The organism is Streptomyces sp. NPDC002324 (assembly GCF_053593335.1).
The window spans coordinates 1-113,521 of the sequence record NZ_JBSFCF010000028.1; the positions used below are offsets into that span (position 1 = coordinate 1).

At 69.9% G+C, this 113,521-nt stretch carries 96 protein-coding genes and 3 pseudogenes (1 of these 99 cut by a window edge); 48 read left to right on the plus strand and 51 right to left on the minus strand.

Features of this window, described 5'->3' with window-relative positions; genetic code table 11:
* Positions 1-212: 212 nt before the first annotated feature.
* The gene (locus tag ACWCRJ_RS29995; protein WP_450942335.1) at positions 213-1,973 is read right to left on the minus strand and encodes a S8 family peptidase; all 1,761 of its coding nucleotides are present in this window, start codon (positions 1,971-1,973) and stop codon (positions 213-215) included.
* Positions 1,974-2,443: 470 nt separating this feature from the next.
* Between ACWCRJ_RS29995 and ACWCRJ_RS30000 the strand changes: the two are divergent.
* Positions 2,444-2,644: pseudogene (locus tag ACWCRJ_RS30000) on the plus strand (NUDIX hydrolase); the annotation flags it as partial.
* Between the two features lie 357 nt (positions 2,645-3,001).
* On the opposite strand, the gene ACWCRJ_RS30005 reads toward ACWCRJ_RS30000, so the two are convergent.
* The 3 genes and pseudogenes from ACWCRJ_RS30005 to ACWCRJ_RS30015 form a co-directional block, all read right to left on the minus strand.
* Positions 3,002-3,856: an RCC1 domain-containing protein gene (locus ACWCRJ_RS30005; RefSeq protein WP_450942230.1), complete on the minus strand. Its 855-nt coding sequence runs from the start codon at positions 3,854-3,856 to the stop codon at positions 3,002-3,004.
* Positions 3,857-3,897: 41 nt separating this feature from the next.
* Positions 3,898-4,356: pseudogene (locus ACWCRJ_RS30010) on the minus strand (IS481 family transposase); the annotation flags it as partial.
* A 103-nt stretch (positions 4,357-4,459) separates the two neighbouring features.
* Positions 4,460-4,825 carry a VOC family protein gene (locus tag ACWCRJ_RS30015; protein WP_450942231.1) on the minus strand — a complete coding sequence of 122 codons (366 nt, stop codon included), beginning with the start codon at positions 4,823-4,825 and terminating at the stop codon, positions 4,460-4,462.
* Between the two features lie 92 nt (positions 4,826-4,917).
* On the opposite strand from ACWCRJ_RS30015, the gene ACWCRJ_RS30020 reads away from it, so the two are divergent.
* Entirely contained in the window at positions 4,918-5,883 is a 966-nt protein-coding gene (locus ACWCRJ_RS30020; protein ID WP_450942232.1) for a helix-turn-helix transcriptional regulator, read from the plus strand.
* A gap of 10 nt (positions 5,884-5,893) precedes the next feature.
* On the opposite strand, the gene ACWCRJ_RS30025 is transcribed toward ACWCRJ_RS30020, so the two are convergent.
* The 7 genes from ACWCRJ_RS30025 to ACWCRJ_RS30055 form a co-directional block, all read right to left on the minus strand.
* Positions 5,894-6,040 (minus strand): hypothetical protein, encoded by a 147-nt coding sequence (locus ACWCRJ_RS30025; RefSeq protein WP_450942233.1) that lies wholly within the window; start codon positions 6,038-6,040, stop codon positions 5,894-5,896.
* 256 nt (positions 6,041-6,296) lie between these two features.
* Positions 6,297-7,178 carry an SMP-30/gluconolactonase/LRE family protein gene (locus ACWCRJ_RS30030; RefSeq protein ID WP_450942234.1) on the minus strand — a complete coding sequence of 294 codons (882 nt, stop codon included), beginning with the start codon at positions 7,176-7,178 and terminating at the stop codon, positions 6,297-6,299.
* A gap of 17 nt (positions 7,179-7,195) precedes the next feature.
* Positions 7,196-8,158 (minus strand): sugar kinase, encoded by a 963-nt coding sequence (locus tag ACWCRJ_RS30035; RefSeq protein ID WP_450942235.1) that lies wholly within the window; start codon positions 8,156-8,158, stop codon positions 7,196-7,198.
* Positions 8,158-8,778, minus strand: coding sequence for a bifunctional 4-hydroxy-2-oxoglutarate aldolase/2-dehydro-3-deoxy-phosphogluconate aldolase (locus ACWCRJ_RS30040; RefSeq protein ID WP_450942236.1), 621 nt, complete (start codon positions 8,776-8,778; stop codon positions 8,158-8,160). Before ACWCRJ_RS30040 ends, ACWCRJ_RS30035 begins: the two co-directional genes overlap by 1 nt.
* Before the next feature lie 53 nt (positions 8,779-8,831).
* Complete coding sequence (dgoD, locus tag ACWCRJ_RS30045; protein WP_450942237.1) at positions 8,832-9,977, minus strand: galactonate dehydratase; 1,146 nt, start codon at positions 9,975-9,977, stop codon at positions 8,832-8,834.
* Positions 9,974-10,732, minus strand: coding sequence for a FadR/GntR family transcriptional regulator (locus ACWCRJ_RS30050; protein WP_450942238.1), 759 nt, complete (start codon positions 10,730-10,732; stop codon positions 9,974-9,976). The genes dgoD and ACWCRJ_RS30050 overlap by 4 nt, the downstream gene beginning before the upstream one ends.
* A gap of 55 nt (positions 10,733-10,787) precedes the next feature.
* Positions 10,788-11,531, minus strand: a complete 744-nt coding sequence (locus tag ACWCRJ_RS30055; protein ID WP_450942239.1) for an SDR family NAD(P)-dependent oxidoreductase — start codon at positions 11,529-11,531, stop codon at positions 10,788-10,790.
* Between the two features lie 168 nt (positions 11,532-11,699).
* On the opposite strand from ACWCRJ_RS30055, the gene ACWCRJ_RS30060 reads away from it, so the two are divergent.
* The 3 genes from ACWCRJ_RS30060 to ACWCRJ_RS30070 all read left to right on the plus strand — a co-directional run bounded on the left by ACWCRJ_RS30060 (position 11,700) and on the right by ACWCRJ_RS30070 (position 14,950).
* Positions 11,700-13,049, plus strand: coding sequence for an ABC transporter substrate-binding protein (locus tag ACWCRJ_RS30060; protein ID WP_450942240.1), 1,350 nt, complete (start codon positions 11,700-11,702; stop codon positions 13,047-13,049).
* A 63-nt stretch (positions 13,050-13,112) separates the two neighbouring features.
* Positions 13,113-14,024, plus strand: a complete 912-nt coding sequence (locus tag ACWCRJ_RS30065) for a carbohydrate ABC transporter permease (protein ID WP_450942241.1) — start codon at positions 13,113-13,115, stop codon at positions 14,022-14,024.
* Positions 14,021-14,950, plus strand: coding sequence for a carbohydrate ABC transporter permease (locus ACWCRJ_RS30070; RefSeq protein WP_450942242.1), 930 nt, complete (start codon positions 14,021-14,023; stop codon positions 14,948-14,950). The genes ACWCRJ_RS30065 and ACWCRJ_RS30070 overlap by 4 nt, the downstream gene beginning before the upstream one ends.
* Before the next feature lie 367 nt (positions 14,951-15,317).
* Here the strand turns inward: ACWCRJ_RS30070 and ACWCRJ_RS30075 are convergent, their stop codons facing one another.
* Positions 15,318-17,366, minus strand: a complete 2,049-nt coding sequence (locus ACWCRJ_RS30075; RefSeq protein ID WP_450942243.1) for a glycoside hydrolase family 2 protein — start codon at positions 17,364-17,366, stop codon at positions 15,318-15,320.
* Positions 17,367-17,442: 76 nt separating this feature from the next.
* On the opposite strand from ACWCRJ_RS30075, the gene ACWCRJ_RS30080 reads away from it, so the two are divergent.
* Complete coding sequence (locus ACWCRJ_RS30080) at positions 17,443-18,705, plus strand: cellulase-like family protein (RefSeq protein ID WP_450942244.1); 1,263 nt, start codon at positions 17,443-17,445, stop codon at positions 18,703-18,705.
* 509 nt (positions 18,706-19,214) lie between these two features.
* Here the strand turns inward: ACWCRJ_RS30080 and ACWCRJ_RS30085 are convergent.
* On the minus strand, positions 19,215-19,628 hold the full coding sequence (locus ACWCRJ_RS30085; RefSeq protein WP_450942245.1) for a DUF4259 domain-containing protein: 414 nt from the start codon (positions 19,626-19,628) through the stop codon (positions 19,215-19,217).
* A 714-nt stretch (positions 19,629-20,342) separates the two neighbouring features.
* On the opposite strand from ACWCRJ_RS30085, the gene ACWCRJ_RS30090 reads away from it, so the two are divergent.
* Entirely contained in the window at positions 20,343-20,906 is a 564-nt protein-coding gene (locus ACWCRJ_RS30090; RefSeq protein ID WP_450942246.1) for a dihydrofolate reductase family protein, read from the plus strand.
* Positions 20,907-21,178: 272 nt separating this feature from the next.
* Here ACWCRJ_RS30090 and ACWCRJ_RS30095 read toward each other — a convergent pair whose 3' ends face one another.
* On the minus strand, positions 21,179-21,442 hold the full coding sequence (locus ACWCRJ_RS30095) for a hypothetical protein (protein WP_450942247.1): 264 nt from the start codon (positions 21,440-21,442) through the stop codon (positions 21,179-21,181).
* A gap of 320 nt (positions 21,443-21,762) precedes the next feature.
* The gene (locus ACWCRJ_RS30100) at positions 21,763-22,386 is read right to left on the minus strand and encodes a hypothetical protein (RefSeq protein ID WP_450942248.1); all 624 of its coding nucleotides are present in this window, start codon (positions 22,384-22,386) and stop codon (positions 21,763-21,765) included.
* A gap of 918 nt (positions 22,387-23,304) precedes the next feature.
* On the opposite strand from ACWCRJ_RS30100, the gene ACWCRJ_RS30105 reads away from it, so the two are divergent.
* The 3 genes from ACWCRJ_RS30105 (at position 23,305) to ACWCRJ_RS30115 (ending at position 26,148) form a co-directional block, all read left to right on the plus strand.
* Positions 23,305-23,892, plus strand: coding sequence for a carboxymuconolactone decarboxylase family protein (locus ACWCRJ_RS30105; RefSeq protein ID WP_450942249.1), 588 nt, complete (start codon positions 23,305-23,307; stop codon positions 23,890-23,892).
* A gap of 474 nt (positions 23,893-24,366) precedes the next feature.
* On the plus strand, positions 24,367-25,128 hold the full coding sequence (locus ACWCRJ_RS30110) for a hypothetical protein (RefSeq protein ID WP_450942250.1): 762 nt from the start codon (positions 24,367-24,369) through the stop codon (positions 25,126-25,128).
* A 246-nt stretch (positions 25,129-25,374) separates the two neighbouring features.
* The gene (locus ACWCRJ_RS30115; RefSeq protein ID WP_450942251.1) at positions 25,375-26,148 is read left to right on the plus strand and encodes a maleylpyruvate isomerase family mycothiol-dependent enzyme; all 774 of its coding nucleotides are present in this window, start codon (positions 25,375-25,377) and stop codon (positions 26,146-26,148) included.
* A 569-nt stretch (positions 26,149-26,717) separates the two neighbouring features.
* Here ACWCRJ_RS30115 and ACWCRJ_RS30120 read toward each other — a convergent pair.
* Together ACWCRJ_RS30120 and ACWCRJ_RS30125 are read right to left on the minus strand one after the other, a co-directional pair.
* The gene (locus ACWCRJ_RS30120) at positions 26,718-27,947 is read right to left on the minus strand and encodes a DUF418 domain-containing protein (protein WP_450942252.1); all 1,230 of its coding nucleotides are present in this window, start codon (positions 27,945-27,947) and stop codon (positions 26,718-26,720) included.
* Between the two features lie 593 nt (positions 27,948-28,540).
* Complete coding sequence (locus tag ACWCRJ_RS30125) at positions 28,541-29,680, minus strand: PucR family transcriptional regulator (protein ID WP_450942253.1); 1,140 nt, start codon at positions 29,678-29,680, stop codon at positions 28,541-28,543.
* 101 nt (positions 29,681-29,781) lie between these two features.
* On the opposite strand from ACWCRJ_RS30125, the gene ACWCRJ_RS30130 reads away from it, so the two are divergent.
* The 3 genes from ACWCRJ_RS30130 (at position 29,782) to ACWCRJ_RS30140 (ending at position 33,184) form a co-directional block, all read left to right on the plus strand.
* Complete coding sequence (locus ACWCRJ_RS30130; protein ID WP_450942254.1) at positions 29,782-30,837, plus strand: ferredoxin reductase; 1,056 nt, start codon at positions 29,782-29,784, stop codon at positions 30,835-30,837.
* A 7-nt stretch (positions 30,838-30,844) separates the two neighbouring features.
* A complete protein-coding gene (locus ACWCRJ_RS30135; protein ID WP_450942255.1) occupies positions 30,845-31,963 on the plus strand; it encodes a fatty acid desaturase family protein in 1,119 nt (372 codons plus the stop codon).
* Positions 31,964-32,602: 639 nt separating this feature from the next.
* Positions 32,603-33,184 (plus strand): dihydrofolate reductase family protein, encoded by a 582-nt coding sequence (locus ACWCRJ_RS30140; RefSeq protein WP_450942256.1) that lies wholly within the window; start codon positions 32,603-32,605, stop codon positions 33,182-33,184.
* A 208-nt stretch (positions 33,185-33,392) separates the two neighbouring features.
* On the opposite strand, the gene ACWCRJ_RS30145 is transcribed toward ACWCRJ_RS30140, so the two are convergent.
* Positions 33,393-34,154: a beta-glucanase gene (locus tag ACWCRJ_RS30145; RefSeq protein ID WP_450942257.1), complete on the minus strand. Its 762-nt coding sequence runs from the start codon at positions 34,152-34,154 to the stop codon at positions 33,393-33,395.
* Between the two features lie 425 nt (positions 34,155-34,579).
* Entirely contained in the window at positions 34,580-35,149 is a 570-nt protein-coding gene (locus ACWCRJ_RS30150) for a dienelactone hydrolase family protein (RefSeq protein WP_450942258.1), read from the minus strand.
* A gap of 118 nt (positions 35,150-35,267) precedes the next feature.
* On the opposite strand from ACWCRJ_RS30150, the gene ACWCRJ_RS30155 reads away from it, so the two are divergent.
* The gene (locus tag ACWCRJ_RS30155; RefSeq protein ID WP_450942259.1) at positions 35,268-35,741 is read left to right on the plus strand and encodes a hypothetical protein; all 474 of its coding nucleotides are present in this window, start codon (positions 35,268-35,270) and stop codon (positions 35,739-35,741) included.
* Positions 35,742-35,793: 52 nt separating this feature from the next.
* Here the strand turns inward: ACWCRJ_RS30155 and ACWCRJ_RS30160 are convergent, their stop codons facing one another.
* Positions 35,794-36,381 carry an exonuclease domain-containing protein gene (locus ACWCRJ_RS30160; protein WP_450942260.1) on the minus strand — a complete coding sequence of 196 codons (588 nt, stop codon included), beginning with the start codon at positions 36,379-36,381 and terminating at the stop codon, positions 35,794-35,796.
* A 262-nt stretch (positions 36,382-36,643) separates the two neighbouring features.
* On the opposite strand from ACWCRJ_RS30160, the gene ACWCRJ_RS30165 reads away from it, so the two are divergent.
* Positions 36,644-37,609: an ATP-binding SpoIIE family protein phosphatase gene (locus tag ACWCRJ_RS30165; RefSeq protein WP_450942261.1), complete on the plus strand. Its 966-nt coding sequence runs from the start codon at positions 36,644-36,646 to the stop codon at positions 37,607-37,609.
* Here ACWCRJ_RS30165 and ACWCRJ_RS30170 read toward each other — a convergent pair.
* Entirely contained in the window at positions 37,527-38,303 is a 777-nt protein-coding gene (locus ACWCRJ_RS30170; RefSeq protein WP_450942262.1) for a polysaccharide deacetylase family protein, read from the minus strand. The genes ACWCRJ_RS30165 and ACWCRJ_RS30170 overlap by 83 nt on opposite strands.
* A 431-nt stretch (positions 38,304-38,734) precedes the next feature.
* Between ACWCRJ_RS30170 and ACWCRJ_RS30175 the strand changes: the two genes are divergently transcribed.
* Positions 38,735-39,676 (plus strand): RNA-binding protein, encoded by a 942-nt coding sequence (locus ACWCRJ_RS30175; protein ID WP_450942263.1) that lies wholly within the window; start codon positions 38,735-38,737, stop codon positions 39,674-39,676.
* Positions 39,677-40,997: 1,321 nt separating this feature from the next.
* Here ACWCRJ_RS30175 and ACWCRJ_RS30180 read toward each other — a convergent pair.
* Positions 40,998-41,453: a CPCC family cysteine-rich protein gene (locus ACWCRJ_RS30180; protein ID WP_450942264.1), complete on the minus strand. Its 456-nt coding sequence runs from the start codon at positions 41,451-41,453 to the stop codon at positions 40,998-41,000.
* A gap of 902 nt (positions 41,454-42,355) precedes the next feature.
* On the opposite strand from ACWCRJ_RS30180, the gene ACWCRJ_RS30185 reads away from it, so the two are divergent.
* Positions 42,356-42,733, plus strand: a complete 378-nt coding sequence (locus tag ACWCRJ_RS30185) for a nuclear transport factor 2 family protein (protein WP_450942265.1) — start codon at positions 42,356-42,358, stop codon at positions 42,731-42,733.
* Between the two features lie 252 nt (positions 42,734-42,985).
* Here ACWCRJ_RS30185 and ACWCRJ_RS30190 read toward each other — a convergent pair whose 3' ends face one another.
* On the minus strand, positions 42,986-44,938 hold the full coding sequence (locus tag ACWCRJ_RS30190) for an RICIN domain-containing protein (RefSeq protein ID WP_450942266.1): 1,953 nt from the start codon (positions 44,936-44,938) through the stop codon (positions 42,986-42,988).
* A gap of 377 nt (positions 44,939-45,315) precedes the next feature.
* Between ACWCRJ_RS30190 and ACWCRJ_RS30195 the strand changes: the two genes are divergently transcribed.
* The gene (locus ACWCRJ_RS30195) at positions 45,316-45,816 is read left to right on the plus strand and encodes a GNAT family N-acetyltransferase (protein WP_450942267.1); all 501 of its coding nucleotides are present in this window, start codon (positions 45,316-45,318) and stop codon (positions 45,814-45,816) included.
* A gap of 257 nt (positions 45,817-46,073) precedes the next feature.
* Here ACWCRJ_RS30195 and ACWCRJ_RS30200 read toward each other — a convergent pair whose 3' ends face one another.
* Complete coding sequence (locus ACWCRJ_RS30200) at positions 46,074-46,712, minus strand: hypothetical protein (protein ID WP_450942268.1); 639 nt, start codon at positions 46,710-46,712, stop codon at positions 46,074-46,076.
* A gap of 196 nt (positions 46,713-46,908) precedes the next feature.
* Between ACWCRJ_RS30200 and ACWCRJ_RS30205 the strand changes: the two genes are divergently transcribed.
* The 6 genes from ACWCRJ_RS30205 (at position 46,909) to ACWCRJ_RS30230 (ending at position 52,878) form a co-directional block, all read left to right on the plus strand.
* Positions 46,909-47,820: a LysR family transcriptional regulator gene (locus tag ACWCRJ_RS30205; RefSeq protein WP_450942269.1), complete on the plus strand. Its 912-nt coding sequence runs from the start codon at positions 46,909-46,911 to the stop codon at positions 47,818-47,820.
* A gap of 153 nt (positions 47,821-47,973) precedes the next feature.
* Complete coding sequence (locus ACWCRJ_RS30210) at positions 47,974-49,143, plus strand: CaiB/BaiF CoA transferase family protein (RefSeq protein ID WP_450942270.1); 1,170 nt, start codon at positions 47,974-47,976, stop codon at positions 49,141-49,143.
* A gap of 19 nt (positions 49,144-49,162) precedes the next feature.
* Positions 49,163-49,939 carry a crotonase/enoyl-CoA hydratase family protein gene (locus ACWCRJ_RS30215; protein WP_450942271.1) on the plus strand — a complete coding sequence of 259 codons (777 nt, stop codon included), beginning with the start codon at positions 49,163-49,165 and terminating at the stop codon, positions 49,937-49,939.
* A 5-nt stretch (positions 49,940-49,944) separates the two neighbouring features.
* Complete coding sequence (locus ACWCRJ_RS30220; protein WP_450942272.1) at positions 49,945-50,691, plus strand: acetoacetate decarboxylase; 747 nt, start codon at positions 49,945-49,947, stop codon at positions 50,689-50,691.
* Positions 50,688-51,659 (plus strand): 3-hydroxyacyl-CoA dehydrogenase NAD-binding domain-containing protein, encoded by a 972-nt coding sequence (locus ACWCRJ_RS30225; protein WP_450942273.1) that lies wholly within the window; start codon positions 50,688-50,690, stop codon positions 51,657-51,659. Before ACWCRJ_RS30220 ends, ACWCRJ_RS30225 begins: the two co-directional genes overlap by 4 nt.
* Position 51,660: 1 nt before the next feature.
* Positions 51,661-52,878: an acyl-CoA dehydrogenase family protein gene (locus ACWCRJ_RS30230; RefSeq protein WP_450942274.1), complete on the plus strand. Its 1,218-nt coding sequence runs from the start codon at positions 51,661-51,663 to the stop codon at positions 52,876-52,878.
* 530 nt (positions 52,879-53,408) lie between these two features.
* Here ACWCRJ_RS30230 and ACWCRJ_RS30235 read toward each other — a convergent pair.
* Positions 53,409-53,771, minus strand: a complete 363-nt coding sequence (locus ACWCRJ_RS30235) for a hypothetical protein (protein ID WP_450942275.1) — start codon at positions 53,769-53,771, stop codon at positions 53,409-53,411.
* Positions 53,772-54,283: 512 nt separating this feature from the next.
* On the opposite strand from ACWCRJ_RS30235, the gene ACWCRJ_RS30240 reads away from it, so the two are divergent.
* Entirely contained in the window at positions 54,284-55,360 is a 1,077-nt protein-coding gene (locus ACWCRJ_RS30240; protein ID WP_450942276.1) for a hypothetical protein, read from the plus strand.
* A 186-nt stretch (positions 55,361-55,546) separates the two neighbouring features.
* On the opposite strand, the gene ACWCRJ_RS30245 is transcribed toward ACWCRJ_RS30240, so the two are convergent.
* From ACWCRJ_RS30245 to ACWCRJ_RS30260, 4 genes are all read right to left on the minus strand, one after another.
* Positions 55,547-56,584 (minus strand): 2,3-butanediol dehydrogenase, encoded by a 1,038-nt coding sequence (locus ACWCRJ_RS30245; protein ID WP_450942277.1) that lies wholly within the window; start codon positions 56,582-56,584, stop codon positions 55,547-55,549.
* Between the two features lie 11 nt (positions 56,585-56,595).
* Positions 56,596-57,129, minus strand: coding sequence for a 2,4'-dihydroxyacetophenone dioxygenase family protein (locus ACWCRJ_RS30250; RefSeq protein WP_450942278.1), 534 nt, complete (start codon positions 57,127-57,129; stop codon positions 56,596-56,598).
* Positions 57,130-57,552: 423 nt separating this feature from the next.
* Positions 57,553-58,596, minus strand: a complete 1,044-nt coding sequence (locus tag ACWCRJ_RS30255) for a zinc-binding dehydrogenase (RefSeq protein ID WP_450942279.1) — start codon at positions 58,594-58,596, stop codon at positions 57,553-57,555.
* 82 nt (positions 58,597-58,678) lie between these two features.
* Positions 58,679-58,888 (minus strand): hypothetical protein, encoded by a 210-nt coding sequence (locus tag ACWCRJ_RS30260; RefSeq protein WP_450942280.1) that lies wholly within the window; start codon positions 58,886-58,888, stop codon positions 58,679-58,681.
* A 134-nt stretch (positions 58,889-59,022) separates the two neighbouring features.
* Between ACWCRJ_RS30260 and ACWCRJ_RS30265 the strand changes: the two genes are divergently transcribed.
* The gene (locus tag ACWCRJ_RS30265) at positions 59,023-59,934 is read left to right on the plus strand and encodes a helix-turn-helix transcriptional regulator (RefSeq protein ID WP_450942281.1); all 912 of its coding nucleotides are present in this window, start codon (positions 59,023-59,025) and stop codon (positions 59,932-59,934) included.
* A 269-nt stretch (positions 59,935-60,203) separates the two neighbouring features.
* Entirely contained in the window at positions 60,204-62,492 is a 2,289-nt protein-coding gene (locus ACWCRJ_RS30270; protein WP_450942282.1) for an outer membrane protein assembly factor BamB family protein, read from the plus strand.
* Positions 62,493-62,622: 130 nt separating this feature from the next.
* Here ACWCRJ_RS30270 and ACWCRJ_RS30275 read toward each other — a convergent pair.
* Together ACWCRJ_RS30275 and ACWCRJ_RS30280 are read right to left on the minus strand one after the other, a co-directional pair.
* Positions 62,623-62,961: pseudogene (locus ACWCRJ_RS30275) on the minus strand (hypothetical protein); the annotation flags it as partial.
* A gap of 61 nt (positions 62,962-63,022) precedes the next feature.
* On the minus strand, positions 63,023-63,463 hold the full coding sequence (locus ACWCRJ_RS30280) for a VOC family protein (protein ID WP_450942283.1): 441 nt from the start codon (positions 63,461-63,463) through the stop codon (positions 63,023-63,025).
* 174 nt (positions 63,464-63,637) lie between these two features.
* On the opposite strand from ACWCRJ_RS30280, the gene ACWCRJ_RS30285 reads away from it, so the two are divergent.
* Together ACWCRJ_RS30285 and ACWCRJ_RS30290 are read left to right on the plus strand one after the other, a co-directional pair.
* Positions 63,638-63,790, plus strand: a complete 153-nt coding sequence (locus ACWCRJ_RS30285; RefSeq protein WP_450942284.1) for a hypothetical protein — start codon at positions 63,638-63,640, stop codon at positions 63,788-63,790.
* 167 nt (positions 63,791-63,957) lie between these two features.
* Positions 63,958-65,649: a TROVE domain-containing protein gene (locus ACWCRJ_RS30290; protein WP_450942285.1), complete on the plus strand. Its 1,692-nt coding sequence runs from the start codon at positions 63,958-63,960 to the stop codon at positions 65,647-65,649.
* 159 nt (positions 65,650-65,808) lie between these two features.
* Here the strand turns inward: ACWCRJ_RS30290 and ACWCRJ_RS30295 are convergent, their stop codons facing one another.
* Genes ACWCRJ_RS30295 through ACWCRJ_RS30310 form a run of 4 tightly spaced genes read right to left on the minus strand, consistent with a single transcriptional unit; the run spans position 65,809 to position 69,566 of the window.
* Positions 65,809-66,423 (minus strand): GTP-binding protein, encoded by a 615-nt coding sequence (locus tag ACWCRJ_RS30295; protein ID WP_450942286.1) that lies wholly within the window; start codon positions 66,421-66,423, stop codon positions 65,809-65,811.
* Positions 66,371-66,817, minus strand: a complete 447-nt coding sequence (locus ACWCRJ_RS30300) for a DUF742 domain-containing protein (RefSeq protein ID WP_046918264.1) — start codon at positions 66,815-66,817, stop codon at positions 66,371-66,373. Before ACWCRJ_RS30300 ends, ACWCRJ_RS30295 begins: the two co-directional genes overlap by 53 nt.
* A 26-nt stretch (positions 66,818-66,843) precedes the next feature.
* Positions 66,844-67,314 (minus strand): roadblock/LC7 domain-containing protein, encoded by a 471-nt coding sequence (locus tag ACWCRJ_RS30305; protein ID WP_450942336.1) that lies wholly within the window; start codon positions 67,312-67,314, stop codon positions 66,844-66,846.
* A 2-nt stretch (positions 67,315-67,316) separates the two neighbouring features.
* The gene (locus ACWCRJ_RS30310; protein WP_450942337.1) at positions 67,317-69,566 is read right to left on the minus strand and encodes an ATP-binding protein; all 2,250 of its coding nucleotides are present in this window, start codon (positions 69,564-69,566) and stop codon (positions 67,317-67,319) included.
* A 598-nt stretch (positions 69,567-70,164) separates the two neighbouring features.
* On the opposite strand from ACWCRJ_RS30310, the gene ACWCRJ_RS30315 reads away from it, so the two are divergent.
* Positions 70,165-71,307 (plus strand): substrate-binding domain-containing protein, encoded by a 1,143-nt coding sequence (locus ACWCRJ_RS30315; protein WP_450942287.1) that lies wholly within the window; start codon positions 70,165-70,167, stop codon positions 71,305-71,307.
* A gap of 102 nt (positions 71,308-71,409) precedes the next feature.
* Here the strand turns inward: ACWCRJ_RS30315 and ACWCRJ_RS30320 are convergent, their stop codons facing one another.
* A complete protein-coding gene (locus ACWCRJ_RS30320; RefSeq protein WP_450942288.1) occupies positions 71,410-73,542 on the minus strand; it encodes an eCIS core domain-containing protein in 2,133 nt (710 codons plus the stop codon).
* 763 nt (positions 73,543-74,305) lie between these two features.
* A complete protein-coding gene (locus tag ACWCRJ_RS30325) occupies positions 74,306-74,515 on the minus strand; it encodes a hypothetical protein (RefSeq protein ID WP_450942289.1) in 210 nt (69 codons plus the stop codon).
* A gap of 341 nt (positions 74,516-74,856) precedes the next feature.
* On the opposite strand from ACWCRJ_RS30325, the gene ACWCRJ_RS30330 reads away from it, so the two are divergent.
* Together ACWCRJ_RS30330 and infA are read left to right on the plus strand one after the other, a co-directional pair.
* Complete coding sequence (locus ACWCRJ_RS30330; protein WP_450942290.1) at positions 74,857-75,648, plus strand: GNAT family N-acetyltransferase; 792 nt, start codon at positions 74,857-74,859, stop codon at positions 75,646-75,648.
* Positions 75,645-75,869: a translation initiation factor IF-1 gene (infA, locus tag ACWCRJ_RS30335; protein WP_152167066.1), complete on the plus strand. Its 225-nt coding sequence runs from the start codon at positions 75,645-75,647 to the stop codon at positions 75,867-75,869. Before ACWCRJ_RS30330 ends, infA begins: the two co-directional genes overlap by 4 nt.
* 205 nt (positions 75,870-76,074) lie before the next feature.
* Here the strand turns inward: infA and ACWCRJ_RS30340 are convergent, their stop codons facing one another.
* Positions 76,075-79,437, minus strand: coding sequence for an alpha-L-rhamnosidase-related protein (locus ACWCRJ_RS30340; RefSeq protein WP_450942291.1), 3,363 nt, complete (start codon positions 79,435-79,437; stop codon positions 76,075-76,077).
* A 277-nt stretch (positions 79,438-79,714) separates the two neighbouring features.
* On the opposite strand from ACWCRJ_RS30340, the gene ACWCRJ_RS30345 reads away from it, so the two are divergent.
* The gene (locus ACWCRJ_RS30345) at positions 79,715-80,755 is read left to right on the plus strand and encodes a LacI family DNA-binding transcriptional regulator (protein ID WP_450942292.1); all 1,041 of its coding nucleotides are present in this window, start codon (positions 79,715-79,717) and stop codon (positions 80,753-80,755) included.
* A gap of 166 nt (positions 80,756-80,921) precedes the next feature.
* Here ACWCRJ_RS30345 and ACWCRJ_RS30350 read toward each other — a convergent pair whose 3' ends face one another.
* Positions 80,922-81,248 (minus strand): carboxymuconolactone decarboxylase family protein, encoded by a 327-nt coding sequence (locus ACWCRJ_RS30350; RefSeq protein WP_450942293.1) that lies wholly within the window; start codon positions 81,246-81,248, stop codon positions 80,922-80,924.
* Between the two features lie 223 nt (positions 81,249-81,471).
* On the opposite strand from ACWCRJ_RS30350, the gene ACWCRJ_RS30355 reads away from it, so the two are divergent.
* The 4 genes from ACWCRJ_RS30355 to ACWCRJ_RS30370 all read left to right on the plus strand — a co-directional run bounded on the left by ACWCRJ_RS30355 (position 81,472) and on the right by ACWCRJ_RS30370 (position 88,487).
* The gene (locus tag ACWCRJ_RS30355; protein WP_450942294.1) at positions 81,472-81,915 is read left to right on the plus strand and encodes an amphi-Trp domain-containing protein; all 444 of its coding nucleotides are present in this window, start codon (positions 81,472-81,474) and stop codon (positions 81,913-81,915) included.
* Between the two features lie 419 nt (positions 81,916-82,334).
* Entirely contained in the window at positions 82,335-84,488 is a 2,154-nt protein-coding gene (locus tag ACWCRJ_RS30360) for a molybdopterin cofactor-binding domain-containing protein (protein WP_450942295.1), read from the plus strand.
* 22 nt (positions 84,489-84,510) lie between these two features.
* On the plus strand, positions 84,511-84,966 hold the full coding sequence (locus ACWCRJ_RS30365; RefSeq protein WP_450942296.1) for a (2Fe-2S)-binding protein: 456 nt from the start codon (positions 84,511-84,513) through the stop codon (positions 84,964-84,966).
* A gap of 602 nt (positions 84,967-85,568) precedes the next feature.
* Positions 85,569-88,487: a glycosyl hydrolase 115 family protein gene (locus ACWCRJ_RS30370; protein ID WP_450942297.1), complete on the plus strand. Its 2,919-nt coding sequence runs from the start codon at positions 85,569-85,571 to the stop codon at positions 88,485-88,487.
* Between the two features lie 80 nt (positions 88,488-88,567).
* Here the strand turns inward: ACWCRJ_RS30370 and ACWCRJ_RS30375 are convergent, their stop codons facing one another.
* Positions 88,568-89,440, minus strand: coding sequence for a class I SAM-dependent methyltransferase (locus ACWCRJ_RS30375; RefSeq protein WP_450942298.1), 873 nt, complete (start codon positions 89,438-89,440; stop codon positions 88,568-88,570).
* Between the two features lie 220 nt (positions 89,441-89,660).
* Here ACWCRJ_RS30375 and ACWCRJ_RS30380 point away from each other — a divergent pair, with 220 nt between their 5' ends.
* The gene (locus ACWCRJ_RS30380; RefSeq protein WP_450942299.1) at positions 89,661-90,356 is read left to right on the plus strand and encodes a winged helix-turn-helix transcriptional regulator; all 696 of its coding nucleotides are present in this window, start codon (positions 89,661-89,663) and stop codon (positions 90,354-90,356) included.
* A gap of 321 nt (positions 90,357-90,677) precedes the next feature.
* On the plus strand, positions 90,678-91,511 hold the full coding sequence (locus ACWCRJ_RS30385) for a PIG-L family deacetylase (RefSeq protein ID WP_450942300.1): 834 nt from the start codon (positions 90,678-90,680) through the stop codon (positions 91,509-91,511).
* A 102-nt stretch (positions 91,512-91,613) separates the two neighbouring features.
* Here the strand turns inward: ACWCRJ_RS30385 and ACWCRJ_RS30390 are convergent, their stop codons facing one another.
* From ACWCRJ_RS30390 to ACWCRJ_RS30425, 8 genes are all read right to left on the minus strand, one after another.
* Positions 91,614-92,411 (minus strand): alpha/beta hydrolase, encoded by a 798-nt coding sequence (locus tag ACWCRJ_RS30390; RefSeq protein ID WP_450942301.1) that lies wholly within the window; start codon positions 92,409-92,411, stop codon positions 91,614-91,616.
* A 28-nt stretch (positions 92,412-92,439) separates the two neighbouring features.
* The gene (locus tag ACWCRJ_RS30395) at positions 92,440-93,264 is read right to left on the minus strand and encodes an alpha/beta fold hydrolase (protein WP_450942302.1); all 825 of its coding nucleotides are present in this window, start codon (positions 93,262-93,264) and stop codon (positions 92,440-92,442) included.
* 18 nt (positions 93,265-93,282) lie between these two features.
* Positions 93,283-94,107, minus strand: a complete 825-nt coding sequence (locus tag ACWCRJ_RS30400; RefSeq protein ID WP_450942303.1) for an alpha/beta fold hydrolase — start codon at positions 94,105-94,107, stop codon at positions 93,283-93,285.
* Between the two features lie 95 nt (positions 94,108-94,202).
* Positions 94,203-96,950 carry a helix-turn-helix transcriptional regulator gene (locus tag ACWCRJ_RS30405; protein ID WP_450942304.1) on the minus strand — a complete coding sequence of 916 codons (2,748 nt, stop codon included), beginning with the start codon at positions 96,948-96,950 and terminating at the stop codon, positions 94,203-94,205.
* Positions 96,951-97,396: 446 nt separating this feature from the next.
* A complete protein-coding gene (locus ACWCRJ_RS30410; protein WP_450942305.1) occupies positions 97,397-98,035 on the minus strand; it encodes a hypothetical protein in 639 nt (212 codons plus the stop codon).
* 23 nt (positions 98,036-98,058) lie between these two features.
* The gene (locus tag ACWCRJ_RS30415; RefSeq protein ID WP_450942306.1) at positions 98,059-98,601 is read right to left on the minus strand and encodes a DUF6882 domain-containing protein; all 543 of its coding nucleotides are present in this window, start codon (positions 98,599-98,601) and stop codon (positions 98,059-98,061) included.
* A 123-nt stretch (positions 98,602-98,724) separates the two neighbouring features.
* The gene (locus ACWCRJ_RS30420) at positions 98,725-100,134 is read right to left on the minus strand and encodes a M1 family metallopeptidase (protein ID WP_450942307.1); all 1,410 of its coding nucleotides are present in this window, start codon (positions 100,132-100,134) and stop codon (positions 98,725-98,727) included.
* A gap of 115 nt (positions 100,135-100,249) precedes the next feature.
* Positions 100,250-100,606: a hypothetical protein gene (locus ACWCRJ_RS30425; protein ID WP_450942308.1), complete on the minus strand. Its 357-nt coding sequence runs from the start codon at positions 100,604-100,606 to the stop codon at positions 100,250-100,252.
* A 676-nt stretch (positions 100,607-101,282) separates the two neighbouring features.
* On the opposite strand from ACWCRJ_RS30425, the gene ACWCRJ_RS30430 reads away from it, so the two are divergent.
* Together ACWCRJ_RS30430 and gap are read left to right on the plus strand one after the other, a co-directional pair.
* On the plus strand, positions 101,283-102,239 hold the full coding sequence (locus ACWCRJ_RS30430; RefSeq protein ID WP_450942309.1) for a GlxA family transcriptional regulator: 957 nt from the start codon (positions 101,283-101,285) through the stop codon (positions 102,237-102,239).
* A 157-nt stretch (positions 102,240-102,396) separates the two neighbouring features.
* Positions 102,397-103,395, plus strand: a complete 999-nt coding sequence (gap, locus tag ACWCRJ_RS30435) for a type I glyceraldehyde-3-phosphate dehydrogenase (RefSeq protein ID WP_450942310.1) — start codon at positions 102,397-102,399, stop codon at positions 103,393-103,395.
* Between the two features lie 85 nt (positions 103,396-103,480).
* On the opposite strand, the gene ACWCRJ_RS30440 is transcribed toward gap, so the two are convergent.
* Positions 103,481-104,644, minus strand: a complete 1,164-nt coding sequence (locus ACWCRJ_RS30440; RefSeq protein ID WP_450942311.1) for an FAD-dependent oxidoreductase — start codon at positions 104,642-104,644, stop codon at positions 103,481-103,483.
* A 137-nt stretch (positions 104,645-104,781) separates the two neighbouring features.
* On the opposite strand from ACWCRJ_RS30440, the gene ACWCRJ_RS30445 reads away from it, so the two are divergent.
* From ACWCRJ_RS30445 to ACWCRJ_RS30460, 4 genes are all read left to right on the plus strand, one after another.
* Complete coding sequence (locus ACWCRJ_RS30445; protein WP_450942312.1) at positions 104,782-105,483, plus strand: TetR/AcrR family transcriptional regulator; 702 nt, start codon at positions 104,782-104,784, stop codon at positions 105,481-105,483.
* 452 nt (positions 105,484-105,935) lie between these two features.
* Positions 105,936-106,481, plus strand: a complete 546-nt coding sequence (locus ACWCRJ_RS30450) for a hypothetical protein (protein ID WP_450942313.1) — start codon at positions 105,936-105,938, stop codon at positions 106,479-106,481.
* A gap of 46 nt (positions 106,482-106,527) precedes the next feature.
* On the plus strand, positions 106,528-107,517 hold the full coding sequence (locus ACWCRJ_RS30455) for an ornithine cyclodeaminase family protein (RefSeq protein WP_450942314.1): 990 nt from the start codon (positions 106,528-106,530) through the stop codon (positions 107,515-107,517).
* A 77-nt stretch (positions 107,518-107,594) separates the two neighbouring features.
* Positions 107,595-107,942 (plus strand): hypothetical protein, encoded by a 348-nt coding sequence (locus tag ACWCRJ_RS30460; RefSeq protein WP_450942315.1) that lies wholly within the window; start codon positions 107,595-107,597, stop codon positions 107,940-107,942.
* A 196-nt stretch (positions 107,943-108,138) separates the two neighbouring features.
* Here the strand turns inward: ACWCRJ_RS30460 and ACWCRJ_RS30465 are convergent, their stop codons facing one another.
* Positions 108,139-109,026: a GDSL-type esterase/lipase family protein gene (locus ACWCRJ_RS30465; RefSeq protein WP_450942316.1), complete on the minus strand. Its 888-nt coding sequence runs from the start codon at positions 109,024-109,026 to the stop codon at positions 108,139-108,141.
* Positions 109,027-109,058: 32 nt separating this feature from the next.
* Positions 109,059-109,310 carry a hypothetical protein gene (locus ACWCRJ_RS30470; protein WP_450942317.1) on the minus strand — a complete coding sequence of 84 codons (252 nt, stop codon included), beginning with the start codon at positions 109,308-109,310 and terminating at the stop codon, positions 109,059-109,061.
* A gap of 636 nt (positions 109,311-109,946) precedes the next feature.
* Between ACWCRJ_RS30470 and ACWCRJ_RS30475 the strand changes: the two genes are divergently transcribed.
* From ACWCRJ_RS30475 to ACWCRJ_RS30485, 3 genes are all read left to right on the plus strand, one after another.
* Positions 109,947-111,764 (plus strand): rhamnogalacturonan lyase, encoded by a 1,818-nt coding sequence (locus ACWCRJ_RS30475; protein ID WP_450942318.1) that lies wholly within the window; start codon positions 109,947-109,949, stop codon positions 111,762-111,764.
* 177 nt (positions 111,765-111,941) lie between these two features.
* A complete protein-coding gene (locus tag ACWCRJ_RS30480; RefSeq protein ID WP_450942319.1) occupies positions 111,942-112,637 on the plus strand; it encodes a type 1 glutamine amidotransferase domain-containing protein in 696 nt (231 codons plus the stop codon).
* A 247-nt stretch (positions 112,638-112,884) separates the two neighbouring features.
* A protein-coding gene (locus ACWCRJ_RS30485; protein ID WP_450942320.1) for a M1 family metallopeptidase crosses the window boundary here: on the plus strand, positions 112,885-113,521 show its beginning. Its footprint extends 779 nt past the window's final position; the window shows 637 of its 1,416 coding nt (coding positions 1-637); it begins with the start codon at positions 112,885-112,887; the stop codon falls past the right edge of the window.

Consider the following 113,521-nt stretch of genomic DNA (forward strand, 5'->3'; position numbering starts at 1 on the left):
TACCCCGCCCCCGGCCCGCCCCCCCCCCCCCGCGCCGCCCGCGCATTTTGGGCCGGGGGGGGGTTTAACCCCCCCCCCGAGACCCATATGCCCCCTGCTGCCCAGCAGTTCGCAGCCCTTGCCGAACAACCCCCCGCCCGCCATGTCCGCGGCGGGCGGGGAGGTGTCGCCGGCGCAGTGCGTGCTGTACGCGGGCGTTGCCGGGTCCTGCGCTAGAAGGTCAGGTTCCAGGCGTCGATCTTGCCTGTGTCGGAGGCGGCGTTGTCGTTGACGCGCAGCTTCCAGGTGCCGTTCGCGACCTCCGAGGAGGCGTTCACGGTGAAGGTCTGGGCGACGTTGTCGGCGCTGCCGCCGGCGCGGTTGTGCAGTGTGTAGACGGTGCCGTCCGGCGCCACCAGGTCGACCTTCAGGTCACCGATGTAGGTGTGCTTGATGTCCACACCCACCTTGAGGGTGGCCGGGGCGTTGCCGGTCACGCCGGTGACGGCGATCGGGCTCTCCACGGTCGCGTTGTCGTTGACGGCGAAGTCCGCGAGGTTCTCGAAGTACTTGCCGGGCGGCGGGGTGGCCCCGACGGCCTTGAGGGCGTCGACCTGCCCCTCGCCGAAGAACGAGTTGTTGGCCGTCGTGCCCGTGCAGCGGCTGTCCGAGGGGCAGGCGATGTCGTTGGCCTGGGTGGCCAGCTTCGCGCGGATCTGCGCAGGGGTGATGCCCGGGTCGGCGCTGGCGATGAGCGCCGCCACGCCGGCCACGTGCGGGGTCGCCATCGAGGTGCCGCTCTTGCTGCCGTAGCCGCCGCCGGGGACGGTGGAGTACACGCTGCTGCCCGGCGCCGCGACGTCGATGACTCCCTGCCCGAAGTTGGAGAAGGAGGCCTTGGTGACGCCCGTGCCGTTGGCCGCGACCGTGACCACGCCCGGCAGCTCGGTCGGGATGTCGAGGCAGGCGTTGGTGATGGTGCGGGTGACCGGCGTCGAGTCGTTCGGGCTCGCGGAGTCGGTCGTCTTGTGAGCGAGGTCGTAGTTCTCGTTGCCCGCGGCGGCGATCTGGAGGGAGCCCTTGCCCTCGGCGTACTCCTGGGCGCGCTTGACGCCCTCGATGATGGCGGCCTGGTCGATGTTGTCCGGGCAGTTGAACTGCCACGGGTCCGTGTAATAGCTGTTGTTGGTGACCTTGAAGCCGTGGTCACCGGCCCAGACGAAGCCGCAGATGGTGTTCTCGGCGAAGAAGAAGGCGTTGCCCGGCTCGGCGACCCGGACCGCGGCGATCGTCACCCCGGGGGCCACGCCGACGACGCCCTTGCCGTTCTTGGCCGCGGCGACGGTGCCCGCCACGTGGGTGCCGTGTGTGTCGACGTCCCGCCAGGCGCCGGCACGGGTGTCGGGCTTGCCGTAGGCGCAGGAGACCGAGTCGGCCGCGTTGAAGTTGGGCGCCAGGTCCTGGTGCTGGTCGTCCACACCGGTGTCCAGGATGCCGACCTTGACCGAGGCGGAGCCCGGGTTCACGGCCCAGGCCTGGTCGGCCTTGATCTGGCTCATGTCGGCCCGGACCGGTTCTCCGGCCGGGGTGGAGGACTGAGCCGGATTGGCCGGGAGCGCCGGGTTGTAGGCGTCGGCCGGGACGTCCGAGGTGCGCGTGGCGCCGACCTGCTGCACGCCGGCGACGCCGCGCATGGTGGCGGCGAATCCGCTGGACGCCGAGTGGGCGACGATCACGCCGATGGCGTCGAAGTTGGAGAAGACGGTGCCGCCGTTGGCCGCGATCGCGGAGCGGACCGCCGAGCTGTCACCGGGGGCGGTGATCACGAGGTAGGCACGCGTGCCGGCCACCCAGGCCGCAGTCTGGGAAGCCGACACGGTGGCCGGAGCGTGGGCCTTGGCGGCCGGCGCGGTGGAGGGGACGACGGGGAGCGTGCCCGCGAGGGCGCCCGGGGCGCCGAACGTGAGGGCGGCGCCGAGCGTGGCCGCCAGCACCAGCGTGCGTCTGGACCGGCTGGATATGTGGGGTATCAATGCGTCCTCCGGAGACGGCCCGGCCGTGCTGAGGGCACCGGCCGGGCCGTACGAAACGAGTGGTGGATGCAAGATGTCAGGTGCATGCTCCTGCACGGAAGTACCTTTCCGTGCAGGGACGTTGTCAGGGCATGGCTGAAAAGAGACACACCTCCTCCGCCACGAGTCCCGACGGATCAGCAGGAACAGCTCTTCCTTCGAGGCCACCACCCGGCATGCCCCCTCACGGAGACCCACACCGAGCCGCCCAGCCCAACGTCGAGGGTGGGGCCGACGCGGGCCCGATAAGTGGGGCCGCGTCGGCCTGGTCAGCGGCTACATCATCCTCGCGTCGCTGGACGCCGGGGCTGCGTGCGGACGTTCTGGATCAGCCGCCTCTTCCGCGTCTACCTGCTGTGGGCGGCTGTCGTCACTGGCACGGTGAGGATCCGTTCTATGGGGTCCGCATCACCGGCGGCCAACTCCGACCCGAGCCGAACGGCGACATCGTCGAGTCGGTCTGGACCCCGGTCCCCGACGTCGTCCACCTGCGCCGGTCGTCGTTGGTCGACATCGGCCTCGCGTTGGCCCAGACCGTACCGCCGACCGGCCACGTCGCTCACGTCCCGGTCGGCGGCCTGATCCAGCACTGAGCCGTAGACAGCCTGCCGGGGGCAGATCAGCACTCATCCGGTTCATGGCACCGTCCGGTCGCGGGACGGCGGGTCCGGCTGGGAGGTCTGGGCCTCGCCCGAGGTACCGGGCGAGGTCTGGGCGCCTTTCTCTGGCGTGCGCACCCCGGGCCTCGGCTCGTCCGGGTCCCGGGAAGCCGGCGAGGCCGTGTTCTGCACCTGGGAGGAAGCCGATCAGGACGGCTGCTCCTACCGCGCGTCGCGGGTGCGGCCGCCCCGACGACCCGACGACCGACTGGGGCGGCGACGAGGGCGAGGACGACGTGTTCTCGCTGGCCGACGTCCACGTGTCCAGAACACATAGGAAGTCCGGCCGGATTACCCGGGAAGCCTGATTCCGGACCAGGCGTCGACGGCGCACTGTCCGTCGGCGTTGTTTCCCGTGGACACGACTGTGCCGCCCGCACGCAGGCCGAGGGTGTGCGTCGAACCGGCTGCCACGGCGATGATGTCGCGCCAATCGCCGACTTCGCACTGTCCGTAGCTGTTGTCTCCCGCGGCGAGGGCTCGCCCGGACTCAGTGACCCCGACGGTGTGGTAGCTGCCCGCGTCGAGCGCCACCACCTCTTCCCACCCATCGACCGCGCACGCCCCGGATGTCCGGTCTCCGGTCGCCACTGCGCGCCCGTCGGCTCTGAGGCCGACGGTGTGGGCATACCCGGCCGCGATGGCGGCGAGGTCACGCCACCCTTCGACGGCGCCTTGACGTCGTCGATTGTTGCCCGCGGCCAGTGCGGAACCGTCCGACCGAACGCCGACCGAGTGCCAGTCGCCGCACGAGACGGCGACCATCTCACGCCAGGACTGCACGTCGCACTGCCCTTCTGCGTTCCGGCCGGCGGCCAGCACGCGGCCGTTCTCGAGCAGCCCGAGCGTACGGCGCCAGCCCGCGGCCACGGCCGCGACTCCGCTCCATCCGGCGACATCACATTGCCCGTCGCCGTTCCACCCCGTCGCCAGCACCGTGCCGTCCGACCGGAGTCCCACCGTATGGGACTTGCCCGTGTTCGTCGCCGTATGGACGTTGCCGGCCGCCACCGCGACGACATCCTCCCAGCGCTCGACGCGGCATTCACGGGCTGCGGTATGACCCACGGCGAGAACGGTTCCGTCCCGGCGCCGTCCAACCGAATGACGCCTTCCGGCCGCAAGCGCCGACCAATTGGCGAACATGCTGACTCCTCGTCCATACCCTGGGGCGGGTCCGCGACATGATTCCACACCGCGATCACGGCTGACCGGGCGTCCTCGCTGCTGAACTCGCGGTCGTAGAGGAGTACTTCCTCGGCCATGATGCGCTGGTAGGGCTCCAGTCCCCGGTGTGTCGAGGTGTGTACGGCTTGCTTCTCTGATGCCGGGCGCGGAAGGCAGCAGCCGTCGCGCCCTTCTCATCGCCCAGCGGTTCTGTGTAGGCGAGCCGTGAGAGACCGTCGACGACGGAGTGCAGGTAGACGTAGTCGCGCTTCGCCCCGGCCGGCTTCGCCCGACTGGCGACCTCGGTCTGATCGCTGTCCCGGCCGTGCGTGGCCCGCCACCCGCCGCCATCAGGGATCCGGCCGGCCTTCTTCACATCCAGGTGCACCATGTGTCCGGACCGGCGGGCGGTGATCTTTCCCCGGCTTCCGGTTGTTCTCGCCGCCTGAGCCGATGAAGCGGCGTCTGCCGAGGCCGAGTCAGCCAGTCACTCACTCACTCACTGGGGCACTCGTCGTCCTCTCGAAATCGGACGACGGCAGGCGCGACACATGTCGTGTGCGCCTGCCGCGTTGTGGACTTTCAGTCCTGCGGTGCGACGCGGATACGGTTCCCGTCGGGATCGGCTGCGAGGAAGGTCAGCCCGAACCCCGCATCATGAGGCTCGTGCAGGATCGTGACGCCCTGGGACTGCCACTGCTTGAAGATCGCGTCGAGCTCGTCCGGCCCACCGTCGATGGCCACGCAAACCTCACTGGTACGCGGGACGTCCGGTGAGAGATCCTCGAACTGGCCGGCCCACAGAGCGAGGTCAGCGCCCGGCCCGAGGTCGAAGGTGATGTATCCCGGAGTCTCGAACGACGGCCTCATGTCGAGGAGGTCGCCATAGAAACGCGCTGCGGCGGGAGCGTCGTTCACGTAGACGATGGACACGACGGATGTGGTCATGGTCATTCCTTCTCACGGGTCGTTGGTACGCATCCACCAGCCTGGCCGGGATATGCGCCGCATCATGTCGCAATTCCTGAAAAGCTTGGTGTGTGACGCCAGACCGCTTCTTCACTCTGATGCTGCTCCTCGAATCGCGGGATGCCGTGACCACACAGGAACTTGCCTCGGCGCTCGGGGTGTCCCTTCGAACCATCACCCGGGACCTGAACTGGCTCCGCGACGCCGGTCTGCCGGTGACCGCACAACGGGGCCGCCTCGGAGGCGTGACCATGCTGCCCGGGTCCGGGCTCGACCTCACGCGGCTCACGCCGGGCGAGCGTGATCATCTCTCGCTCACCGGGCTGGACGAGAAGCAACGTGCGGAGCTCAACGCATCGGCCGAAAGCCGGCGCGCGCTTTCCAAGATCGTCGCAACACAGTCACGTCGAAGTCATGAACTCCCGCCGCTCACCGACGTCGTGCACGTGGACAGCCGTCCCTGGCTCCAGACACGAGCCTCGGGCACGACTCCGGCTTCGCTGATCGGCTCGGTGCGGCGAGGTCGCCGGCTACGGATCGAGTACGACAGCCCACGCGAGTCATGTCCGCGCGACCTGGTCGTGGATCCCTACGGGCTGTTCGCCAAGGCCGGCATCTGGTATCTCGTCGCCGACTGTGACCAAGTGCCACGGATGTACCGACTCGAACGGATCACGGCGTGGAGAGAAGTCGACCAGCCGCGACGGATCCGCGAGAACCAGACGCTGGCCATCGTCGCCGCAGCGCTCGTCGATCGGTGGGAACACGACCATGCGATCGAGGTCAGCGCCACCATCGACCACACCCAGATCGAGCGAGCGCGACGGATCTTTGGCCAACGACTCGTCTGGGACGACCGTGAGGAATCCGCCACCGGCCACAGGGTGACGATCCGCTTCCTGCGTCTGGAGGACGTGCGAGCACTCCTGCCGTTCGGGAGCACCATCACCGTGCACGGCCCCACCGAAGCCAGGGCTCACCTCCGTGACCTCGCCACCAGCCTCGCCCACCACTATGCGCCGTCACCCACATCCTGACCCGTAACAGCTAGGTGACGGCAAGGACTTTCGTGATCTCTGCGGGCAGCTCGCCGGTGATGACGTCCGGGTTGTACTGGGGCGTGATCCGCAGCTCCGGCTCGCCCTCATGCTCCGTGCGACGGTGGTTTCCGGGTCCATGTTCGCGCTGGGGCACGGCCTTCCCGCCCGGGTCACGACGGGTTTTCGGCGGAACCTCGGATCGCGGATGACCGGCTCCGTGCGCCGACCCGTCCGGCCGACCCGGTGGCACGTGCCGGACGTCGTTGCAGTCGGCGTGGCGGTCCGCTCCCCGGCCTCCGACGACGCTGCGCGAGGGAACCGGACCACCGCACCACCGCACCCCCACTGCGCACGGCCCGGAGCGATTCGGGCGCCCTGGGTTCGTCCGGACGCGCGACCACGGGTTGTCTTCAGCGGCGGCCCCGCCAGGAACAGGCCGCTGTTCCCCTGACCGGCACGGGGATGCTGAGCACCGCGCCGGAGGCCGCCGTCGGATTCTGCACGCCGTGCCGGGCCGTGGTGATCAGGAGGCGGTTGTGTCCGGGGGGCAGGCACACCGACGTGGGGTGCGGAGCGGGCACGGTCACCGTGCGGAGCAGGCGGCCGTCGGGGTGGTACCGGCGGATCGTGCCGGCGCCCCACATCGCGACCCACAGGCAGTCCTCCTCATCGACGGTCATGCCGTCGGGGCTGCCCTCGGCATCGCGCAGCCGGGCGAAGGTCGTCGGGGTGGACAGTTCGCCCGAGACGGGGTCGACGCGGCAGCGGAGGATGGTGCCGGCGGCCGTGTCGGCCAGGTACATGGTCGTGCCGTCGGCGGTGAACGCCGGGCCGTTGGGGATGGTCAGGCCGTCGAGGGCGCGTACGACCGTGCCGTCGGGGTCCGTTCGGTAGAGCGAGCCCGCGCCGGGGGTGCCGTCGTAGGCCATGCTCCCGGCCCAGAAGCGGCCGGCGGGGTCGGCGACACCGTCGTTCATCCTGCTGAGGACGGGAGTTTGGTCCTCGGGCCGGTCCAGCCATTCCAGTGCGCCGTCGGCGGTGAGCAACGCGATGCCCGTGCCCACGGCGGCGATCCAGGCCCGCGGCCTGTCGTGCACCGGCGCGACTGCGCCCAACGGCACGTCGAGTGCGGCCAGTTGACGGGGCGCTGGCTCCGTGTCGTCGCGCAGCTCGAAGAGCCGGCCGGTGAGGATGTCGACGTACACGTACCGGCCGTCGACCCAGCGTCCGCCCTCGGCGAGTTCGTATCCCCCGTCAACGACGACCGTGACGGGCGCTGTCGGAACTTCCATGAGTCACCTCGTGTCGGTCAGCGGACGGTCGTGCCGTCGGGTTCGTCGAACAGTCCCAGTTCGTCGCGGGTGGGGAGCCCTTCCCAGTCGCCCCGGGTGGCGACCGCGAAGGCCGCGGTGGTGACGGCGCGGTGCAGACGGGCCTGAACGTCCGCGCCGTCGAGGAGGCCGGAGAGGTACCCGGCCACGAAGGCGTCGCCGGCGCCGACCAGGTCGACGGCGTCGACCTGCCGCGCGGCGCTGTCGGTCGTTGCGTCGGCGGAGAAGACCGTCGCGCCGTGTGCGCCGCGTTTGACGATCACCTCTTGGACGCCTGCGTCCAACATGCGCTTCACGGCCTCCGACTCACCTGCCGCGGGCCGTTGCTGCACCAGCGGCAGCTCGTCCTCGGAGGCGACGAGCAGGTCGGTGTGGACCAGCAGCGGCCGGAGGGCGGCGCGGGCGCGATCGGCTGTCCACAGCCTGGAGCGGTAGTTGACGTCGAGGCATACGGTGATGCCCGCGTCGCGGGCGGCCGTGGCGGCGGCCAGGACGGTCTCGGCTGCCGAGGGCCCGAGCGCCGGGGTGATGCCGGTCAGGTGCAGGATGCGGGATCCGGAGGCCAGCGCGGGCAGTACGCCGGCCGGTGTGAGAGCGGAACCCGCCGAACCGGTGCGGTAGTAACTGACGCGGGTCAGCGTGCCCAGGCGGGGTTCCGTCAGCAGCACCCCCGTGGGCCGTCCGGCGTCGTCGGTGGCCGCGTGGCTGATGTCGATCCCTTCGGCGCGCAGGGTGCGCAGCACCAGGGCGCCGAGTTCGTCCGCGCCGACCCGGCCCGCCCAGCGCACCCGGTGTCCGAGCCGGGCGAGGCCGATGGCGACGTTGGACTCGGCTCCCGCCACGGAAAGGCCGAGACTGCCGCCCATCCGCAGGGCGCCGCCGGCGCGCAGCGCGGCCATGGTCTCGCCGAAGGTCACCACCTCGGGAGGAGCAGATGTCATCACGACGTCTGCCCTGCGGCCACCCTGCGGAACTCGGCCGCTCGGGACCGGAGTTGCTCCAGGTCGCCGCCGTCGGCCGCGTCACCCACGAGCGGTGAGCCGACACCGACGGCGAGGGCACCCCGAGCCAGGTAGTCGCGGGCGGCCTGTGCGTCCACTCCCCCGACGGGCACGAAGGGCACCTCGGGGAACGGGTCACGCAGGGCCCGCAGGTAGCCGGGCCCGCCGAGGGAGCCGGGGAACAGCTTGACCGCGTCCGCGCCGCGCGCGAGGGCGGCTTCGATCTCGCTCGGTGTCAGGGCGCCCATCAGCACGGGCACGCCGTACGGCGCCAGCCCGTCGACCAGTGCCGGGGTGACCAGGTACGAGGCTCCGGCGTCGACCGCGCGGGCCGCGTCCGCCGCTGAGCGCACCGTGCCCGCGCCGAGGAGGGCGTCGGGGCCGAGCGCGGCGCGGGCCTGCCTGATCACGGTCAGGGCGTCCGCGGTGGTCAGCGATATCTCGACGGCGGTGATGCCCTCGTCCACGAGGGCCTGCACGGTGCGCAGGGCGGCGACGGGGTCCTTGCCCCGTACGATCGCCAACAGGCGTTGGCGTCGGAGGGATTCCACCAGGTGCATGAAAGCGGGCTCTCCTTGCGGGTTCGGTTCGAGGGCGGCGGCCGGCGCGGCGGTCACCATTCGGTGAACGCGCCGTCGGTGCCGCGCCACACGGGGTTGCGCCAGCGGTGTCCGGTCTCGGCGGCTCTGCGTACCGCCTTCTCGTCGATGTCGACGCCGAGACCGGGGCGGGTGCTCGCGACCGCGTGTCCGTCCTGGAATCGGAAGGGTTCGGGATCCATCACGTACTCCAGCAGGTCACACTGCTGGTTGTAGTGGATGCCCATGCTCTGTTCCTGGATGAGGAAATTCGGCACCGAGAAGGCGATCTGCAGGCTTGCGGCCAGGGCGATCGGGCCGAGGGGGCAGTGCGGGGCCAGGGCGACGTCGTACGTCTCGGCCATGGCCGCGATCCGGCGGACCTCGGAGATGCCGCCGGCGTGCGAGATGTCGGGCTGGGCGACGGCGATGCCGCCGGCCATGACCTCACGGAAGTCCCAGCGCGAGTAGAGGCGTTCGCCGGTGGCGAGCGGAATGCTCGTGGACTGCGCCAGACTGCGCAGGTGATCCGAGTGCTCCGGCCGGACGGGCTCCTCGACGAACAGCGGGTGCAGCGGCTCGAGTCGGGGCAGCAGCCGGCGTGCCATGGCGGTGGAGGCCCGGCCGTGGAAGTCGACGGCGATGTCCCGCTCGTCGCCCAGCACTTCGCGGACGGCCGCGACACGGGAGACGACTTCGGCGGTGCGTGCCGGGGTGTCGATCGGGGCGAGTTCGGCGGAGGCGTTCATCTTGACGGCGGTGAAGCCCGCCTTCATCTGTTCCTCGGCGAGTTCGGCGACCTCGCCGGGGCGGTCGCCGCCGATCCAGGCGTACATCCGGACGCGGTCGCGGACGGGGCCGCCGAGGAGGCGGTGCACGGGGACGCCGTACGTTTTGCCGGCGATGTCCCACAGGGCCTGGTCGATGCCGGCGACGGCGCTGGAGAGGATGGGGCCGCCCCGGTAGAAGCCGCCCTTGGTGAGCACCTGCCAGTGGTCCTCGATGCGCAGCGGGTCCCGGCCGACGAGGTAGTCGGCCAGTTCGTGCACCGCGGCACGTACGGTCTCGGCGCGGCCCTCGATCACGGGCTCACCCCATCCGGTGACACCCTCGTCGGTGGCGATGCGCAGGAACAGCCAGCGCGGGGCCACCAGGAACGTCTCAAGTCCGGTTATCTTCAAGAATTTTCCTCGCGGAGCAGGTCATTCGCGGGGTCGGGCGCGGTGTCGTCGTGGTCTACCCGGGCCTGTACGGCGGCCAGGTCGTGGGACGCCTGGGCGAGCAGGGATTCGACGGCCGCCACCGCGGCGTCCGGGTCGCCCGCCTCGACCGCGTCGAGCAGTTCCTGGTGCACGGGGAGGGAGTCGGAGAAGTGCCGGGCGCCGTGCACGATGCGGTCACGCACACGCAGGCCGGCCTCGATGACGACCTCCATCCGGCTGAGCAGCTCGTTGTGCGCGGCGTCCAGCAGGGCGCGGTGGAAGGCCAGGTCCGCCTCGACCATCGCCTCGGCGTCCGTCCCGGCCGCCGCCATCGCGTCGAGCGCCTGCCGCAGGGCGTCCAGGTCGGCGGTGGTGCGGCGGGCCGCGGCGAGCCGGGCTCCAGCGGGTTCGACGATCGCGCGGACCTCGGCGAGATCGTCCAGGAACCCGTCGGTGGGAGCGCTGCTGCCCTGCCAGCGCAACAGGTCGCTGTCGAGCAGGTTCCAGTCGGCGCGGGGCCTGATGGTCGTGCCGCGTTTCTGCTTCGACTCCAGAAGGCCCTTGGCCGCCAGCACGCGCAGCGCCTCGCGCACGACGGTCTTGCTCACGCCCAGTTCGGTCTCGAACTTGACCGGGTCGACGACGGTGCCCGGGGGGTAGTCGCCTCGGATGATGCGCCGGCCCAGCTCCTCCACCGCCTGAGCGTGCAGCCCCTTGGGGGGATGGGTCACCACGTTCTCCGTTTCCGTATCGGTCCTTGCGCCTGGCTCACCGCACGGTGCGCGACGCTCACGAGGACTCCTTCATGACGCTCCATCCTCCATCGACCAGCAGGCTGGCGCCGGTCACATAGGAGGCGTCCGCCGATGCGAGGAAAGCGACGGCCGCTGCGACCTCCTCCGGCCGCCCGAACCGCCTGGCCGCCGTGGCCGCCACGCTGCGCGCCCGGTCGGGCTCCGGGATCCCGTCCCATGCGGCGGTCAGGATGGGACCGGGCAGCACGGTGTTGACCCGGATGTCGGGACCGTACTCGACGGCCAACTGCCGCCCCAGCGAGCACAGCGCGCCCTTCGCGGCGGCGTAGGCGGCATGGCCCGGCAGGCCGATGACCGCGTGCACCGACGAGGTCAGGACGACGGAGCCCCTCGCCTCGCGCAGCATGGCCGCGAAGGTCTTCATCGCGCGCCAGGCGGGCTTGAGCAGCACCGCCATCTGACCGTCCCACTCGGCCTCGCTCAGTTCGTGGGCGGGCTTGTTGAGCTGGGCGTAGGCGTTGCTGTGCAGCACGTCCAGCCGGCCGTGGTGCTCGTCGACATGGCGGGCCAGGTGCTCCCAGTCGGCGGCAGAGGTCACGTCGCAGTGTACGAACTCCGCGCGTCCGCCGCCGTCGGTGATGTCCGCCGCGACTGCCTTGCCGGCCGCGTCGTCCACGTCCGTGACCACGACCACCGCTCCTTCGGCCGCGAGCCGGTGGGCCGTGGCCGCGCCGATACCGTGCGCCGCCCCGGTGATCACCGCCACGCGCCCCGTCATCCTGCGGCATTCCGTCATCACGTGTGTCTCCCCTCGCTCCTGCCTACGCACCCACCCTAGCTGTTTCAATTAATTATGAATATATCTTGACGGCATGGCGATGCCACTCCGAGACTGACCGGCACGCAACAGGCACCTTCAGGACGAAGCCAGGAAGGACCTCCTCCCATGAGCCGCACCACACCCCGCCGCAGAAGCCGGGGCGCCCTAGCGACGACCCTGGTCGCCGTCTCCCTGCTCATCTCCGCCTGCGGGGGCGGGGATTCGACCGGTTCGCAGGACAAGACACAGGCACCCGCCAAGCCCGGCGAGAAGGTCGACCTGCGCTTCTGGTCGTGGGTCCCCGGTGTCGACAAGGCCGTCGACAAGTGGAATTCCACCCACCCGGACATCCACGTCAAACTGGAGAAGATCACGGCAGGCAGCAGCGGCGGCTACGCGAAGATGCGCGCCGCCCTCAAGAGCGGCAACGCCCCCGACCTGGCGCAGGTGGAGTACCAGGAGATCCCCTCGTTCCTGCTGGAGAACGGCCTGGTGAACCTGTCCGAGTACGGCGCGGACAAGGACCGGTCGAAGTTCGTGGACTGGCAGTGGCAGCAGGGAGTCTTCGGCTCGGCCGTCTACGCGATCCCCCAGGCGTCCGGTCCCATGGGCCTGTTCTACCGCTCCGACCTGTTCAAGAAGTGGGGCATCGCTCCGCCCGAGACCTGGGACGAGTACGCGCAGGCCGCAGAGAAGATCCACAACGCCGACCCGAAGGCCTACATCGGCACCTTCCCGCCCGGCAACTCCGCCTGGTTCACCGCACTCGCCTGGCAGGCCGGCGCCAAGTGGTTCGGCGTCGACGGCGACACCTGGTCGGTGAACATCGCCTCCCCGGAGACCCTCAAGGTCGCCGCCTTCTGGGACAAGATGCGCACCAAGAAACTGATCAAGACCGAACCCGACTTCGCCAACGGCTGGTACAAGGACCTGCAGTCCGGCGCCATCACCTCATGGGTGAGTGCCCAGTGGGGCGACGCCATCATCAGCGGAAACGCCCCCAAGACCGCCGGAAAATGGGCCGTGGCGCCCATGCCGCAGTGGACGAAGGGCGCGAACGTCTCCGCGAACTGGGGCGGCTCCTCCACGGCTGTCCTCAAGGGCGCCAAGCACATCCCCGAGGCACTGAAGTTCGCCGAATGGCTCAACACCGACCCCGCGAGCGTCGACCTGCTGCTGCAGGGCGGATACGGCTGGCCCGCGGCGGCCGACGCCTACAAGGGCTCCTCACTGGACAAGCCGTCATCGTTCTTCGGAGGCCAGAAGTACAACGAGGTCTTCGCACAGTCGGACAAGAACATCGACACCTCGTGGAAGTGGATGCCGACGATCGACGCCACCTACCAGCACCTCAACGACGGCTTCCAGGCCGCCGTGGCGGGCAAGGGCTCGTTCGTCTCCGCGGTCCAGCAGGCACAGAAGCAGACCGTCGAGGATTTGAAGAGGAAGGGCCTGAAGGTTTCCACCGGCCAGTGACCGCCTCCGGAGGGCGCGACCGGCCACCGCCGCTCTCCCCTCCGGACTCCAGAAAGCACCCACATGCCCACCCGCACGCGAGCACCCCGCCGCCGCAGAAATCTGGCGCCCGTCGCCTTCGTCGCGCCCTTCCTCCTGCTGTTCCTGCTGACCTTCGCCGCCCCCATCGGCTACGCCGTCTTCCAGAGCGTCATGGACGTCGAACACACCGGGCCGCTGGGGCTCGGCGGCAGCCGTACCGTGTTCGTCGCGCTGAGCAACTACTCCGACGCGTTGTCCGATGACGCCTTTGTGCGCAGCATCGGTCGCGTGCTGCTGTTCGCGGTCGTCCAGGTGCCGGTGATGGTCGCACTGTCCGCCGGGCTCGCCCTGCTGCTGGACAGCGCCTCGGCCAGAGGCGTGCGGTTCTTCCGCGCCGCCTACTTCCTGCCCTACGGCGTTCCGGGGGTCATCGCGTCCATCCTGTGGGGCTTCTTGTACGTTCCGGGAGTCAGCCCTCTCGTGGACGGCATGCGCCACCTGGGAGTGTCGGTGGACCTGCTGGGCGGAAACACGGTCCTGTGGTCCATCGCGAACATCGTCACCTGGGAGTTCGCCGGCTACAACGTCCTGGTTCTCGTCGCCCAGTTGCGTACCGTCCCCGGGGAGTTGTACGAGGCCGCCCGCATCGACGGCGCCAGCGCCTGGATGACGATCCGGTATGTCAAGCTGCCGCTGCTGCGCCCGGCGCTCATCCTCACCACGGTCTTCACCATCATCGGCACGCTGCAACTGTTCGCGGAACCGCTGGTGCTCCGGCCCGTCTCGTCGAGTATCGACAGCGCCTACACCCCCAACCTCAGCGCCTACAACGAGGCGTTCACCAACGACAACTACCACCTCGCCGCCGCCGAAGCAGTCCTGCTCGCCCTCGCCGCGTTCGCGCTCTCCTTCGGTTTCCTGCGGCTGGTCAACAAGAGAGGTGGGGACACGTGAGTCTCCGGACAGCGGCCCGCACAGTCCCGCCGAGGGGTGAGAAGCCGGCCTGCGAGGACGGCAGGACGCCGCGCGGCGACATCACCGGGGTCACCACGCGCAGTCGCATCCTGGTCACCGGCCTGCTCGTGGCAGCCGCCGGGTACTTCCTGCTCCCGGTGTACTGGCTGGTCGTGGCGTCCACCAAGTCCACCGGCGACCTGTTCGGCAGCTTCGGGCTGTGGTTCGCCCGTCCGCAGTTCCTGAGCAACCTGCACCAAGTGGTCACCTACGACCACGCGATCTACCTGCGCTGGGCCGTCAACAGCCTGCTGTACGCGGGGATCGGCGCAGGCGTGGCGACACTGCTGGCCGCGATGTCCGGCTACGCGCTGGCGAAGTTCTCCTTCGCCGGCCGCGACACGATCTTCAACATCGTGCTGGGGGGCGTCCTGATCCCTGCCACGGCGCTGGCGCTGCCGATGTACCTGCTGTTCAGCGAGGCAGGCCTGGCGAACACCTACTGGGCCGTGCTGCTGCCGAGCTTCGTCAGTCCCTTCGGCGTGTACCTGTGCCGGATCTACGCGGCGGCATCCATACCGGACGAGTTGTTGGAGGCAGCCCGCATCGACGGCGCGGGAGAGTTCCGCATCTTCACCGTCGTTGCTCTGCGCATCATGACCCCCGCCCTGGTGACGATCTTCCTCTTCCAGTTCGTCGGCATCTGGAACAACTACTTCCTGCCGCTGGTCATGCTGTCCGACTCCAAGCTCTACCCCATCACCCTCGGTCTGACGTCATGGCAGTCCTTCGCCGACCGCCAACCGCAGCTCTACCAGCTGACCGTGGGAGGTGCCTTTGTGTCCGTCGTCCCTCTGATGATCGCCATGGTCGCCCTGCAGCGCTTCTGGCGCAGCGGTCTGACCGAGGGCAGCGTCAAGGCCTGACCGGCCGGACGCCGGAACCTGTGGCGGACACGCCGCTGGTTCCGGCCCGTCGCGTACCGGCCGCCGTGGATGCTGCTCGTGCGACGACGCCGGGGCGCCAACGCCCTTGCCCCGTCGGCGAGTTGCAGAGAACCTCGGCCGCACCGCCGCCCGGGACTGCGGTTACTGCGCACCACCCGTTCAGGACACCGGATGCCCCGGCCAGGAGGTCACTCTCGCCTCCTGGCCGGGGCACCGACGGGTTCTTCGAGTCGCGGTGGCCGCACGACCTGACGCAGCTCATCTCCCACGACGACGGCGTCACCACGTGTACCGCTTCCGCGGTGGCGAGGCGGTCCGCACGGACGTCCGCGCCGGTGACCGCTCGTCACCTGCCCCGAGGATTCACCGCCTTGCGGAACACGTCGTAGACGAGCTTGGGCCGCTCCTCGGCGAAGGTGACCAGGCCCATCACGGAGATGCCGTTGTAGTCCTGGTTGTATCCGGCCCGCTGCTTGTAGTCCTTGAGCACCCAGTAGGTGAATCCGGCGACGAACTCGCTGCGCGCCGTCACCTGCGCCCAGTGCGCGGTGAAGCCGGCCGCCTGCCACTCCTCCGTGCCCTGTGTGGTGGCGGGTCCGTGGGTGCCTGCCACGGACCAGGTGCCGTTCTCGGTGATCAGGATGGGCTTGCCGGGATACTTCGCGTGCACCGCGTCGAGCGTGGGACCGAGGTCGGCGTCCTTGCCGTAGAAGTAGCCGAAGTACTCGTTGAACCCGATCACGTCGGCGAGGTCGAACGCGGGGTCGTTGCTCGTGTTGGAGGCCCACGTCACCGGGCGGGCGGTGAGATCGACCGACTTCACGGCCGCCTTCAGGTCGGCGAGCCAGGCCCGGTAGACGGGAGCGCCGCCGGTGTCGATCTCCGACTCGTTCTGCAGGCCCCACAGGATCACCGAAGGGTGGTTGTGCTGGTTCCACGCCATGGTCAGGGCAAGGGCGCGGGCGAGGCCGTAACGCTCGGTCTGGAGTTTCTCCTGGGGGGTGTTGAGCCACATCGTGTCGATGTCGTCCATCACCAGCACGCCGTGCTCGTCCGCCCAGTCGTAGACGTACGGGTGGCGGTTGTAGACGCAGTTACGGATGAAGTTGGCGCCCAGTGCCGTGATGTGTCCCAGTTCCCGGTCGTACTCGGGCGGCGTCATGGCCCTGCCATGGGCAGCCGTCTCCTCGTGCCAGTTGAGGCCCTTGAGGAACAGCGGCTTGCCGTTCAGGCGCAACTGGGCGTCCGCGATGCTCAGTTCGCGTACGCCGTACACGGTGGACAGTGTGTCCACTCGTGGCCCCGAAGCTCTGCCGGTGTTCAGGGTGGCGCGGGCGGTGAGTGTGTGCGGCGAAGCCGGGCTCCAGCGTGGGGCGTGGGGGATCGGGACCGAGACGCGCACGACGCCGGCCGACCGGGCCGCTATCCGTGCCGCGACCACGACGGGTCGGCCGCCGCTCCCCCGGCCGGGATCCAGGGTGAGCCGGCCGTCGAAGCCGGTGGCGCCGTGGTTCTCGACGACCGCGTGTGCCTCAAGGCGCCCGCGCGCGGCGGACACGAGCAGTTTGGCGATGGTGACCTTCGGGACCGCCTCGATCCAGACGGACCGGGTCAGTCCCGCGTAGGGCCAGTAGTCGACGGGCTTGTACGGCAGCTCGTGGTCGTCGGTGACCGGCTGCGCCGTCGAGGCCGTGTAGTCGGTATAACTGGCCCGGCGGAAGACCCGCACGGCGATCGTCTGGCGGGTCCCCGGCCGGAGCGCCCCCGCGACCGGAAGCGCGAACGGCGAGTTGGCGCCTTCGTGCTTGCCCAGGTGCGTGCCGTCGAGCCACACCTCGGCGCTGTATCCGGCGGCCAGGAAGGCGAGGCGTACGTGCCGGGCCCGCCAGGACGCGGGCACGTCGATGGTGGTGCGGTACCAGGCGTAGCCGTCGGCGAACGCCGTGCCCCTGCCGAAGGGGGCGGTCTCCGAGCCGAAGTCGGGGGTGTCCAGCAGATCCCAGGCCGCCGGAACGCCGATGCGGCCCCAGGTCCGGTCGTCGTGGCGCGGGGAGTGCCAGCCTTCGCCGAGGCCCTGGCCAGCGGGGTCGAACCGGAATCGCCAGCGTCTGTCCAGGGACAGGTAGTCGCGCGTGGGTTCGTGGGTGCGCCAGCCGTCGAAGGCCGGAAGCACCGTGCCGTACTGGAAGACGACGTTGGTGCCGCCGACCTCGCGCACATGCGTGCCGGAGGGCTCCGTGGCGGGGTGGGTGTCGAGCACCGGGCCGTTCGCGGCCGCCGAGGCCGTGCCGTCCGCCGCTCGCGCCGTCTGCGGCCAGGCCGGCAGGGCGACGACGGCGGCGGCGCCGAGTCCGGTGACGACGGTGCGCCGGGACGGGTGGATGGATTCGGTCATGGCACATGAGCCTGGGCAGTCCCACCACCCCTGTCAAGCATTATTCATAATTAATGAATTGAGCTACCGTGCCCTCATGACCACACAGCAGCAAGCACTGGCCATCACCCTGTGGGACTTCAGCTGGTACACACAGGCGGGCCCCGGCGAGCCGTTCGCCGATCTCGACCGCGCCTTCGCCGAGGCGGTGGACCGGGGCTTCAACACCGTGCGCGTCTGCGCCATGCCCTTCCTGCTGTTCTCCGGACGTGTTCCCGATCCGGAGTCGATCGAGGTCCGCGGCCTGGGCGAGGAGTTCGGACAGCGCACCCGCTGGTACGACGTGCGCGGCGGCTATCCGCTGGACGGACGCCGACGGCTCGTCGAGCTGTTCGAAGCGGCCGCCCGCCACGACTGCAAGGTGATCGTGTCCTCCTGGGAGTACCAGCAGTCCCCCAGCTTCGCCGACACCGACGCCTGGCACCGCGCCCTGGCCGAGGTCCCCGGCCCGGACCGGGCCGAGGCGGTGGCCGAAGCACTCGCCGGACTCCTCGACTTCCTCACCGAGCGCGGACTGGCCGACCAGGTCGCCTACGTCGAAGTGCACAACGAGGTCGACAACTGCTCCCTCGTGCCACGCGACGGTGCCACCCACTACGCCTATCTGCGCGGCCCTCTCGACCGTGCCGTGAAGCTGCTGCAGGCCCGACACCCCGGCATCCCCGTCACCTACTCACTGGGCGAACCCTGGCCGAGCGAGATCGACGACCTGCCGGAGGGGGCGCAGATCGCGCACTTCCACTTCTACGTCTACGGCGTGCTCGGCGCGCTGTACGAGGCGGTCGGACTCGGCCACGGCACCGAAGCGGCCCCCGAGACGGCGACCTGGCCCACCCCCGAACTGGCCGCCATGCTGCGCCCCGACGCACCCGCCTTCGCCGACTACCAGCCGGACGAGCCCTGGCGACTGGCCGCCACCGGAATCCCACGCGAACTGTTCTACGCACACGACTGGGTCGACCCCGACCGCTGGGACCTGTGGCTCTACGAGAACTATCCGGCGCACCGGCAGGCCATGCGCGACACGCTGGCCTCGTGGGTCGACTCGGTCGCCGACTTCGCCCGCCTGCGCGGCATTCCCGCCGTGCTCGGTGAGGGCGTCGTCGGATACACCCCGCTGCTGACACGCTTCGAGGAGGACGCCGTCGGCAAGGACATCGCCGAGTACGTCGTCGACCGCTGCATCGCCGCGGGCTTCCGGGGCGTCGTCCTGACCTCGAACGCGGCCCCGCACCACCCCATGTGGAACACCGACCAGGACTGGATGCGCCGGGTCAACGCCCGCATCACGGCGATCTGAGCCGGGCCGCCACGGCAGCCGGCCGCGCACGACGACGGTGCGAAAGCCTGCCGAACACCGTGCCGAAAGGGCCGACCCGCCGACGGTGCGGGTCGTGCCCGGGCGCTGCGGCCGGGCGGCCGGGAACCCCCGGCTCACCCTGATGAACGTCGAGCCGGATGATGCGCCCTCGCCGCCTGGTGCGCAACGGGTGGTCGACCCCTTCGATGGTCGTGATCTCACAGCCCTCGACCAGGTGCAGGTAGGCGAGGTCCAGCCGGGCGAGAGCCGCGGTCCGTGGGGCCGCCTCCCCAGCTGTCGGCGCGCAGATTGGTGTTGGGGGCGATCGAGTACTGGTCCTGGCCGCGGTGGGTGATCTGCCACAGCTGGGTCTCACTGCCGTCCCAGACCTTCTGCCGGGCTCGGTGGCGACTCGGCCATGCGGCTGAAGTGCACCGCGCGGGGCCAGCACAGCGTTCGGAGCCGCCGCGATACGTACGGCCGGCGGAACTACCGCCACCGCGGCCCAGTCAGGCAGTGCGTGTGTCGAGTGCTTCGAGGATCCGTCGCACTTCCTTGCGCCACTGGTCCGCGTCGGCGCTGTCCGCCCAGCCGGTTGCCATTTCTGATCCGTCCTGGAGCACCCGGTCCAAGGCGAGTCTCGCCGACGCGCTCAGGGAGGCCGGCAGTTCGGGCAGCGGTTCGCTGGGGCCGACATCGGGGTTGATCCCGATGGGGCTGTCCGGAAGGGTGCCGGCGACGAGAGCGCCGGCGACAACGGCTTCGGCCCCGTCTCCGCCATCGACGCGGGCTCCCGCGTCGATGACTCGCCGTAATGCCCGCTCCAGCACGTCAATGACCTGCTGGCGGGTGAGTCCCTCCAGCTCGTCGACGAAGTCTGCGGCGCGGTCGTTGTCGAACGGGCCGGTTCCCCACGTTCCCATGCATGGCTCCTGATACGGCTGTCTCGGACGAAGGCATGCTTCCATGCGCCACTGACATCGGTCACGGGGCGAGGAGGCCCCGCCTGCCGAGCAGTGCGAGAAGTCGGCGCGAGCGGAGGGCTTCCGCGGTGACCGGGCGAGGGTTGGCGTAGGGGTGGGCCAAGGCCTGCGCGATGACCTCGTCGAAGTCCGCTTCGTCATCAAGGCCGAGTTCGGCAAGCGAGCGCGGGGCGCCGAGTTCCGCTGATGCCCGCGCCAGGTGCCTGGGTACGTCGTCCGTGCTGTCGCTCTCGCCGCGCCGAACAGGACGAAGTCGGGACGGGCCAAGTAGACCACGACACCGAGCAGTTGCAGGTACTCGTGGTGCCGCCCGTCGAGGTCATCGACCGTGTCGAGGGCGATCGCGGCGCAGCCCAGGAGCTCCAGCAGGTCCAGCCGCCGCGGGCCACGGACGGCGGCTGAGTCGTCGGCGGTGATCAGGGTGAAGCCGTATCCGGTCAGGGCCCAGCATCATGAGGTGCGTCCTCGCCCGCTACTCAGGTGAGCGGGAATTCACATGAAATCCGCGACACCCCATCCCCGGCCCCCTACGCCCTGCCTCCTGCCCCCTGACAGACGGCGCACGCGACTCCATGCGAGCCGGTCGCGCACCGATGAGTTTCCCGCGCCGCGCCGGTCTGTGCGTGTGAGACCGACTTACGGAAGGCTGGCGCCATGCGGAAACTGATCTACGGCATGAACGTGACCCTGGACGGCTACATCGCCGCGCCCGGCGACGACATCGGCTGGAGCGTGCCGAGCGATGAGCTGTTCCAGTTCTGGTCCGACCAGTTGCAGGCGACCGACGTCACGCTGTACGGGCGAAAGCTGTGGCAGACGATGAGCTCCTACTGGCCGACCGGCGACCAGCAGCCCGACGCCAACCCGGCGGAGATCGAGTTCGCGCGTCGCTGGCGGGACATGTCGAAGGTGGTGTTCTCCTCGACCATCGACAAGGTCGACTGGAACGCCCGCCTGGTCCCCGGCGACGCGGTCGCCGAGATCACCCGGCTCAAGGCCGAGGACGGCGGGCCGATGGACATCGGCGGCGCGACGCTCGCCGGGGCGGCCATGCGGGCCGGGCTGATCGACGAGTACGTGCTGGCCACCGCACCGGTCCTGGCGGGCGGCGGCACACCGTTCTTCACCGCGCTGGACAGTTGGGTGAACCTGAACCTGGTGGAGACGCGGACGCTTCCCGGCGGCGTGATCCTGACCAGGTACGAGACGAGGCGCTGAGGACCCGTCCGCATACGGCGGCACGCCCGGACGATGGCCATCGCCCCGCCCGCCCGGCTGCTGTCGGGCACGGCCGGCGATGTCCATCACGTCACGCAACATCGCCCGGCCTTGCTCGGGCAGGTCCTCCTCCAGGACGGACAGTGCCTTCGGTGACGGCGTACGGGCCAGGCCACTGCGCTCATCGCCGGAAGTCGAGCACGTCGGCCGGGCCGACGCCGACCGAGTCGTCGCGGCCCGCCAGGAACTCCGTCACGGCCGCGACCGTGAGGTCAGGGGCACAGGCCACTGTCCGAGTTGTAGTAGATGTCGATCGAGCCGCTCCAGGTCATGCACAGCCCGGGCTTGGGGAGGTCCTTGTACACCGGGCCGGCGTAGGTCGTGTAGGAGCCCGCATCCCTCGCCGTGGTGCTGCTGGTCGGCCAGGTGTCCAGGGTGACCTCCATGAACACGCGGGCGCCGGGCCTGTTGCGTACGGTCACGGCGCACCACTGCTTGTCCCCGGAGCTGTAGGCCACGTATGTGGTGGCTGCCACGGTGGTCTGCGAGGACTCGATCGGAGTCGATGTGAAGACCTCGTACCCCTTGTCGCACGCTCCGTTGTAGGCACCGGCGGTGGCGGCCGAGGCCGGTGCGGTCGCGGCGAGCGTGCCGCCCGCCAGGGCGGCAAGGGCGCCGGCGGTGACTGCCTGGTGGCGGATCGACTTTGTGGTGTCGCAGAGCCGCGGCCCGCTCAGGCCAGGGGGAACCGGGGCCAGGGACGGCTCTCCCCGCCCCGGTGCATGACCGGAACGGGGGCCGTCCTTCCGACCCCCGTGGCGAAGATGGCGGCCGGCCCCCTTTCCCGGTGGTCCGGTCAGTACAGCTTGTTGACGGCCGTGGTCGTGGTCTTCTTGAAAGCGGTCACCGGCGCGTTCACGAAGTCGCCCATCTGTCCCCATTGAACGACGGTGACGGTCCTGTCGTCCCGTCCGACCGACAGCAGGGTGACGTCGTTGGCGCCCCAGGACGTCTCGGTGTTGAGGCCACGGACGTGGGCGCCCTCCTCGACCTGCAGCGTGCCGTAGTCCCGGCCCTCGGCGTCGATGTCGGGCGAGGACTCCTCGAGACGGTCGGCGCAGGTGCGGATCAGGTCGTCGTAGTGCTTCGCCAAGTCCTTGGCCTGGGCGGCCGTGCCCGTCACGACGGTCAGTTGCACGGCGCCGGCGTCCACATCGGTCCGGAAGGTGCGGTGGCGGTAGTCGTAGTCGAGCACGCCCTCCGTGCTCACACACGAGCCGAGCTCCTCCGGGAACCCCTCGGTGACCGGCCCGGCGGTCCAGGATGACGTCGGGTGCGGCGGCAGCTGGGACGCCGACAGGAACTTGGGCGCGGCCGCCTTCGGTGCGGCGCCCGCGGCTGGTGCGGTCAGGACCGTGCCCGCCGCGACAGCGGCGACGGTCAGGGCGGTCAGAGCGCTCATGCGGATGCGCATGGACATGGGTGTTCCCCCGTGGATTGGAGTGTGTACGTGGATGCCGCGGCGAGGCCGGCTGGTCAGCCCGGACCTGCTCGGTGCGACACCAACAGCATCGACGGTCGCAACAGCCGCGCGCAACCACCCACGGCCGAACCGACAGGGTGGAACCATCCCACCCTGCCTGACCTGCAGATACATGCAGTACCTGGGATACCGTCCCCGGCCGGGTGAGGTCGTACGTCGTACAAGGAGTCGTACAAGGAAAGGCAGACCCCAGTCGGTACAAGCTGACGACCACAGGGTCCATCGCGGAGAACGCGCCGCCCTCGTGGATGCGCAGCCGCCACCTCGCCGCGGTGGAGGGCAACCGAGGGAGTCGTCCCCGCGCAACTTCGAGCGCGGGAAAGGGGGTGGAGGCGGCTGTGACTGCCCGGGCCCTCTTCGACGAACTTGGTCGCGCCGCCTTGCACCCCCGTCAGCGTCTGTTCGCACGGCCGAGGAGGCTGAGCCGAGCTTGTCGACGGGCCGGGAGAAGCGTTCGGTATGGAGCGTCGTGGCTACGCGATCGGCACCGACTTCGTCGACGCGCCGGCGGGGGTGAGCGATGACGAGAGCGTCGGACCTGGATCGACGAGGGGCACGAGGCGAGAACAGCCGGACCACCAGTCCAGGTGGGAGTCGTGCAATCCGTTTCACTCCGGGTACCTGCCCCGTGCGGTGGGCGGTCCCACTGGCCATCGGCACCGGGCCGTTCTGCACGGACCACAGCCAGGCGGAATGCTTGATCCTCGGCTTCGTGCTCCTCCGCGCCCTGGTGTCCGCTGTCCGTCATCCCGGCCGCCGTCGTCCGCTGCCGGTGACGCGTGGCTCGAAGTGCTCCAGAGACGTGGCTTGTCGTCGGCGTTTCCGCCGGACTGCCTTTGGCATAGCGTGGCCCACGTGTCAGAGCCGCCGATGCCGCCCGCCGCGCCTCGCATTCCGCCGCAGCCCGCGGATGAATGGGATGAATCCGTACGGGAGACGTTGTCCGCCGACATCGCATCACTGGGCCTCGGCGTGTCTTCGCTCGGTGAGGCACACGTGTTTACGACGCTCGCCCGTCATCCGAAGTTGTTCGCCGCCTGGCTTCCCTTCAGCAGCCAGTTGCTGCTTGCGGGTGAGCTACCCTTCGCCGACCGCGAGTTGGTCATTCTTCGGGTGGCGCGCAATTGCGAGTCGCCCTACGAGTGGGGCCAGCACGTGAGAATCGCGGCGAAGGCAGGGTTGTCATCGGAAGACATGGCTCGGGTGGCTGTGGGTCCCGACGCGCCGGGTTGGACGGAACGGCAGTCGTTGCTGCTGCGGGCCACGGACGAGTTGCGCTCCGGCGCCCGGATCGGTCAGTCGACGTGGGCAGGGCTGACCCGGCACCTGACGGAGCACGAGTTGATCGAACTACCCATGCTGGTGGGCCACTACCATCTGCTGGCCTTCACCCTGAACTCCCTGGAGGTACTGCCGGAACCCGGGCTGCCCCCCATGGGCTGACAGAATCTCTTCGGCAGCAGCCGGTCGGCGTTTCCCTGCCCCGGTAGTCCCGGACATCGGCAAAGGGTCGGGATCGGCTGGCGCGTACGCGCCGGAGGGTGTGTGGGAATCCGCGGAAGAGCCCGCCGGTAGGCAGTGGGGCCCCGCGCCGCGCTCGCGTACAGCGACGGCAGGGCAGTGGCCGCTGGGCCGGGTCTGGGCCAGGGGCCCTCTTATGACAAGCGGCCGTCGGCGCTGTACTCGCTGTTGCCGGTAGAAGGGGTGCGGCGGCCGCGGGTCTTGGCGGCGGAAGCTGATCGACGTTGTCCGCCGACGGGCGCGGACCGGTGCTCCAAGGAGGGATCTGCCTGCGGAATACGGAACGTGGAAGGCCGACGTCGACTCCACGACTTACCCGGCCCACCAACACGCCGCCCCAAGCAGAGCCACAAGAATGCACGTGACAGCAACAACTGGTTCCACGACCATGGGGCGATGACCACGCAGTCGGGCCGTCTCAGCCTGAGCATCATGTGCCCATCGCCCGACGAGGGCGGCGTGGAGGTCCGCCCGATCGTCAATGGCCGAGATCTTCTGGCCGACGTGCTTCCTGGCGGCGTCGGAGGCTCCCGATATCTGGGAGTAGGACCCCGGTATCTCTTGGGCCAGGACGGGCCGTTGCATGCCACCGCGACGCCCCACGAGGCTCGTCTCGCTTGGTCCGGGTGCGGTGTGGAGGAGTGCTGTGGTGCTCTGTACGTGACGGTCAGGCGTGACGGGGATCATGTCTTCTGGACGGGCTGGCGTGATCTGGCCAATCCGGACGTCGACCTGCGGGAGCTTCGCTTCACCGCGGGGCAGTACGAGGCTGAGGTCCGGCGAGCTGAGGAGGATCGCAGTTGGGAATGGCCGGCGGGAACGGTTGCCCGGCTGCTTGAGGCGCGGCTGAGGGAACGCGGGGACTGGCTGCTCCGGTGGGAGTGCGAGTTGGAAGGCGTCTGGGCGCACCGTAGGGAACCCGATCAGATCCACGTCGTTCTTCTGCATCCCCGTGACCGAGCCGATGCCGATCGGCCCTGGATCCAGTTCGGGATGACTCTCCCGGTCTCCGGGGACGCTCCATCGGACCAGGCCGAGCGCCTTGAAGCGCAGTTGGCCGCAGGCGATCCCTGTGTCACCGCCGAGGTCTGGGGAGGTTCGCATGATGCCGAGCAACTGGGCTACCCCTGGCCACCGGTCTACCCACCCCTCGTGTGAACGACAGGGATCAGCGAGGGTGGGCTCCTCTTGCCGTGCGTACACACGGACGGCGAGCGGTCATCATCAGCCCCCAGCAAGGCGGTTGACTTCCAGCACCACCGACCTACGACCAGCCCGGCCAACCACCAACCCACGCCACCACCGGATTTGACGAGCTACCGGTAGTGGTTCCTCAGGTTTGGGCGGGGAGCGGGACCGACAGGACTCTGGACAGGACGTCCGAGTGCGTAAAGGATCGTGCTCATGACACCCGAGGATGCCATTGTCACTACCGCCGACCGGATCGCGGTGCTGCTGGAGGCGGGGGCCGACCCGCGAACGCCGTTGCCGGGCGCGGAGTGGACGGTGGGCGAGGCTGCGGCGCACCTCGCGCTGGCGGGGAAGCTGATGGCGGACATCGGGGCGGGCGAGCACCATCCCTACGGCGATGGGACGCCGAGCGGTCTCGCGGCGGCCAACCGTGCGGCTCTGGCCGTCTTCCCGGAGCGGGATCCGGCGATCCTCGGCGCGGAGATCGCGGACAGGGCCCGGGCCTTCGTCGCGGCCGCTGCCGACTGCGGTTCGCGGGAGGCGATGCTGACACCCATGGGGCCGATGGACAGGGCCACCCTGGGCTCGTATCTGCTCACGCATCTGCTCGGGCACGGCTACGACATCGCGGTCGCGTTGCGCGGGCCGCACATGGTCAACCGGGAAGTGGTCGCCTTCACGCTGCCCTTCATACGACTGGCCATGCCCCGTGTAGTGAACTCCGCAGCGGCCGGCCATGAGGCGTGCTACGTGTTGCGGATCGGCCGGGACCGCTTCGCCGTCACCTTCGCGGACGGCATGCCCACGGTCACCGACACCCCGCCCAGGCGCCCCGATTGCACGATCGCCATCGACCCCGTCGCCTTCCTCCTCCTCGCCCTGGGCCGCTGGACCACCCCCACCGTCATGGCCCGCGCCAAAGTCGTCGTCTGGGGCCGCAAACCGTGGCTGGGCCTGCGCTTCCCGATGTTCTTCACAGCGCCGTAGAGAGCGAGCAGATTGCCACTCAACGGGGGCCTCTCCGACTCGTCCTCGCGCAAGAGCCTGTCCTGCTGCATGGGCAGGCCGCCGAGGCCGGGAGCATATCCGCGCTCTACGGCATGGTGAGGGAACATGTGTCCACCACTCCGCTGTCGAACTTCTTGGCACCGGCAGGCCGCTGAGGCTCGCACTGGCGGTGCGACCCAGCCGAGGACTACGGACGTGGGGCGTTCGGCCCTTCATGGCGGTAGTTGTTGAGATCAACGAGACCTTCAAAGGCCAACTCGACCTCGAACGCCACCTCGGCCGCACCTACGGACGGCGCCGCGCCCCGGTGCAGAGTCTCCACGGCCACAGACCCGCGCAATCGGGACCGGTGGGGACTCAAATCCACGGACGGGGTTGCGGTCTCTTCAAGGGCCAGGCGTGGGCAAGGCGACCCTCGGCGGATCAGCACCCGTGACGTCTGCGCATGCCACAGAGAGCGAGCGCGAGTCGGAGCCGCTCAGCTGTCGCCGGTCCGTTCCTTTCCCGGTGGCCCCGGCGCCGCACGACAAGCCCCGATGACCTGCGCCTCAGTGAACACGCCCGGCGATCCCCGTCGCCCTTCCCACCAGCCATTCCAGCGGCCCTCGCTGGAAGAAGCGGGCCCAGAGGGTGGCGAAGACCGTCATGGACGCGATGAAGCCGAGCAGGACGTAGAGAGGCTGGACGGTCGCTCCCCCGGTGTCCAGGAGCCAGATGGCGACGATGTGGGAGACATACGCGGTCAGCGACATCGAGCCGACCGCGATGACGGGCCCTGCCAGTCGACGCAGCCGGGGCCAGGCGTCCATGGCGGCCAGGCACGCGACGATCACCAGGATCGCCACACCGGTGTTGCCCACGATGGACAAGGTGGCCTCGCTGTGCGGGGAGGCGGCCAGCATCCCGGCGGGGCTGTCGCCGAAGATGCCATCGCTGCCGGGCGATGGCGACGCCATCGAGGACATGGACGGCGTGGAGACCAGGGCCGACCCCTCCTCGGCCTGCCGGACGGCTGCGGCTGCCCCCGGTACGAGACGCAGCGCCAGCCAGGAGCCGCCGTAGCCGGCCACGGCGAGCGCGAAACCGGAGAGGGCCAGGCGTGTCCGGACCGCCGTGTCGGCCAGGTCGAGGCGGGCGACGGCCATTCCGGCGATGACGAACGGCACCCAGGTCAGGGCCGGGTAGCCGCCGGTGAAGAACAGCGAGACGAGGCCGTCCGCCTCGCCGACGGTGGGGAAGGAGCGGTCGCCGACCACCGGCTTCAGCAGGTACAGCAGCTGCGGGCCGGTCAGGGCCCACGCCACGGCGATCAGCGCCAGCGGCTTGGCGCCCAGCCTGTACAGCGGCAGCACGAGCAGGAAGAACAGTCCGTAGAAGGCGAGGATCGGGACGACCGGGGTGCCGGTCATGGTCAGGGCGGTGCCGAGAGCCAGCAGGATCACGGCCCGAATGATCACCTTGGCGACCGCCTGCCGGCCGGCCGGGCCGGTCTTCGGTGTGCGGCGCCCGGTGATGAGGGCGACCGCGAAGCCGGCCAGGACGGCGAACAGGGCGGAGGAACGGCCTTGCGCCAGCTCCATGAGGGAATCGATGACAACGCCCTGGCCCGGAGCGGGGCCCACATGGACCGCGTACATACCGAAGACGGCCAGGCCGCGGGCAAGGTCCAACCCGACCAGCCGTCCTACGCCGGGCGCGCCTGTCGGGGGCATGGTGTGCTCGGATGCCGGTGACGGCGCGCCGGCCGTGGGCAGAGGGGAAGTCGGGTGATCTGTCATGCCGTCCAGCCTGGAGACCGTACCGATCATGGAATACCCGGCAGAGGGCTGCGACGGCCCTGCCGACCGGCGGACGACGCCCCGCCAGGTGGAGGGAGTTGCCGCTCACCGGACCGTGGGGGCTCTTACGGCGGTGGGGTCGAGCGGGGAGGGCCGGGATGGCGCCGACCAAGTTGATGCGCAGCGCACGTGCTGGTGGCTGACAGCCGCTGTCCCGCCGCGCCCTCGGGCGGACGACGGGGTGTGCAGGGGGTTGTCTTCTCGGCGGCTGACCCGCGGATGCCGTGTGCCGGCCGGCTGGGGGTGTGACCGACCGGCGGTGATGTCTGCCCAGCCGACTCACCGACAACCCCGACCTCCGCTCCGATGGTGTTCAACAGCGCGGAGGCCGGACAGAACGGGACACGCACCTAGCCCAGTCCGAGCCGGTGATACCGATCTCCCCCGGGGCGCACGAGCGAGCGGATCACACCGAGGAGGAGACACGAGCCCTGGACCACTCGCGGACACGGTCGTGGACCACTCGCGGACACGGTCGTGGACCACTCGCGGACGCGGTCGTGGACACTGTCATGGACGGTCGAAGGAACGCGTCAGCTGCCCCGAAGACCGACCGCCAGCGTCAGTTCAAGTACCCGGTGCGGCGACCCCAGATCCGGAAAGAGCTCCCGCAGTTGCGACATCCGGTACCGGACGGTCTGGGGATGGACGAACAACGCCGCCGCCACCTCGTCCCGCCTGCCCTGGTGCAGCAGCCACGCCCGCAACGTCTCCTCCAGCCGTCGCGCGGTCGCGTCGGGCAGGGTCCGCAACGGTGCGAGGGCTCGGGCACGCAGGTCCCCGAACGCCTCCATGTCGGCGCTCAGCACCAGCTCGGGCAGGTGGTCCTCGGTGTCGCGGATGTCGGAGGAGAGGGAGCGCGCGCGTACCGCTCGTTCGTACGAGGCGGACGCACGGGTCCATGGCCGGGCCGGGCCGACCACGGCGGTGCGGTCGGCCAGCTGCCTCAGGAGATGCGATCGGTCGGCATCGGGGACGAGCAGTACGCCCAAGTCGTCCGGCAGATCGTCCAGGACGAGGGTGCTCGGGTCGAGCGCGCGGTAGGCAGGCCGGGCCTGGGCGGCGGGCAGCAGGACCGCGGTCAGCGAAACCGGAGGCTGCCACCCGGCCCGTTGAACAGAGACCAGCAGCACGTCCGGGCTCGCGCCGGTGAGGAGGTCGCGGACCAGTTGCTCCAGGTGGCGCTCATGAACCCGGCCCCGGGCAGCCAGCTCGTCGGCATGGCCCGCGGCGCTCGCGGCGGAGAGTTCATCGATGTAGGCGAAGGTCAGCTCGGCGAACTTGGCGACCTCGGCGGCGGGCAGACCTGCGGGTACGGCACCGGCGGCCAGGCATCGCCAGGCCACGCGGGCACCGACACGGTAGGCGCTGAGCAGGGCGTCCATCGAGCGGCCGTCGCGCACCTCGCCGCGGCCCAGCTCGTAAGCCGCGTCACCGGCGTCGCCGCCCGTGGCGTTCCCGCTCGCCACGTCCAGGTAGTGGCCCAGGGCGGTGCGGACGGCCCGGCGGATCGTGCCGCCCATACGGCCCGACAGGGCGTTGGCGTAGGGAGGGACCTCGTCGATGATCGCCTGGACAACCTCGTCGGCGGTGGTTCTCAGCGCGGCCCGAAGCGCGGTGACCGTCGTCTCATCCAGGGCCGGTTCGGTGGCCCTTCGGATTGCATGGCTCATTTTTTGCTGGCTCATCTTTTGTTCCCTGCGAACAATTCTGCCGACCAGATTCACGTCCTACGGTCAGGACTTTACGCCCTGAGGCGCAGCAAGCTGGAGTCATGACGAGTACAGCCCTCCGCAGCAGGGCGTGGAAAATGCTGGAGATGGTCACGACGCCGCTGCTGCCTTCGGACTACCTCGACCTGGTCAGCCCGCTACGCGCGGGTGCCGACCTGCGGGGGCGCATCGAGGCCGTGCACCCCGAGACGGATGACGCCGCGACCATCGTGATCAGACCGGGACGAGGCTGGCGCGGGCACACGGCCGGTCAGTACGTACGGATCGGGGTCGACGTCGACGGGGTGCGCCTGTGGCGTGCCTACTCGGTCACCTCGCCGACAGGCCGCCGGGACGGCCGTGTCACGATCACCGTGAAAGCGATCCCGGACGGCAAGGTCAGCAATTACCTGGTCCGCAGGGCGAAGCCGGGCACGCTGATCCAGCTCGACCAGGCCACCGGTGACTTCGTGCTGCCGCAGGCCAAGCCCGCCAAGGTGCTCTATCTGACGGCCGGCAGCGGCATCACGCCCGTGATGGGCATGCTGCGCGACACCGAGTTGGGCGACGTCGTCATGGTCCACTCCGCGCCACAGCCGCAAGATGTGATCTTCCGCGACGATCTGCATGACCTGGTCGCGGAGAAGAAGCTGCGTCTCATCGAGCTGCACACCGACACGGACGGCATGCTCGACATCACCCGACTCGACGAACTCGTGCCCGACTGGGCCGAGCGCGAGACCTGGGCCTGCGGGCCCGCGGGCCTGCTCGACGCAGCCGAGAAGCACTGGGCCGAGCACGGCGTCCCGGAGCGCCTGCACACCGAACGCTTCCGCCCTACCGTCGTCGCCGCCGGCGACGGTGGCGAGGTCACGTTCAGCTCCACCGGCAAGACCGTCGACGCGGACGGCGCCACGCCGTTGCTGGACGTCGGCGAAGAAGCCGGCGTGCTCATGCCGTCCGGGTGCCGCATGGGCATCTGCTTCGGCTGTGTCACGCCGCTCAAGGCGGGCGCCGTCCGCGACCTGCGCACCGGCGAGATCACCGAGGCCGAGCCGGGCGTCCTCATCCAGACCTGTGTGTCCGCCGCGGCGGGCCCCTGCGACATCGAACGGTAGGAGCACCTTGACCGCCATCGACCCCACCGCCCACCTGACCGCGGAGCAGATCGAGGAGCTCGGCCGCGAACTGGACGCGATCCGCGACGAGGTGATCGCCGACCGCGGGGAGAAGGACGCCGCCTACATCCGCAAGGTCATCTCGGCGCAGCGCAAGCTCGAACTGGTCAGCCGGGGTGTCCTGCTGTTCTCGATCTTCCCGCCCGCATGGCTGATCGGCACCGCCGGTCTGTCCGTGGCGAAGATCATGGACAACATGGAGATCGGCCACAACATCCTGCACGGCCAGTGGGACTGGATGCGGGACCCGAAGATCCACTCCACCACCTGGGAGTGGGATCACGTCTCGCCGGCCGAGCAGTGGAAGCACTCGCACAACGAGCTGCACCACACGTACACCAACGTGATCGGCAAGGACAACGACCTCGGCTACGGCATCATGCGCGTCGACGAGGACCAGAAGTGGCATCCGTTCCACCTCGGCCAGCCGCTGTGGAACTTCATCAACGCCTGCTTCTTCGAGTACGGCATCGCCGCGTACGACCTGGAGCTCGGCAAGAACCTGCACAAGCGCCGCCGCAACAACCCGGAGTTCCGCGCACGGGCCAGGGCCGTGGGCCGCAAGATCCGCAAGCAGGTGCTCAAGGACTACGTGATCCACCCGCTGCTGTCGGGCCCGTCGTTCCTCACCACGCTTGCCGCCACGTTCACCGCGAACCTCGTCCGCAACATCTGGACCCACTCCGTGATCATGTGCGGGCACTTCCCCGAGGGCGTACAGGTCTTCGAACGCCGGTCGATCAAGGGCGAGACGCGCGGCCAGTGGTACCTGCGCCAGATGATGGGCTCGGCGAACATCAGCGGCAGCAAGGCCATGCACTTCATGACCGGCAACCTGTCGCACCAGATCGAGCACCACCTGTTCCCGGACCTGCCGAGCAACCGGTACGCCGAGGTCGCGGTGAAGGTGCGCGCGTTGTTCGACAAGTACGAGCTGGAGTACGTCAGCGGGCCGCTGCCCAAGCAGGTGTTCTCCGCGTGGCACAAGGTCTTCCGGCTCTCCCTGCCGAACAAGAAGCCGAAGGTCCAGGCGCCGGACCGCGAGCAGGAGCTCGTCGCGGCCTGATTCCCGTCCGGGTTCAGATCCTTCGGCCGTACCGGCGGCGCCGCCTTCGTTGCGGTGAGATCCGTTGGCAGGGCCCGGGTACGCGACCGATTTGGCCACCGAGGCATTGAGACCGTGCCCATGCCGCCTTGTCCGCGCGTCCGACAAAGCACCGGCCATCGGATGTGTCTGGCGACCGGAGCCAAGCGAGGATCCGAACGAATCGACACCGGCGACCGCCGCCACCGCATTCCTGTGGACCGCCAAGGCAGTCGGGCTGGGGGCTCACCGCTCCCAGCCCGCCTCAGGCCCAAGGGCGGCCCCTCCGCGACACCATAGGCACATCGGGCGCATCGTCCAGAGCCGAGGGTTGGAGTCCGGCTCCCCCACCGAGCCCCGGTCCGTCTGCGTGCACTCACGCGGTGGGGGCTGGCGCCGTTCCTGCCGATCTTCTGCGGCCGAGGTGCGTGTCCGGCTGGTGACTTCGGTGCGTTCACCCGGCTCACGCCGACCCGGTACGTCGAAGTCCGGCGGCGGTTCCTGCGCGAACATCCCGGCCATGTGCTGGACAGCAGGCCCCTGCCGGCTCGTTGGATTTCGTCCAGGAGCGGCAGCTCACGACGCGTTAGTTTGGGGACACCCCAAGCAGAGGAGAGCTCCGTGGGCAAGGTGGTCATGTACAGCTCGGTGTCGGTGGACGGTTTCGTCGCGGACGAGAATGACCAGCCCGGACCGCTGTTCGACTGGTTGTCCAGCGGTGACGTCCCGTTGGACGGGAGCGGCGAGCTGAAGGTGTCGCAGGCGTCCTTCGATCACACCCGGCCGTACTGGGACCAGATCGGGGTGACCGTCGTCGGCCGGCACGTCTTCGACCTGACGAACGGCTGGGACGGGAAGCCTCCGGGCGGGATCGACCACGTGGTCGTCGTGACGCACCGGCCGGAACCCGAAGGCTGGGACCCCGAGGCGCCGTTTCACTTCGTCGACGGCGTCGAGGCAGCCATGGCGAAGGCACAAGAGCTTGCGGGCGACCGCACGGTGGAGGTCGCCGCCGGCGACGTCGGTGGCCAGGTGCTGGCTGCGGGCCTAGTCGACGAGGTGCGCATGGACGTCGTACCCGTGGTGTTCGGGTCCGGCAAGCGCTACTTCGGGTCGGTCCACGCGCAGCATCTGTTGGAGGATCCTGACGTGGTGATTCAGGGTAACCGGGTGCTTCACCTGCTCTATCAGGTGCGCCGTTGACCGATCAGAGCGGATACAGAGCGGATACGCGAAGAAGCCCACCGTGAACGGCGACACAAGAATGGACAAGTCCAGTTCAGTGGGCTGCGAGAATTCTGCCTTGTCGCCTGCCGAAAGCACCCTTTCCCTTGTTCCGGTGAGAGTGACCCGGCATTGCACAACCCGAATCACGACTGGCACCTACGGAATTCACCGTCGCCCCAGATGATCACGGTGCGTCATTGTCTGACACCTCCCCGGAATCGTCGGGCACCGCCTCCAGGAGTGCGACCGGCCGCCGCACCAAGAGGTGCTGGACCTTGTACGACATCTCCTTGACATGAGGAGCCGGTGGGGGGTGGTAACGGCCTGCGCACACCGACAGATTGACGATGAGGTAGGCGTGCCAGGAGCGTCCCACGCCTCGCCGGTCGGCGAACACCCGACTGCCGTTCACCCACCAGATCACGGACCTCGGACCGAACTCGACGCGAAGATCGACCCATGCGCCCGGGCCGATGGCGGGGTCGCGGTAGTAGAGGTTGCCGCCGCGAACATGGTTGGTCAGCTCCAGGAGGTCGGCGTTGTCGGGGTGGTACTCGAAGACATCGATCTCCTGGTCGCCGTCCCGCCAAGTCCAGATGGCCGGCCATGCGCCTAGCTCGTGCGGCAACCTGACCCGCGCCTCCAGCACATCCCCCGCGCGGACGGTGAAGCCCTCCTCGCTCCCCTCCGTGGTGAGCAGGCCGGCGGTCCACCGGCCGTCCTTGCGGCGGGTGGCACGGAAGGTACCCGAACGGCTGTAGGCCGGGTCCGCCGTCAGGTGATCCAGCTTGTTGTCTCCGGGGTTGATCGGTCCGCCGTTCGGATATGCCCACGAACGGCCTGCCACCCATTGACGGGTAGACGTGAAATCCGCCGTGAAGACGACCTCAGTGCCAGCCAAGATCGCCTCTGCCGACGCTGTTCCGTCGTTTCCAGAATTCTCCATGCACGGATGTTGCTCCGCATCTGACTTCGGCATGCAAATGCCGGGGAAATGACGGAACAGAAAATTCGTACGGGCGGATTCATATGACAAAAATTTTCTGCGTCCACTGGTTCGGTTGCGTCCACCGGGACGATCAGCCGCCGTTGGCCGCCGTGATCAAAGTCTGCGATTCGGTGGTAACCGTGGAATTCATCGCCGGAGCGGTTGCTGTCGACGCAGTCCAGTGTGTTCTGCTCAGACCTTCGCCGAAGGCCTCGCGACTGCATCTCGTGCCATTTTCGCCACGATGCGCGGGCCTGGCTTCGGCAAGATACTCGTACGCATGTGACCGGCCAGGGCCGCCCGTTGCCCAGGCTGCCCACGCACGCTGCCGAGGCGGTCCACGCAGGTCCGGCGCGAGACCGCCCACCGGTTGGCGGCGAGGATCAGACAGAGGCGAGGAACGCCCGCACGCGCTCGAGCAGCAGCCTGGATGCCTCCACGTCGAAGGCATCGAGAGAGGCGTCGGTGAACAGGTGCTGTTCGCCGGGGTACACGAACAGCTCGGCAGCCGATGCGGACTTGGCCAACTCGCGCGCCGCGGGCAGGTCTTCCTCGAAGAACTCGTCGCCCTCCTTGCCGTGGATCTGCACCGGCACACTGTCGGGCCAGGACCCCCCGTACTCGGTGACGGGCATGCAGGAGTGCATCAGTAGTGCTCCACGTGCGCCGGGCCGCGTCTGTGCGAGCCTCTGGGCGATCGTCACGCCGAACGAGAAGCCGGCGTACACCAGTTCCAGGCCGAGGTCCTCGGCGGCTGCCGCACCACGTTCCCTGAGAGTGCCGAACCCGGTCTCCCGCACGAACCCCATGCCCTCCTCAAGGCTCCCGAAGGTGCGGCCCTCGAACAGATCCGGAGTGTGTACGGTATGGCCGGCCTGTCGCAGGTCGTCGGCGAACGCCCGCACCCCGTCGGTCAAGCCCTGGACGTGATGGTAGAGCAGAACCTCAGCCATGTTTCGTGGTGTCCTTCGCCTATTGATCGACTGTCCCGCCAACGCACCAGGACGCTGGTACCTCCCTCGGCACCCGAGCCTCTCACAGCGCATGCGGGCATGGCAGACGGTTCACCCCATGCCCCGCAGCCGAGCGGCGGGTGCGCACGGACGGATCGGCGCAGAGCCCGCCCTGCGCGGGGTAGGCGTCGAGGAACTGGCGGGGGAGGTCGGTGCCATGCCGCGAAACCCGGCGACGCTGCTGCGCTATCTGGCGATGCCGGGCGCGGTGACGGAAGGCCGCGACGGCTTCCGGCTCACGGAGGTGGGCGCGCTGCTGCGGGCCGGCGCCCCGGGGTCGATGCGGGCGCCGGCGTTGATGTACGGCCGCCCGTTCTACGATCCGTTCGCCGCACTCGGGCACACCGTGCGCACGGGCCAGGTCGGCTTCGAGCATCTCTTCGGCGAGAACCTCGAGTGGGCTGCCGTCGGTGCTCGATCAGACAACGGTCAGGGCGTAGCAGGCGAAGGATCCCGCCCGTACCGCGGCCGCCGCTCGGCGTCAGCCGGGGGTGGGCGGGCGGGAGTGCGAGCCGTACGGGGGCAACGGTGATCCCGCCCCCCAGGGCCGGTCACGGTCGCGCAGCCGGACAACCGATACGAGGCTATGCGGCTGTGGCCCTGACCGGCCATGCCCCCCGGTCCCGCAGGTCCAGGACGAGTGCGGCGATGTTCCACGCGTCGTCCTCGCCGCGGTGATGGCGTCCCTCGAGCGGCAGTCCGGCGATCCTTAGGGCCTGGGCCATGCCGGGTTTCCTGCGCAACCCGTACGCCGCGGTGAACACGGCCTTGGCATTGGTGTGGGTGCGCTCCGTCGGATAGCCGAACGGGTACGCCACCCCGTCGGCCTGACTCTGCCGGGCGAATTGCCGCCGGTCGTACTCGCCCCAGCTAGCCCAGGGGCGCTCCCCCGCCTCGTACTCCTCGACGAGGATCCGGCATGCCTCGGCGAAGGTAACGCCGCGTTCCACCTCGGCTGGCGTGAGTCCTGTCAGTTCCGTGCAGAAGTCGCTCACCGTCGACCGGACAGGGCGGACCAGGACACGGTGCCGGGACACGCGACGCCCGGCCGACACGTCCACGACCGTGAGACCGATCTCGATGATCTCGTTCACGGAGCCGGGCGGCGGCTGTCCGTCCCAGCAAGTGGCTTCCACATCAATGACGTTCAGCAGGGAGGATTTGTGGCGCATGGGGACGAGGGTAGGGAAGTGCTCCGGGTCCCAGCACCTCAATTTCTGCCGAGAAGCGGCTGTCGAGCGCCACCGCACAGCCACGCCGACTTTGCCACCTCAGGGTCGCGGATGCGCGGTCACCCTCCGCGTGACGCGCCGAGGGAGTGCTGCGCTACCCGTCGGCCCCGGACTTCCCGGTCTCCTGGTCGTCGTCGACGGCCCGTCTGGGCCGGCATGGGCCGACTGCGCACGGGCCGTACGCACTCTCGCAGACGTCGACATGTCGCCGGACGAGCTGTTGACCCACCTGGACGACCTGGTCCTCCACCTCGCCGGCGACCATCAGCCCACCGGCCGCTTCCAGCCGACCGGCGAGACCGGGGCCACCTGCCTGTGCACCGTCTACGACCCTGTCTCCAGGCGCTTCGCGCCTGCGAGCGCCGGTCACCCCCTGCCGCTGATCATCTTCCCGGACGGCACCCGGGTCCCGGTTGCCGCACAGCTGGGACCGCCGCTCGGCATCGGTGGGCTGCCCTTCGAGGCCACCGAGTTCCAGCTGCCCAAGGGCGGCCTGCTCGCCCTGTACACCGACGGGCTGGTGACAAGCCGCGACCGGGACATCGACGAGGGGGTCGCCCAACCGCAACAGATGGTCACCCACTCGGTCACCTCGCTGGAGGCCGTGTGCGACACAGCGATGGACGCGATGCTTTGCGCGAGCCGCACAGACGACGCCGCTCTGCTGCTCGCTCGCACCCACGCGCTGCACCCCCAGCACGTCGCCACTGGGACATCGAGCCGGACACCGCGCAGGTGCCGCACGCCAGGCAATTCGCCGTCTACCAGGTGGAGGCCTGAGGGCTGGAGGACATGGCCTTCGTCACCGAGCTGGTCGCCGGCGAGCTGGTCACCGACGCCCTCCGGGACGCCGACACCCCGGCTCCGCACCTGCGCCGGGCCCCGCGCCTTCGACGAGGGCGGCCGGGGCCTGTTGCTCGTCGCCCAGCTCACCCAGGGATGGGACATCCGGCACACGACCAACGGCAAGACCATCTGTTGCGCGCGCAGCCCCTCGCCCAGTCTGAGCCGCAGCCGCACTGCTGCGGTCGCGGCAGTGCGGCTGCGTGCATGCTCCGGGAGTGGCTGCTGCGAGAGTCAGTCCGTCACTTGTAGATCTTGCCGGGCTCGGCCTCGGCCGGGGCGAGCAGTTGGGAGACGGTCACGAAGGTGTAGCCCTGGTCGCTGAGCGCCTTCAGGACGGAAGGCATCGCCGGCATGGTGCCCTTGTGCAGCGGGTGGAGCAGGATGATTCCGTCGCGGTCGGCGCCTGCGAGTACGCGCTTGGTGATCAGCGCGGTGTCGTCCGTCTCGTAGTCCTTCGCGGTCACGGTCCACAGCACCTGCGCCATCCCCATGTCCTTCGAAATCCTGGAGACGCGGTCGTCGGTGCGGCCCTGGGGCGGGCGCATCAGCGTCGGCTCGCTGCCGGTGATGCTGGAGATGGCCCGTGTTGTGCGGCGCAATTCGTCGCGGATCTGCGTATCGGAGACATCGGTCAGCACTGCGTGCGTCCAGGTGTGGTTCCCGATCTCGTGGCCCTCCTTGGCGATCCGCCGCACCACATGCGGGAACGTGTGGATGCGTCGTCCTTCGAGAAAGAATGTAGACGGCGCCTCGTGCTCCTTCAGGAGGTCCAGCAGTCGGTCGGTGGGTTCGCCCGGATTGCCGTCGAAGGTGAGCGCGATGCACTTTGCTTTCCGGCAGTCCACCTGTCCCGGCAACGCGCCTGGTCCGGACGCGGCCTGATTACGTTCCTCGCGCGGGGAAAGTGTCTCCAGCTTGTTCGCCTGGATGACCAGGATGACGGTCAATGTCACGGCCGCCACCACGGCCAGGGTAAGGAGTATGGGTAATCGATGCCGCCTTTTCAGGATCTTCATCCCAAGGAGAAGATCGCAGCGTCGGAAGGGTTGCCCAGCGGCCTCGATAGTGAGGCAGGACACATGTGTGCAGCGCGCTTCAGGTGCGCGTGAGGACGAAATGCGGTTCCTGCGCGACACGTTGAAGCTGCTCGCTCAGGAGCTGCACTTCTGCGCCGAGCAATAGCTCCTGAATGACGGGAGGTTCTGGCCGAAGCACGGCGCACATGAGCCCAAGCTCTGGAGTTGTCACCAGCGGGACCGGCTGAGCTGGTGAATGGGGACGACCGAGGCAGCCTTGCTGTCACACGCGAGGCATCCGACTTGTCACAGGCGCTCATTCGGCAGTCTTTCTGTCACCAGAAAGATCTGTCGGGTTGTGCGGAACTGGGAACTGCGAGTTCGGCTCGGGACCTACGCTGGCGCTACCTTCCACCTTGTCTAGGAGTAGCGTGCCGCCTGCCTTCGTTCACCGGATCACGAAGTACGACCCCGCCGACCGTGACGAGCACGGCAGCTACCGGGGCGCGGAGGAGGCGATCAGTGACCACGGGCCAGTCGAGGCCGCGTACCTGGAGGCAATCTCCGCGTTCGCGGAAGCTGCGGGCATCGACCGGCTGGAGATCCGTGAGCCCTCCGTCACCGGGCTCGTCCACTTCGGTGCCCAGCCGGCGGTCGAGGGACACGGTCTTAGCGGTCTCTTCCCGGCTGACCTCACCGGTTACCACGACGGAGCCGAGGTCTCCTTGGCAGTGGCCCTGGAGCTGATCCGCGTCATGCTCCGTGAGCAGGGCGCCTGGTGTCGACTGGAGGTGGGAGACGTTTTTGCCGTGCACGTCGGATGGGACCGGTACGTGTACGTGGGCAGCGACCGACCCTGCACGGACGCCGTGGTCCGTACGCGGGAACTCGGCCTCTTCGCGGAACCGCTGGTGGCTTCCCCCTACGCCGCGGAACCAGAGGTGACAGAAGCCGCCGACGAAGGCTTCTGGGCGTCGGTGTGCACCGAGCTGGCGACGCGACAGGGCCTGCTCCTGGAGGAAACCCATATCGTCAACGCCACACGCTGGCACCGTCTCACCACGGAAAACCTCGACACGGTGCGCGCCGGTCTCGGCCCGCGCGCCCTGCTGACCGTCTGGCCCGACCTGCAACCCGACGTCGGCGCGGTCCTGACCGCACTGCCGTCCGAATGGCACATCGAGTTTGTCTGGGAGACGGAGGACGGAACGATCAGAGACGTGACCGTCGATGAGACCCAGTACCAGGAGCTCGCTGCCCTGGTAGCCGACGCGCGAGCGGCCCGGGCCCTGTCCTTCTACGCCGACGAACGCAGTCCACTGCTCCAAGCCGTTCTACCCGACAGCGACGGTGTGCTGCGCGCACGATGGTGACCCATTCATGAGCTGAAGCTCAGAAGTTGTCACGGCACCGGCTGAGCTGGCGAATGGGGATGGTCGAGGCAGCCTTGTTGTCACACACCAGGCGTCCGACTTGTCACAGGCGTTCATTCAGCAGTCTTTCTGTCACCAGAAAAGAAGATCGGGAGTCTGCGGTTTCCGTGGGGCTTCGATGGGCTCATGTCCGCTACACGTGCTGGGTCGGGAAGGGTAGTCGAAGCTGCTCACGCCGGGTCCGTCTGGTCGCATCAGTGCAGCTGGGAGGACCTTTTCGTGTCGACGGACGTCGATGCGGGCAGGTCCGTCCCTGATCTGGGCGACGGCTGGACGAGACGGTGGGCGGTCTCGTGGCGGGTCGGTGGGGACGATGCGTCCTGATCGGTACACCCCTGACTACCGCGCGGTGACCCGGCGCGGCATCTGGCTGATCGACGTGCGCCCCGATCCCTTGATCAAGGAGTCGGACCGGGAGTCGTTCGCCGCGGCCGCCGAGGTCGCCGTCGCCTGCGGCTGGCGCTACGCGGTGGCCGCCCGCTGGCACGAGCACGCCTTCGCAGGGCTGGACGCGATGGCGTCGCGACGCCGGCTGAGGTCCGATCCACTGGGGCTTCGGCCGGTGCTGCTCGCCGAGCAGCGGGCGGGCGGAGGTTCGGCGAGCTCGCGGCGGCAACCGGCTGCGAGCCGGTCGCCCGGGCACGGCTGCTGCACCTGCTGTGGTCCCGGCAGCTGGGAGTCGACCTGGCCAGCCCGCTCCAGGACCGCTCGCTCGTGCTGCCCGCCGGGGAGGCGAGCCGGTGACCGCGGCGGCGGTGCTGGGCCTTTCCCCCGGCGCCGGGCTGGTGCTGGACGGGACGGAGTGGACGGTCGAGCGCCGCGAACCGCACCTGGGCCGGGTTCGGTTGGTCAAGGACGACGGCACCCGCGAGCGGATGACCTTCCGGTTCCTGTCCAACCACCCGCAGTGCCGGCCGTCATCGCGGACGTCGTCGGCGGGGGCCGACCGGGGCCGCCAGCGCAAGGCATCCGAGGACCTGAAAGCGGGCCCGGCTGGAGCTGACCGAGCTGCGGATGGCCCACCTGCGGGAAGTGGCGACCGGGTTCCGCTCCGGTGACCCGTTCCACCCGGGCCCGGGTGAACCGAGCGCCGGCACGCGAAGGTGGCGGAACTCGGGGCCCTGGACCCTGCTCACGCGAAGCTGCTGGGGCTGGGCTCGGTCGGCTACCGCACGCTGATCCGGTGGGAGAACGCCCGTGGGCCGACCGGCGAAGGCTGACGACACATGCGAGGGAGACGATCCCGGACCAGGTGGTGGCATCATCCGCCGGCAGAACGCCAGAACCCGGTGTTCCGATAGCGCCACCAGTACAGGGCAGTTCGGTCGTCGGGCCATGGGGCCGACGGCAGGTCTTTCGGCTCGAACTGGTCACGCGCGGGATCGATGGGGCGCCAACTCGAGTCCATCGGCTCATGGTCCTCGGGCGGGCGGACGTGCTCCACGGCGCGTTCCTCACAAGCTCCGAAAGCGTGGTAGTTCTTCTGAGCCTCCACCAGCGAAGGCCGGTTCGCGCCGCCCCGGTAGCCCGGCCAGCGAAGCTGGACAGCATCGTCCTCCCAGAAGCACACCGGACAGATCTGATACGAGCCCGGCGGCTCATCCATCGTCAGATGGCCGCAGCAGACGCAGGGATATCTCAGAACCACGTGGGTGATCCTGCCCGGCCCCGCCACGGCAACCAACTCAGTTTCCAGCGAGCCGACATCAAGACCCATGAGGCCAACGCCGTTCTGCCAGGACCGCCCTAGGCCGGCATGACGTACATCTATCGGCCGCCTGCCCGTTCCGCTTCCTGGAACACCCAGGCTGCGCTCTCGGTGAGCGGTCTCCCGGTGTGGCGCTGTCCAGAAGCTCGGCTCCCCGCCACGGGACTGCGGTCAGCCGACGCAGTGATCGTCTCGTACGGCTTCCGGGTGCGCATGGGAATCTCGGACTCGGCCGGCAGCGTCCGGGCCTTCGGTCACGACGGGGGCCGGCGGGCGCATCGGCTCCGCCGACCCACCGCGACCACTCGCCTTCGGATACCCCAGGGACCGGGTGTCCACCCCCGCCGACGCCCGGGACCTGCCCTGGGCTCGCCATCCGGACCATCGTCCGGGCCACCTGTCACCACTGACCAGCCCCAGTTGTGTTGTTCGCGGTATCGCAAGACGACCGCGGGCCTCCGGGCCCGGCCCGACGCGGGGCGCCAGGACGGCCCGGGATGGCCGGGCGATGCGTCGGCGTTCCGGCGAGCGCACAGCCGTCGCGTCGGCCGGGGCCCGGCCACGAGCATGCAGGGCACTGCCGCTTCCGGTAGAAGGCGGACGAGCAACGGCCGACGCCCGCCCCTCCCGACGCCGTCGCAGGCCGTCAGTGGAAAAAACATCCCAAGGCCCCACCAAGACTCCGCGACGAACGTCGTTCCGACGAGCACTTACTTGAAGAGTCAGATACTGTCTTGTCAGACATGCACGTCCGTTCCAGGGCGCACCGACCCCGGCCTCAGCACCGGCCTCAGCATCAGCATCGAGGCGATCGCGGACGTCGTCGTCGCGTGCGGCCTCCCTCGGACACCACGCCGGTGGATGACTCATGCCGGCCCGATTTCCCGTACCCGCCCGAGGCAGGAGAGCCCATGTCCGCTACAGACAACAAGGCACTGGTGGTCGCGTTCTACGAGCAGGCGTTCAACGACTTCCAACCGGAGCAGGCCGCCGCCCACCTCGGCGAGACCTACCGCCAGCACAACCCGGAGGCCCAGGACGGCCCAGACGCCTTCGTCGGCTATGTCCACTGGCTGCGCGGTCAGTTCCCCGAGCTGCGGCTGGACATCAAGCGGGCGATCGCCGAAGACGACCTCGTGGTGACACACAGCAACCTGCATCTCGAGCCTGGCGACCGGGGTCTGGCCGTCGCGGACTTCTGGCGCGTTGTCGACGGAAAGATCGTCGAACACTGGGACGTGATACAAGAGGTGCCCGAGAAAAGCGCCAACGACAACACGATCTTCTGAGCCCGATCCGGCACCCGACGGACCGCTTCGATCGCGCGCTGGAGGTGACGTGGGGAAGGAGCTGTCGCCGCACCCACGTCGGCAGGGCGCCACGACACCACGCCGACGCAGGCACGGACCCTGCGGCGGCGAGCGGGTGAACTCGCGGCCCCACAGGGGAACATACGGCGACAGGCGACAGGCGGCAGGCGGTGGCGACGGGCGGCAGGCGATGGGCGGTGGCGACGCCCGTCGCCGTGACCGTCAGGATCGTCAGACCGCGACGATCTGCCACTGCTGCCGCGTCAGCGACGCATACGGCTGCTGCTCGATCTTCGCCCCGTCGGTGGTGCTGCCCTCGTCCACGGCCAGGCAGAGCCCGCTGTAGCGGTTGATGAGGAAGTAGTAGCCGTCACCGGTGGGCGTGACCGCCCATTGCTGCTGGGGGGCGCCGGCGTCCGACCAGATGTCGACGTAGCCACCGTCGTCGCGGGAGAGGGCGCCCACCTCCATGAGCTTGCCGCTGCCCGCACCCTTGATCTTGTAGTAGCCGTCGCCGGTGTTGGCGAAGGTCCACTTCTGGTTCGCCGCGTTGAGCCATGGCCACTGGAGGAGGTGGGTGTCGTTCGCGGTGCCTCCGCCCTCCACGTCGGCGACTTTGCCACTGTTGCGGTTGACCAGCCGGTAGACGGTGGCATTGCCGGGCAGCGTGGTGGACACCAGTGACGGCTTGGCCGTCCGGCCGCCGATATGGACGCCGCCGACGTTGGCGTAGCCGCCGGTGGCCGCGGTGGCCCGGATCCGCACGAAGCCCACGTTCCGGGCGGGCCATTCGGCCACCTTGGTGGCACGGTTGCCGGCCCAGGTGCCGGTGGCGACCTGGGTGAAGTTCGTGCCGTCGGTGCTGGTGGAGATGGTGTACGAGGTGATGTCACCGTCGGTGGCGTCGTTGCGGTTCCACTGCTTGGGCAGGTACTCCAGAGTGGAGACGTTGCTCCACACCCCGCCCAGGTCGATGGTGATCGAGTGCGGCAGGGCCGAGGACAGTCCCCATGTCGACCAGCAGGTCTCGTATCCCTTGTCGCTCAGCCCGTCTATGGCGTTGAGCGGTCCCTCGCCGGTGCGGAAGCCGGTCGCGTAGGCGCTGACGGGTGTCACGGGGTGCTCGGCACGCAGCATCTGGGTCGGCAGCGCCGGCCTGGAGGTGTCGGGGCTCCATGCCGCGCCGACTTCGGCGAGCCGGTTGACGATGTTGGTGTCCAGCTTGCCGTTGCGGTTGGGCGGGCAGTTGAGGATGAACGAGGTGTACTTCGGTTCCAGGTCCGCCAGATGGGACAGGATCGCGTCCTTGCTCATCAGGCCCTCGGTGGGCGTGGAGGGATGCCAGAACCACCCGTTGCTGATCGTCTGCCCTTGCGTGGCGGCGTAGGTGTTTCCGGCCGGGGCGGAGACGCCCAGCGGCTCCTCGAAATAGATCGCGTCACCGAGGAACGGCACCGACAGCGCACCGTGGTCGATCATGACGATGTCCGGCTGGAGCGACTTCACGTGCTCCCGGATCCGCTGGTAGGAGAGGGCCTGTTGCCCCATCTGCCATGCGTAGCCGTCGGTGACGAACAGGTCGATGGCGCCGTAGTTGGTGAGCAGTTCGGTGATCTGGCCCAGGATGAACGGCATGTCGCCGGGCTGGATGGCGTCCGTTGTCTCAAGACCGGACACCCCGTGTCGGCTCTCCCACGCCTCGACACCGAAGGTGCGGTCCCAGATCGAGTAATAGAGGCCGACCTTCAGCCCTTTCGCCCGGAAGGCGTCGCAGTACGCCTTCACCACGTCCTTCTTGTAGGAGCTGTTCGCGACGTTCTGGGTGCCGTAGGCGCTCGGCCACAACGCGAAGCCGTCATGGTGTTTCGTCGTCAGGATGCCGTAGCTCATCTTCGCCGCTGCTGCGGCCGCCGCCCACTGGTCACAGTCCACGGCTGTGGGCGCGAACAGAGCGGGGCTCTGATTCGGGGCGGCCCACTCCTCGTTGGTGAACGTGCCCAGGTTGAAGTGGTTGAACATGCCGAACCGCATGTTCACCAGGTTGCTGAGATTGGTCTGCGAGTCCGCGGCGGCCGCCTGCGTCAGCAGGGGCGACAGCGCGGGGAGCACGGGCAGCGCGGTGCCGGCCACAGCACCACCCGCGGCACCGAGCAGCGCGCGACGGGACAGTCTTCCTGATGACATGGGCGTACTCCCGGTTCGGGGTGGCTCCGATGTGTCGGAGTGCAGCACTGGGGTGACAGCCGGAGGGTGTTCGGCCGGCAGGCCTGTCGACGCGGACTCCCTCCGGGCCCTCAGGCGCCGGATGTTACGCATGAAGTTCAGTGATATGACGCCGCGATGTCAATGAGTACGGGGATGAAAGTGCTCTGATCAAGAACAAAATGAGTCCGATATATGGGCAAAGCTGATTCATGTTCCTTATATACATGCCATGTTTTCACGAGCTTCCGGCGGCGCGTCACACCGGCAGGTTCTGTCCCCGCCTCCCCAGGCACAGGGACAGCTACCGCCGAGGTAACTCAAGTGCCCCCGACACATCGTCTGGATAGAGTCGGGCCATGCCCGAGTTGCAACAGCTGCACGTCGCCCACGCCCCGGCGGTCCTGGCCTTCGAACTCGTGAACCGCGCGTACTTCGCCGCCTCGATCTCCGACCGCGGCGACGACTATTTCGACCAGTTCACCGACCGGTTCCACGCCCTGCTCGCAGAGCAGGAGGCCGGCGTCTGCGCCTTCTACGTGCTCCTCGCCGAGGACGGCTCGGTGATGGGCAGGTTCAACCTGATCGACTTCAGCAACCACAGTGCGGTGCTCGGCTACCGGGTCGCTCAGCAGGCGGCCGGCCGCGGCGTGGCCACCGCCACGGTCCGAGAGCTGTGCCTGCTCGCGGCGTCCCGACACGGGCTGCACACCTTGCGGGCGGCCGCCAGCCACGACAATGCCGCATCTCAGAGGGTGCTGGCCAAAGCGGGGTTCACCTCCGCCGGTCCGGCCGACCCCGCTCACCTCGGCGGGAAGCAAGGAACCTGGCACGAACGGAAACTCCTGCACCAACCGTAGATACGACCGTTTTTGAGGCCTGAGGCCTGAGGCCTGAGGCCGACCGAGAGACAGCCGCGGCCACCACTGACCGTCATGAGCCGCAAGTGACCGTCATCAGCCGCGGGTCTTCGTGGCCGACCTCGACCACCAAGGTGCTGGACAGTCTTCGACGACGACGCTCGGCCACCTCCCCGATACCCCGTCAGCGGCTTCACTTCCTGTGCCTCACCGTCAACGGCCCCAGGAGCCGACGCAGGCGAGCGGCATTCCTCCTGCTATGTGCGGCGCATGCGACCTTCGTCGAGGTGGGCGATCTCTTCGAGCAGCACGGCATTCAACTGGGCCCGCGCGGCGCGTACCCGCTCCAGGGCCTCCAGAACCTCGTGCCGTAACGGGCCCCTTGGCTGGACGGCGCTGCGCAGGAGTTCGGAACGGACTTCGCGGGTCGCCTCTCTGAGCCGACCCAGCAGCTGGGACAGGGCCGCGGAGGCAGAACTGTCCCCGTCACCCGGTCCCGGCCCGCCGGGAGTCGCCCACACCGACGGAATACCGTGCGGAGGCGTGTCCTGCGATTGGAGCCAGAGACCGCTGTGAGCCAGAGCGTGTCCGGCCTCGGTGGCTTCGGCGGCGACTCGGTCCACGACCTCATCGAATCGGTCCACGTCCACAGGGCGGTGGGGAGCCTGCAGATCCTGCACGGTGCGCTCCAGCACATCGATCCATGCCCGACCCGTGGTGCGCACTTTCAGCAGCCGCGTGGTCTCGGCTTCCCTTCGCCGAGTCCGCTCTTCACCCATCCTCTGCTCCGCCTGCCGCCGATGCAGAAGTGTGGGGCCGTAGATGGCCGCGAGGCCGGCGATACCGGCTCCCCCGAGAGCCCCCAGCAGTCCGTATACCGCGCCGGTGTCGGTCATACCCGATCCCCCCGAAGTCTCCCTGTGCGAGCCCGACCTCCCGACCATCGTTCCCCCGCAGCCGGACAAAGCAACCGTGACCCGCACACGAACACGCACCCAGTCCTGTCAACAGGTCGACGCCGGGCCGCGCCGCGTACCGGCCCGGGCAAGGCCCTTGATCACTCCCGCCCGGCGGCCCTCTACGGTGGTCACCGTGGAACTCCTGCATCTGCGTTACTTCGTCGCTGTCGCCCAGGAACTGAACTTCTCCACCGCGGCCCGCAAGCTGCACATGGCGGCCTCCCCCCTGAGCAGACGGATCAAGGATCTCGAAAAGGAACTCGGCCACCGCCTCTTCGACCGTGACACCCACCATGTGACCCTCACACAGGCCGGCAGCGCGCTGCTGCCGCTCGCCCGGGGCGTGCTGGAGCAGGTCGACTCCATCCGGTGGCGGCTGGACGAGACGGCCCGGCCGCAACGGACCACCCTGCTGGTCGGTGTGCCCAGTGGCATCCATCCGGATCTGCGCGAGCGGATGGACGCCCTGGCCGAGCGGGTCGGCGAGCGGTTCGAGATCAAGCGCTGGCCGGGCGGCAACGACCGTCTCGTCGACGCCGTCTGCGACGGCAGACTCGCGCTGACCCTGGCCCGCCTCCCGGCCGGCGGCGACCCGGCGCTGGAGCTGCTGCCGGTGATGTCCGAACGGCTCGGAGCGGTCGTCCCCAGGGACCGGTTCGCCGGGCGCGAGTCCGTCGCCCTGACGGAGCTGGCCGATCTCTCCTACGTGGTCTCCCCCGCGGGAGTGACCACGGCGTACTTCCGCGCACTGGACCAGCAACTGTCCGAGCTCGGCATCAGAAAGCGCGTCGAAATCAGCAGCACCACATTCGACGGAATTTCCGAGATAGTGTCCAGCGGACTGGCCTTCTCCATTGCCATGCTGGACCACAGGAGTCCAGTCACGAATTTCCATCTGGACAATGTCACCGTCCTTCCGTTCTCCGATTTCCAGCCTCGGCTGGAGACCGGCCTGCTCTGGCGCAAGGACCGAGGCGAGGGGGGTGACCTGCAGGAAGTTGTGACAGCAGCCCACGAGGTGTTCACCGAACCACTCCAGTCGTAAACACCGCGAATTTTTCAAAAAAGGTGGTACGACCGCTGCGGTCATACCACCTTTCGCCATTCGGTCATTCCCTCAACTTCATCTCCTCCCTTTCCCGATGTAACTTAGTTTCCAGATACATGGACATCGCGAAGCAAGGAGTGAGGATAAGCCATGACGGACCTCGCAGACACCGTCACCGGCCCCCTGGCGGGCACCCGCGTGATCGACCTGTCGACCGTGGTGATGGGTCCCTACGCCGCCCAGATCCTCGGGGACCTCGGCGCCGACGTGATCAAGATCGAGTCGCCCGCCGACACGGTCCGCGTCGGCGACTACCGCACCACGCCGGGCATGACCCCGCTGAACCTCAACGTCAACCGCAACAAGCGCAGCGTCTCCCTCAACCTCAAGGACGACACCGACCGCGAGCGGGCCCTCAAGCTGATCGACGCCGCGGACGTACTGATCACCAACATGCGCCCCGGCGCACTGCACCGCCTCGGCCTGTCCTACGACGACATCGCAACCCGCAATCCCGGCCTCGTCTACGCGCACGCCCAGGGCTTCCGCGGCGACTCGGACCGGGCCGGCAACGCCGCCTACGACGAGAGCGTGCAGGCCGCGTCCGGCCTGGTCGACATCGCCGACCGGGCGCTGGGCGAACCCGTCTACCTGCCGACGATCATCGGCGACAAGGTCTCCTCGCTGACCATCGCCTACAGCGTGCTCGCCGCCCTGCTGCACCGCGACAGGACCGGCCAGGGGCAGCTCGTCGAGATCCCGATGACCGACACGATGATCGCGTTCAACATGGTGGAGCACCTCGCGGGCCACACCCACGTACCCGAGACGGGCCCGACCGGCTTCCGTCTGTCGATGCTCAAGGGTCACAGGGCGGTGCGCACCAAGGACGGCCTCGCCTGCGTCATCCCGTACAACCCGCGCAACTACCGGGACTTCTTCACCGCCGCCGGCCGACCGGACCTCGCCGAGGACCCGCGCGTGGGCGGGGAGGTCGTCGACAGCGCCGACCACGAGGACCTGGCCGCGCTGGTCGACGCCTGCGCCCCGGCGCTGACCACCGAGGAGTGGGCCGAGGTGTGCGCCAAGCACAGCATCCCCATGGCCCCGGTGCTGGAGCTGGACCGCGCGCACGAGGACCCGTACGTGCAGGACGGCCACCTCCTCGACACCGTCGAGCACCCCACCGAGGGCACGGTCCGCACCATCGGCATCCCCGTGCGGTTCTCCGCCACCCCCGGCTCGATCCGCCGCCTGGCCCCGGTCGTGGGCCAGGACACCGAGGACGTCCTCGCCGAACTCGCCGCCACCAACCGCTGACCAGCGCAGGAGACCCCCCATGACCACCCCAGTCACCCCCGTCGTCCGCACCGAACGCATCGGCTCCACCCTCCTCATCACCCTCGACCGCCCCGAGGCCCGAAACGCCGTCAACGCGGCCGTCGCCGCCGAACTGACCGCCGCTCTCGACGAGTTGGAGGCCGACCCGGAGCTGCGAGCCGGCGTCCTGACCGGCGAGGGCGGCACGTTCAGCGCCGGCATGGACCTCAAGACCGCGCTGCGCGGCGAGTCGCCCGAGATCGAAGGCCGTGGCTTCGGCGGCCTGACCGAGGCCGAGCCGGCCAAGCCCCTGATCGCCGCCGTGGAGGGCTTCGCCATGGGTGGCGGCTTCGAACTCGCCCTGGCCTGCGACCTGATCGTCACTGCCGAGGATGCCCGGTTCGGTCTGCCCGAGGTAAAGCGCGGCCTGATCGCGGCGGGCGGCGGCGTGATCCGGCTGCCCAAGCGCGTCCCCCACCACCTGGCCATGGAACTGCTCCTGACCGGCGAGCCCGTCGACGGGCGCCGCGCGGGGCAGCTGGGCCTGGCCAACCGGGTCGTCGCCCAAGGACAGGCTGTCGCCGAGGCCCTGCGACTGGCCGAACAGCTGTCCACGAACGCCCCGTTGGCGCTGGCCGCCGTCAAGCGCGTCGTCCGTGCCGCCGACGGGGCCCCGGACGCCGAGGCATTCGCTTTCCAGCGCGGGGAGATGAAGACGTTGATGGCCTCGGACGACGTGCGCGAGGGCATGACCGCCTTCGCCGAGCGCCGCCCGCCGCGCTGGACGGGGCGGTGAGGGGCGTGCGGACCGAGGACGTACGACAGCACCTGACCACTCCGCTCACCAGCCCGGCGTACGCGCCGACGATCCCCCGGTTCACCGACCGCGAGTACCTCAACATCGTCTACCGCACCGACCCCGACGCCCTGCGGGCCGTCGTCCCCGAACCGCTCCGCATCGACGAACCGCTCGTCCGGTTCGAGGTGATGAAGATGGGCGACGTCAGCGGCTACGGCCCCTACACCGAAGCCGGCCAGGCGATCCCCGTCAGCTTCGAGGGCGAGCAGGGCGAGTACCTGCACGCCATGTACCTCGACAACTTCCCGGCGACCGCCTCCGGCCGCGAAGTCTCCGCCTACCCGAAGGTCATCGGCTCTCCGGCGCTGTACGTCGACTCCGGCGCGCTCGTCGGCACCCTCGACCACGGCTCGCTGCGGGTCGCCACCGCCACCATGGGCTACAAGCACCACGAGCTGGACCCGCGCGAGGCCGAGGCGCAGATCTCCGTGCCGACGTTCATGCTCAAGGCCGTCCCCGGCTACGACGGCCTGCCGCGCGTGCAGGAACTCGTCCGCACCCGCATCACCGACCTCACCGTCAAGGGGGCCTGGACCGGCCCCGCCCGGCTCCAGCTGTTCGCGCACGTCCTCGCGCCGCTGGCGGACCTGCCGGTGCTGGAGATCGTCTCCGCCGGCCACATCCTCACCGACCTGACGCTCAACGGCGTCGAGCCGGTCCACGACTACCTGAAGGGAGTCGTCTCATGACCCGCACCCCCGTCTTCCGGACGGCCGCCGTCATCGGCGCCGGAACCATCGGACTGTCCTGGACGGCCCTGTTCGCCGCGCACGGCATGACCGTGCGGGTGAGCGACCCGCGCGAGGACCTCGCCGAGGCCGTCGCCGACGCCCTGGAGCAGTACGCCCCGCACCTGGCCGCCCGAGGACTGGACGTGAGCGGCCTCGCCGACCGGGTGCACCTGACGGCGGATGTGACCGAGGCCGTTCGGGACACGGACGTCGTCCAGGAGAACGGCCCCGAACGCGTCGAGTTCAAGAAGGACTTGTTCGCCGGCATCGCCCGAGAAGCTCCCGCGCACGCGCTGTTGCTCAGCTCCTCGTCCGCGATCCCCTCCACGGCGTTCACGGGTGAGCTGGCCGACGAGGACGCCGCCCGCGTCCTGATCGGCCACCCCTTCAACCCGCCGCACCTGCTCCCCCTGGTCGAGGTCGTGCCCGGCGAACGCACCGGGGAGGACGCCGTACAGGCCGCTCTGGACTTCTACACCTCCCTAGGCCGGACCCCGGTCGTGGAGCGCAAGGAGATCCCCGGCTTCGTCGGCAACCGCCTGCAGAACGCGCTCAGCCGCGAGGCGGTGCACCTGGTCGAGCAGGGCGTGGTCACCCCCGAGGATCTCGACCGGGTCGTGACCGACTCCCTCGGCCTGCGCTGGGCCACGGTCGGCCCCTTCCTCGGCTCCCACCTCGGCGGAGGCCCCGGCGGCTACCGGCACCTCGTCGCCCACATCGGCGCCTCGATGCAAGCCCTGGCGGACGGCCCCGGCCGCCCCGCGCAGACCCCCGCCCAACAGGAACGGCTCATCGAAGCCGTGGAAAAGGCTTACGGCTCCTCCACGTACTCGGAACTCGCCGAGACGCGCGACCGCAAGCAACTGGCGGTCCTGGACGCGCTGGACGGCGCGACCCGGACGACCACCCCGAAGGAGGAGAACTGAGATGACCACCACCACGCAGCCCACGAACCCCGGCCCCGTCGCCGACGAACTGACCGCCGACTTCTACCACTTCGAGTCGCTGCTCCCGGACGAGGAGCGCAAGATCCTCCTCAAGGCCCGCGCCCTCATGCGCGAGCAGGTCAAGCCGCTGGTGAACGACAACTGGGCCAAGGGCGAGTTCCCCACGCAGCTCATCGGCCTGTTCCGCGACAGCGGCCTGGCCGGACTGCCCTACGAGGGCTACGGCGAGCACGGGCCCGCCACGAGCAACCTCCTGTCCGGCATGCTCGCCCTGGAGATGGCACGTACCGACGCCTCGGTGTCGACCTTCTTCGGCGTCCACAACGGCCTGGCCATGTACTCCATCCACTCCGGCGGCGACCAGGAGCAGCGCGACCGCTGGCTGCCGGCGATGGCCGCGATGGACAAGATCGGTGCCTTCGCGATGACCGAGCCCCTCGGCGGCTCCGACGTCGCAGGCGGCATGCGCACCACAGCCCGGCGCGAGGGTGACACCTGGGTCCTGAACGGCGCCAAGAAGTGGATCGGCAACGCCACCTTCGCCGACTACGTCGTCGTCTGGGCGCGGGACGTCGACGACAACCACGTCAAGGGCTTCGTCGTCGAGAAGGGCACCCCCGGCTTCGCCCCGGAGAAGATCGAGCACAAGGTCGCCTTCCGCATCGTCGAGAACGCCGAGATCACCCTGACCGACGTCCGTGTCCCGGAGGCCGACCGCCTGCAGCGCACCAACTCCTTCCGCGACGTCGCCGAGATCCTGCGGGCGACCCGTGCCGGGGTGGCCTGGCAGGCGCTCGGCGTCATGACCGGCGCCTACGAACTGGCCCTGGACTACGCCCGGGAGCGTGAACAGTTCGGCCGTCCCATCGGTGGCTTCCAGCTCGTGCAGGACCTCCTGGTCAAGAGCCTCGGCAATCTGACCGCCTCCTGGGCCATGCTGGTCCAACTCGCCAGCCTCCAGGACGCCGGAATCTTCCGAGACGAACACTCCTCCCTGGCCAAAGCGTTCGTCACCTCACGCATGCGCGAGGTCGTGGGCTGGAGCCGGGAGATCTTCGGCGGCAACGGCATCCTCCTCGACCACGACATCTTCCGGTTCTTCGCCGACGCCGAGGCGATCTACTCCTTCGAGGGCACCCGCGAGATGAACACCCTGATCGTGGGCAAGTCGATCACCGGCCGGAGCGCCTTCGTGTGAGGAACGGCGCGACCCTCACCAGCGGCGCATTCCAGCCGCGGCCGAGACGCGGCGGCCTCACGGTGGACCGCGCCCGCCCGTCGATGCCCCGGGGCCATGAGCCCCGGGGCATTCTTCGCGGAAGCCGGACCCGCGCTCGCGGCGGCGCGACAGGGGTGGCGCATCGGCGGGCTGCGGGAGGGAGCAGCCTGGGCCTTGCCGGCCGGCCCGGCGCGGGCGTACGCCGGCGAGTCCGGCCCACGCCGCCAGGAAATCCTGGTGACCGTTTCCCTGCCCGCCGACGCCCGGCCCCCCGGATCGCGGGGGCGCCGATCGCCGGCGCCGACCGCGACACCGACACCGACACCGTGGAAGACAGGTGCGTACGACATGTACACCGGTGCCATGCATCGGGAGCGTGGGGCCCGACCGTGGTCGGAGCCCCACCTCCGAGCCGTACATCCGGGACCTCAGGAGCCGCTCCCTCCGGACAGCGGAGCCGGGCCCTCCACCCTTCCCCCCTGGGGAGTCAGCACCCCGGACCCATCAGGTCATGCGCCTTCTCGCGGCTCCTCCTGAGGATCCGCCCGATGTGCCCGATCACCGGCCGCGAGAGAGCCCTCCAGTTCCCGCTGCCTGGCAGTCAGAGCCCTCGCCAGCATCTTCGCCCGGTAGGGGTTTTCCATACTCAGAGCCTTCGCCACCTCCACCGCCTCGTCCAACAGAGCCAGCCGCCGCTCCGGCAACTCCCGTACCAGGGGCGACGTGCTCGCCTCCACCAGGACGTACGCCAGCTTCGACCCGTACGCCTCCGGCTCGACCTGCGTCAGAAGGCGGTAGATCCACAGTCCCTCGGCGCCACGCACCACCCGCCGGTTGGCACTCAGCAGCCTGACCCTCGCCTGCACAACCATGTCCTGATCCATCGATCCCCCTTCGTCCCCCCACACACCCGGCCGGTGCACGTCACACGGCGAGACAGCACAGCGAAAGCGCCGACAACCGAGAGAGGCTGTCGGCAGGTTGGCCGGAGAGTGGATGACGACGAGTCTGGCGCGCGGTCCCGGCTGCCACAAGGTCGAACGGACGTGCCGTGTGTCCTACCAAAACTGCCTCCGAACAGCCATGATGGACCTGACACTCACTCAAGCCCCGTAAGGCCGGCCGGGCAGCGCCTGCTGAGGAGTGGCGACTTCCTGGCTTCGCTGGAGCACCACGCCGGCTGGGGCATCAGAGCACGATCCGACACCTCAACTGTCCGGAACTACACCTTTCAATAGTCATGCGGCACATTGACCCCACGGTGCCGTCGCGGTTGCATGCTTGTGGTCCTCCGGTGGGGAGCCGGAGAAGGACCACATCCTGTCCTGGGGGGACGATGAGGGGAAGCACGAACCGGAGCGCCACCAGAGGTGTGCGGGCCGTCTTGAGCGCCACGGTCGTGGTCTGCGCGGTCACGGCGGCGCTGCCCGCAGAAACCACTTCGGCCGGGACCATGACCGCGGCGCGCGCCGCGAGCGACAGCGCAGCCGCAGTGGAGCGGATCAGTGTCGCGACCGACGGCGCCCAGGGTGACGGCGACTCCGCCGGCGCCACGATCACGACCGACGGCGGGCGTATCGCCTTCTCGTCGTCGGCACAGAACTTCACACCCTCCAATCCGACGACCGGGGAAAGGGTGTTCGTCCGCGACCAGCAGACGAGTCGGACCACGATGATGGTCACTCTCACCCGCCCGATCCAGCGACCGGTGATCAGCGGTGACGGGAAATACGTCGCCCTGTGGGGGCAGTTGTTCAAGGACACGAAGTCCTTCCTGTCCCAGGTGAGTTCGGCCAGCACGATCGGCATCACCTGCCCGGGCCTCGGCTGCAGCCAGCCGTCGCTGAGCGAGGACGGCCATCTCCTCGCCCAGGTCGCCACCTTCACCCGGCCGCCGTCCCGACAGCGCATCGAGGTACGGGACTGGCACACCGACACCGCCCAGACCGTCGCCGAGTTCGACCACAACGTCTCCTCCCGGCCGTCCATCAGCGGCGACGGCCGCTTTGTCGCCTACCAGGACGGCCGGGCGGAGGACGTGTTGGTGTGGGACCGGACCGACGGCACCTCCACCGGCCCGATCGAGGGCCCCTCCAGAGCGGCGACCCTGGTCCAGCTCAGCAAGGACGGCAGCAAGGTCGTCTACCTCTCCGGCGCGGACACCTACGTCCAGGACACCGGCACGGGCACCGTCCAGCTCCTGCCGAACGTACGGGGCGTGGCCATCGATCCCACCGGCCGCTACCTGCTGTACGCCCCCCAGGACACGAACGAGCCCTCGCTCAGCCTGCGCGACCTGGAGACAGGCACCGACGAGATCGTCGCGAACCAGCCCGCCTCGGCCGGAACCGACTCGGTCAGCAGCGGGGGACGCGACGTGGTCTTCAGCTCAACCGCCGACGACATCGTGCCCGACGACACCAACGGCAAGTCCGACGTCTTCATCCGCCGCTTCCACTGATCACCCCCGGTCAGCAGCCAAGAGCCGTCCCCGCGCCGATCCCCGAGGTGCCGCCGGTAACGAGGGCCCGGCGGCCCACGAACCCACCGATCGCCGACACACTCCGCTTGACGAACTCACCGCGCCGTGGCGGTCGTTCCACGAACTCACCGCTCACCGGCGCTCCAGGCCTCGCCGACTCGTCGCTCACCGAGGTCCCTCCCCGGGTCGTACCAGTACTTTGACCTGCTCCTCGCCGCCGGGCAGCGCCTCGAACCCGTCCCGCACGACGTGCTCCAGAGCGATGGTGGACGTGACGATCCCCGCCAGGTCCACGCCCTCCTCGGCCACCAGGCGGATCAGTTCGGGATGGGCGTCGCGGTAGCCCACACTCGTCATGAGCGTCTGTTCGTTGTTGACCAGGGCGAAGGCGTCCAGGGAGACCGTGCCGGTCAGACCGAGGAACATCACCCGGCCGCCGCGTCGAGTGGCGGCCAGGCAGGCGCGCAGCGTGCTCTGCGAGCCGACCGCCTCGAACACGACGTCCGCTCCCTCGCCGTCCACGACGTCCCCCAGGCCCGCACCGGCCGCGGCGGCACCCAGCCGTAGCGCCAGGGCACGGCGGCCCGCCGACCGGTCCGCGGCGACGACACTCCCGGCGCCGTACCGGACCGCGAGTTGGGTCACGAGCAACCCGATCGGGCCCAGGCCGAGGACGGCGACATTCTCGCCGGGGAGGATCCCCGCCCGCCGCACCGCGTGCAGGGCCACAGCCGCCGGCTCGAACACCGCCGCCTGCTCCAGCGAGACCGCCCCGGGCAGCCTGTGCAGCATGTACGCGGGTACCGTGGCGCGCTCCGCCAGACCGCCGTGCCCCATGAGCCCGGCGAACCCGAAGTGCCGGCAGATGTTGTACTCCCCCGCGAGGCAGCGTGGGCAACTGCCGCACCGGTAGTGCGGCTCGACCGCCACCCGGTCCCCCGGGACGAAATCGGTGACGCCGCTGCCGACCTCGGTGACGGTGCCGCAGAACTCGTGCCCCAGGACGAGCGGAGCGGCCACCCCGGACTCCGGGTGCGGGCTGCCCACAGGGATGGCGTGCGGCCCGTCGGCGTACTCGTGCAGGTCACTGCCGCAGATCCCGCAGTAGGCGACCTCGATCATCACCTCGCCGGGCCCGGGGGGTTTCGCGGGAACGTCTTCGACGCGTATGTCCTTCGCCCCGTACCAGACCGCCGCCTTCATACGGCTCCTCCTCAGCGGAACAGGGAGTCGACGTGGTCGGCGCCGAGTCCGACCCGTTCGTAGTGCTCGCGGCACATCTTGATGTAGTCGTGTACATCGAAGAAGCCGTCGGGCTCGCCGTTCTCGTCCAGCCAGATGAGCGGGCCCTTGACGATGAAGAACGCCTTCATCGGCTCACCGCTGTGGTACGCGACCAGGGTGTGGCCCTCGCCCGGGGCCTCGTAGACGAAGTCGCCGGCCGTCGCCGTCCAGGGGCGCTCCAGATAGCCCCACTTGCCGGAGATCGTGTACGCGAACACCTCGTGCGGGTGGTAGTGCCGGTTGACCAGGCCCGCTTCCTCGGCCCGCAGGATGTCGGCCCAGCTGTTGTCCTTGACGTTGATCCACAGCGGGCGGGAGCTGACGGTGTCGGTGAACGGGACGTAGTAACGGTCGTCGTCCGTGGCCACCTTGGACAGGTAGACCTCGGGCAGGGCATCGGGGCGGACGGAGTTCTCGATCGGCTTGAGGTGGGTCCAGAACTCGCCGGTCGGCATGTCGGGCATGTGGGGGCCTCTCTCGTCACGGGTTGTACGGAGTGAACCCCGACAGGACCGGCGCCGTCTTTCCGCCGGCGGACCTGACCGCTTGCAGATTCCGGACATGCGCCGTCGGCGTGCTCGGCCGGCGACCCCTGCGGCCACGCGCTCGTCTCGCCGAGAGCCGTCCCGCCCCGGCTGCCCTGTGCACGACCACCGAGGGCGCCATCCCACGACGGTGATCGCCCTCAAGTTCACGCCCGGGTGTTCCCCGGTCGCCGGCCCGGCCTCCGATGGACCCGGGCAGCCTGTCCGACCAACCCGAGTCCCAGGAGTCGTCGCCCAGCACGCCACATCTGCGTGTGGCTCCGCCGCTCTCCGGAGGTCGTGGCCTGGGCCGTGGACCTGCCGGACGCAACCGCGGCGGACAGCGAGCTGGGCGTCAGCGGGTCAGGGCTTGATGAGGACCTTCAGGCTCTTGCGGTCGGCCATGTCCTGGTAGCCGGCCGGGACGCCGTCGAGGTCGGTGGTGGCGTCGAAGACCTTCCCCGGCTCGATGCTGCCGTCGAGGATGTCGGGCATCAGTTCCTCGATGTAGGCGCGGACCGGTGCGGGGCCGCCTGCCAGGCGGATGTTGTGGCGGAAGAGGCTGCCGAAGCCGACGGGTGCCTCCTCGTACTGGGGCACGCCGACGCGGCTGATCACGCCGCCGGGGCGGACGACGCCGAGTGCCTGCTCGTAGGCGGGCATGTGGCCGACCGCTTCCAGGACCACGTGCGTGCCGTGTCCGCCGGTCAGGTCGCGGACGGCTTCGATGCCTTCCTCGCCGCGGGCGGAGACGACGTCGGTGGCGCCGAGCTCGCGGCCGAGGTCGGTGCGGGTCCGGTGCCGGCCCATGAGGATGATCTGTTCCGCGCCGAGCCGCTTGGCGGAGAGGACCGCCAGCAGGCCGACGGCGCCGTCGCCGATCACGGTGACCCGGGTGCGCTTGTCGACACCGCCCGCGACGGCAGCGTGGTAGCCGGTGCCGAAGACGTCCGAGAGGGTCAGCAGGGACGGGATGAGGGCGGAGTCCGCCGCGACGGGCAGCTTGACCAGGGTTCCGTCGGCGAGCGGGACGCGGACCGCTTCGGCCTGACCGCCTTCCTCCACCTCGCCGTCCCAGAAGTTGGCCTGCGGGTGCGCGCAGGAGGTGTGCAGGCCCTCGCGGCAGAACGCGCAGGTGTTGTCGGAGATCGCGAACGGGGCGACGACCAGGTCGCCGCGCTTGACGGTGGTCACGTCCGATCCGGTGTCCTCGACGATGCCGATGAACTCGTGCCCCATCCGGGCGGGACCGTCCTCGGGCTTCATCGATCCGTAGGGGTGCAGGTCACTGCCGCAGACGCAGGAGGCGGTGATCCGGACCAGGGCGTCGGTCGGGTGCTTGACGACCGGGTCGGGGACGTTCTCCACGCGGATGTCGCCGGCGCCGTACATGAGGGTCGCGCGCATGAGGTGCTCTCCAGTGTGGTGATGGTGTGGTGCGGATGGTGCTGGTCGGTGGTTCCTGGGCGAGTGCACGCCCTGGCCGGTCTCAAGCGTGTTCGGCACGACCGGCCGGCGCACTCGCAACGTGCGTCGAGCCCGCCGCCGCGGCTCGGCGGTGGCGGTGCAGGGCGAGGACGGTGGTGGGGATCAGGGTGAGGGCGGCGATGGCGGTGCCGACCACGGCGGGCGCCGGCTGGCGCGGCTGCTCGGCACGTGCTTCGGCGGGGACGTGGAGGGTTCCTCCTCGCGTACTCAAGGTTCATCTCCGTGGGGTCGTGATCGGGGTGCGTGTCCCAGGAGACCGGCTTCGGCGCGGGCGGAGAAGGTCGCGTCTATAGGGGGTACAAGCTCAACCTCCCTTCCCGGAGCTCCGTGGCTACCGTGGAACGCATGGATGACCAACACGATCACCGTGCGGAGATCCGGGACTTTCTCGCCAGCCGCCGCGCGAAGATCACTCCGGAGCAGGCCGGGCTGCCCACCAGCGGCCGACGTCGGGTGCCGGGACTGCGGCGAGAGGAGGTCGCCGTGCTCGCCGGCGTGAGCACCGAGTGGTACACCCGCCTGGAGAAGGGCCACATCAGCGGCGTGTCCGAAGACGTCCTGGCCGCGGTCGCCCAGACCCTGCGGCTGGACGAGGACGAGCGCACCTACCTCTTCGACCTGGCCCGCGCCGCCCGGCCCGCGCGCCGCAAGCCGTCCCGCCGCCGGGACGCCGAGGTGCCGCCCCGCATCCAGTGGCTGCTGAACTCCATCACGATGTCGGCCGCCTTCGTACGCAACGGCCGCCTGGACGTCATCGCCCACAACGCGCTCGGCCGGGCCCTGCACGCGCCGATGTTCGACAGCCCCACGACCGACGAAGGCGGCCGTCCCAACTTCGCCCGCTACCACCTCCTCGACCCCGGCTCACGGGGTTTCTTCGTCGACTGGGACGCCGGCGCCACCGCCACGGTCGCGTTGCTGCGTGCCGAGGCCGGGCGTGAACCGCACGACCGCGCCCTGCGCGAGCTGATCGGCGAACTGTCCACGCTCAGCGCCGACTTCCGCACCATGTGGGCCGCGCACGACGTCCGTATCCGCCACGAGGGCACCAAGCGACTGCGGCACCCCGAGGTCGGCCTCCTGGAGCTGACCTACCAGTCTCTGGCCCTGCCCCTCTCGCAGCGGGCCGTGCACGACCTGAGCCTCTACACCGCCGAACCCGGCAGCACCTCCGAAGAACGCCTCCGGCTCCTCGCCAGCCTGGCGGCCACAGCCGCTCCCGTCCGGACGACGAAGCCCACCGACCAGCTGCACTGAACGGCCGTTCAGGGCGGCGGGGCGGTCCCCCGTGCAGGGGCCGGTCATCGGGCTGAGGAACGGTCGGCCATGGCGGACTTTTCGCGCCCGCCCGCGCCGATGCCTGCATGTGTCCAGTTTTGTGACGCACGGTTTCCCAGGACGACGACGCGAGCGCCTCTTCATGTGCCGTGAGTGGGCGGGCGGGGCACTACGATCACCCGCGTGTCCTGCGTGGCCCGGGTGCCGCATAGGGGGGTCCAGCGGCGTTGTTGGGTTGAGGGAGCGTCATGACGGGGCGAATGCTGGCGAGTCGCTACGAGTTGGAGGTGCTGCTCGGGCGCGGGGGAATGGGCGAGGTCTGGGTCGCGCATGACACCCGTATACAGCGGCGGGTGGCGGTCAAGCTCCTCCAGCCGCACCTGGAGGGCGGCGAGGGGACCCGGCTGTTCTTCCGCGAGGCGCGGACGGCCGGTGGCCTCAACCACCCCGGCATCGTCACCGTCCACGATCTGGGTGAGGACACGGACGGCACGCTCTTCCTGGTCATGGAGATGCTCTCGGGCCGGGATCTGTCGACCGTGCTCCGCAAGGACGGCCCGCCGCCGGTCGCCGACGCGCTCGGCTGGACCGCCCAGGCGGCGGACGCCCTGGCCGCCGCCCATGCCGCGGGCATCGTGCACCGCGACCTCAAGCCCGCGAACCTGATGCTCACCGACGCCGGCCTGCTCAAGATCCTCGACTTCGGCATCGCGCGCTACGCGGCCACGACCACGGCGAGCAGCGCGGTGGTGGGGACCGTGGCCTATATGCCGCCGGAGCGGCTGGCCGGGCGGGCGGGCGACAGCCGGGCGGACCTCTACGCGCTGGGCTGCGTGCTGTACGAACTCCTCACCGGTGAGCGGCTGTTCGGGGATCTGGAGACCGCCGCACTGCTGGTGGCCCACCTCCAGCAGGTTCCGTCGGCGCCCAGCCAGGTGCGTCCGGGGCCGGGACCGGAGGTGGACGCGCTGGTGCTGGAGCTGCTGGCGAAGGATCCCGATGACCGTCCCGCCACGGCCGCCGAGGTCCGTGACCGACTGCGTGCCGCCCTGCCCGCCTCCCCGCGTTCCGGGCCGGACGCCGTGACGGTGCCCGCCGGTCCGGTCGCGACGACACAGCCGGCCGCTCCCGCGCGACCCCGCCGGCCGGGACCGGGTGGAGCGCCGGATGGACCGCCCGGAGCGCCGAACGGAGGGGCCGGGCGCGGCCCGGCGGGCGACGACGCTCCCACGGCCGTCCGCACCGTCGCCGCGTCCACCCCGACCGCGCCGACGTGGGCCACCGCGCCCCGGGGACGCTCCGCAGCCGACTCCGTGACGTTCGGACTTCCGACATGGGCCACGCAGACGGCCCCGGCCTCACCTCCGACGCCCGGCGGCACCCCCTTCACGGACCCGGTGTCCGTCTCGGTCACCGTCGGGCCGAGGGCGCGACGCGCCCGACCCTGGGCCCCGGTGCTGGCGGGTGGTCTGGCCGCCGCGGTCGTGGTCGCGGGTCTCGCCGCCGGCGGGATGGCCCTCGCGTCGGGCCTCACCGGCTTGTACAGCGGCGCCGATTCCGAGGACTCCCCTTCGGGCGGCACCCGATGGACCTTCGCCACCACCGGAGCCGTCAAGTCGGCGCCCGTGGTGTCGGGCGACACCGTCTACGTCACCAGCAACGACCGCAAGGTGTACGCCCTGAACGCGGCCACCGGCGCCCGCAAGTGGGCCTACCGCACCGGCGAGGCGATCGAGGCCTCGCCGTTCGTGTCGGGCGGCACGGTCTACGTCGGCAGCCGCGACGGCAAGGTGTACGCCTTGGACGCCGCCACCGGCGACAAGAAGTGGGCCTACACCACCGCGTCCGGGGTCGAGTCCACACCGGTCGAGGCCGACGGCACGGTGTACGTCGGCAGCGGCGACGCCCAGGTGTACGCCCTGGACGCACGGACCGGCGCCCGGAAATGGGCGCACCGGACCGAGGGCCCCGTCGAGACACGTCCCGTGGTGGCGGGCGGCACGGTCTACGTAGGCAGCGGCGACTACAAGGTGTACGCCCTGGACGCCGCCACCGGCGACGAGAAGTGGACGTATCCGACCCGCGACTGGATCGAGTCGGCACCGGTCCTGTCGGGTGACACGCTCTACGTCGGCAGCCGGGACAAGACGCTCTACGCCCTCGACGCGGCGACCGGCACGGAGAGGTGGTCCGTCGCCAGCGGCGACTGGCAGGGTTCCGCCCCCGCGGTGGTCGGCGACACCGTCTACGCCTCCGGGGAGGGCGAACTGATGGCCCTGGACGCGAAGACGGGCCGCCGCACGTGGGAGAGCACCTCCGTCGGTTACGGCACCCCCTACAGTCCGGTGGTGTCCGAGGGCGTCGTGTACGTGGTCAGCGGCGACCACGTGTACGCGGTGGACGCGACCACGGGAGACACGAACTGGAATGCGACCACCACCGCCATGGCCGGCTCCGCGCCTGCCGTGGCCGACGGCACGGTCTATGTGGGCGACGACGAGGGCAAGGTGTACGCCATCAGCAAGGACGGGGACTGAGACCGCCGGCCGCACCCGGGGCGCATGCGCGGCGAGGGGCGAAGCTCCCGGCATGTCGCCGTCGGGGGCCAGGGAGCGCTTGTGCTCCACGACGTGGTGGCCCGCGCTGGTGCGGAGGTACGTCGCGATGTGCCGCGTCATGCACGGGCACGGGGAACTGGACGCGGATGAGCCGTTCCGCGACCCACAGCCTGTTCATGACGTCCTGGGCCGTCAGGTACCGGTCGTGGGTGTCGCCCCACTCGGTAGGTCGGCTGAACGCGGAGCGTTCTGCCTCGGCCCCCACCTCGATGAACCGCTCCAGCAGCGCCAGCCGTTCTGCGCGCCGGGCCTCCGACAGGGAGATCTGCTGTCGTTGCTGTCCAGCGCGCTCCGCCGAAAGCTGAGTTCTGTGCTGGACGAGATAGGACAACGAGCCACCGAGGACGCCACAGGACCGAGCCCGCGTCCAGCGCGTCTTCGCCCGGATGGGCGATCATCTACGGGACAGCAACTGGCGTTGCGCTCCGCGGAGGTTCGGCCCCGCCTTCTCAGCGCAGTTGCTCGGCCAGTCCGACGATGATGCCCTCCGGGCCGCGGACGTAGCAGAGCAGATAGCTGTCCTCGAACCGGGCGATCTCTCCGACGAGTTCGGCGCCGTGAGGGCGTAGGCGGGCGACGGTGTCCTCCAGGTCGTCGACGGCGAACATGACGCGGTGCGTGCCCAGGATGTTGTGGGGCCGGTTGCGCGGCTCGTCGCGGGTCGCCGCCGGGCTGCGGTACCTCGCCAGTTCGATCCGGCTGTGACCGTCCGGGGTCCGGACCATCGCGATGTCGCACCGGACGCCGTCCAGCCCGGTGCACCGGTCGGCGACGAGGCCCTCGACCTCCGCCCTGCCCTCCAGCTCCATACCGAGTTCGACGAAGAACGCGATGGCGGCATCCATGTCCTCGACGACGATGCCGACGTTGTCCATCCGCTGAATCGCCATGCCGGATCCTCCCTCATTCCCGTGCGGCCGGTGATGCCCGCCGTCACCCCTGGGACGGAGCAGCCGGCGCGCTCTCGACATCCTCACACCGCCGAACCCGCAAAGCCCGGATCGCACCTGGAGCGACACGACGCGTCGAGGGTCTGTGGCCGGCTCCTCCGGACCATCCGGCCTGTGAGCGTCGTCGCCGTGACACTCGATCCCGACTTCGTCTACCTCGTCGGACGGTTGCTCCCCTTGGTGGGCGAGGTACTCCCCGAGGCAGGCGGCGCGGTGCAGGCCTGCCTGACGATGACCCACAACCGTCTACGGGACGCGCTGCAATAAATGGCGTGCGCGCGCTCGCCGCTTCGATTAGCGTGCGTGTCCGACGCCTTCCGATGCGCTGTGCCCCGGTTACTTCCTTCTGAGACCGCAACACCACCCCGGTGCCACTACTGATCTCGGAAGGCGTCTCTCCTTCTTCCAGGAACGTCTCCCAAGGGACCTTCTGCATGCCCCATTTCAACCGTCAGCGAGCCAAGTCCGAAGCCAGGAGCGAGATCCAGGCGGAGATACCGGGCCTCACCGCTGGCGGAGCGACCTCGTCGCTCTCCACCCACGGCCGGTGGCTGCTCCCGCCGTCCGCCACCACACCGGGCCTGCGGCCCCCGTCCGCGCACCGTCTCCACAACCGTACGCACCAGGGTGGCACCGCGTACGCCCGCACGCCCAAGACGGAACTCTTCCTGCTGGCCATGGCCAACATGGTCGGCCATCACACCTTCTACGAGGACGCCGCCGCCCGCGACGAGCGCTACGAGCAGTTGGTGCGCAGGCTCGCCGTCAGCGATCCGGAGTGGACCCTCGGTCTGCTGGGCTGGCTCCGGACCGAGGCCCACATGCGCACCGCCTCCCTCGTGGGCGCCGCCGGGTTCGTGCGGGCCAGGCTGGACGCGGGGGCCGTCGGCTTCTCGCGGCAGGCCGTGTCCGCCGTCCTCCAACGGGCCGACGAGCCGGGTGAGTTGCTGGCGTACTGGACATCTCGGCACGGGCGCAGAATCCCGCAGCCGCTCAAGCGCGGAATCGCCGACGCCGCACGACGTCTGTACACCGGGCGCGCGCTCCTCAAGTACGACACCGCCTCACGCCCCTACCGTTTCGGCGACGTCATCGAACTCACCCACCCCTCCCCCGACCCCCGACGTCCTTGGCAGGGTGACCTGTTCAAGTACGCGATCGACCGCCGTCACCACCCCGACCGCGCTCTTCCCCCGGCCGGCGAGACGCTGCTCGCCGCACACCGGGAGCTGCTGGCCGTACCGGTCGGGGAACGGCGTGCCCTGGTCACCGCCCCGGGTGGCGATGAGCGGTTGAGCGCGGCGGGGATGACCTGGGAGGCGGTGGCGGGCTGGCTGCAGGGGCCGCTCGACGCGGCGGTGTGGGAGGCGCTGCTCCCCTCGATGGGGGCGATGGCACTCGTACGCAATCTGCGCAACCTCGACCAGGCCGGCGTGAGCGACCGGGCCGCCGCCGAGGTCGCCGCGCGGATCTCCAGCCCGGACGAGGTGCGCCGCTCGCGGCAGTTCCCGTTCCGCTACCTTGCCGCCCATCGCAACGCGCCCTCGCGACGCTGGGAGAAGGCTCTGGAGACAGCCCTCGGGCACTCCCTGGCCAATGTCCCCGAACTGCCCGGCCGGACGCTGATCCTGGTGGACCGGTCGGGCTCGATGTTCGACCGGCCCAGCGAGCACACCCAGCTCAACCGGGCGGATTCGGCGGCCATCTTCGGTACGGCGTTGGCCCAGCGGGCCGCGCGGGCCGACCTGGTGGAGTTCGGGTCGGACAGCCGTCGCGTCGAACTCGCCCCGGGTGAGCCCGTACTGGGCGTCCTGGATCGTTTCCATGACCTCGGCGGCACCAACACGGCCCTGGCGCTCAGGCGGCACTACGACCGTCACGACCGGGTGGTCGTGGTGACCGACGAACAGGCCGGGCCCGGTCAGTGGTCCAACCCGCTGCAGACGGTCCCTCTCCGCACCCCCGTCTACACCTGGAACCTGGCCGGCTACGCCCCGGCACACGCCCCGTCCGGCCCGCACCACCACACCTTCGGCGGCCTGAGCGACGCCGCGTTCCGGCTGATCCCTCTCATCGAAGCCGGCCGGGACTCCAAGTGGCCCTGGGAGACGGCTCCGTCCGAGTGACGCAGTACGCAGGTGGCCGTGGAGGCGGCGATCCCGGTCATCGCCGCTCGACGACCACACCGCGGACACGTGCCAGGCTCCTGCCCGCGGTCCCCCGGCCCGGGCGTGGGGACGGATGTGGCCGTGGGTGTCGCCCCGACTCCTCCCAGCAGGCCGGCCTCACGTGACCGCGGCCGCTTCGGCGCGGGACAGGGCGACGTCGAGTACGACGAGAAGCGCGTCGCGGACGGAGCCGGTGCGGCGGGCGTCGAAGACGGTCAGGGGGACGTGTTCGGCGATGTCCAGAGCCCATCGCACCTCATCGAGGTCGTGTTCGACCTCTCCGTCGAAAGCGTTGACGGCGACCGCGAAGGGGATGCGCTTGTGCTCGAAGTAGTCGACTGCCGCGTAGCAGTCGTCGAGGCGGCGCGTGTCGACGATGACCAGGGCGCCGACAGCGCCGTCGACGATGTCGTCCCACATGAAGCCGAAGCGGTCCTGGCCCGGTGTCCCGAACAGGTACAGCTTCAGGGTCGGGTCGAGGGTGATGCAGCCGAAGTCCATGGCGACGGTGGTGGTGGTCTTGTCCGGCGTGTGCGTGAGGTCGTCCACGCCTGCGGCGACCTCGGTGATCGCGGCCTCGGTGGTGAGGGGGCGTATCTCGGAGATCGAGCCCACGGTGGTGGTCTTGCCGACCCCGAACCCGCCGGCGATGACCAGCTTGACCGGCAGCGGCGGCTGTTCAACCGCTGTCGCGGAGTGTGCCCCGTGAGTCGGGGACGGCTCGGAGACCATTGATGACCCTTCGCAGTACGGAGATGTCCTGGGCGATCCTGGCGTGCGGTACGTAGATCGCCAGGTGCCCTGCGGCACACAGGTCTTCGGCGAGTACACGGACCACGTTGAGGTGCAGTCGCAGGCGTGCGGCCAGTTCCGCGACCGACTGCGGCCGTCGGCAGGCGGCGACGATGTCGTGGTGTTCGAAGGCGAGCCGGCCGAGGAGGGAGAGCCCGGCGGCCGTCGAGACGATCTGGGTCTCGATCGGGATGGGCGCGGCCGGCCCTCCCCCCGACACCCGGCCGGCGGTCAGCAGGAACGGTCGGACCGCTGGGGCACGGCCGACCGGATCCGCCGTGTCGTGCCAGGTTTCTTCGTCTGTCTCGTGTGGTTCTCGCCCACCGTCGGCCATGAGGGCCTCCTGCCTCGCGGGATGGGTCAGCCGACGACTGGGGTGCCGACGCTGTTCTTCAGCTCGATCACCAGTTGCGGGGTGAGTGCGGCTCCGGCGCGGTTGGCGAAGAGGGTCATCTCGTAGGCGATGTTGCCCAGTTTCGCCTCTTTGGAGGCGACCACGCCGAGCACGGCGCCGTTGCCGATGGCGGAGACCAGTACGTGGCCGCCCTCCAGGTCGATGATGACCTTGTTGAGGCCGCCGAGGCCGTAGTTCCCGGAGACGCCGGCGGCGAGGCTGGTGACGCCGGAGACGATTGCGGCGAGCCGCTCGGAGTCGGCTCTGTCGCGGAGTTGGGAGACCGCGATCAGCAGACCGTCGGAGGACACCGCGATGGCGTCGACGACACCGGCGGTCTCCGTGGCGAAACGGTCGAGCAGCCAGGTGAAGTCGGCCGCCGCGGTACGCAGGTCGGTGGCCTGCGTCTGTTCGGGGGTGCTGTCCTCTGCCGACATGGTCACTGCCCGTCTCCTTCTGGCCTTCTGGGGTTTTCTCGTGTCGCGGTCGTGCGGGCTGGGCCCGGGGCCGTGGCGCTGTCCTGTTCGGCTCTGCGGACTGCGGCCTCGAATTCGTCGAGTTCCGCGCGGACGGCGTCGGCGTCCGCGGGCTGTCGCGCCGTGGGAATGTGTTGTTCGGCTTCCGTGGCGGTCACGGTGAGCGTCGCGCCCCGGACTCGCCGGCGCAGTGGCCGGGCGGTGATCGAGGGGGACGCGCCGTCGGGCGCGTCGGCGTTCGGGGTGTGGGGGCGGAGCGGAGCGCGCCGGGGCAGAGCGCCCTCCGGCGGGAGGGCGACCGGCCGACGTTCGGGAGCGGCGGCCGGTGCGGGCGCGGCGGCCCTCGGGGTGAACGCCTGGACGGTTCTGTTCTGGCCGGCGTGGGCCGGTGAGGCGTCCAGGGGGCTCATGGCCAGCAGAAGCGTGGCCGGGATCCATACGGTGCTGGTGACGCCACCGCCCGGTGTGCGGCTCAAGGTCACCTGCAGATTCAGGTGGCGGGCGAGGCTGCCGACCACGAAGAGGCCGAGCACCTTGGTCGGTACGAGGTCGAGGCGTTCGCGGCGGACGAGGCGGGCGTTCTCCTCGGCGAGGCGTTCCGCGCTCATGCCGAGGCCGTGGTCGATGATCTCGACCAGGGCGCCGCCGTCCCTGGTGACGTCGGTGCCGGGCCGGACGACCACTTCGACGGGGGTGTCGGAGGGGGAGAACGCGACCGCGTTCTCCATCAGTTCGGCCAGCAGCAGGGTCAGGTCGCCGGTGATGTCGGGTCCGACGGTGATGTCCGTCTCGGAGCGCAGCAACACTCGCTGGTATCCCTCGATCCGGCCGAGGCCCGAACGTATGACGTCGGCCAGGGTGACCGGCCGGGCCTCGACGTCGGTCTCCCGGATTCCGGCGAGCAGCATCAGGCTGTCGGCGTTGCGCTGGAGGCGTACGGCGATGTGGTCGATGCGGTAGAGCCGGTCCAGGAGGTCGGGATCGGTCTCCTCCCGTTCCACGGCGTCGATCAGCAGGAGCTGCCTCGTGGTCAGATTGCTGACTCTGCGCCCGACGTTGCCGAACATCTCGGCGATGTTGCGGCGGCTGAGGACCTGGCGCTCCAGCAGCGCGGCGGCGGTGTCCTGCACCCGGTTGAACGCCTCGGCCAGTTCGCCGATCTCGTCGCGTACCGGGACCGGTATCGCCCGCGGGCTGAAGGGGGTGCTGTCGACGAGTTCGTCGTCCGCGACCCGGGCGAGCTCCTCGTCGGCGGCTTCGACCACCTGCTGGGCGGAGCCGGTCAGAGCCACCAGGGGACGGACGACCGAGCGCCGGACCAGAACACAGAAGGCCAGCCAGGCGGCGAACCCGAGCAGGGCCACACCGAGCAGGATCCATGCCTTGCGCAGGGCGTCCGCGGAGGCGGAGTCGGCCTGTGCGGCGGTCTGCTCGATCAGTGTCCGGGTGACGCCGAGGCGGGTCTCGGCCTGCCGCTCACCGGCGGTGATCTTCTCGCGCAGTTCCCGGGTCGTCTGCGACTGCAGGGCCGACGGATCGATCTGGAGTGCCGCGAACTGGGACTCGATGTCGTTCTCTTCGGATGCGCGCTCGATGGCCGCCATGCTGAGCACCTGTGCCGGCGTGGCCATGCGGCCGAATCGGTCCGACTGGTAGGTGTACAGCTCGTGGGCGCCGACCGCGCGGGTGTACTCGGTGAGGGCGTTGGCGTCGCGGGTCTGGGCGGAGAACACCGCGCTCTCGAAGGCCGCGTGGGCGGCGTCGGCGCGCAGGATCGCGTCCAGCAGATGGGGCACCGACGTCGCCGAGGAGGCCGAGGTCACGGCGAAGAGGTCGAGCCCGATGCCGTCGATCAGGTAGCCGACCGCGGCCGCGTAGGCGGGGTCGATGTTGGCGGCGGGGACGTAGTCCCGGCCGAGCTTCTCCCGAAGGACATCCAGGCCGGTGATGTAGGTCAGGGCCTGTTCCTCCTCGGCCGGCAGGCTCGTCCCGAAGGCGGACCGCACGGCGGTGACCTGCGCGTCGGTGGCCTGCTGTGCCTCGCGATACGCGGTGGTCGACGGCCGGGCGGCTCCGGGGCGAGCCGCCTCGTACTGCACCGACAGCAGCAGTGCCAGCCGGTGTTCGGCCTGTACGTCGTTGATGAGGGTCGCGACCTGCTCGCTGTCGCGCACGAGTTCGGCGATCCGGTCGGCGTCGCCGGCCTGTTCCATCTGTCCGGTGACGCCGACGGCGAGCAGCACTCCGACGACCACGACGGGCGCGACGACCAGGATGTTGAGCTTCCGGCGGAACGGCCACCGGGCGAGAACGGAGCCCGCCTTCCGTCGGAACGGAGAAGTCCGGTCTCTCTGCCCGGGCGGCGGCTCCACTGGGTTCGCGGGCACGCTGGTCTCCTTGGGTGTGTTCTGATCGGCGGCGGTCGGGATGCTGTCACCGACGGACCGTCGACGACCGGGGAACTGACCTGACGCTCTCGCGACGGGGCAGCGGGCGTGAGCGACCGGACCCGCGCGCAGGTCGCCACATCGCGCCACGTGTCCGGATCTCGTCGGCCGGAGACTATCGCCTTTGTGATCGCTGTGAACCTCTATGTAACCAATACGTGATTACGAATTGTTCACGCATGCCTACCGAACGACGTCCTCGGCGTGGATGACCACGTGGGAGCCCTGCTACATTCCCACCGCGACAGCCTCCCGGCCACAGCCTGGGGCACGTCATGACCGCTGCGCCACCAGCCGTGTGGCTGGATCGGTCTCCTCCCCCCACCCCGTTCCGTAGCCCCTCGCGCCCACTTGAGGAGACCCCGTGCACTCCACCCGCAAGGCGACCGCGGCAGCCATCGCGCTCCTGGCCGTGGCCACCGCCGCCACCGGCTGCGAGAGCGGTTCGACCACCACCGCGACAACCGCCGCTTCCCAGGAACCGGGCTGCCCCACCGCCCTCACCAAGGCGAAGCAGGCCGTCAAGGAAGCCGAGGACGTCAACGCCCCCTGGAGCGGCCCCACCACCGGACCCGAAGCCGTTCCCGGCAGAACCATCGTCTACGTCGCCCAGACCATGACCAACCCCGGCGTCTCCGGCGTCGCCAGGGGCGTCCAGGAAGCAGCCAAGATCATCGGCTGGGACGTACGCACCATCGACGGAGGGGGCACGCCCACCGGCATCCGGGATGCCTTCGCCGAAGCAATCGCCCTCGAACCCTCCGGCATCGTCATCGGCGGCTTCGACCCCAACTCCGTGACCAAGCAGGTCCAACAGGCGGGCGCCGCGGGGATACCCCTGATCGGCTGGCACGCCACGGCCACCCCCGGACCCAGCAAGAATCCCAAGCTGTTCAGCAACATCACCACCCACGTCGAGGACGTCGCGAGGATCAGCGCCGACTGGATCATCGCCCGGTCCAACGGCCGCGCCGGCGTGGTGCTGTTCACCGACGCCTCGATACCGTTCGCGAAGCGGAAGTCAGAGCTGATCAAGAAGGAACTCGCCGCCTGCTCCGGCATCGATCTGCTGAGCTACGAGAACATCCCCATCCCTCAGGCCAACAGCCGCACCGTCGAGAGGGTCTCCGCCCTCCACTCACGCTTCGGCGACAAGTGGACCTACTCCGCGGCCATCAACGACCTGTACTTCGACCACGCCGCGCCCGCCCTGCGCGCCGCGGACCGGAAGGGCGACGGCGCACCGTTCAACATCGGTGCCGGCGACGGCGACCCCTCGGCCTTCCAGCGCATCAACGGCAAGCAGTATCAGTCCGCCACCGTGCCCGAGCCGTTGTCGGAACAGGGCTGGCAGATCATCGACGAGTTCAACCGGGCCTTCACGAACGAACCGGCCAGCTCCTACGTCGCCCCCGTCCACATCACCACCGCGGCCAACAGCGGCGGGGCCCTGTCCTGGGACTCCGAGGGCTACCGCAGGGCCTACCGCAAGATCTGGGAGAAGTAGTGGCAACGGGCGACCGGCCGCAGTCGTGCCGTGCCGCGAACCGCACCCGTACGAACACACCCACCCGGGATCGGATCGCACTCGACCGCCGGGCCGACGTGGTCAGGATGTGCTTCGGGTCCGTGGGCCGACCAGGCCTTCGTACAGGGCCCGCCGCTCCCGGGAGCCGTCCTCGGTTTCCGCCAGCGCGGCGTCCCACTGTTTCTTGATCTCGTCCAGGAAGGTGCGCCAGTCGCCGCTGGAATGGGCTTTACCCATCTCCGCCAGTTCGACCAGGCGTTCGTTCTTGCCCAGGCCGCCCGAGCCGACCTTGTCGCCCTTGTGGCCGTGCAGGACCGACTCCGGGTTGGCGGTGGCCTCGGTGGAGCGGAAATCGTGCTGGTAGCCCACCGGGCTGGTGGCATGCGGTGCGAGGGTCTCGATGCCGATCTGCAGGGAACCGTCCTTCCGCGTGGTCGGCCGGTGGTGGACCAGCAGCATGTGGCCGTGCGACCCGTCCGGCAGTACCACGTCGCCGTTCCAGTCCTTGGAGCCGAGGCCGCCGCCGGAGACGTTCTGTCCCCACAGGTCGGGCCGGTTGGCACCGACGGACACCATGTTGGTGACCGACGCGATGGGGCCGCCCTTCTCCTTGAACGCGCCGGGCTTGCCCTCCTTGTTCGCCTCGATGGAGGTGCGGTGCGTGGCGAAGCCACGGTCGATGACGTCCCCCGCGCGGGTGTTCGTACGGTCGTCCTGTGTCACGCCCAGGAACTCCGGCAGCGAGTAGGCCGGTTCGTCCGCGGAAGTCAGAGCGGGGATGCGGATGTTGACCCGCCCGCCGTGGGCGAGGGCTCGGATGACATCCTTCTCGTAGTCGGCGACGTGTGCCCCGGCCTTCGGGTCGTACAGCTTCAACCCGTGCTGCAGGATGAGCAGCACCTTGGTGAGCATCTCGCGGGCCCGCGCGTCCTTCGCCGCGAAGTCCGACTCCGTGCTCCTGCCCTTGCCCTTGGCCGTCGCGGGGCCCGCCTCGGGGACGCCGTCCGGGTGTCGGCGCTCGGGCGCGATCCCGGCCGGATGCAGGGTGTCGATGGCCGTCTCCCTGATCTGCTGGTCACGCTCCCGTTCCAGGCCCTCCTTCTCCCCCGGTGGGGTGTCGGGGGCCTGGGTGAGCATGAACCGGCCGAGCGTGTAGTCCGGCGAGATCGGCGTTCCCCGGCCCGTCGCCCGCACGTCCGGGTGGTTGGCGCGAACGGCCAGGGTGGCCGTGAGCACACGCTTGCCCGCAGGAAGCGTCAGCCAGGTGTCGAAACGGCCTTCGGTGTACTTCTGGGCCTGCTCGTAGGTGCCGATGCCCACCGCTTCGAGCCACTGGGCGTTCACCTGGGAGAGGTGCCTGATGTCGTCCAGCTCCTGGTCGTTGAACGTCTCGCCGCGCATCACCCGCCGGTCGAGGGTCTTCCTGAGCCGCGCCGGCCCCTCGACCATCCACTGCTCGGGCCACCAGGTACCCGGTGCGAAGACGTTCTTCTTCATCTTGCTCTGGACCGTGTGCTGTTCGATCGACTGGCTCAGGCGGGCGATGACCTCCGCCCCCTTGGCCTGCGGTCCGGACTGCCCGGACTGCCCGGCCTCCACGGCTTGTTCGGTGACGGGCTCCTCGGTGGCGGCGCTCTGCCGCACCCGCTGTACGAACGCCGAACCGGCGTGGGGGTGCGCGTGGTGGTGCTCCGCGTGGCCGTTCGGGTGCTCGTGCTCCGCGGACAGGCGCTGGACGGGCGCGGGGGCGCTCATGACCTGGTCGGCCGCGGCGACAGCCCGGCGTTCACCCTCGTCACGAGGGTTGGAGATACGCAGGCCCGCGCCGTTGTCGGAGCCCGGTACGGGTCCCGCCGCCTGATCGAGGGTGTGCGCCAGCTCGTGCGCCCAGTCCTTCCTGGACATCCCACCACCGTCGACGATGTGCGCGCCGCTGGTGAAGGCCCTGGCCTCGACCGCCGCGGCCGCACGCCGCGCCGCGGGCCCGTCGTGCACCTGGACACCGCTGAAGTCGGCGCCACCGAACCGTTGTTCCATCTCGCCGCGCAGCGCGGAATCGAGGGGGCGCGACGACGAGCGCAGGCCTTCGTCCACCGCGGCCCGCTGCACCTGGGACTGATCGGTGGACTCGGGCTCCCGGTCGGCTCCGGCGGACGACGAGGTGGCCCCGCCCCCAGCCACGCGCTGCAGATGCCGTACCCACGCACCGCTCATGGTCGTCGACGGCGACTGCGTCCGGCGCGTCGTGCCCGATGCCCGCTCGCCGACCCTGAGATGCTCCCGACCTACGGAGTGCACAGGTGGTCCTCCTCGACAACTCGGCTGCCCTGCCACCCGTTGTAGACGAAGCCCGTGCCCCACCGGAAGGACCTAAAAGGCAGGATCCGGTGCCCCCAGGGTGTCGTCCCCGGCAGCCGCCCCCATGCCCAGCAGCCGTACGACGGCGGCGTTCCCCGCCGCGTCCTGGAGACGGGCCAGGCGTGCGACCACGGAAACTTCCGGAGCGGACTGCGCGATTCCGCCGTCCACACCGGACGGCCCTTCGTGCCGCATCCCGGTCCTGCCCGTTGCCCCCTGCGACGCCCCGTCCTCCACCACACCCCACCGTCTCCGCGCCGGCTCCGCACCACCCTGACCGGCCCGGCGGGCAACCGGGCCACCCTGCACCCCTGTTGTAACCGAGGCGCCGCCCCGGAGGAAGGACCGGAGCGGGCAGGAACGGGTGCCCCCGAGAACCCCGTCCTGCTCTGCTTCCTGCTTCGGACGCAGCTCGTCCGCCCCCGTCTCCGTCACGACAGGTCCGGCCACGCCATGCCACGCCCAGACGGCCGGGTGCGACGCCCCACCGCGCGGTAGGCACGTCCGCCGACGTCGGAAAAGACCGCACCGGCCCCGAGGACATCCTCGGAGCCGGTGCGACGGCGCACGACACCAGGGTGGGTGTCCAGACACAGTCGAGGGGCAGGCGTTGCCCCGGTCAGCGGACGAGTCCGGCGGGCTTGGTGACCTTGCCGAGCACCCACTCCAGGGGCCCCGTCGGAAGAAACGGGACCAGCAGGTCGCGAACACGGTCACGGCGGCGATGGAAGCCGAGCAGCACGTGCGGCGGAGTGCCGGGCAACTCCTCGATGCCCAGCAGGTGAATGCCAGGCTGTGCCGCGGCCCGCGCCTGGAGTATTCGGACCATGTCCGGCCCACCCCCGCCACCCTGCGAGTACGGCCCCCGCCGGGTGGCGGGCCCGGTCGGTTGCGGAGCGACGGGTTCACCATCATGGCGAGCAGCAGGAAAGTGACAGCCGCCTTCGGACTCGGGACGTCGGGCCGCACCGCTGCCGGGTGTGGAAAAGGACTGGAACGAGGCGGCGCCCCGCTGCTAGCTTCGCGGAGGACCGTTGAACCGACGTAGGGAGGTGAGCCCCGTGAACACAGTTACCCGTGGGTGCTCCCTCAACCCGTCACGGTCCGGCGGCTGACACTCGGTGTCGCCAGGAGCGCCTGAGATCGAGGCACTCCTGGAGGGAGACTCCGATGGACACGCAACAGATCACTTACGGCCCGAGCGAGAACGCGGTGATGATCACACGCGTCGCGGACCGACACTGGCATGCACTGAATGACGACCTGGTGGTCGGCCGCGGACACGCGGCGCAACGGCCCGACGGACGCTTGTTCGTCAGCATCGACGCCTGGCGCGAGGCCACCTTCGACCGGCTCGCCGAGGCGATGCTGGCCGACCTGCCGGCGCCGCTGTACACGGTGGTCGACGCAGCCGACGTCGAGCTGACGGCCGGCTGGCTGCGGGCCGGTTTCACGGTCAGGCGCCGCGAGTGGGAGTACGTCGTGCCGACCGACCCACGGGTCACAGGACTTGAAGCGGTCCTGCCGCCTGTGGGTGTGACGATCGTGCCCGCCGGTCAGGCGGACGAGAGTCTGCTGCGGGCGGCGGACCGCGCGATCCGCGACGAGGTCGAGGCGAGTGTCGGCTGGCAGTCGATGCCCGCCGAGGTGATCCCCTTCCCCGAAGGCGACACCATCGTCGACCCGTCGAGATACGCGGTGGCCGCGTCGCAGGAGGGCTACCTGGGTCTGATCCGCGTGGTGACGGCGATCCGGCCGCGCATCGGGCTGATCGCGGTCCGGGCCGGCGAGCAGCGGCGCGGAATCGCGCGGGCGCTGCTCGCCCACACACTGCGAACTCTGCACCACTCGGGGTTCGCCGAGGCCCACACCGAGGTCCACGAGTCCAACATTGCGGCCTCCGCGCTGTTCCAAGGCATCGGCGCCCGGTCGATGAGCAGCAACCTGGAGCTGGTGCGATGACGAGGAACAGAAACGTCATCGAGGTCGAGGGCAGGGTCGTGGAGTGCCTGCGCAGCGCCATGTTCACCGTGGAGCTGGAGAACGGCCACCAGGTGCTCGCGCACATCAGCGGGAAGATCCGCAAGAACTACATCAAGATCATGCTGGAGGACCGGGTGCTGGTGGAGCTCCCGCCGTACGACCTGACGCGCGGCCGGATCGTGTTCCGGTACCGGAACTAGTGCCGGAGCAGGCCGCGTCTGCCTCGTGACGGTCTGCCGCGTGGGTGGTTCCCCGCGCGGTGGGCCGGCCCGGAATGATCACGTGGCGGAACGAGTGCGGTTTCGTGAGATCGATGGCGACGAGGGACGGCGGCTGCGGCGGATCATCCGCAGCAGCCGCCGGATCCGTGATGCCCTGGCGGCGACCGCTTGCCTCCACCGGTCGTCAGCCGACGCGGAGCTCGGCGAGCTGGAGCCGGTACTTGGTGGACTCGTCCGTGGCGGGCCTGCCGAGCTTGGTGACCCGCAGGCGTAGGTGGCGGCCGGTGGTGGAGGTCAGGGTGTAGGTCTGGGCGGCTCCGCCGGGGTTCGGTTCACCGGTGACGGTACGGGCCGTGGTGTAGGAGGTGGCGCCGTCGAGGCGGGTCTGGATCGTGAAGTCGACCGGGAAGCCCGCCGTACCGCCGCCCGCGCCGCTGGTGTCCGTGCGGGGGTGGAGGGTGACGGTGCCGATGGCCCGGTCGGCGCCGAGGTCGACCTCGATCCAGACGGGCGTGCCGCTGACATCGGCGGAGGGGAAGTCGATGCTGGTGAAGCCCTTGGCGCCGGCCGTGCTGGTGAGGGTGCCGTCGAACACCCGGGTCTTGCCCCAGTCGCCGTTCTCCAGCGTGCAGTTGCCGGTGACGGTGGTCGCGGCGGTGGGGACGGTGAGTTCGGCGAGCTGGAGACGGTACTTGGCGGACTCGTCCGTGGCGGGGGTGCCGAGCCGGGTGGCCCGCAGCCGCACGTACCGGGCGGTGGTCGTCCGGAAGCCGTACGTCTGGACCCGGCCGTCTGGGTTGGCCTGCCCGGTGACGGTGCGGACGGTGGTGTACGAACCGGACCCGTCGGGCCGGGTCTGGATCGTGAAGTCGACCGGGAAGCCCGCCGTTCCGCCCCCGGCCGCCGGAGTGTCGGTGCGGGGGAAGAGGCGCACGGCGTCGAGGTCGGTGTCGGCGCCGAGGTCGACCTCGACCCAGACGGGGTTGGCACCGACGTCGGCGGAGGTGAACTCGTTGCTGGTGTAGCCCCGCGCGCCGCTGACACTGGTCGGCTTGCCGTCGGTGAGCCGGTCGCTGCCCCAGTTGGCGTTCTCCAGGCTGTTGTTGCTGGTGACCGGACGGGCGAGCGCGAGGTTGTCGAGCCGGCCCGCGCCGGTGACGGTGAAGGTCCACGCGCCAGGCTGGAGCAGGAAGTAGACGTACGAGGCGTCCTTGCCGTCGTGGGCGAGCCCACCGACGCTGCCGGTGGAGGAACCACCGCTGAAGACCGTGGTGTCGCCCGCCTTGATGACGGGCTGCGCACCGCCGTAGGTCGGCACGCCCACCCGGGCGGTCGTGCCGTTCGGGGAGGTGAGGGTCAGCGTCGCCTTCGCTCCCTCGCGGGTGATCCCGAAGCGGATGTCACCCTTGACCGTGGGCACCACTGAGTCGATCTTCGTCAGGGTGCCGGTCTGCGGGATCACCTCGTACGTGCTCCAGCCGGGCTTCGTGGGGCGGACGCCCGCGGCGTACGCGGACAGGGCGTACAACGGGCCGCCGTTCCAGGCGTGGTTGTCGGTGCCGGCGGCCTTCTCCCACACCTCCCACAGCGTGTGGCAGGCGGGGTCGGTGACCTGGGCGGCGAACCGGTTGCGTATCCGCTCCTCGGCGACCGTGGCCGCGCCCATCAGGTACAGCGCTTCGAGGACGTAGAACTCCATGTAGGGGCTGGCGTTGAGGTGGGTGCGCAGTACCTCGGTGATGGCCCTGTACCGGGAGGCGGGGGCCAGGCCGGCGACGACGGCGAGGCCATGGGCGCGGTCGTCGGTGTCGCGGGTGTAGCCGGGTGAGCGGTACTCGTTCCTGGAGGTGTTCCACAGGACGCGGTCGAAGTTGGTCCTGATGCTGTCGCGCCGGGACTTCCAGCCCGCCACGTCACCGGTGTTGCCGCTCAGATCGGCGAGCTTGGCCGCGGTGTCCAGCGCCAGGTAGTACCAGCAGTTGTCGAGGACCCGGACGTCGATGTCGGAGCCCCAGTCCTCCCAGTCCCAGTCCCCCGCCCGGTGGTTGACCAGGCCGTCGCTGTCCAGGGTCCACAGGTCCAGGTACCTCTTCACGGCCGGGTAGGCGACGGTGACGGCGTTCTCGTCGCCGGTGTAGAGGTAGTAGGTCCAGAACGACCACACCGAGGCGAGCATCTGGACGGGCAGTTCGGCGGTCCAGATCGTCGTGGGGACCGGGGAATACAGCTGCCCACCGGACTTCTGCCAGGCGGCGAGCTGGGCGATGGCCTTCTCGCCGAGCGCGTGGGACCTGGTGTCGAAGGTGTAGAAGCCCTCCTTGAGCTGGTTGACGACGTCCCCCCACCACTGGGCGCGTTCACGCGTGGGACAGTCCATGTAGTTGTCGCGCATGTTGACGTACATGGTGCGGGCGGCCTTGGTCCACAGCGTGTCGAGGAAGGCGTCGCTGCTGCTGAACGACCCGGCGAAGTCGGTGTCATAGCCCGACTCCCGGTACTTCAGCTCCAGGATCGTCACATCGGAGGGAATGGTGTACCGCACCGCGGTGCCGCTCATCCACCCCAGTGACTCGAACTCCTGCACACCACCGGCGCATACGTAGGTGGCCCGCATGTTGTACTGCGTCCCGGGCTCGATGCCCACCAGGCCCGCGCCGTCGTCGTAGTGGTCGGTCTGGATGCCGATCACGGCCCCGGCGGGGGCGTCCACCTTCAAGAACGGGGTCACCTGGATGTTGGACGGCAGCGTGGCCGAGATCGCGGTGGACCCGCGCCCGGTCGTCGGCAGCGACGAGGCGTTGGTGTAGGTCTTCAGGCCGGAGTAGCGGAACTGCGGGATCGGCCGTTCGACGAGGCCGTTCCAGGGCGCGGCCCCCGCGGCACCGAAGTCGGTGGGTGCTGTCCAGGCGCTGTCGTCGAAGCCGGGCGAGCGCCAGCCCGAGATGACGGCGGCGGCACGGGCGTCGTAGTACACGTTCGACTCGGGCAGCCGGAAGTTGACCTGCGTACCGCTGGTGTTGTTCGAGTAGCCCGGGTGGACGGTGTGCTTCCAACCGGTGTCGCTGACCACCCGCGTGGTGGTCGAGCCGGTCTCGACGTCCGACTGGAACAGCAGCCCGCCCTTGCCACTGCTGTTGTGCGAGAACCCCTGCTTGCCGAAGTACCACACCAGCAGTGCCACCGTGTTGCTGCCGCTGCGCAGGTAGGGGGCGAGGTCGACCTCGTCGTGGTAGGTGTCCGTACGGTTCGGACCGCGCTTGAGTCCGCCCTCGAAGACGACCAGCGTGCCGTTCACCCACAGCCAGTACTTCGAGTCGGCCGCGATCTGCGTGACCGCCTTCGACGGCGCCGAGGCCAGGGTGAACGTCTTCCGGAAAGCCACCCACTGGTTCGCGGAACTGGACGGCGCCCAGATCCACTTCGCCGTCCAGGAAACGGCGGCGGCCGCCGCGGACCCGAGTCCGGGCAGTACGAGGGAGCCCAGGGTGGGAGCGAGGGCCACGGCTATGGCCGAGCGCAGGGTGGACCGGCGTGTGAGGTCGGGCATGGCGGCTCTCCTGGTTCGGCGATCTGAATCGACCTTCGACGCTGCGTTGAATCGATTCAATAAAGGGTCTCATGTGGCTCATGCGACGGTTCATGTGGCACATTCGTAAAACGTGCCACACGGGAACGCCCAAAGATTGCGGGGAGGAGGCCCGAATCGTCAAGGTCCCCGCGAGTAACGTTCCCGAGGCGACGAGGCGCCGCGGCCACGAGACGACGGTGCCGAGGGGCGTAGCGATGCATGACGCGGGTTCGAACAACGGAGGTGGGGACCACCAGTGCAATCAGCGGGCGGCTCGAAGAGAGTCACGATCGCCGATGTCGCGCGCAGTGCCGGGGTGTCCACCTCGGCGGTGTCGAAGGTGCTCAACAAGGCCTACGGGGTGAGCCCGGCGATGCACGACCGGGTGCGGACGGCCATAGCCGAACTGGGCTACCGCCCGCACGCGGCGGCACGCGGTATGCGGGGCCGCACCTACACGCTGGGCGTGCTTCTGGCGAGCATGCGCAACGCCTTCTACGCCGATCTGCTGGACGGCGTGAACGCGGCCCTGCGGGACACCGAGTACGCCCTGTTCCTGGGCTCCAGCGGCTCGTCCGAGATGGAGGACCAGACCCGGCTCATCCACGCCATGGCGGACCGTCAGATGGACGGCCTGATCCTGATCGCGCCCGCCGTCCGGCGCACGGAGGTGGAGCGCCTCGCGGCCGAGGTGCCGACGGTCGTGATCGGCCATCACGACCCCTCCCCCACGTACGACTCCGTGGTCAACCAGGACGGGGTGGGCGTGGACCTGGTCATCGACCACCTCGTCGGTCTCGGACACCGGGACATAGCCCATCTGTCGCATCCGACCGTGCGCGGCACCCAGTGGGAGCAGCGGCCCGAGCACCACGTACGGGCCGCCTACCGTGCGGCGATGGCCCGGCACGGGCTGGCGGACCTGGCCCGGATCGAGCACTCCGGGTACTCGGACGAGGGCGGCTACCGGGGCGCGAGGGAACTGCTCACCTCCACGCGCCCGCCCACCGCGATCTTCGCGGGCGCGGACGTCGCCGCGACCGGCGTCTTCCGGGCCGCCGCCGAGCTGGGCCTGCGCATCCCCGAGGACCTGTCACTCGCCGGCTACAACAACACGTCGGTCGCCGCGCTGGCGCCGGTGAGCCTGACCAGCGTCGATCAAGCCGGCGCCATGATGGGCGAGACCGCGGCCCGGCTGCTCCTGGAGCGGATCGAGAAGCGACGCGACCGGGCGGTGGTCATGGCGTCGACCCCGCATCTGGTGCCTCGCGGGAGCAGTGGTCCGGCGCGCCGGTGAGCCTGTACGTGCGTGGTGGTCGGTCTGGGACGTGGAACGTTCCACGGGATCGGCCGGGTCGACCCGCGGTGCTGGGACCCGCGCCCAACCGCCGGCCTCCGTTGCCCGGGTGCCGACAGGCACCCGGGTCATTCCGCCCGGACCACCGCCTCCAGGGACGTCTCTCTCAGCCCTGAGGCCCGATCTCGGTATCGGCAACCGCGATGGCGATGCCGAGCGCCGTGGCGATGTTGCCCGCTGCCGTCATGACCCGGGCGGTGCCCACGATGGGAGCGATGGCGACCAGGACGTCCTGCAGTTGGTCGGCGGTCATGCCGGCCCTGAGGGCGGGGTCGATGTGGGCCACGTAGGAGATGGGCGGGGCGTCCGAGGCGGCGAGTGCCGCGATGCGGGTGAGGATGAGCATGTCCGGGGCCAGCCGGCAGCGCTCGAGCGAGTCGACCGTCATGGCGGCGAGGGTGTCCAGGACAGGGGTGTCAGACGCGGTCGTCATATCGCATGCCCTCCTGGTGAGTCTCGGGCCCGAGAAACCTACGCGGCGGAAGGAACCGGGTCCGCGAACTCGGGAGTGAGTTCTCCTCAACCGTAGAAGCCATCCGGCTTGCGCGCACGAGGCGGGCATCAGCGACGGCCCCTGCCGCAGGCCTGAGGATGCCCGATCTCGCACCTGGCACCAGAATGGACACTGTCTGCCCTTCCGTCGGAACGGAGACAACGTGAAGGACCTCAAGTTCGAGCAGAAGCGCTCTCTCTCCCGGCTTGAAGCAGCTGACCAGCTCGCGGCCCTCGCAGCCGCGTTGCGGGAGGGCGGGGAAGCCGAACTGGAATTCGGCCCCGGGACGCTGAGCCTGCGGATCCCCGACGACCTGCGCAGCGAGGTGGAGGTCGAGATCGGCGACGGCGAGGTCGAGCTGGAAATCGAGTTCAAGTGGCCGACCGCACCGACCGCACCGACCGCCGCGGCACGATCGCGGACGGCAGCCGACCCGACGGACAGGTCGGACACATCAGATGCATCGGATCCGTCGTCGCATGCGACGACGGACACGAAGAAGATCACACGGCGAAGGCGCCCGGGCAGCGAACCGACTCGGAGCGGCACCGCTTCCGCCACCAGTAGGAGCAAAGGCGGGAAGCGGTCCGCCACCGAATCACCCTGAGTGGGGTGATGCCCTCGGGTGGGGGTGAGCGGCTCTCGTGTGCTGTCGTGTCGCTCCGCCGCACAGCGCAGGCCAATGGCCGGCTGGGGGCGCCGACGTTCCCGGAGCCGGGCGCACACAACACCAGCGGGGCTACGCCGGCCGAGTCGGAGTCGGTTCCGTGTGCGTAGATGTGGTCGCCGCCGACAGAGCCGCCGCTCCCGCTTGCCTGCCGCCGATGGTGCCTGCCTTGACACGCGACCACGCCCGGCCGGCATAGGTCCGCCCCAGACGTTTCCCTGCCGCCGCCCCGAGGTCGGGAGTGACCGTCACCAACTCGGCTCGGCATGCCTTCGACAACTCCGCTCCCCCAGGCAACCCCATAGGGCGCTGGCCCCTCAAACAGTGGAAGCACGGGGTTACTTGGAGAGGGGCGTCCGTTGGCTCGTCAGTTGTCCCGCCGGAAGTTCGTCGTCTATTCGCTGGCGGCGTCCACCCTGACCGTGGCCGCGCCACTCGGTTGTGATGCCACGACGGCGCAAGGCGTCGAGCCCTCCGCGGACGTCACGCGTCGGCCGTCCGACGTCCTGGTCACCGGCGCCGACGAGGAGATGCTGGTCCTGGAAGTCACCAAGGCCAACAGGGTCGTCGTCCGGCTGCCGCGCGTCGAGGTCGGCCAAGGGGTCACGACCGCGGTCGCCATGATGATCGCCGAGGAACTGGACGCGCGGCTCGTGGACGTGGACATCCCGCTCGCCGGCGCCCGCTCCAAGGGCAACCAGTTCACCGGCGGTTCGAGTTCGGTGAGTTCGCTGTACGGTCCGGCCCGCGAACTGGCCGCCCTGGCGCGCGCCAAGCTGGTGACCGCGGCGGCCAGGCGCTGGCACCTGCCCGCGCGGAGCCTGAAGACCCGGCACACCAAGGTGGTCGCACCGGACGGGCGTTCGGCCACCTTCGGGTCACTGACCGCGAGCGCCGCCCGGATCACCCGGCCGGCCGTGTCGGCCAAACCCAAGCCTGCCTCCCGGCACAAGGTGATCGGGAAGGCGACGACCCGGATCGACGCCCGGGACATCGTCACCGGCAAGGCCGGTTACACCGGTGACCTGACCGTGGCCGGGGCGAAGCCGACCGTGGTGGCACGGCCGCCGACGCTCGGCGGGAAGGCGGTCTCGGTCGACTCACAGGCCGCACGGGCCATGCCCGGCGTACACGCGGTCGTGAAGGTAGCCGGTGGGGTCGCCGTGGTGGCGGAGTCCTTCCATCACGCGTTCCAGGCGAGGGACGCCCTGCGGATCACCTGGGCCCCGGGCCCGCTCGTGGCGCTCTCCGACTCCGCGATCCGCTCACGGCTGCGGGCCGCCGTCCCCCGGCTCGGCACCCCTCCGCGCGGTTCGGCGCAGACCGAGGCCGAGTTCGAGTTCGCCTTCGTCGGCCATGCCCCCATGGAGGTGCTGACCGCGATAGCCGACGTCCGCGCGGACCGTGCCGGGATCTGGTTCTCCTCGCAGTCGCCGATGGACGCGCGGGACACCATCGCCACGGCGGTCGGGTTGCCCGGGTCGAAGGTGAAGGTTCACGTCGTGCGAGGCGGCGGCTCGTTCGGCCGGCGGCTGAACCACGACGCCGCGATCGAGGCCGCCCTCATCTCGAAGGCGGCACGTCTGCCGGTCAAACTGATGTGGAGCCGCGCCGACGACATCCGGCACGGCAGGATGCGCCCGGCGAGCCATCACCGGATCCGTGCCAGCCACGCACGCGGCCGGGTGGTGGCGTTCACCCACGCGGTGGCCTCGGTGAGCGAGGCGTACGAGGGGCAGGAACTTTCCGCTCAGGGCAGCAGCGCCCGGGGGCCCGTCCAGGGCCGGGTGACCCAGGCCGTCGCCCGCGCCGCCGGTCCGGTGCCCAGTGACAGCGGCCTGTACAACTTCGGCCGTGTCACCGGGGATTGGGGGTCGGTCGACCTGGCGCTTCCTCTCGGCGCCTGGCGGTCGGTGGACTCCGGGACCATGCGGACCGCCGAGGAGATCGTCGTGGACGAGGTCGCGAAGCGCCTGGGCAAGGACCCGGTCGCGTTCCGGCGCACCACGCTGAGGAGCAAGGCGGTGAAAGCCGTGCTCGACAAGGTCGCCGACGCCGGCCGATGGGGCCGGAGCATGCCTGCCGGCCGCGCGCAGGGGGTCGCGGTCCACGAGGAGTACGGCTCGTGCGTGGCGTGCCTGGTCGAGATCGACGTCACCGATCCGAAGCACCCCCGGGTGACCAGGACGGTGATGGCGGCCGACGTCGGAACGGCCGTCAACCCCCGCGGACTCGAAGCCCAGCTCATGGGAACCGCGATCGACGGCATCTCCACCGTCCTGCAGGCCGGCCTGCACATCGACCGGGGCGCCGTCCGCGAGAGCAGTTACGCCGACTTCCGGTACGCCCGCCAACGTCACGCCCCGCTGCGCTTCGAGGCGCACATCATGCCCTCTCGCCGGGAGCCGGGCGGGGCGGGTGAGCTGGGCGTTCCCGCGGCGGCGGGCGCCGTGGCGAACGCCTACGCCCGTGCGACCGGCACCAAGCCCCGCCGCTTCCCGCTCGACTTCTGAACCCATCTCCGAGAAGGTGCCGATGCCCTCCTACTCCTTCCTCCTCAACGGGAAGCCGGTCACTGTCGACGCGCCGGCCGACATGCCGCTGCTCTGGGTCCTGCGGGACATGCTGAACGTCACCGGTCCCAAGTACGGCTGCGGCACCGGTGTCTGCCGGGCCTGCACGAGCCATCTCGACGGTGGTGAGATCCAGCCCTGTGTCGTTCCGGTCGCGGACTGCGCGGACCGTGAGGTCACCACGATCGAAGGTCTGGCCGACGGCGACAAGCTGCATCCCGTGCAGCAGGCCTGGCTGGACCGCGATGTCGCGCAGTGCGGGTTCTGCCAGCCGGGCCAGATCATGGCCGCGGTGGCCCTGCTGCAGAAGACGCGCCAGCCGACCGACGCCGACATCGACCGCATCGAAAACGTCTGCCGCTGCGGGACGTACTCCCGGATCCGCGAGGCGATCAAGAAGGCGGCGGCGAACGACTGACGGCCGGCCCGTGGTGCCGGGCGGCCCGGGCACCACGGGATCAGGACGACTCTGCGGGCCGCGTTCTGTCGTGGTGCTCCCTGGCAGATGCAGATGATCATCCGCCAGAGGCAGATGGGTGCGGTCGAACACGACCGGGACGTCTAGACAGGAGAGGAAAGCCGCGTCACAAGAACCTGACCTTCTCGGCCGTCAAGCAGGTGTGCAGGGAGGCGGTCCCGAGGTGACGGATGTCCGCGGAAGTCGTATGCGGGGTGCGGAATGCCGGGTGCCGGGTGCGGGGCGGCTCAGCTGATGACGTTTCCCGGCGTCTGGACGCCCTCGCGGCCCTGACCTAGGGTGTGCAGTAAGCGCTTTCTGGCCGGGTCATGCCAACCCATGACCCGGCCGGCCCACGCCCCCACGCCCCCACGCTCTGCGCCCCGCGCCGAATGCACCGCTCCCCCGCCTCCCGTCAGCGAGTCATGCGTCAGCCCTGCCCGACGGCCCGGACCCGGCCTCGGTGCGGGCCCGGCGCGGAAAGGCAGCGCCCCGTGCCGCACGACGAACCACAGAGCCCGTCGCCCGCGCCCGCGTGGACCCGTAAGTCGTTCCTCCGGGGAATGGCGGCCGTCGGAGTGGCTCCGCTGCTTCCCGGAGTGCTGCCCTCGCCGGCCCGGGCGGCCTCGTCGGACGGTGATGGCGACTTCCCGTTGCTGCGGGGCGGCGTGGCCGTCGACCTGTTCGTCGATCCGGCCGACGATCCCGCCGTGGCCCGTGCGGCCGGAGACCTCCAGGCGGACGTGGAACGGGTCGGCGGGGTGCGTCCAGGGCTGCTGCGCGCCCTGCCGGAGCAGGCCTCGCACCTCGTCCTGGTGGGCACCATCGGCGCGAGCCCTGCCATCGACCGGCTCATCGCGGAGCGGCGGCTGGACGTCTCCCGGGTGAAGGGCCGTTGGGAGGCCTCCGTGACCCAGGTCGTGGACCGCCCGCTGCCCGGAGTGGAACGCGCCCTGGTGATCGCCGGAAGCGACCGGCGCGGCACCGTCTACGGCATCTACGACACCTCGGAGCGCATCGGCGTCTCGCCCTGGCACTGGTGGGCCGACGTACCGGTCGAACGCCGCGACACCGTGACGGTGCCGTCGGGTGTCTCGAAGCGGTACGAACCGTCCGTCCGCTACCGGGGCATCTTCATCAACGACGAGCAGAACCTCACCACGTGGTCCCACCGGACGCAGGAGCCGGACAAGAACATCGGCCCCGAGACCTACCGACGCGTCTTCGAACTGCTGCTCCGCCTCAAGGCCAACTACCTGTGGCCCGCCATGCACCCGTACTCCGACTTCTTCAACAAACATCGCGCGAATCCCGAACTGGCCGACCACTACGGCATCGTCGTCGGTTCCAGCCACCCCGAGGCCATGCTGCGCAACGGCGTCCACGAGTGGGAGCCCTGGGCCAAGGAGCACCCGGCCGCCGACGGCAGCGCGCCGGTGTACGACTACACGGTGAACCCCGCCGTCATCTCCGACTACTGGCGGGCGAGGGCGCGGCAGAACGCCGGCTACGAGAGCAGCTGGACCCTGGGCATGCGCGGTCTGCACGACAGCGCGCTGGAGACCAAGCACGCCACCACCCTCGCGGAGAAGGTCGTGGTGATGAACGACATCATCACGGACCAGCGCCGCCTCCTGGCCGAAGAGGTGGGCGCCGCGGCCCAGCCACAGATCTTCATCCCGTACAAGGAGGTCCTGGAGCTGTACAACGCGGGCGTCCAGGTGCCCGACGACGTCACACTGATCTGGCCGGACGACAACCACGGCAACATGCGCCAGCTGCCCGACGCGGCGGAGCGACGACGCTCGGGCGGCAACGGCATCTACTACCACCTCTCCTACTGGGGCCGGCCCAAGAGCTATCTGTGGCTGGACACCACGCAACTGGCCAAGGTCTGGCAGGAGTTGAGACGGGTCCACGAGCACGGCGCCGACCGTATGTGGATCTTCAACGTGGGAGACATCAAGTCGATCGAGACCGGACTGTCCTTCTCCATGGACATGGCCTGGGACGTGGACCGTTGGGACGCCGACGACGTGGAGGGCTTCCTCGTCGAATGGGCCGGGCGGCAGTTCGGGCAGCGCCACGGAGCGGAGATCGCGGCGATCCGCACCGAGTACTACCGGCTCGCGGCGGAGCTGCGCCCGGAGTTCGTCGCCCGCGGCCTGCTCTCCGTGGTCCACAACGGCGACGAGGCGGGCCGCCGGATGTCCGCCTACGACCGCCTCCTCGGGCGGGTCCGGGCGCTCGGCGCCGAGCTGCCGGCGGCCTACCGCGACGCCTTCTACGAACTGGTCGAATACCCGGTCCACGGCGCTTATTTGATGAACCTGAAGTTCTACTGGGCGGAACGCAACGCTCTCGCGGTCCGCCAGGGGCGCGGGGCCGGGACGAACCGCTTCGCGGACCTGTCCGACGCCGCCCACGCCGAGGAAGTGGCCATCACCAGGCGTTACAACACCGAGGTGGCCGGCGGAAAGTGGAACGGGATCGTCAACCCGTACCCCTCGGAGATTCCCAAGGCGCCGGGCCGCCCGACCGTCACCAGGGTCGCCCGGAAGGAGACCTCGGGTCTGGGTGTGGCGGCCGAGGGCAACGAGACCGGTACCGGGCGGCCGCTGTCCTTCTCCTCGTACAGCCGTGACCGACGCTTCGTCGACGTGTTCAACACCGGCTTCCTCCCGCTGGACTGGGCCGCCGCGGCGAGCCACCCCTGGGTGCGGCTGAGCACCTCCGGCGGCACGATGACCGAGCAGACCCGGGTGTCGGTGGAGATCGACTGGGAGCGAGCACCCGAAGGCGCGTACGACGCCGAGGTGACCTTCACCGGTGCCGGGAACAGCCTCGCCGTACCCCTGCGGGTGGTCAACGACGGGAGACGGGCGCGCAAGCGGGCGCGCGGCTTCGTCGAGGCCCATGGGTACGTCTCGATCGACGCCGCGCACTTCGACCACCGGGTGGCGCGCGGCGGGGCCCGCTGGCGGACGGTACGCGGACTCGGCCGCCGTACGGCCGCCATGGAGGCGGCGCCCTCGACGGCAGCCCCGATCACCGAGGACATCACCACCCGGGCGCCGGAGCTGCGCTACCGGGTCCGCTTCGCCGGCACCGGGGACTTCCGGGTCACCCTCTTCCGGCTGCCCTCCCTCGACGAGCGCGGCCGTCGCCGTGTCGCCCTCGCCCTCGACGACCAGCCGGTCACAGTGCTGTCGGGGCAGGCCGTCGCCACCGGCAACCGCGGCGACGCCTGGGCCCGCAACGTCGAGGACGGCATCGAGAAACTGACCACCACGGTGACCGTCACCGAACCCGGAGAGCATCTCCTGCGGCTCTTCATGGTCGACCCCGCGATCGCGGTGGACCAGATCGTCGTCGACACCGGCGGGCTGCCCGTCACCTACCTGGCGCCGCCGGAGAGTTACCACCACTCCTTCAATCCCGACCCGGTGCCGGAAGCGGGCCTGGAGGTGCCGGGCCGGTAGGGGTCACCGGCAGCCCATGAGGGACGCCGCGACGGCCCACGGCCGGCCGCGGCGTCCCTCATGGACCATGCATCACGCGGTCACGCGGTTCGAGCGGTGAACAGCAGGTACTCCCACTCCATCGCCGTGCTGCCCGACCCCTTGTCGTGCCGCCTGGCGAGTTCGGCGAGGTCGCGGTCCAGCGCGGCCGTGCGGTCGGGGTCGTCGGCGACGGCCCGGTAGGCGGCGATGGTCGGCCCGTAGCGCGCCTTGAAGTAGTCGCGGAACTCCTCGGGGCTCTTGAAGCGGTCGACCAGCACCGTCTGCCTGCGTGCCTCGACATCCGTGACCCGGTCCCCGAGCAGGGCGCGGACATGCGCCTCGTCCCCCCACAGGGGCGGGGGCTGCGCGCCCGGCGGGGGCGGTGGCATGTAGGGCTTCATGGTGGCGAGCATCTGGCCGAGGAAACCCTCGGGTGTCCAGCTGAGCAGGCCGATCGTGCCTCCGGGACGACAGACGCGTACCAGTTCGTCGGCGGCGGCCTGGTGGTGCGGGGCGAACATGACCCCGACGCAGGACAGCACCGTGTCGAACTCGTCGTCCTCGAACGGCAGCGCCTCAGCGTCGGCCTGGCGCCACTCCACGTCGACGCCCCGTTCCGCCGCGAGCCGCCGTCCGGCCTCGAACAGCTCCGGAGTCAGATCGCTCGCCACCACACTCGCGCCGGTCAGCGCCGCGGGGATCGCGGCGTTGCCCGAGCCGGCCGCCACGTCCAGCACCCGTGTGCCCCGGCCCTCGGCGCCGGGAGCCCCGGCGCCGCCCCCGCCTCGCAGGCCGCACGCCTCGACCAGGATCGGGCCCAGGTCGGGAATGATCTCGGCGGCCACGGCGGGGTAGTCACCCTGCGCCCACATCGCCCGGTGCTTGGCCTTCAGGGCACGGTCGGCCTCGACCGGGTCGGGAACTTCGCTCACGACAGCTCTCCTTCTGCGCACGTACGCGGATCCAGGACGACGGTGACGGGACGGCGAACGCGTCGCCCGCCACACAACGCGACGGAACATGACGGAACAGAGCCTAGGAACGGGGCGCGCCGTCTCCTAGTACCAGATCTGTACCGGAGCGTCGGCATTCGGCACCATCAGGCCGACACCGGCCTGGTTCGTCCGGGCGTGCGGACATACGCTGCGCGGCATGGGGTCCCCGTATCGCCAGTTCTGTCCGGTCGCCAAGGCCATGGAGCTGCTCGACGAGCGCTGGACGCTGCTCGTCGTGCGTGAGCTCGTGCTCGGCAGCCGGCGATTCAACGAGTTGCGCCGCGGTGTGCCCCGGATGTCCCCCACGCTGCTGTCCAAGCGGCTGCACCAGTTGGTGCGCGCCGGTGTCGTGGAGAAGCGGACCGAGGGCAGGGACGTGCAGTACGTCCTGACTCGGGCGGGGCTTGAGCTGCGTCCGGTGATCGAGGCGCTCGGCGTCTGGGGCACGCGCTGGATCGGACGGATCGGGGACGAGGATCTCGACCCGAAGCTGCTGCTGTGGGACCTGCACCGGAACGTCGTCCATGACGCCGTTCCGGACGGGCGGACGGTGGTCCGGTTCCGCTTCCCGGACGTACCCGTGAGCGCCCGGGACTGGTGGCTGGTGATCACGCCGGAGGACACCGACGTCTGCGACGTGGACCCCGGTCACGCGGTGACGGTCACGGTGACCGCCGGCCTGCGCCGCATGATCGAGGTGTGGCGCGGCGACGTCAGCTGGTCGGAGGCTCTGCGGGTGGGCGCGGTCAAGGTGGAGGGCCCGGAGCCACTGCGCCGGGCGGTGCCGGGATGGTTCGCGCTGTCGGTGTTCGCCGCGGTGCCCCGGCCCGTCTCGGCCACGGCAAAGTCGTAGGAGCGAGTGCGGCGTCCGCTGTGCGCGTCAGCGGGGGTTGGACGGTCGCTCGGTACCCGAGTCGGCTGTGCGCGTGGCGGCCGGGGAGGCCAGGAGACAGTGGCGGCCGCCCGTCCGCCGTCGACATCGAACTGCTGCCGTTCCAGGTGAACAGGGCTCTCGACGACTGGAGCGCAACCACGTCCGCCACCGCTTCGTACCCGTCATGTCCGACCTCGACTGATGAACAAGCGACCGCGCCGGGAACAGCCGGTCGGGTCGGCGCGGTTACGCAAGCAGACCAAGACGGATCTCTGACGGATTGTGCAGGAGGACTTCTTCATGGCTGACCGGCCGCTGACGCTCATGGCTGTGCACGCCCACCCCGACGACGAGGCCACCGGAACGGGAGGGGTTCTCGCGCGGTACGCGGCCGAAGGCATCCGCACGGTTCTGGTGACGTGTACCGACGGCGGTTGCGGTGACGGACCGGGGGGCGTCAAGCCGGGCGATCCCGGGCACGATCCCTCGGCCGTCGCCTCGATGCGCCGCCACGAACTGCGGGAGAGCTGCGACGTCCTGAAGATCAGCGATCTGGAGATGCTGGACTATGCCGACTCCGGAATGATGGGCTGGCCGAGCAACGACGCCCCCGGCGCCTTCTGGCAGACCCCCGTACAGGAGGGCGCGGCCCGCCTCGCGGAGCTGATGCGGCACTACCGGCCCGATGTGGTCGTCACCTACGACGAGAACGGCTTCTACGGTCACCCCGACCACATCCAGGCCCATCGCATCACGATGGCGGCGCTGGAGATGACCACGCTGACGCCCAAGGTGTACTGGACCACGATGCCCCGCTCGATGATGCAGCGGTTCGGCGAGATCATGCGCGAGTTCAACGAGGACATGCCGGAGCCGGATCCCGCCGAGACCGCCGCGCTGGCCAAGATCGGCCTGCCCGACGACGAGATCACGACGTGGGTGGACACCACCGCGTTCAGCGGCCAGAAGTTCGACGCGTTGGCCGCGCACGCCAGCCAGGGCGAGAACATCTTCTTCCTCAGGATGGGCAAGGAGAGGTTCGGCGAGCTGATGGGCCTGGAGACCTTCGTACGTGTCCAGGACACCACCGGCGCGGCCACACCCGAGAACGACCTCTTCGCCGGGCTGCGCTGATCCGCAACCGCTCGACCCGCAGCCGCTGACCCGGCAGCCGTTGATCCGAGTCTTCCGCCGGCCCGGGGCGGGGCGTGTGACCCGCCCCGGGCGTCCTGGCGGTTATCGGGCGTGGGACAGGGCCCACGACAGCGCGTGGTCCGCGATCTCCTCCCAGCCGGGCGAGGCCGGCATCAGGTGGGGCTGTCCCGGATACACCTTGACCTCGGTGACGGTGTTCGACTTGTAGTGCTTGGCGTTGGACTGCTGGATTTTGGGCGGCATGAGGTGGTCCAGTTCGCCCGAGAGGAACAGCAGCGGCGCACGGTCGTCGTTGTGGTAGTTCACCCAGATGTCCTGGTGGCCGGGCTGGAGGTTGGCCAGCACGCTGTTCCACAGGATGCGGCCCGAGGCGGGGATCGCGTAACGCTCGTAGAGCGCCCGGGACTCCTCCTCGGAGAAGGTGTTGGTGAAGGCGTAGTGCCACTGCTCGTGGGTGAGGCCGACCGCCTTGTGATGGTTGGCGGGGTTCTTGAGCACGGGGAAGGTCGACTTCAGCTGGCTGAGCGGGGCCACCCGCACGCCTTCCGTGGGCGCGGAGTTGATGGCCACTCCGGCCGCGCCGAAGCCGTGATCGAGCAGAACCTGGGTGAACGCCCCGCCCGCTGAATGACCGATGAGGACGGGCGGCTTGTCGAGGCCACGGATCACGTTCGCCAGGCTCTCGACGATCTGCGGGGCGGTGATCGCCTCGATCGGGGACGGGTCGGCGTTCAGGGACTCGACCTCCGCCTCGAAGCCGGGGTAGGCGGGCGCGATCACCCGGTAACCCTGCTTCTCGTAGCGGTCGATCCAGTGTTCCCAGCTGCGGGGCGTGACCCAGAAGCCATGGATCAGGACGATGGTGTCCGGTGCGGTCATCGGTGTTCCTTCCCTAGTGTCAGCGGTGTCAGCGGGTGGCCCGGTGGGCGGCGAGGATCTGGCGGACGACGAGGTCGGGGTGAGACATCATCACCACGTGCGAGGCCCCCTTGACCTCGACCGTGGTGCTCCGGGCACGCTCGGCCATGAAGCGCTGGGCCGCGGCCGGGATGACGTTGTCGGCGGTGGGGATCACGTACCAGGACGGCAGGCTCTTCCAGGCCGGCGCGCCGCTGGCGGAGGTCAGTCCGTCCACGTTTCCCGGGCGCTGGGTGGCCGCCATGAGCCGTGTCACGGAGGTCGGCAGGTCCCCGGCGAACACCTCGTGGAACTTCGCCGGGTCGATGTAGCCGTCGTGGCCGGTGGTGCCGTCGGGCAGCGGGAACGGCCGGGTCAGCAGGGCTTCCGGCAGTTTGCTGCCCGGGAACATGCCGGCCAGTTGCAGGGCGCTCTCGCCCTTGTCCGGCGCGAAGGCCCCGACGTACACCAGGGCCTTGACGTGGGAGTGACCGCGCCCGGCGTTGGTGATGACCTCGCCGCCGTAGGAGTGGCCGACCAGAATGACCGGGCCGGGGATGCTGCCGATGACGCTGGAGACGTAGGCGGAGTCGCCCGCGAGGTCGCGCAGCGGGTTCGCGGGGGCGATGACCGGGAAGCCGGCCTTGAGCAGCCGGGCGATGACGTCGTTCCAGCCGGAGGAGTCGGCGAACACGCCGTGCACGAGCACGATGGTCGGTCTCCTGCCGCTGCCGGAGGGGGCGGCGGCCGAGGCGGGAGCGCCGGCGAGCGTGACCGCACCCGCGGCGAGCAGACCGCCGAGGACGCGGCGGCGGGGCTGACCTTCGGAGATCATGTGTGGGGTCCTTCCGGGTCAGGAGTTGAGGAAGTCCAGCAGGTCGACGCCGAGCTGTTCCTTGTGCGTGTCCGTGATGCCGTGCGGCGCGCCCGGGTAGACCTTCAGCGTGGCGTTCTTGATCCGGGCCGCCGACGCCTTCCCGCCCACCTCGAAGGGGACGACCTGGTCGTCGTCGCCGTGGACGACCAGCGTGGGCACGTCGAAGGCGTCGAGGTCGGCGCGGAAGTCGGTGGCCGAGAACGCCGCGACGCATTCGTAGGCGCCCCGGTGTCCGGCCTGCATGCTCTGGAGCCAGAACGCGTCCCGGATGCCCTGGGAGACGTCCGAGCCGGGTCGGTTGTGGCCGAAGAACGGCCCGTCGGCCAGGTCGTGGTACAGCTGTGAGCGGTCGGCGAGCGAACCGGCGCGGATCGCGTCGAACACCTCGATCGGAAGGCCGCCGGGGTTGTCGTCGGTCTTGAGCATGAACGGCGGTACGGCGGAGACCAGCACGAGTTGCGCGATGCGGCCGGTGCCGTGCCGGCCGATGTAGCGGGCGACCTCGCCGCCGCCCGTGGAGAAGCCGACGAGTGTCGCGTCGCGCAGGTCGAGGGTGTCGATCAGGGTGGCGAGGTCGTCGGCGTAGGTGTTCATCTCGTTGCCGTGCCAGGTCTGGGACGAGCGGCCGTGCCCCCGGCGATCGTGGGCGATGGCGCGGAAGCCGTTCGAGGCGAGGAACAGCTGCTGCGCCTCCCAGCTGTCGGAGTTCAGCGGCCAGCCGTGGCTGAGCACGACCGGCCGGCCCGTGCCCCAGTCCTTGTAGAAGATCCGCGCTCCGTCACGTGCGGTGACGTGTGGCATGCCGTGCTCCCGTCTGCAGGATCTGTCCGGTCGCCCCAGCGTCGGCCCGGACGGACGGTGCTCGAATCCCGTGGAGCGCGTAGTCGTGAGCCCGGTCAGTCCTCCAGTGCCTGTTGCAGCTGTCGGCGGGAGGTGACATCGAGCTTCCGGTAGATCTTTCGCAGGTGGTAGTCGACGGTGCTGGCGCTGATGTACAGCTGCGCGGCGATCTCGGCGTTGGTCGCTCCGCCCTTGGCCAGACGGGCGATCTGGAGTTCCTGCGAGGTCAGCGCGGACGCCGTGCCGACCGTCCCGCGCTGAGGCGGCGCGCCCGTGGCGGCCAGTTCCTGGGCGGCGCGCGCCGCGTATCTGGTGGCCTGCATGGCGTCGAACATCGCGACGGCCGTGCCCAGTTGCTCAGCGGCGTCCCTGCGGCGCTTACGGCGGCGCAGCCACTCGCCGTACAGCAGGTGGGCGATGGCGAGGTCGGAACGGGCGCCGGTGCCCGACAGCAGGGTGATCGCCTCGCGATACAGCGGCTCGGCGTCACCGACCGCCGCGAGCAGGGCCCTTGAGCGCGCCAGCAGGCCCAGGGCCCACGGTGTATCGGAGGCCGTCGCCCGGGAGGTCAGCGTGCCCAGTGCCTGCGTCGCCAGCACCCGGTCGCCGCAGCGTACGGCCGCCTCGACGAGCTGCGGAAGCAGCCGGGAGTGCACCCCGAGCACGTCCTGCTCGATCAGCGTGTGCGCGACGGTGCGGGCCCTCGCGTAGTCACCGCGGCTCAGGGCCAGCACCACCATGGCGATGCCGGCGATGGACTCGACCGCGCCACTGCCGAGATAGGTGCCGGCCTGCATCGACCCGTGGAGCACGGCGTCGAGGTCGTCGCGCTCCCCGTGCCAGGCCAGCAGCTCGGGATGCCGGTAGATGGCCCACACGTCGTCGTTCGCGCCGATCGCCGATCGAATCTGGTGGCCCTCGGCCAACAGAGCGTCGCCTGCCGCCAGTTCACCCAGATTGGTCGCGGACATCGAGGCACAGAACAACGCGGTGTCCAGCTGCCACAGGGAACCCGTGCGCCGGGCGACGTCGGCCGCCCGTTCGATCACAGCGGCGTGGATCTCCTCGTCCCACTGGATCATCGACATGGTGACGGCGGGCAGGTAGCCGCGCAGCACCTCCTCGTCGGCGGTCCCCGGGTCCAGCATCATGGCGCAGGCCCTCCGCAGGTGGGGCATGGCGCGTTCGTAGCCGTCGGTGACCAGGGCGGCGAAGCCGCGCAGCACGAGGTCCAGCCCCCTCGCCTCGGCCGTTCGCGGTACCAGCGTCTCCACGGCGCGGGCGATCTCGGCCAGTGTCGTGTCCCGCATGAGGTGCTCCGCGGTGATGGCGCGCTCGATCGCCCCGAGGAGCGCCTCACGGGCCAGGTCCGGGTCGCCGTCCAGGAGAAGGACCGCGGCACGTACGCACAGCGCAGGCGCGTGCGCGAACGAATCCGCGCCGCCCAACGTGATGCCCGTGTTCGCCCGGACCAACAGCGCCCGGCCCTGGCCGACATCGCCGAGCAGTTCCTCGTCGATCGCGTCCAGCAGCGACTCCGCCTGCAGCGGTGCCCCGGCGCGCAGCGCCGCCTCGGCCGCCGCCAGCAGCCGCCCCGCCCGCACTTCGCCTGCCGGTGTCAGCTCAGCTGCCCGGGTCAGGAAGGTGGCGCGGGCGGCGTAGCCGCCTCGCGCGCCGGCCCGGTCGGCCACGCGTTCCACCTCCGCGGCGACGGCGGGGTCCTCACCGATCGCGGCCGCGGCCAGATGCCAGGCCCGCCGGTCGCTGTCGGCCGGACGAGCGGTGGCCGCGGCCAGCGCCTGGTGCGCCTGCCGTCGCTCCACGCTGGTGGCACCGCTGTAGATCGCCGAGCGCACCAGCGGATGGCGGAACTTCACGGCCGCGTGCACCACCACGAGATGCGCGCGTTCGGCCGGGCCGGAAGCGTCCGCGCCGATCCCGAGCCTGCGGGCCGCGCTCATGAGGTAGCCGAGGTCGCCGCCCGGCTCGGCGGCGGCGAGGAGCAGCCAGGTCTGCGTCGGCTGCGGTAACTCCCGTACCTTGCGGAGGTAGTACGCCTCCAGCCTGCCGCCCACCGGCAGCGGTTCGGACAGCGCAAGCCCACCGGAGAGCTGATCGGCGGACAGCTCCCGCCCCAGGTCGGTCAGCGCCAGCGGGTTGCCGGCGGTGGCGGCCACGATCCGTGCCGCCACACGGTTGTCGAGCTGCCCGGGGACGATGTCCCGCAGCAGTTCCAGGGCGAACTTGTCTTCCAGACCCGCGACTTCGGTGGACTGAAGGCCCGCAGGCATCTCGAAACCCGTGCGCGCGGCGAACAGCAGGCCGACCCCCTCCGCGTGCACGCGCCGCCCTACGAAGGCGAGCACACCCAGGGACTCCTCGTCGAGCCACTGCGCATCGTCGACACAGACCAGCAAGGGCCGCTGCTTCGCGGTCTCCGCGAGCAGCGTGAGCGTCGCGAGCCCCACCAGAAAGCGATCGGCGGGCGGGCCGTCGGCCAGTCCGCACGCCACCCGCAACGCCTCGCCCTGGGCCCCGGGCAGCGCGCCGGTTTCCTTAAGGCCGCCCAGGAACGGCACGAGAACGCGGTGCAGCGCCGCGAACGGAAACCCCGACTCCGCCTCGACGCCCGCCACCCGCAGGACACGCAGGTCGGCGGCCTCGGAGGCCGCATGATCCAGCAGGACGGTCTTGCCGACCCCGGCGTCCCCCCTCAGCAGGACGACACCGCTCAACCCCTCCCGTAACTCCCTGACGAACCGGTCGAGCGCTTCCCGTTCCCTGACCCGCCCCTTGAGCACCACGCCGACACCCCTTCGGAGAGAAAGACCGGATGACGGAGAACAAGGTCGACGCGGCCCCCCACGCACCCCACACGGACACCCTCCGCCAGTTCTGATCATCCTGCGCAGGTTCACCATCAGTTATGTGAGACTTCCAGAAGTCACACACCCTGCTCCGCTTCGCTCGGTGGACGTGTCCGCGCTCCCCCTCCGTGGCGAAGCGGACGAGGGACGTGGCGGCCTCTGACCGGCCGGCGGGTCTCCGGCGTGGCCCGACGAACGCCGTCGGGGCGGCCGCCCAAGTGCCGCCCGGAGCCGGCCCGCCCCGTGAGGGTGCAGGTGCCGTCCCGTCGGCTGGGGGTCTGTGAGGTGGCGTACGGGCTGCCCTCGGCGAGTCTCATCAGTACGCGCGGTTTGCCTCGTCGTCCTGCCGCGCCGCTACCGCATCCACTCGACTCCGGGTGAAGTCACTCGACTCCAGGTGGAAAGCCGTAGATGCCCTTGCCCCCAGGTGGCGCTTCCGGGATTTCGGGAGGACATATTCCCCAGTCCTTGGCGATGGCCATGACGTGCCTCTCGACCGGCATGGCGGCATACCAGTCGTCCCACTCCGAGTCGCTCCAGGACGCCATGCCCTCTTCCGCACCCCTGACTCCGACACCGAGTCGGCGCTCGATGTCGGTCGGCTCACCGACGCGCAGAGGCACGTCACCGGCTGAGCTGTCGTAGGCGTACGCGCGGACGACCCGGCCGGCCTCCACTCTCGCCCAGGCGTGGTACTCGCCGATGCGATCGGTGCGGAAGTACTGCAGGTCACCCAGGCGCGAGCCCAGTGACCGAAGCCAGGACAGGAGGGACGGGCCGCTGTCCTCGATTCCGGCTTCGAGGTGAATCCGGCCGTGAGCCAGCGTCCAGCCGTCCACGGGGGAGGCCACGAAGACGCCTCGCCGGTACGCCGCTTCCGTCCCCGCCTCCCAGTCCATGGCCACCCTCGTGTGCAACCCCAGCGCGTCGGCGACCTGCCCGTTGTCACCGTCGGGCACGGCCAGCCAGGACGTCTTGTAACCGATCCCCATCACGATCCCCTCCCATGCACGTACGCGCATCCTGCCGTACGGTGTCGACGACGCTAGTCGACATGGACGTCGAACGTGGACGTGCTGCCGTCCTCGGCGGTGAGGGTGACCGGACCGAAGGTGATGATGGCGACGGAGTCGGCTCCGGGGCCCCGATAGAAGCCGGTCGCCTCGGTGATCCGGACCGCCAGGGCCGCGAGGGTCGCCGCGGCCCCCTCGTCGGCGTCGATCTTCGGCTGGGTGAGGGCGGCATGGCCGTGGACCTGCGCCCACTCACGAACGCTTCGGGCGTCGCGGCTCATCCCGGGGAGGATGCTCTCGTTCGCCCACGCCCACAGCCAGGAATCCGACGTGGGGCTGAAACTGCCGAGGATCTGTGCGGGTGCCGTCGCGGTCCTGTCGGCGAAAGTCCAGGTGATGAGGCCGGTTCGCTGATCCAGGCCCCAGCGGTCCGCCGAGCCCAGGCCCCAGGACATGTGCGCGCGAGCCAGCTGGTCGATCATGTCCTCGCCCTGCAGCACCAGCGCGCTCAGGTCAGCCTGATCCCCGGTTCGAGCAGCACGCTCCGACGTCCTGGTTCGCTTGAACAGTCCCATGTCGCGAAGTCTGCCAGAGGCTTCCGGTCGGCCCGTCTCCCCCGTCCGGCACCCAGTCGCCTCGCGTCTCCCGCTTGCCGGTGGGAATTCGGTTCGGCTCGGCGGCGCGCCGCACGCGCGTACTCACCGGATGCGGTGGGTCTCCCAGAACGGTCCGAGGTCCTCGTCCGTCATCGCCTGTGCGGCTTTCTTGAACGCGGCCGTGGTGGAGACGCCGTACCAGTGGTCATGGGCATACCGCTTGAGCAGGCGGGCCATGGTGCGGGCGCCGAGGGCGCGTTCCAGGTCGGCCAGGGCGCAGGGGCCGGCCGTGTAGACGAGGTGGTAGTCACCGCGATGCCGGGACCAGTAGCCCATCGAGTTCGTCAGCATGGTGCTGTCGTCCGGCCAGGAGACGTCCGACCAGCACTCGCGCGTCTCCCACCCGTAGAAGCGGGCATTGGCGTACTGAGCGAAGCTCTCGTCCAGCCACGGTGAGGCGTACTCGTCGTTGCCGACGATGCCGTACCACCACTGGTGCGCCACCTCGTGCACGACGGCGCCGCCCTCCTCGGTGGTACCGACCAGGACCAGGCCCGGGTATTCCATGCCGCCGCCGAACCGACTGGTCATCACGAGGTCGATCTCGCCGTACGGGTAGCGGCCGAACTCCCTGCCGAAACGGTCGATCGCGGCGACGGCGTCCGCACGGTTGAGGCGTACTCCCTCGGCCGGTGTGCCGGTTCCCCAGTACGACTTCACGCGTACGCCCCCGGGCGTGGTCTGCGTCGCCGTGCGGAACGGGCCCGCCGCCCACGCGAAGTCCCGCACGCGGTGCGCGACGCTCAGCGTCACCGTACGGCCGTGGCCGGCAGGGAGGGTCCGGGTGTGACCGGTCGCCGGCACCTTCAGGGCCGACGGGTGGTCGAGGCGGACCCGGAAGTCGCTGGTCAGCGCGTAGAAACTCTCACCGAGGGACACGTACGGATCAAGGTGCCACCCTCGCGTGTCGTGCACGGCGAGCACGGGGAGGGCGTTGCCGAGGAAGCGGTAGGCGCCCTCGCGGCCGAAGCGCGCGGTGCGGTCGGGCACGGTGAGGGAGACGTCGAAGGCGACGGACGCCCTCTCGCCGCGTCCGAGCGTCCTGGGCAGGGCGATGCGCAGAGCCGTGCACCGCACGGAGAGCCGGTCCGGCGTGCCGCCGGTGACGTTCGAGACGGTGACGGGGGACGGCGCGCCCGGCGTGCCGCACCGGTCCTCGCCGTTGCCCCACAGACGTAGATACACCTCCCGCAACGGCTGACGTGAGGCGTTGCGGAACGACACCCGCTGCCGTCCCGTCCAGTGACTGCCGTCGGTGTCGGAGCGCAGGGACACGTCGTAGCGCGCGCGATCCGGCGTCGCGGCCCTGACCGCTCCCGGTCCGGTCGACGCGCCGGCCTCCTGCGCACCCTGCCCCACCGCGAGGAGCTGCGCGAGCAGCACCAGCGACATGAGCAGGACACCCGTCAGACGACGACCAAACGTGCGCGACCACATGACCGACAGCGACATGCCATGGAATCCTGCCACAACTCGCCCCGTACGAAGCGGACTTGGACGGTGCTTACGTCTGCTCGTGATGCGCCGGCCGGCCATGAGCGCAGAGTCGCAGAGCGCGGTCCGCCAGTCAGTGTCCGGACGGGATCTGGTCCTGCGGCCCGTCATCCGCCGCTCTCGCGCCGTCGTCCCACCGCGCCCGCTCGGCGACGGCCGGATCGGCCGAGTCCGAGACCAGCTCCGCCACCCGCAGGACGCACTCCCACTCCGTCAGCTTGCCTTTGATCACCACCAGGTACGACTCCTGGTCGGCGAAGCGGTACACGTGCCGCCGCTTCTCGATGATGTTCTTGCTCGGCAAGTACGTGCGGAGGGCAGCTCGGAGTGCCTCCAGCGCCTGGTCCTTCGTGTCCTTCCCCCGGCAGATGAACTCGGTCCGGTACATCTCGCTGTGGGAGTACTGCGCGATCACGACCCAGTTACCCATGCTCAACTCCCCCTCGACACCCTTGTCAGTCAGCCATAGTTCAGCCTAGGTCCTTCCCCCTCGGCGGGCCTGCTCCAGGGTTCGAGCGGTGGGGGCCGGCTCGCAGGCGCGTGCTGCCGATGGTCGATGACCTCGCCCGACACCGCCCCGCCGTCCGCGGGGAGCGGGCAGCGGAGTGATGAGCCCGACCACGCCGCCGCCTGCGCCGGGCCACGCCTGCGGCGTGTGCAGCCCCCGGTCGCCCTGCTGCCCGACTTCCGCCTGGCGGCGGGGCTGATACGGCTCGCCGCGGAGCCGTCGTGGACGACCTTGGCCATCACCGCGGCGACCGCCGCCCTCGGAATGCTGCTCAACTCGGGGTTGCGCGCCGTGGTTTCCGCTCGGCGGAGCGATTCCTCGGCAGCACCTGAGTCGGAGGCGGCAGCAGCAGCAGCCGAGCTTCGGGTCAGCAGGAAGAGCCAGGGGCGCACCCTCACACCTGAGCGGTTCCGGCCTGCCCCGTGCGCGCTGAGGCAGCCCGATGTGCCGCCCGGCCTCCGCTCAGACGGAGGATTCGCGGCGCAGGTGAGGGTCATGCCGGGGGTCGGGATCGTACGGGATCACCCGCACGCCGGCCCTCGCGGTGCCGTGTCCGCAGTCGCGAGGTCCACGTCGCGGCCCCGCGTAGCCTCTCCCCATGCCAGCCACCCCCCTGCATCGCGTCGCCGTCCTTGTGCTCGAAGGTGCCAAGCCGCTCGATGTCGGCATTCCCGCTCAGGTCTTCACGACCCGCGCGAGCATGCCGTACGAGGTACGGGTGTGCGGGGCGGCGCCCGGCCTCGTGACCGGCGGCGACGGCCTGTCGTACGCCGTCGCGCACGGCCTCGACACGCTCGCGTGGGCCGACATCGTCTTCGTGCCCGGCTACCGGCATCCGGACCGCGACGAACCGCCGCAGGCCGTGGTCGACGCGCTGGTCGCGGCCCACGCCCGGGGCGCGCGGCTCGCCGCCATCTCCACGGGCGCCTTCGCGCTCGCCGCCACGGGCCTGCTCGACGGCCGGCGCGCCACGACGCACTGGCACTACACGCGTGCGCTCATGGCCAGGCATCCGTCGGTCCAGGTCGACGAGAACGTGCTGTTCGTCGACGAGGGCAGCGTGCTCACCTCGGCCGGCGCCGCCTCCGGCATCGACCTGTGCCTGCACATCCTGCGCGGCGACCTCGGAGTGGCCGCGTCCAACCACGCGGCCCGCCGCCTGGTCGCGGCCCCGTACCGCAGCGGCGGTCAGGCCCAGTACGTGCCGCGCAGCGTCCCCGAGCCGCTCGGTGAGCGGTTCGCCGCCACTCGCGAGTGGGCGCTGCACCGCCTCGGGGAGCCTCTCACCCTCGACGCCCTGGCGCGACAATCCGGCGTCTCGGCGCGCACGTTCTCCCGGCGCTTCGTCGAGGAGACCGGCTACACACCGATGCAGTGGGTGATGCGCGCCCGCATCGACCTGTCCCGCGAACTGCTGGAGCGCTCCGAGCGCAGCGTCGAACAGATCGCCGCCGACGTCGGTCTCGGCACCGGTGCGAACCTTCGCCTGCACTTCCAGCACATCCTGGGCACGACACCGAGCGAGTACCGGCGCACCTTCACCCGCGGCGCGTGATGAACCGTGGTCGTAGCGAAAGAGTGGGCGTGGCGGAACCGTGGGCGTGGCGGAACCCTGGTCGTGGCGCGATCCTTGTGAACCATGGCGATCCCGCCACTGTCAGCGAGGTGGGCCGCGGGCGAGCCTTGTGTGGCGAAGGGAAGGGACACCACACATGACTCGCATCGCCATCAACGGATTCGGCCGCATCGGACGCAATGTGCTGCGCGCGCTGCTGGAGCGTGACAGCACCCTGGAGATCGTCGCCGTCAACGACCTCACCGAGCCCGCCACGCTCGCCCGGCTGCTCGCCTACGACTCGACGGCCGGCCGCCTCGGACGCCCGGTGACCGTCGACGGCAACGCCCTCGTCGTGGACGGCCGCCGGATCACAGTGTCGGCCGAGCGTGAGCCGGCGCAGCTGCCGTGGGCCGAACTCGGCGTCGACATCGTCCTGGAGGCGACCGGCCGCTTCACCTCGGCGAAGGCCGCCCGCGCCCATCTCGACGCGGGCGCTCGCAAGGTTCTCGTCAGCGCGCCGTCGGACGGCGCCGACGTCACCCTCGCGTTCGGGGTCAACACCGACGCCTACGACCCGGACCTGCACACGGTCGTCTCCAACGCCTCGTGCACCACCAACGCGCTCGCGCCCCTGGCCAAGGTCCTCGACGAACTGGCCGGCATCGAGCACGGGTTCATGACGACCGTGCACGCCTACACCCAGGAGCAGAACCTCCAGGACGGACCGCACCGCGACGCCCGTCGCGCCCGGGCCGCCGGTGTCAACATCGTGCCCACCACGACCGGTGCCGCCAAGGCCATCGGCCTGGTGCTGCCGAACCTCGAAGGCAAGCTGTCGGGCGACTCGATCCGCGTACCGGTGCCGGTGGGCTCGATCGTCGAACTCAACACGACCGTCGCCCGCGACGTGACGCGCGACGAGGTGCTCGCGGCCTACCGCGCCGCGGCCCAGGGGCCGCTCGCCGGTGTCCTGGAGTACTCGGACGACCCGCTCGTGTCGTCCGACATCACGGGCAATCCCGCCTCGTCGATCTTCGACTCGGACCTCACCCGCGTCGACGGCCGCCACATCAAGGTGGTCGCCTGGTACGACAACGAGTGGGGCTTCTCGAACCGCGTGATCGACACGCTAGAACTCCTCGCCACCGGCTGACCGGACGCGAGGAGGATGTGCCGCCTCGGGGCGACCGGGTCGACCAGTACTCCTTCGGGCACTCTGGTCGACCGGTCGAGCGGGCTCAGGACTGCTCGGGTGCTACGGGCCCGCCCTGGGAGCCGCCGCTGATGAGCTCGACGAGTCCGAACGGCGCGCGGTCGCCGAGGCAGAGGTCCATGGTTGCGTGGGCGTCGGCGTAGAAGGACTCGGTGCGCGGGAACAGCGCCTGTTCGTAGGCGGCGAGTGCCGCTTCGGTGTCGTCGGGGTGTGCGGCGATCGCCTTGGCGAGTTCGGCGCCGTCGAACATGGCCAGGTTCGCGCCGTCGCCGGAAGGCGGCATCAGGTGCGCGGCATCGCCGAGGAGCGTCACCCCCGGCACACGCTCCCATCGGTGCCCGTCGGGCAGCGTGTGGATCATCCGCGCGATGGGAGCGGTCTCGCCATCGGTGATCAGCGCGGTGAGCTCCGGCGCCCATCCCTCGAACTCGTTCGCGACCCGGGGGGTCGCGGCGGCGGGGTCGGTGAAGTCGATGTCCGCGATCCAGTCGGCGGGGGCGTTCACCATGACGTAGGTGTGCAGGATGTCCCCCGCCTCGCGGTGCGCGACGATCCCCTTGCCCGGGGTCAGTGCGTACATCGCGCCGACACCGACGAGGTCGGCGGTCGCGGTGTGCCGCTCGTCGACGTCGTACAGATAGGTCTCCACGAAGGTCGTTCCGCTGTAGTGGGGTTCGGCGTCGGAGAGCAGCGGGCGGATCCTCGACCATGCGCCGTCGGCGCCGATGAGGAGGTCGCTGGTCACGGTGGAGCCGTCGGCGAAAGCAAGTTCGTGCCGGCCGTCGCCGTGGGGCCGGACGCCGGTGACCTTGCGTCCCCACCGCACCGTTCCCTCGGGCAGCGAGTCGAGCAGGATGCGGCGCAGGTCGCCGCGGAGCACCTCGGGGCGCGCCGTCCTGCCGTCGTCGGGGTTGTCGTGCAGCAGCTTCCCTTGCTGGTCGAGCACGCGCAGCGCCTCGGCGCCCTCGTGGATGATCGCGCGGAACTCATCGGTGAGGCCGGCGTCGGCGAGCGCGCGCTGCCCGTCGTCCGTGTGGATGTCGAGCTGGCCGCCCTGCGTGCGGGACTCGGCCGAGGGGTCGGCCTCGTAGACCGTCGAGGGGATGCCGTGGACGTGCAGGACCCGGGCGAGCATCAGGCCGCCGAGTCCGGCGCCGACGATGACGATCGAGTGGGTGGTGGCGGTCATGGGCTTCCTCGTTCCTGTACGGGCAGCGCGCCAGGCGTTGCCCCGGACACTCATATGGACCAACGTTCCAAAAGCATATGGACCAACGTTCCAAAAACAAAATGGAACGCGGGTCCAGCGTGTGTCAGACTGAGGGCATGCCACGGACGCGAGGAAGAGCACCCGCCGGAGGGCGTGCCGACGGCCTCTCGCAGGAGGTGATCGTCCGCGCGGCCGTCGCGCTGCTGGACGAGCGCGGCGAACGGGGACTCACCTTCCGGCTGCTGGCCGAACAGCTGAACACCGGCACCGGCGCCCTCTATTGGCACGTGTCGAACAAGGACGAGCTCGTCGCTCTGGCCGCCGACCAGGTGCTCGGCGACGTCGTCACCACGGACCCGCGCCCCGAGGAGAGCACCCGCTCCGCGCTGCGCGCACTCGCCGTCGACGTCTTCGACACGCTCGACCGGCACCCGTGGGCCGCGTCCCGCCTCACCGCGCCGGCCACGCTGGCCCATTCACTACGCCTGCTCGACCGCATCGGCACCCTGGTCGAACGAACCGGACTGCCCGCCGAGCGACAGTTCACCGTCTGCACCGCGATCTTCTACTACATCACCGGCGTCAGCGCCCAGATCATCGCCCCCAGCACCACCATCGGCGCGACCATCAGCCGTGACGCCTACCTCGCCCAGACCGCCGAGCGCTGGAAAGAGCTGGATCCCACCATCTATCCCTTCCTGACGCGCTCCACCACCGACGTGCGCGATCACGCCGACCGGGATCAGTTCACCACCGGCCTCGACCTGCTCCTGGACGGCCTGCACACGACGACCACGGACCCGCGATCGTCCGCATGACGCACGGCGGGCGCATCGCCGTAGCAAGCCGGAGTCGCAGGGGGGCTCGGACCGGGTGGGGCCGGAGGGCGGCGCACGTCCAGACGGAAGTCAAGTGCGCGTGGACGAAAGGCGGATGCCCGGCCGTCGACGGTCTCCCTGGTGTCGAGCGGACCGATACGGCCCCGGTCTCCCTGAGACCACCACGCGGAGGATTTACATGCCCGCACAGTCCACCCCTGCCGCACTACCGCGGTTTCGGCACCGCTGGGCGGCCGTGGCCGGCCTGCTGGCGCTGTCCCCGATCAGCGCCGAGTACCTCATCGGCTACGGCGAAAGCACCGGTCGGCCGCTCGAACTCCTGGCAGGCCTGCTCATCCTCGCGCCGCTTCACGGAACGCCGCCCTGCTCGGTGGTGTCGCCGCCCTTGTGCTCATCGCCGCCCATCGTCCGCGTCGACAGGAGCCGACCGCATGCTGACCGTCCGTGGCATCTCCTACCTGGTCGGCGAGGCGAGCACCGATGACACGCGCAGGGACATGGAGGTCATCGCCCGGGACCTGCACTGCACCACGGTGATGCTCATCGGGGACGGCAAGCGGCTGATCGATGCCGCCCGTACCGCACTGGAGACCGGTCTCGGCGTCTACATCCGGCCCCACGTCACCGAACTGCCTCAGCCCCAGATGCTGGAGCGGTTGGAGGCCGTCGCCGAGGCCGCCGAAGCACTTCGCCGGGAACACCCGGACCGGGTGACGCTGCTGGTCGGCAGCGAGTTCTCCCACACCGTGCCCGGTATCGTCCCCGCACCTCGGTCGTTCCTGCGCCTGAAGCTCATCGTGCGCTTCCACCGGGTGCTGCGGCGAAGGGGAGGCGTTCCACGAGGTCGCGCGGCGTTACAGCGACATCGCCGACCAAGGGTGACCCGGGAAGACCCACCGCCGGGCACGCCCCGCGTCGACTCACGAGGGACAGCGTGTCGCAGCCGAGGCACTGGGGGCCTCCGGCTGACCCTTTGACTGTGCTGTCGCTGACTCGATGACCGGTACAAGGAGGCTGAGCCACATGCTCGTTCTGGGCCGCTCGCAGGTCGAGGCACTGCTCGACCCGGACCCGCTGATCTATGCCATGGCCACGGCGATGGCCGACCTCAGCGCGGGCCGGGCCTCCGTCCCCGACCGCGTCGCCGCCCTGGTGCCCGAACGCGACGGCTTCCTTGCGGCCATGCCCGGCTTCGTGCCGTCGAGCGGCGTACTCATGACCAAGCTGGTCTCGCTCTTCCCGCACAACGACGGGGCACGGTTGCCCACACATCAGGCGCTGATCGTGGCCTTCGATCCGGACACCGGCGAGCCCGCCGCGCTGCTGGACGGTACGGCCATCACCGCGGCGCGGACCGGCGCCTGCTCCGCGCTGTCCGCGCGCCTGCTGGCCCGCGAGGACGCGTCCGTGCTGGCGGTGCTGGGCACCGGCGTGCAGGCCCGGTCCCACGCCCGCGCGATCTGTCGGGTCCGCCCGATCCGGCAGATCCGCGTCGCCGGCCGGGATCCGGCGAAAGCGGCCGTCCTGGCCGCGGAACTCTCAGCCGTACTGGACGCCGAAGTCCGTGCCGTGTCCCACTACGCGGAGGCCCTCGACGGCGCGGACATCGCCGCCGCGACGACGCACGCGGTCGAACCCGTGATCCGCCGCCCCTGGCTGACACCAGGGGTGCACATCACGTCCGTGGGATACAACCTGGCAGGCCGCGAGATCGACGACGCCACGATCGCGGAGGCGCTGGTGTGCGTCGAATCGCGCCAGGCCGTGCTCGCTCCGCCTCCTGCGGGCAGCAACGACCTGCTCATCCCGATCCGCGACGGCCTCATCACGGCCAACCACGTGCACGCGGAACTGGGCGAACTCATCGCCGGCAACAGACCGGGGCGCACGGAACCGGACCAGATCACCCTCTACAAGTCGGTCGGCGTGGCGGCTCAGGACGCGGCGGCCGCGGCTCTGGTCCTCGCCTCCGCACGCGAGCGGTCGGTCGGCGAGGAGATCACGCTGCGGTGATGTCGAGGCAGTGATGCCGCCACCAGCACCCGACGCGAAGCAACTGCGCTCGGTCGTGGCTTTGCGAGACTGTCTCCGTGACCTACGAAGCACATGATGACGCCGGAGCCGCGACCATGGCCGTCCTCTTCGATCCCGAACCGGACACATGGGGTCTGCGCGGCGACCCCCACCTCTGGCGGGCCATGCGCGACCACCTGTCCCACACGAGCGTCCCGCCGTCGCCCGATGGCGTCACCGCCCTGCTGCGGGCGACGTTCGACGAGCTCACGCGGCTCGACCTCGCCGCGGCAGAGGATTCGGCCGTGTACCGGGAGCAGTACGCCCACGGCGGGATGTCCAGCGGCATGATCCACCTCGATACGTGGCGTCAGCGGCTGCTGCCTCTGCTCGCCGAGCGTGCCCGGGACCTGACGGGGAACTGACGGGGAACTGATCGCGGCCGCACCACCGGATCCGCCGTGCGTGGCGGAGAACGCCGACGCCCAGGGTTCGCCCAGGGTGCCGCCGACTACGGACGTGGACGAGAGCGGCCCGGAGCCGCTCCCGGGCCGTACGTCCCTCACCCATGGATCACGGCGTAGGGTGTCGCGCCACGGTGGCCGGGTGGACCACGGCGCGCTATCCGAGATGTGCGGCCAGCGGCAGATTCTGCCGACGCACGTCACCAGCGACGAGACCGGCGATCCGCTGCGCGCCGTAGGTTTCGAAGTGGGTGCGGTCGTCGCAGAAGAACGCGCCCACGGGGCCGGATCCGAAGTCCCCGTTGTGCGGGCAGAAGCGCAGACTGTTGTAGAGGGACACGCTGAGCGTCTGCAGGTCGATGACCGGTCTGCCGGTGGCGGATCCGACGGCGAGGGTCTCGCCGACGAAGCCGCGGTTCTTCGTCGCCGTACTGCCGGAGCAGGTGATGGCCGCCACCGGGGTGAGCAGCACCGGGTGTGCTCCCCGGGCGAGTGCGGCCTGGACCATCGTGGTCATCAGCTGCCGGTACCGGGCCGGGCCGACGTGGCGGGGGCAGGTCGAGGAGGAGTCGTTGATGCCGAACTGGATGAACAGGTAGTCACCTGCCTTCATTCCGGTGCTCGCGTTCAGCATTGCCTGCCAGCGTGACGAGTACGTGGTGGAGGTGAGGCGGCACTCTCCGTCCGTGCCCGTGGCACCGCTCACATTCCCCTCGTACAGCCAGGTCTGGATGCTCCGGCCTCCCACGGCCTGGTTCCTGACGGTCACGTCGCTGTTGAACAGGGAGTCGAACTGGCTGCCCCAGCCGACCGGGCAGCGGGCCGCACCGGGGTTGGCCATGGTGGAGTCACCGGCCAGCCACACGGTGACCGGCGCGGCCACAGCTCGTGCGGCCGAGGCCTGTGTACGGGAGGCGGCCGGAGCCTCTGCACGGGAGGAGTCGGCGCAGTTCACGGCGCCGTCCGCCGCCGAGGTGGCACTCACGCCCAGGCTCGACAAGGCGATCACCAGAGCGGTCGTGACGAGTGTCCGTAAGCTCTTCATGGGTCTCTCCAGAGGGCGCGACCGTGCGCCGGTCAGCGCAGGTGGGCGGCGAGGGGCAGGTTCTGTTCCCGGATGCTCTGGAGCATCAGCCCGCCCATCCGGTTCGCGCCGTGCTGCGAGAAGTGGGTGTTGTCCGTGATGCCGTCGACGGAGGAGCGCAGGAAGAGCTGCGCGGAGGCGGACGGGCCGAGGGACTCGACCAGCGCCGCGCTCCCGGCGGTCAGATCGATCACCGGCACCCTCTGCGTCACACCGGCCGCTCTCATCTCCTGGGGCAGGTTCACGCCGACACCGTTGCGAGTCACGGGCGGCCGCGGACTGTCGGTCGTGGGGGGGGATCCGAGGAATCTCCGCTCGTGTTCCTCCGGCATGGTGCTGAACCTCCTCCGGTGCAACAACAGCCAACACGGCAGCGCCTGGTGAGCGGCGCGCGACCAGGCGGGGCTTCCCGCAAGAACTCCTCACTTGAACCGTGAACGTTCACAGGATGCGAGGAATTACTGAGCGACCTGGACGAGAACTTCATGTGCAATAGCTGGAAGTTCAGTGATCAGCAGACTGCGATCGATCCCAAGAGATCCTCAGACATATCACGCAGTTTCTCGGGCGGGTACCTGCCTGTCAATCCGCTGCGAGGGAGAAAGTCACGGGTCCGCACAGGGACCGACATCAAATTCCGACACAATTCTTGACGGGACGTCAGGGCCTTCCTACGCTCACACCTCGTGGGAGCGTTCCCACGCCCGACCGAGCGGAACCACGGCCTTCGCGCCCGCCCCCAGCGGCGCTCCCTCCACTCAACACTCCCCCACGCCCCGGAGGTCATCGTGACCGACCATCACAGGTGTCCCCTCTCCGCATCACCACCGCGAGCGAGCCGGCGACCGGGCGGGCGACCGGCCAGGCGACTCATCGCCGGAATGACGGCAGCCGCCGCACTGGCCGTGGGCACGCTGACCTGGTCGCCGCAGACGGCGTACGCGGCGACCGCCCGGCAGGTGGAACGCCTTGACCGGGGGCTGACCAGCACACACACCAGCAGTGGGAACCTGGTGTCGTGGCGGTGGCTGGCCACCGACCCGAACGACGTGGCCTTCAACGTCTACCGCGCCGGCGCCAGACTCAACTCCTCGCCGATCACCGCCGCGACCAGCTACTTCGACTCCGGCGCCGCCGACTCCGCCGACTACACGGTCCGCGCGGTCGTCAACGGCACCGAGCAGGCCCCCTCCGAGCGCGCGCTGCAGTTCCGGTCCGGGTACCTGGACGTGCCGATCTCGCCGCCGCCGGGCGGTACGACCCCGAGCGGCTCGTACACCTACGAGGCGAACGACGCTTCCCCCGCCGACCTCGACGGAGACGGCAGACTGGACCTCGTCCTGAAGTGGCAGCCGACCAACGCCAAGGACAACTCCCAGTCCGGCTACACCGGCAACACGATCATCGACGGCATCAAACTCGACGGCACCCGCCTGTGGCGCATCGACCTGGGCCTCAACATCCGCTCGGGCGCGCACTACACGCAGTTCCAGGCGTACGACTACGACGGCGACGGCAGGGCCGAGGTCGCGATGAAGACCGCCGACGGCACCAGGGACGGTACCGGCGCGGTCATCGGAAGTTCCACCGCCGACCATCGCAACTCCAGCGGCTACGTCCTGACCGGTCCCGAGTACCTGACCATGTTCAACGGCCAGACCGGCAAGGCGATGCAGAGCGTCGACTACGTCCCGGCCCGCGGCAACGTCTCCTCCTGGGGCGACAACTACGGCAACCGCGTCGACCGCTTCCTCGCCGGCACCGCCTACCTCGACGGCGCCCGGCCCTCCCTGATCATGGCCCGCGGCTACTACACGCGCTCCGTCATCGCGGCCTGGGACTGGCGCAACGGCCAGTTCACCCGCCGCTGGACCTTCGACACCACCTCGTCGACCAACAGCGGCAAGGGCTACGACGGCCAGGGCAATCACAGCCTGTCCGTCGCGGACGTCGACGCCGACGGCAGGGACGAGATCGTCTACGGCGCCATGACCGTGGACGACAACGGTGCAGGGCTGTGGACCACCCGGCTCGGTCACGGCGACGCCGGACATGTCGGCGACCTCGACCCCGCCCGGGCGGGCCTCGAATACTTCAAGGTCTCCGAGAGTTCCGGCCAGCCCGGCTCGTGGATGGCCGACGCGCGCACCGGCCAGATCCTCTGGCGCACGGCGTCGGGCTCCGACAACGGCCGCGGAGTCGCCGCCGACATCTACGCCGGCAGCCCGGGCGCGGAAGCCTGGTCCGCCTCCGACACCACCCTGCGCTCGGTGACCGGCGCCTCTCTGGGGCGGGAGCCGTCCAGCATCAACTTCCTGTCATGGTGGGACGGTGACACCGTCCGCGAACTCCTCGACGGCACGCGCATCGACAAGTACGGCACCGCCGGCGACACCCGTCTGCTGACCGGCGCCTCGGTCCACTCCAACAACGGCACCAAGGCGACGCCTTCGCTGTCCGGGGACATCCTCGGCGACTGGCGCGAAGAAGTCGTCTGGCCCACCACCGACAACCGGGCCCTCCGCATCTACAGCACGCCGCACCAGACCACCACCCGTATCACGACCCTGCTCCACGACACCCAGTACCGCACCGCGCTCGCCTGGCAGAACACGGCGTACAACCAGCCCCCGCACCCCGGTTTCTTCCTCGGCGCCGACATGACGGCCCCGCCCCGGCCGAACGTGTACACGCCCTGACCGCCGCGCGGTCGTCCTCGTTGATGTGCTTCCCGGTACCGGGGTGAATCGCCGTCACCTCCTATCGTGGTACCGGACGGAAGGGAGCAGCGCTCCGACCTGGTATCCGCCGGCGAGGAGCGCACGAGGCCGCGGTGTCCGCACGGCGGCCCGGCCCCGCTGAACAGAAAGACGCAGATGTCCCCCACCAAGCGCATCCTGATCATCGTCACCAGCACCGGCGAGTACGAGAAGGTCGGCTATCGCACCGGCCTCTGGCTGGGCGAACTGACCCACTTCTACGACGTCGCCGAGCAGGCCGGCTTCGAGCTCACCATCGCGAGCATCGAGGGCGGCGCCGTACCGCTCGACCCGGAGAGCCTCGCCCACAGCGTTCTCAGCGATCTCGGCACCGACAAGCGGTACGCCGACCGTGCGTTCATGGACGAGCTGAAGCACGTCACCGCCGTGAGCGAGGTCGACGTCGACGACTACGACGCCATCTACCTCACCGGTGGTCACGGCGTGATGTTCGACTTCCACCAGAGCCAGGCGCTGGAGACGCTCATCGCCCGGTTCCACGAGACCGGCCGGATCGTGTCGGCGGTCTGCCACGGCCCGTGCGGTCTGCTCGACGTCACCCTGAGCGACGGCGAGCCCCTGGTGAGGGGCAGGAACGTCACCGGCTTCTCCTGGCGGGAGGAGGAACTCGCGCAGCGCGCCGACGCCGTCCCCTACAGCCTTGAGGACCGGCTGAAGGAACTCGGCGCGCATTACAGCATCGCGGCGAAGCCCTTCGACACGTACGTCGTCGAGGACGACCGTCTGATCACCGGGCAGAACCCGGGCAGCGCCAGGGCGGTCGCCGAGGCGGTGGTCCGTCGGCTCGCCTGAGCACCGGCCGCCGCAGGGGGCCGCCCGGCGCCGCGCCGGGCGGCCCCGCACATGGGCTCGACGGCGACGACCGCGAGCCGCCCGGGGCGCGCCAGGAACAGCTGCGACACCCCCCGCACGCCTGAACGTCGGCCGGAGACACATTGATCGTCGCCGACCCACTGACTTCACCCGAGCCGGGTACACGCCGGAACGGCGGTTGCATAACCTGGGGTTCGCTTGATCACACCCCCCAAGGAGCGTGCACGTGAGCCATCCCCATGAGGGCCCCGCCGTCCTCGGCCGCAGAATCGTCGGCGTCACCGTCGCGGTCGCCGTGGCGGCCCTGCTCACCGCGGCGGGCCCCGCCACCGCTGCGGGACAGGCGGGCACCCCTGGCGTCGGCGACCCCTACTTCCCGCTCGCCGGGAACGGCGGCTACCACGTGACCCACTACGGCCTGACGCTCGGTTACGACACGACGAGCCGTCACCTCACCGGTAAAGCGGTTCTCACCGCCCGTGCCACGCAGCACCTGTCCCGCTTCGACCTCGACCTCAAAGGCCTCAAGATCACCGGCCTGAGCGTCGACCGGACCAGAGCCGCCCACAAGCGCAGCGGACAGGAACTCGTCATCACGCCCCGGCGCGCGCTGCGCAAGGGACAGACGTTCCGTGTCACCGTCACCTATCAGGGCAAGCCCGGCCCGGTCACCGACCCCGACGGCTCCCTCGACGGCTGGATCCCCACCGACGACGGCGCGTTCGTCGCCGGCGAACCCCAGGGCGCCATGACCTGGTTCCCGGCCAACAACCACCCGCTGGACAAGTCGTCGTACGACATCACGATCACCGTCCCCAAGGGGCGCACCGCCGTCTCCAACGGCGTCCTGCTCGGACAGCAGA

What these genes read in the sequence shown, in the direction of transcription:
- ACWCRJ_RS30005 (WP_450942230.1), bottom strand. Translation starts at nt 3,856, where the DNA reads ATGTTCGCCAATTGGTCGGCGCTTGCGGCCGGAAGGCGTCATTCGGTT.
- ACWCRJ_RS30015 (WP_450942231.1), bottom strand. Translation starts at nt 4,825, where the DNA reads ATGACCACATCCGTCGTGTCCATCGTCTACGTGAACGACGCTCCCGCC.
- ACWCRJ_RS30030 (WP_450942234.1), bottom strand. Translation starts at nt 7,178, where the DNA reads ATGGAAGTTCCGACAGCGCCCGTCACGGTCGTCGTTGACGGGGGATAC.
- ACWCRJ_RS30035 (WP_450942235.1), bottom strand. Translation starts at nt 8,158, where the DNA reads ATGACATCTGCTCCTCCCGAGGTGGTGACCTTCGGCGAGACCATGGCC.
- ACWCRJ_RS30040 (WP_450942236.1), bottom strand. Translation starts at nt 8,778, where the DNA reads ATGCACCTGGTGGAATCCCTCCGACGCCAACGCCTGTTGGCGATCGTA.
- ACWCRJ_RS30055 (WP_450942239.1), bottom strand. Translation starts at nt 11,531, where the DNA reads ATGACGGGGCGCGTGGCGGTGATCACCGGGGCGGCGCACGGTATCGGC.
- ACWCRJ_RS30060 (WP_450942240.1), top strand. Translation starts at nt 11,700, where the DNA reads ATGAGCCGCACCACACCCCGCCGCAGAAGCCGGGGCGCCCTAGCGACG.
- ACWCRJ_RS30065 (WP_450942241.1), top strand. Translation starts at nt 13,113, where the DNA reads ATGCCCACCCGCACGCGAGCACCCCGCCGCCGCAGAAATCTGGCGCCC.
- ACWCRJ_RS30075 (WP_450942243.1), bottom strand. Translation starts at nt 17,366, where the DNA reads ATGACCGAATCCATCCACCCGTCCCGGCGCACCGTCGTCACCGGACTC.
- ACWCRJ_RS30080 (WP_450942244.1), top strand. Translation starts at nt 17,443, where the DNA reads ATGACCACACAGCAGCAAGCACTGGCCATCACCCTGTGGGACTTCAGC.
- ACWCRJ_RS30085 (WP_450942245.1), bottom strand. Translation starts at nt 19,628, where the DNA reads ATGGGAACGTGGGGAACCGGCCCGTTCGACAACGACCGCGCCGCAGAC.
- ACWCRJ_RS30090 (WP_450942246.1), top strand. Translation starts at nt 20,343, where the DNA reads ATGCGGAAACTGATCTACGGCATGAACGTGACCCTGGACGGCTACATC.
- ACWCRJ_RS30100 (WP_450942248.1), bottom strand. Translation starts at nt 22,386, where the DNA reads ATGTCCATGCGCATCCGCATGAGCGCTCTGACCGCCCTGACCGTCGCC.
- ACWCRJ_RS30110 (WP_450942250.1), top strand. Translation starts at nt 24,367, where the DNA reads ATGACCACGCAGTCGGGCCGTCTCAGCCTGAGCATCATGTGCCCATCG.
- ACWCRJ_RS30115 (WP_450942251.1), top strand. Translation starts at nt 25,375, where the DNA reads ATGACACCCGAGGATGCCATTGTCACTACCGCCGACCGGATCGCGGTG.
- ACWCRJ_RS30120 (WP_450942252.1), bottom strand. Translation starts at nt 27,947, where the DNA reads ATGACAGATCACCCGACTTCCCCTCTGCCCACGGCCGGCGCGCCGTCA.
- ACWCRJ_RS30125 (WP_450942253.1), bottom strand. Translation starts at nt 29,680, where the DNA reads ATGAGCCATGCAATCCGAAGGGCCACCGAACCGGCCCTGGATGAGACG.
- ACWCRJ_RS30130 (WP_450942254.1), top strand. Translation starts at nt 29,782, where the DNA reads ATGACGAGTACAGCCCTCCGCAGCAGGGCGTGGAAAATGCTGGAGATG.
- ACWCRJ_RS30145 (WP_450942257.1), bottom strand. Translation starts at nt 34,154, where the DNA reads ATGGAGAATTCTGGAAACGACGGAACAGCGTCGGCAGAGGCGATCTTG.
- ACWCRJ_RS30150 (WP_450942258.1), bottom strand. Translation starts at nt 35,149, where the DNA reads ATGGCTGAGGTTCTGCTCTACCATCACGTCCAGGGCTTGACCGACGGG.
- ACWCRJ_RS30155 (WP_450942259.1), top strand. Translation starts at nt 35,268, where the DNA reads ATGCCCCGCAGCCGAGCGGCGGGTGCGCACGGACGGATCGGCGCAGAG.
- ACWCRJ_RS30160 (WP_450942260.1), bottom strand. Translation starts at nt 36,381, where the DNA reads ATGCGCCACAAATCCTCCCTGCTGAACGTCATTGATGTGGAAGCCACT.
- ACWCRJ_RS30165 (WP_450942261.1), top strand. Translation starts at nt 36,644, where the DNA reads ATGTCGCCGGACGAGCTGTTGACCCACCTGGACGACCTGGTCCTCCAC.
- ACWCRJ_RS30170 (WP_450942262.1), bottom strand. Translation starts at nt 38,303, where the DNA reads ATGAAGATCCTGAAAAGGCGGCATCGATTACCCATACTCCTTACCCTG.
- ACWCRJ_RS30180 (WP_450942264.1), bottom strand. Translation starts at nt 41,453, where the DNA reads ATGGGTCTTGATGTCGGCTCGCTGGAAACTGAGTTGGTTGCCGTGGCG.
- ACWCRJ_RS30185 (WP_450942265.1), top strand. Translation starts at nt 42,356, where the DNA reads ATGTCCGCTACAGACAACAAGGCACTGGTGGTCGCGTTCTACGAGCAG.
- ACWCRJ_RS30190 (WP_450942266.1), bottom strand. Translation starts at nt 44,938, where the DNA reads ATGTCATCAGGAAGACTGTCCCGTCGCGCGCTGCTCGGTGCCGCGGGT.
- ACWCRJ_RS30195 (WP_450942267.1), top strand. Translation starts at nt 45,316, where the DNA reads ATGCCCGAGTTGCAACAGCTGCACGTCGCCCACGCCCCGGCGGTCCTG.
- ACWCRJ_RS30200 (WP_450942268.1), bottom strand. Translation starts at nt 46,712, where the DNA reads ATGACCGACACCGGCGCGGTATACGGACTGCTGGGGGCTCTCGGGGGA.
- ACWCRJ_RS30210 (WP_450942270.1), top strand. Translation starts at nt 47,974, where the DNA reads ATGACGGACCTCGCAGACACCGTCACCGGCCCCCTGGCGGGCACCCGC.
- ACWCRJ_RS30215 (WP_450942271.1), top strand. Translation starts at nt 49,163, where the DNA reads ATGACCACCCCAGTCACCCCCGTCGTCCGCACCGAACGCATCGGCTCC.
- ACWCRJ_RS30225 (WP_450942273.1), top strand. Translation starts at nt 50,688, where the DNA reads ATGACCCGCACCCCCGTCTTCCGGACGGCCGCCGTCATCGGCGCCGGA.
- ACWCRJ_RS30230 (WP_450942274.1), top strand. Translation starts at nt 51,661, where the DNA reads ATGACCACCACCACGCAGCCCACGAACCCCGGCCCCGTCGCCGACGAA.
- ACWCRJ_RS30235 (WP_450942275.1), bottom strand. Translation starts at nt 53,771, where the DNA reads ATGGTTGTGCAGGCGAGGGTCAGGCTGCTGAGTGCCAACCGGCGGGTG.
- ACWCRJ_RS30245 (WP_450942277.1), bottom strand. Translation starts at nt 56,584, where the DNA reads ATGAAGGCGGCGGTCTGGTACGGGGCGAAGGACATACGCGTCGAAGAC.
- ACWCRJ_RS30250 (WP_450942278.1), bottom strand. Translation starts at nt 57,129, where the DNA reads ATGCCCGACATGCCGACCGGCGAGTTCTGGACCCACCTCAAGCCGATC.
- ACWCRJ_RS30255 (WP_450942279.1), bottom strand. Translation starts at nt 58,596, where the DNA reads ATGCGCGCGACCCTCATGTACGGCGCCGGCGACATCCGCGTGGAGAAC.
- ACWCRJ_RS30265 (WP_450942281.1), top strand. Translation starts at nt 59,023, where the DNA reads ATGGATGACCAACACGATCACCGTGCGGAGATCCGGGACTTTCTCGCC.
- ACWCRJ_RS30270 (WP_450942282.1), top strand. Translation starts at nt 60,204, where the DNA reads ATGACGGGGCGAATGCTGGCGAGTCGCTACGAGTTGGAGGTGCTGCTC.
- ACWCRJ_RS30280 (WP_450942283.1), bottom strand. Translation starts at nt 63,463, where the DNA reads ATGGCGATTCAGCGGATGGACAACGTCGGCATCGTCGTCGAGGACATG.
- ACWCRJ_RS30290 (WP_450942285.1), top strand. Translation starts at nt 63,958, where the DNA reads ATGCCCCATTTCAACCGTCAGCGAGCCAAGTCCGAAGCCAGGAGCGAG.
- ACWCRJ_RS30295 (WP_450942286.1), bottom strand. Translation starts at nt 66,423, where the DNA reads ATGGTCTCCGAGCCGTCCCCGACTCACGGGGCACACTCCGCGACAGCG.
- ACWCRJ_RS30300 (WP_046918264.1), bottom strand. Translation starts at nt 66,817, where the DNA reads ATGGCCGACGGTGGGCGAGAACCACACGAGACAGACGAAGAAACCTGG.
- ACWCRJ_RS30305 (WP_450942336.1), bottom strand. Translation starts at nt 67,314, where the DNA reads ATGTCGGCAGAGGACAGCACCCCCGAACAGACGCAGGCCACCGACCTG.
- ACWCRJ_RS30310 (WP_450942337.1), bottom strand. Translation starts at nt 69,566, where the DNA reads ATGGAACAGGCCGGCGACGCCGACCGGATCGCCGAACTCGTGCGCGAC.
- ACWCRJ_RS30320 (WP_450942288.1), bottom strand. Translation starts at nt 73,542, where the DNA reads ATGAGCGGTGCGTGGGTACGGCATCTGCAGCGCGTGGCTGGGGGCGGG.
- ACWCRJ_RS30325 (WP_450942289.1), bottom strand. Translation starts at nt 74,515, where the DNA reads ATGGTCCGAATACTCCAGGCGCGGGCCGCGGCACAGCCTGGCATTCAC.
- ACWCRJ_RS30330 (WP_450942290.1), top strand. Translation starts at nt 74,857, where the DNA reads ATGGACACGCAACAGATCACTTACGGCCCGAGCGAGAACGCGGTGATG.
- infA (WP_152167066.1), top strand. Translation starts at nt 75,645, where the DNA reads ATGACGAGGAACAGAAACGTCATCGAGGTCGAGGGCAGGGTCGTGGAG.
- ACWCRJ_RS30340 (WP_450942291.1), bottom strand. Translation starts at nt 79,437, where the DNA reads ATGCCCGACCTCACACGCCGGTCCACCCTGCGCTCGGCCATAGCCGTG.
- ACWCRJ_RS30350 (WP_450942293.1), bottom strand. Translation starts at nt 81,248, where the DNA reads ATGACGACCGCGTCTGACACCCCTGTCCTGGACACCCTCGCCGCCATG.
- ACWCRJ_RS30365 (WP_450942296.1), top strand. Translation starts at nt 84,511, where the DNA reads ATGCCCTCCTACTCCTTCCTCCTCAACGGGAAGCCGGTCACTGTCGAC.
- ACWCRJ_RS30370 (WP_450942297.1), top strand. Translation starts at nt 85,569, where the DNA reads ATGGCGGCCGTCGGAGTGGCTCCGCTGCTTCCCGGAGTGCTGCCCTCG.
- ACWCRJ_RS30380 (WP_450942299.1), top strand. Translation starts at nt 89,661, where the DNA reads ATGGGGTCCCCGTATCGCCAGTTCTGTCCGGTCGCCAAGGCCATGGAG.
- ACWCRJ_RS30385 (WP_450942300.1), top strand. Translation starts at nt 90,678, where the DNA reads ATGGCTGACCGGCCGCTGACGCTCATGGCTGTGCACGCCCACCCCGAC.
- ACWCRJ_RS30390 (WP_450942301.1), bottom strand. Translation starts at nt 92,411, where the DNA reads ATGACCGCACCGGACACCATCGTCCTGATCCATGGCTTCTGGGTCACG.
- ACWCRJ_RS30395 (WP_450942302.1), bottom strand. Translation starts at nt 93,264, where the DNA reads ATGATCTCCGAAGGTCAGCCCCGCCGCCGCGTCCTCGGCGGTCTGCTC.
- ACWCRJ_RS30400 (WP_450942303.1), bottom strand. Translation starts at nt 94,107, where the DNA reads ATGCCACACGTCACCGCACGTGACGGAGCGCGGATCTTCTACAAGGAC.
- ACWCRJ_RS30410 (WP_450942305.1), bottom strand. Translation starts at nt 98,035, where the DNA reads ATGCGCGTACGTGCATGGGAGGGGATCGTGATGGGGATCGGTTACAAG.
- ACWCRJ_RS30415 (WP_450942306.1), bottom strand. Translation starts at nt 98,601, where the DNA reads ATGGGACTGTTCAAGCGAACCAGGACGTCGGAGCGTGCTGCTCGAACC.
- ACWCRJ_RS30420 (WP_450942307.1), bottom strand. Translation starts at nt 100,134, where the DNA reads ATGTCGCTGTCGGTCATGTGGTCGCGCACGTTTGGTCGTCGTCTGACG.
- ACWCRJ_RS30425 (WP_450942308.1), bottom strand. Translation starts at nt 100,606, where the DNA reads ATGGGTAACTGGGTCGTGATCGCGCAGTACTCCCACAGCGAGATGTAC.
- ACWCRJ_RS30430 (WP_450942309.1), top strand. Translation starts at nt 101,283, where the DNA reads ATGCCAGCCACCCCCCTGCATCGCGTCGCCGTCCTTGTGCTCGAAGGT.
- gap (WP_450942310.1), top strand. Translation starts at nt 102,397, where the DNA reads ATGACTCGCATCGCCATCAACGGATTCGGCCGCATCGGACGCAATGTG.
- ACWCRJ_RS30440 (WP_450942311.1), bottom strand. Translation starts at nt 104,644, where the DNA reads ATGACCGCCACCACCCACTCGATCGTCATCGTCGGCGCCGGACTCGGC.
- ACWCRJ_RS30445 (WP_450942312.1), top strand. Translation starts at nt 104,782, where the DNA reads ATGCCACGGACGCGAGGAAGAGCACCCGCCGGAGGGCGTGCCGACGGC.
- ACWCRJ_RS30450 (WP_450942313.1), top strand. Translation starts at nt 105,936, where the DNA reads ATGCTGACCGTCCGTGGCATCTCCTACCTGGTCGGCGAGGCGAGCACC.
- ACWCRJ_RS30455 (WP_450942314.1), top strand. Translation starts at nt 106,528, where the DNA reads ATGCTCGTTCTGGGCCGCTCGCAGGTCGAGGCACTGCTCGACCCGGAC.
- ACWCRJ_RS30465 (WP_450942316.1), bottom strand. Translation starts at nt 109,026, where the DNA reads ATGAAGAGCTTACGGACACTCGTCACGACCGCTCTGGTGATCGCCTTG.
- ACWCRJ_RS30475 (WP_450942318.1), top strand. Translation starts at nt 109,947, where the DNA reads ATGACGGCAGCCGCCGCACTGGCCGTGGGCACGCTGACCTGGTCGCCG.
- ACWCRJ_RS30480 (WP_450942319.1), top strand. Translation starts at nt 111,942, where the DNA reads ATGTCCCCCACCAAGCGCATCCTGATCATCGTCACCAGCACCGGCGAG.